The following is a 109,401-nucleotide window of genomic DNA, read 5'->3' on the forward strand; positions in this document are numbered from 1 at the left end:
GGGGTGGGGGGGGCTTTCCCCCCCCCCGGTCTACTTGCCGGGGGCCCCCTGCCGTTGCGGACGGGGCCCCGCTCCATGTCACCGGGGCCTGCGGCCCGACGGGTCAGGGCCTGCGCGCCGAGGTCACCCGGTACACGTCGTAGACGCCCTCCACACCGCGTACGGCCTTCAGGACGTGCCCCAGGTGTTTGGGGTCGCCCATCTCGAAGGTGAACCGGGAGGTGGCCACCCGGTCGCGGGAGGTCTGGACGGCCGCCGACAGGATGTTGACGTGCTGGTCGGACAGGACCCGGGTGACGTCCGACAGGAGCCGGGAGCGGTCGAGGGCCTCGACCTGGATGGCGACCAGGAAGACCGAGGACTGCGTGGGCGCCCACTCGACGTCGAGCATCCGCTCGGGCTGCTTGGACAGCGAGTCGACGTTGACGCAGTCCTTGCGGTGCACCGAGACGCCGTTGCCGCGGGTCACGAAGCCGATGATGGGATCGCCCGGGACCGGGGTGCAGCAGCGGGCGAGTTTGACCCACACGTCCTCGACGCCCTTGACGATGACGCCGGGGTCCGACTTCGCGCGGCGTTTGCGGCGGCTGCGCGAGGGCGGGCTGGACTCCTCGATGTCCTCGCTCGCGGCCTCCTCGCCACCGAGGGCCTGGACGAGCTTCTGCACGACGCCCTGTGCGGGCACGTGGTTCTCGCCGATCGCCGCGTAGAGCGAGGAGATGTCGGGGTAGCGCATCTCGTGGGCGAGGGTCACGAGGGAGTCGCCGGTGAGGATGCGGTGGATGGGCAGGTTCTGCTTGCGCATCGCGCGGACGATGGCGTCCTTGCCCTGCTCGATGGCCTCCTCGCGGCGCTCCTTGGAGAAGTGCGCGCGGATCTTGTTGCGGGCGCGCGGCGACTTGACGAAGCCCAGCCAGTCCCGGGAGGGCCCGGCGCCCGCCGCCTTCGAGGTGAAGACCTCGACGAGGTCACCGTTGTCCAGGGTCGATTCGAGCGGGACCAGCCGCCCGTTGACGCGCGCCCCGATCGTGCGGTGCCCGACCTCGGTGTGCACGGCGTAGGCGAAGTCGACCGGGGTGGCCCCGGCCGGGAGCGCTATGACGTCACCCTTCGGTGTGAAGACGAAGACCTCGTTGCGCGACAGGTCGAAGCGCAGCGACTCCAGGAACTCCCCGGGGTCCTCGGTCTCCTTCTGCCAGTCGAGCAGCTGCCGCAGCCACGCCATGTCGTTGATGGCGTCGTCCTTGCCGGCCCGCCTGGGTACGTCGGTGCGCACCTTGGAGGCTCCGGCGACGGCCTCCTGCTTGTACTTCCAGTGCGCGGCGATGCCGTACTCGGCGCGGCGGTGCATGTCGAAGGTCCGGATCTGGAGTTCGACGGGCTTGCCGTTGGGGCCGATCACCGTGGTGTGCAGCGACTGGTACATGTTGAACTTGGGCATCGCGATGTAGTCCTTGAACCGGCCGGGGACCGGGTTCCATCGCGCGTGGACCGTGCCGAGGGCCGCGTAGCAGTCGCGGACCGTGTCGACCAGGACCCGGATGCCCACCAGGTCGTAGATCTCCGCGAAGTCCCGGCCGCGGACGATCATCTTCTGGTAGACGCTGTAGTAGTGCTTGGGCCGGCCGGTGACCGTGGCCTTGATACGGGCGGCGCGCAGGTCGGACTGGACCTCGTCGGTCACTATCGCCAGGTACTCGTCGCGCTTGGGGGCGCGCTCGGCCACCAGGCGGACGATCTCGTCGTACATCTTGGGGTAGAGGATCGCGAAGGCGAGGTCCTCCAGCTCCCACTTGATGGTGTTCATGCCCAGCCGGTGGGCGAGCGGGGCGTAGATCTCCAGGGTCTCGCGGGCCTTCTTCTCCTGCTTCTCGCGCTTGAGGTAGCGCATCGTGCGCATGTTGTGCAGGCGGTCGGCGAGCTTGATGACGAGGACGCGCGGGTCCTTGGCCATCGCGACGACCATCTTGCGCACGGTCTCGGCCTGGGCGGCCTCGCCGAACTTGACCTTGTCGAGCTTGGTGACGCCGTCCACGAGGAGGGCGACGGTGTCGCCGAAGTCCTGGCGGAGGGTGTCGAGCCCGTACTCGGTGTCCTCGACGGTGTCGTGCAGCAGACCGGCCATGAGCGTCGCCGGGTCCATGCCGAGCTCGGCCAGGATCGTGGTGACGGCGAGCGGGTGGGTGATGTACGGGTCGCCGCTCTTGCGCTTCTGGCCCCGGTGCCAGCGCTCGGCTACCTGGTACGCCTGCTCGATCTGGCGCAGCATCGAGGTCTCGATCTTGGGGTCGTTCCCCCGGACGGTGCGCAGGAGCGGTTCCAGGACCGGGTTGTACGGGTTGGTGCGTTGCACGCCGAGCCGGGCCAGGCGGGCCCGTACGCGGTTGGAGGAGCCGCTGCGGCCGTGCTGGGGGGCGGTGGGGCGCGGCTGGGCGCCGGCCGCGCGCTCGGGGGCGGGACGCGGCCGCTCCGCGGCGGGGGTGCCGGGACGGGCGCCGCCCCGGCCGCCGTTGTGCGCCGGGGCCCCGGGCTGCTCGGCGGCCGGGGGCGTGGCGGAAGGCGCCTGCGTCGGCTTCGCCGGCGACCCCTGGTCGCCCGCGGCGGTGAGTGGCTGGGCCTCGTCTGGCAAGAGCGCTCCTCCTGTAGGCCCCCCTCCCGCCGGGCGGCGGGGCGGCGAGGACCGTGTGGCCCCCCGGGTGTCGAACCGGAGGAAGCCCATGGTAGCGAGATCGAGCCAAGCCCTCGCCTGCGGGAGGCGGGCCCGGCCCACCCGGGTCCCGGTTCGCTTTACCGGGCTGGGGGGACTGAACCCTCACAGCCCGCCTTGTCCGGGTTTGCTTCGCTCCTGAGAACGTCCGGCCCGCCCCCGGGTATTTCCTCGCGGCCGTCGCCGACGGCGGGTCTGGCCGAAACGCACCGCTGCCAGGGGCTCCGAGCCAGGTGAGGGCCGACCCCGGGCGGGGCCGGCCCTCACGCGCTGTGCGGTCGCGGTCTCGCCGGGTCGTGTCCGCCCCGGCGCGTGCGCTCAGACCTGGATGAGCGCCTCCAGCGGGGCGCCGTCCAGGGCGTCCGACAGCCGCGCGCGGCCGCCGAGGAAGCCGAGCTCCATGAGGACCGCGACGCCGACCACCTGGGCGCCGGCCCGGCGGATCAGCTCGACGGACGCCTCGGCCGTTCCACCGGTCGCCAGGACGTCGTCGATGACCATGACCCGGTCCCCCGCGTTCAGGTCCTCGGCGTGCACCTCTATCTCGGCGCTTCCGTACTCCAGCTCGTACCCCTGGCGGAGCGTCGCTCCGGGGAGTTTGCCGGCCTTGCGTACGGGGACGAAGCCGAGCCCCGCGCGGACGGCGGCGGGGGCGCCGAGGATGAACCCCCGCGCCTCCAGCCCGACGACCTTGGTGGCCTGGTGCACCAGGCACAGGTCGGCGAGGGCCTGGGTGAGGGCCGTGAAGGCCGTCGGGTCCGCCAGGAGCGGGGTGATGTCCTTGAACACCACTCCGGGCTCCGGGTAGTCCGGTACGTCCCTGATACGGCTGAGCAGCAGCTCCTTGATGTCGGTCATCGGCGCTTTCCGGTCGTACGTCCGCCCCGGCCGGAGCGGCCGCGGGCGGGGGGCTCGCCGTTACGGGCGACGGACGTCGCTCCGGCGGCCGCGGCGGCGGTCTCCGGGGCCTCGTCGTCGGCTCCTCGCGTCGCGGAGGCCGGCAGGGGGTCTCCCTGGGCGGCCGCGGCGGCGCGCTTGGCGAGCACCCGCTTCTTGAGGGCCTTCATCTGCGGGTCGCGCTCCTTGAGGTCGGCGACCAGCGGCGTGGCGATGAAGATCGAGGAGTAGGCGCCGGCCGCGAGGCCGACGAACAGCGCCAGCGAGATGTCGTTGAGCATGCCGGCGCCCAGGAAGCCGCCCCCGATGAACAGCAGCCCGGCGACCGGGAGGAGCGCGACCACCGTGGTGTTGATGGAACGCACCAGGGTGCCGTTGATGCTCTGGTTGGCGACTTCGCTATAGGTGTTGCGGGTCTGCTTCGTGATGCCCTTCGACTGCTCCTTGAGGCTGTCGAACACCACCACGGTGTCGTACAGCGAGTAGCCGAGGATGGTGAGCAGACCGATCACGGTGCCCGGGGTGACCTCGAAGCCGACCAGCGCGTAGACCCCGACCGTGATGGTGATGTCGTGGATCAGCGCGACGAAGGCGGCGACGGCCATGCGCCACTCGAAGGCGATGGCCAGGTAGATCACCACGAGGACGAGGAAGATCCCGAGGCCCAGCCAGGCCTTGTTGGCGATCTGCTCACCCCAGCTCGGGCCGACCAGGTCGGCGTTGATGTCGTCGGCCTTGACGTCGAGGTCCTTGGCCAGCTGCGTCTTGATCGGGTCCGAGGCGTCGGTGTCGATCCCGCTGATCTGGATGCGCATGCCGCCGTTGCCCAGTTCCTGCACGATCGCGTCGTGCCCGGAGGACTGCTCGGCGGACTCCTCGGCGCGAGCGGCGGAGACGCTCGTCTTCGGGGTCGTGAAGACGGCGCCGCCCTCGAACTCGATCCCCATGTGCAGACCGCGTACCCCGAGGCCCACGATGGCGGTGATCGTGATCAGGATCGAGATGCCGTACCAGATCTTGCGCTTGCCGATGAAGTCGTAGCCGACCTCACCGCGGTAGAGCCGGGCGCCGAAATTGCCGAGTCGCGACATCTCACGCCTCCTTCGGGTCGACGGGGGCGGAGACACGGCCGGCGCGGGAGCGGCGCAGCGGGGGCTTGGCGCCGAGCCGCTTCGGGTCGAGACCGGACCACTTGTGGCCGCCGCCGAAGAACTTGCCGCGGGCCAGGATGGTCATGAGGGGCTTGGTGAACAGGAAGACGACGACCACGTCGAGCAGGGTCGTCAGACCCAGCGTGAACGCGAAGCCCTGCACCTTGCCGACGGTGACCAGGAACAGCACGGCGGCGGCGAGGAAGGACACGAAGTCGGAGACCAGGATGGTGCGCCGGGCGCGCGGCCAGCCCCGCTCCACGGCGGGCCGCAGCGTGCGCCCCTCGCGGACCTCGTCCCGGATGCGTTCGAAGAACACGATGAAGGAGTCCGCGGTGATACCGATGGCCACGATGGCTCCGCAGACGGCCGGCAGGTTCAGCGCGAAGCCGATGCCCGGGCCGAGCAGCGTCATGATCGTGTACGTCAGGATGCCGGAGGCCACGAGGCTCGCGATGGCGATGAGCGACAGGCCACGGTAGTACACGACGAGGTAGATGATGACGAGCGCGAGGCCCACCCCGCCGGCGATGAGACCCGCATTGAGCTGCTCGCCGCCGAGCGCGGCCGTCACGGTGGTGACGGTGTCCTCGTGGAAGGACAGCGGCAGGGCGCCGTAGGACAGCACGTTGGCCAGGTTCTTGGAGGACTCCTGGGTGAAGCTGCCGTAGATCTCGGCGCTGGAGTTGAGCGTGGTGTTGACGCTCGGGGCGGAGACCACGTCACCGTCGAGGACGATGGCGAACTGGTTCATCGGCGACTGCTGCTGGGACAGCTTGCTGGTGATCGCGGAGAACTTCTTCGAGCCCGTCTTGTTGAACTCCATCTGCACGATCCAGGAGCCCCGGTTGGGGTCGAGGACGGCCTTGGCGCTCTTGACGTTCTTCCCCTCGACCTCGGCCGGGCCGAGGATGTACTTGGCCCACTGGCCGCCCTCCTGGCCACAGGCCACGGTGGGGTCGGAGGACTTGACGCCCTCGGTGGCCTTGACCCGCTGGGCCTTGTTGGTGCAGTCCAGGGCGGAGAACTGCGCCATCAGCTTCTCGGTGGCGGGGTCGCTGCTGGGCGCGGGGGTGGCGGCCGGACTGGAGGGGTCGGCCTTCCCGCTCGCCGGGGCGCTGGGCGTGGGCGTGGGCGCGGCCTTGAGGGCCTGGGGCAGCGCGCGGCCCTGCGGCGAGTTGCTCGGCTCGGCGGCGCCGGAGGCGGTGGAACCCGCGGAGGACGAGGCGCCCGGGGAGGCGCTGGAGCCACCCGTCTTGTCGCCGGAACCGGCGCTGGGAGCGGGGCTCTTGCTGCCCGAGGGGCTGCCGGAGGGGTTGGCCGAGGGGTCCGCGGCGGGCGAGCCGCCCGCGACCTGGAGCACGGGACGGAAGTAGAGCTGCGCGGTCGTGCCGACCTGGTCGCGGGCCTGCTTCTCGTTGGTGCCCTTGGGGATGTTGACCACGATGTGGTCGCTGCCCTCGGTCTGGACCTCCGCCTCGGACACACCGAGACCGTTGACACGGCGGTTGATGATGTCGACCGCGGTGTTCATGTTGGTCGGGTTGACCGCGTTCTTCTGGCCGGGCTCGTTCTGCGCCTTGAGCGTGATGCTCGTACCGCCGGCGAGGTCGATGCCGAGCCGGGGCGTCTTGTGCCCGGAGAGGAACATCCCGCCCGTGAGCGCCACCATGGCGATCAGGATCAGAGCGAGGGAGCGGCCCGGCTTGCTCTGGCCGCCGCTACGCCCTCTGCCCTTATTGGGTGCTGCCACCTTCTCGTTTCTCCCTGTCCAACCGCTCAGCACGGTGAGAACCGGCGAGCGGCCCTTAAGTGAATTGGGGAATCCGCGTACAACGGCATGCCCCGGGGCCGCGGCGCCCCGCCCCGCGGGGCGGCATGCCACGGACCTCGGTTCTGCTTACTTGGCCTCGGAGTCGCCTTCGGCCTTCTTCGGCGCGGCGTCCTCGGTCTCGGGCGCGACGGCCTCGGCGGGGGCGACGTCCTTCTTGCCGAGGTCGATGCGCTCGGCGTCGTCCTCGACGTGGTCGGCGGACTCGTCGGCCTCGGTCAGGGAGGAGGCGTCGTCGGGGACCTGGGCGTCGAAGTCGGTGTTGCCGTTGATGATGCGGTCGTACTCCTCGTCGCCGAGGACGGCGCCGATGGCGTTCTTCGCGAACTTGGCGTGGACGCCAGGAGCCACCTCAAGGAGGACCGTGTCCTCGTTGACCTCCTTGACGGTGGCGTACATGCCCCCGATCGTGCGGACGCCGGAACCGGGCTGCATCTCGTTGCGCATGCTCACCGCGGCCTGCTGCTTCCGCTTCGCGGAGCGGGTCATCAGGAACATGGCCCCGATAAGCACGATGAAGGGGAGGAGGGTCACGATACTCACGGTACGGAGTCCTTCGCACGACCGCGCGGATGCTGGCGGCCTGTTGGGATTGGGGGTGGGCGCCGACCGCAAGGGACGGCATCGGCGGAGTCTAGGCGAGTCTCCGTCGTGGGAACAACGCTCAGCATCGCACCGCAGTTCCTGGCGTGGCCATAACCGGGACGGTCACGTCCGGAACAAGCTGGGTTGTCCTGGGGCTCCCGGGCCGCCCTGGGGCGGGGTGAGCCCGAGGTGGGCCCAGGCTGCCGGGGTGGCCACCCGGCCACGCGGAGTGCGTGCCAGGAGTCCCTCTCGGACGAGGAACGGCTCGGCCACTTCTTCAACAGTCTCACGTTCCTCCCCCACGGCGACAGACAGAGTGGAAAGACCCACAGGGCCGCCGCCGAACAGTTTGAGGAGCGCTTCGAGGACCGCGCGGTCGAGGCGGTCGAGCCCGCGCTCGTCGACCTCGTACACCCCGAGGGCCGCGGAGGCGATCTCCTCGGTGATCACTCCGTCCGCCTTGACCTGCGCGTAGTCGCGTACGCGGCGCAGCAGGCGGTTGGCGATACGGGGGGTGCCGCGGGAGCGTCCGGCGATCTCGGCGGCGCCCCTTTCGTCGATGTCGAGGTCGAGCAGGCGGGCCGAGCGATGGATCACGCGTTCCAGTTCGGTGGGGGCGTAGAACTCCATGTGCGCGGTGAATCCGAAACGGTCGCGCAGCGGGGGCGGCAGCAGGCCGGCCCTGGTCGTGGCGCCGACCAGGGTGAAGGGCGGAAGTTCGAGCGGGATGGCGGTCGCTCCCGGGCCCTTGCCGACGATGACGTCGACGCGGAAGTCCTCCATCGCCATGTACAGCATCTCCTCGGCGGGCCGGGACATCCGGTGGATCTCGTCGAGGAAGAGGACCTCGCCCTCCTGGAGCGAGGAGAGGATCGCCGCGAGGTCTCCGGCGTGCTGGATCGCGGGCCCGGAGGTGATCCGGATGGGGGCGCCCATCTCCGCCGCGATGATCATGGAGAGGGTCGTCTTGCCGAGGCCCGGGGCTCCGGAGAGCAGGACGTGGTCGGCGGTGGCGCCCCGGGCCCGCGCGGCCTTCAGCACGAGGTCGAGCTGTTCGCGGACCTTGTGCTGGCCGATGAACTCGTCGAGATCCTTGGGGCGCAGCGCCGCCTCGACGGCGGTGTCCTCCCCGTCGGCCACGGAGTCGACGAGCCGGGGGTCGGCGGCGCCGGGGGGCGCGCTGTCCACTGCCTCGTCGTCCCAGTTCACGGTGGTGGCCTCTTGTTCTCTCGCGGGTGAGCGGGTGAGCGGGGATGGGTGCGGGTGGGGGTGGGGGTCAGCGTGTCTTGTTGAGGGTCTGGAGTGCGGCCTTGAGCAGCGGGCCGACCTGCGGGCTCGGGCCCTGGGCCTCGGCCTGCGGGGTGACGGCGACCACGGCCTCCTCGGCCTCGCGCGGCTGGTAGCCGAGGCCGACGAGGGCGGTGTGCAGCTGCTCGGTCCAGGGCGCGGGGCCGCTCGCGGCGCGCTGGGCGCCGAGCCGCCCGGTGCCCAGCGGTTCGCCGAGCCGGTCCTTCAGTTCGAGCAGCAGCTTCTGGGCGCCCTTCTTGCCGATGCCGGGGACGGCGGTCAGCGCCTTCTCGTCGCCGGTGGACACGGCCAGGCGCAGGGCGTCCGGGGCGTGCACGGCGAGCATGGCCTGGGCGAGGCGGGGGCCGACGCCGCTCGCGGTCTGCAGGAGTTCGAAGGTCTGCCGTTCGTCGTCGTCGGCGAAGCCGTACAGGGTCAGCGAGTCCTCGCGCACGACAAGTGAGGTGGACAACCGGGCGTCCTGCCCGAGCCGCAGTCCGGCGAGGGTGTTCGGGGTGCACTGGAGCGCCATCCCGATCCCGCCGACCTCGACGACCGCGCTGCCGGGGCCGAGGGCGGCGACGGGGCCGGTGACGAAGGCGATCATCGGGGGACCTTTCGTACGGATGCCGGGCGGGCGGACGCCGTGCGGGCCCGCTCGTGGGCCTGCTGGAGGCGGTTGGTGGCGGGGGCGCGCCAGATGTGGCAGATCGCGAGGGCCAGGGCGTCGGCGGCGTCGGCCGGTTTCGGCGCCTCGGAGAGCCGCAGGAGCCTGGTCACCATGGCGCCGACCTGGGCCTTGTCGGCGCGGCCGCTGCCGGTGACGGCGGCCTTGACCTCGCTGGGGGTGTGCAGGGCGACGGGCAGGCCGCGCCGGGCGGCGCACAGCGTGGCGACGGCGCTGGCCTGGGCGGTGCCCATGACGGTGCGCACGTTGTGCTGGCTGAAGACGCGTTCGACGGCGACGCATTCGGGCCGGTGCTCGTCGAGCCAGGCCTCGATGCCGCGCTCGATCGCGACGAGCCGGTCGCCCAGATCCGCGTCGGCCGGGGTGCGTACGACGCCGACGCCGATCAGGGTCAGCGGCCGGCCGGGCATCCCTTCGACCACGCCGATCCCGCACCGGGTCAGGCCAGGGTCGACCCCCAGTACGCGCATGCACCCCACCCCCGTCCCTCGCGTTCGCTCACGTGTTTGTGCAGGCTACCGGCTGCCACCGACAACGGACGGCGGGCCGGGGGACGTGTCCCGTCCCCCGGCCCGCCGTGGGTGGCCGCTCAGGCGTCGACCGCGTCGACCTTCTCCATGACCTCGTCGGAGACGTCGAAGTTGGCGAAGACGTTCTGCACGTCGTCGCTGTCCTCCAGCGCGTCGATCAGCCGGAAGATCTTGCGGGCGCCGTCCTCGTCCAGCTCGACCTGCATGGTCGGGACGAAGTTGGCGTCGGCGGAGTCGTAGTCGATACCGGCCTCCTGGAGCGCGGTGCGCACCGCGACCAGGTCGGTGGCCTCGCTCAGCACCTCGAAGGTGTCGCCGAGGTCGTTGACCTCCTCGGCGCCCGCGTCGAGGACCGCGCCGAGCACGTCGTCCTCGCCCAGCTCGCCCTTCGGGACGATGACGACACCCTTGCGGTTGAACAGGTACGAAACGGAGCCGGGGTCGGCCATCGAACCGCCGTTGCGGGTCATCGCGACCCGTACGTCCGAGGCGGCGCGGTTGCGGTTGTCGGTGAGGCACTCGATGAGCACCGCGACCCCGTTGGGACCGTAGCCCTCGTACATGATCGTCTCGTAGTCGGCGCCACCGGCCTCAAGACCGGCGCCGCGCTTGAGCGCGGAGTCGATGTTCTTGTTGGGGACCGACTGCTTCTTCGCCTTCTGGATGGCGTCGAACAGGGTCGGGTTCCCCTCGACGTCGGCACCACCCATCCGCGCCGCGACCTCGATGTTCTTGATCAGCTTCGCGAAGAGCTTGCCGCGCTTGGCGTCGATCACGGCCTTCTTGTGCTTCGTCGTCGCCCATTTAGAGTGGCCGGACATCTGCCTGTCTCCTTCGCGTTACCCATCTCCGTACGAACGCAAGAGATCCTACCGGGACGAGCCGCCGGGCCTTTCCCGCACCATCTCGGTGAACAGGGCGTGCACGCGGTGGTCGCCGGTCAGCTCGGGGTGGAAGGACGTCGCGAGCGCGGAGCCCTGCCGTACGGCGACGACGTGCCCGTCGTAGGTCGCGAGGACCTCGGCCCCGGCGCCCACGGACTCGACCCAGGGGGCGCGGATGAAGACCCCGTCCACGGGGCCGCCGGGCACCCCCGCCATGGCGAAGGAGGCCTCGAAGGACTCGTTCTGCCGGCCGAAGGCGTTGCGGCGCACGATCATGTCGATGCCGCCGAAGGTCTCCTGCCCCGAGCGGGGATCGAGGATCTTGTCGGCCAGCATGATCATCCCGGCGCAGCTCCCGTAGACCGGCAGCCCCGCGGCGACGGCCTCGCGCAGCGGCTCCAGCAGGCCGAAGAGCCGGGCCAGCTTGAAGATCGTGGTGGACTCGCCGCCGGGCAGGACGAGCCCGTCCACGGCCGCGAGTTCCTCGACGCGCCGCACCGGGACGGCCCGCGCCCCGGCCGCGCCGAGCGCGGCCAGGTGCTCGCGGACGTCGCCCTGGAGGGCCAGCACGCCGACGGTGGGTTCACCAGCCACGGCTTGCGTACCGCTCGGACTCGGGGAGGGTGTCGCAGTTGATGCCGACCATGGCCTCGCCGAGGTTGCGGGAGGCGTCGGCGACGACCTTGGGGTCGTCGAAGAAGGTCGTGGCCTTGACGATGGCGGCGGCCCGCTTGGCGGGGTCACCGGACTTGAAGATGCCGGAGCCGACGAAGACGCCCTCGGCGCCGAGCTGCCGCATCAGGGCCGCGTCGGCCGGGGTGGCGACGCCACCGGCCGAGAAGAGCACGACGGGCAGCTTGCCCAGCTCGGCGACCTCCTTGACCAGCTCGTACGGGGCGCGCAGCTCCTTCGCGGCGGCGTACAGCTCGTTGTTGTCACAGCCGCGCAGCTTGGCGATCTCGCCCTTGATCTGCCGCAGGTGGCGCACCGCCTCGACGACGTTGCCGGTGCCCGCCTCGCCCTTGGAGCGGATCATCGCGGCACCCTCGGCGATACGACGCAGGGCCTCCCCCAGGTTGGTCGCGCCGCAGACGAACGGGGTGGTGAACGCGAACTTGTCCGAGTGGTTGACCTCGTCGGCGGGGGTGAGGACCTCGGACTCGTCGATGTAGTCGACGCCGAGGGCCTGGAGCACCTGGGCCTCGACGAAGTGCCCGATGCGGGACTTGGCCATGACCGGGATGGAGACGGCCTCGATGATGCCCTCGATCATGTCCGGGTCGGACATGCGCGCGACCCCGCCGTCCTTGCGGATGTCGGCCGGCACCCGCTCCAGGGCCATGACGGCGACGGCCCCGGCGTCCTCGGCGATCTTGGCCTGCTCCGGGGTCACGACGTCCATGATCACGCCGCCCTTGAGCTGTTCGGCCATTCCGCGCTTCACACGGGCGGTACCGGTCGTGGGGTTACTGGACACAGAGGACCTCGCAAAGGTGAGCAATGGGGCTTGCTCTCCGAGGAAACGCCGCCGCGGGGGCCACAACAAGGGCCAATGTGCGGGCAGTGGCTCTTTTCGCCCCGGCCGCCTCAGGGCCTGCCCTAGGCGTGCACGCGGTCGGCGAGGGCGCCCGGGGGCTCGTCGTCCATCTCGAAGGCCAGCGGGAACGGCGCGTGTCCGGCGAGCCGGAACCAGCGGACCGTACGGTGCCGGCGCAGGGCGCGGGCCGCGCGCACGGCGTCGTTGTGGAACCGCCTGGCCATGGGGACCCGGCGTACCGCCTCGATCAGCTCGTCGGCGGCGGCGTCCCCGCCGGGGGCGGCACGGACGGCGGCGACCTGCTCCGCCTCCCCGAACACGGCCCGCAGCGCCTGGCTCAGCTCGCTCTCCACGACCTCCCGCTGCTCCTCCTCCGCCTGCCGGGCGGCGTGCGCGGCCTCGTACAGCACGATGGAGGCGGCCGGGTCGAGCAGCCCGGACGTCGCCAGCTCCTGCGCGACCGAGACGCGGCGCAGCAGTTGCGCGTCCAGCGCGGCGCGCGCGGCGTCGATCCGCGCGTGCAGGCGGTCGAGACGGCCGGCGGTCCAGCTCAGGTACAGCCCGATCGCGACGAGGGCGACGACGATCCACACGAGTGTTGTCACGGCCCCGAGCCTAGTGTCCTGCGGACGGGCTCACGGGGGTGCGCCTGCGGCTGCACCTTCGTCCTCAAGCGCCGGACGGGCTGGAAGGGGCCGCTGCCCGTTCCAGCCTGCGGCTCACCGTGTCCTCAATCGCCGGACGGGCTCGTTCGGTTGCCCACCGGGTTCACTCACTGAGCCCGTCCGGCGATTGAGGACAAAAGGGAGGCCGCAGGTCGACCCCGGGGGCCCGCCGGAGGCTATTCGCGGGCCAGGCCGAAGCGCTGTCGCAGGCCCGGCCTCTCGTCGGTGGCCACCGAGGCCGCCCCGTCGGCCACCGTCTCGTAGACGGCCAGGATGTCCGCGCCCACCGTCGACCAGTCGAAGCGGCGTACGTGTTCGCGGCCCCGGGCCCGCAGCGCGTCGCGGCGGGCGGAGTCCTCCAGGAGGCGCAGGGCGGAGCGCGCGAGCGCCCCCGCGTCCTCGTTCGCGAAGAGTTCGCCGGCCGAGCCCTGGTCGAGGACCTGGGCGAAGGCGTCGAGGTCACTGGCGAGGACGGCCGCCCCCGCGGACATCGCCTCGACGAGGATGATGCCGAAGCTCTCCCCGCCGGTGTTGGGCGCGACGTAAAGGTCGACGCTGCGCAGCAGCCTGGCCTTGTCCTCGTCGCTGACCATGCCGAGGAACTCGACGCGGTCGCGCAGGGACCTGGGGAGGGACTCCACGGCCTCCTCCTCGTCCCCCCGTCCGGCCACCAGCAGGCGGGTCTGCGGGCGGGCGGCCAGGATCTCCGGGAGCGCCTTCATGAGGACGGGCAGGCCCTTGCGGGGCTCGTCGATGCGCCCTATGAAGCCGATCGTGTCGCCCTGCCACTCGGCCCTGGGCTCGGCATCGGCGAAGAAGGAGACGTCGACCCCGTTGGGGATGACGACGGCGTCGCCGCCGAGGTGTTCCACCAGGGTGCGCCGCGCGTACTCGCTGACCGCGATACGGGCGCTGATCTTCTCCAGGGCGGCCTGCAGGATCGGGTAGGCCGCGATCATGGCCCGGGAGCGCGGGTTGGAGGTGTGGAAGGTCGCGACGATCGGTCCGCGCGCCGCCCAGCAGGTCAGCAGCCCCAGTGAGGGCGAGGAGGGCTCGTGGATGTGGATGACGTCGAAGTGGCCCTGCTGGAGCCAGCGCCGCACCCGCGCGGCGGACAGGAAACCGAAGTTGAGCCGGGCCACCGAGCCGTTGTAGGGCACCGGGACGGCGCGGCCGGCCGAGACGACGTACGGCGGCAGCGGGGTGTCCTCGTCGGCCGGGGCGAGGACGGACACCTCGTGGCCGAGCCGGATCAGGTGCTCGGCGAGGTCGCGGATGTGGAACTGGACGCCGCCCGGTACGTCCCAGGAGTACGGGCAGACGATGCCGATCCTCATGGCGACTCCTCGCGCGGCGGGGCGCCGTTGAGGTCGGCGAGCCAGAACTTCTGGAGCATGTGCCAGTCCTCGGGGTGGGCGGCCACTCCGGTGGCGAACGCGTCGGCGAGCGACTGCGTCATGAGCGCGGTCTTCTCGGCCCGGCCACCGGCGGCGGGGACCTCGACCTCGGGGTGGACCCGGCCCCGCATGACCGGAGTGCGGTCGTACCACAGCGTCACCGGCAGGAGCGCCGCCCCGGTGTGCTGAGCGAGCATCGCGGGTCCGGCGGGCATGCGGGTGGGCTCGCCGAAGAAGTCGACCTGAACGCCCGAGGCGGACAGGTCGCGGTCGGCGACCAGGCACACCATGCCGCCCGCGCGCAGCCGGCGGGCGAGCGTCCCGAAGGCGGCGCCGCCGGTGTGCGGGAGCACCTCCATGCCGAGGCCCTCGCGGTAGGCGACGAACCGGTCGTAGAGCGACTCGGGCTTGAGGCGTTCGGCGACCGTGGTGAACGGGATGCCGAGCTCGGTGGTGACCCAGGCGCCGGCGAGGTCCCAGTTGGCGAGGTGCGGGAGGGCGAGTATCACGCCGCGCCCCGCGTCCATGGCCTTCTCCAGGTTCTCCAGGCCCTCGGGGGTGAATCCGGCGCGTACCCGCCGCTCGCTCCAGGCCGGCAGCCGGAAGGACTCCATCCAGTACCGCAGGTACGAGCGCATTCCGGCGCGGGAGAGTTCGGCGAGCCGCTGCTCCCCGGCGTCCGGGACCACTCGTTTGAGGTTGGCCTCCAGCCGCAGTACGCCCTTGCCGCGCCGTTTCCAGGTCTGGTCGGCGATGGTGCGGCCCAGCGCCTTCGCGGCCGGTTCCGGCAGCGTCTTGACGGTGGTCCAGCCCAGTCCGTAGAGCCGGTCGGTCAGTTCGTCCCTGCTGGGCAGACCGGTCACGAGGTGGCCTCACTCCCCTGTGCCGCGTGGGCCGCGGCGTCGGCCTCCGCCGACTCCCGGCGCACGGTGACGACGCGCTGCACGATGGTGACGAGGGAACCGGCCGCGACGACCCACAGGGCGATGGGCAGCAGGACCTGGATGCCCGGCACCCCGAAGTTGTGGAAGCCGGCGAGTCCGGCGAGGACGAGGGTGATGACGAGCCGTTCGGCGCGCTCGACGAGTCCGTTGACGGCGACCGGCAGCCCGATCGCCTCGCCGCGGGCCTTGGTGTAGGACACGACCTGTCCGCTCGCCAGGCAGAAGACGGCGACCGCGGCCAGCAGGTTGTTGTCGCCCTCGCCCGCGTACCAGAGCGTGAAGCCGCCGAAGATCGCGGCGTCGGCGACCCGGTCGAGCGTCGAGTCGAGGAACGCCCCCCAGCGGCTGGAGATGCCCGCCTGGCGTGCCATGTTGCCGTCCACGAGGTCCGAGAACACGAACAGCGTGATGACGATCGTGCCCCAGAAGAACTCGCCGCGCGGGAAGAACACGAGGGCGCCGGCGACGACTCCCGCCGTCCCGATCAGGGTGACCGCGTCGGGGCTCACCCCCCGCCGGAGCAGAAACGCGGCGAACGGCGTGAGGACACGCGTGAAGAACGCACGCGCGTACTTGTTCAGCATGGCCTTCCCAGAGGTTTCGGGTGCCTTGCGGCCCCTACGGCCACCGGCTGGCCCATCGTAGTCACGCGCGCCGCCGCCCGGGCGCCGGGCACCCGGCCCGTGCCCTCGTCCCGCGGTGTGCCCGCGTGCCGCGCCGCCCGGCCGCGGGGCGAGGTCGGCGTGTCATGTCCCGGAGGGCGCCTCCCCCGCGCGGGGCCCGGGCACACCGCCCAGAGCGGTCCGCGGGCTTTCGGGCACCGCGGGCGAACGACGCGTTTCAGCCGTTCCCGGGCGGCTTCTGCCGACGCCCCGGGGGCCGCGAGGCCCGGGAACAAGCGGACCGACTCCTTCCGTGCTGCTGTCCGCCCCGTGTGCGCGCGGCCGGTCTTGCCTCGGCCCGGTGACGGAAGGGGCGCGGCCCGATACGCTGATGAACTGATCAACAGGTGTGCGGGGCGCGGGAGTCGGGAATGTCCGCGGAAGCGGACGCCGGTGATGGGGGCAGGATGAGCAGTAGCTTCGACTTCAGTCCGGGGGCGCAGGTGCCGCTCTCGGGGACCGCCGGGCAGACGGCGGCGACCCAGGCCCTCGCCTCCGCCGCGTACCGCGACGGCCCGGTCGACGAGATACTCAAGGCCAACAGCGAGTGGCACGAGTGCAAGGTGTCCGCGCCACGGCTCAAGCTGTTGCGGCCCGATCTCGGCGAGGCGTTCTCGCACGCCGTCCAGACGCGCATGCTCGGCGGCGGCCGCAGCCCGCTGATCCAGTCCTTCGGCACCGAACCTCAGGTCGTCGTCGAGCACTGCCTGGCCGCGAACCGGATCCGCCGCGAGCGCGACAAGCGGCTGACCCTCGTCATGCTCGTGTTCGGCGTGGTGTTCCTGCCCGGACTGCTGCTGTGGCTGGCCGGGTTCGCGATCCGGCGCAGTGTCGCGGAGAGTTCCAACAAGCGCGCCTCGCTGCTCGTGATGCCGCTCATGATCGCGCTCGGCGTACTGGCCCTGCTGTTCCTGCTCAAGCTGCCCTTCGGCGGTTTCTGGGCCTGGTACCTGCGGGCCTGTGTGGTCGCCCCGGCCGTCGGCTGGTACTTCGCCAAGCAGATCTGCGAGCGCACCGCCCGTGACCTGCGCACCCGCTGGGAGAGCCTGCTCTCGGGCGGTGGCCTCGGCGCGAAGATCCCCGAGGCGGTGCCCAGGAACCCGAACGAGACGGCGGCCGAGCGGCTGCGCCAGAGCCTGGCCCGGCTGACCGCCGAGCAGCGTTCCAACTCGGTCTTCTACGCCGGTCCGAAGGGCATTCTCGGCATGGGGACGCGGTGGGGCAGCTGGCAGCTCGCGGAGGAACTGGTGCCGCGCGATCCGGCCGCGGAGATCCACCCCTTCCGCAGTTACGACGTGATCCGGTCCATCCACGACCAGCTGAAGCTGCTGGCCCGGGGCCCCCTGCACACGGGCGGTTTCCCCGAGCCCAGCGTCCGGCACTGGATCGTGACGCCGATCGGGGAGAACGCGGGCGCGGTGGCGCGGCCCGAGGGCACTGACGTGGACGCCTTCCAGATCCGTGACCACGAGGTCCAGCGGATCTGCAACGAGCAGCAGTTCGGCGCGGGCGACCGGCATTATCTGGGGGCCCAGTTCGTGCTCTGGGACGGCCAGTTGGTCATCACCATGCTCATCACGGTGACCGTGCTGCACGAGACCCTGCGCATCGAGGTCACCGGTCACGCGCTCGGACCGGTGCACTCCCTGTTCATGGCGAAGCCCTCGCCGAAGACGGTGACCAAGCCGAAGTCCGTGCGCTTCTGGGAGACCAAGACGAGCACGCTGCCGCTGGTCGACGCGGGCGAGGTGGTGCGCATAGCGGCGCGCGCGCCACTCACCTGGTACCCGCCGGTCCTGGAGCACCTCGGTGGCAAGCTCTCGCTGCCCGAGCCCTTCGGTCTGCGGCACGCGTGGGCGGCGAAGCCGTGGCGGCACCGCTTCATGGCGGACGACGCGCTGCGCGCCGCCACGCCGGTGCTGCGGGTCGTGCACGCGGCGGCGATCAGGGTGCTGGACGAGCACGGCGTGGACACGAGCAGCTTCGGCAGCCGCGCCGGTTCCCTGAGCGGGGCCGTGCAGGACCCCTCCCCCCGCAAGGCCGACGTCTACGACGCCTGATCCGCCGCGCCGGGACGCGAAACCGGGGCCGGCTCTCCGCACGGCCGGCCCCGGCTCGTTCGCCGGACGCACGAGGTGTCTACTGCCCGTCCGGCCAGGCCGCCGCGATCATCGTCCGGGTTTCGCCGAGCAGTTGGGGCAGCACCTGGGTCTGGCCGATCACCGGCATGAAGTTGGTGTCCCCGCCCCAGCGCGGTACGACGTGCTGGTGCAGATGGGCCGCGATCCCCGCGCCGGCCACCGTGCCCTGGTTCAGGCCGATGTTGAAGCCGTGCGCCCCGGAGGCGGTGCGCAGGGCGGCCATGGCCTGCTTGGTCAGTGCGGCGAGTTCGGCGGTCTCCGGGCCGGTCAGCTCGGTGTAGTCCGCGACATGCCGGTAGGGGACGACCATGAGGTGCCCGCCGTTGTACGGATACAGGTTGAGGACCGCGTAGACGTGCTCGCCGCGGCGCACGACGAGGCCGGCCTCGTCGGACGCGGACGGGATCGCGCAGAACGGGCAGCCGTCCCCGGCCTCCGGGCCGGTCGGCTTGTTCTCCCCCTGGATGTAGGCCATCCGGTGGGGCGTCCACAGACGCTGGAACGCGTCCGGCGTCCCCACTCCGATCTGCTGTTCCGGCTCACTCGTCATGGCATGCAGCATATGGCTTCGCTGTTCGGGGGCGTGTCGTCGGTCCCCTCGGACCGGGCCCCTGGTCCAAGCTGAGCCGGTGCACGAGGAGAGCAGACCGCCAGGCCGACCCCACCGCGAGGCCCCGCTCAGTCTCGCCGCGCTCGTCTTCCTCGTCGCGTACTCGGTCCGGGTCCTGGTGCGGGACCTCCCGGGCTGGGGGCTCGACCTGTGCCTGGCCGCGATCGCCCTGGCCTGGGCGACGGCGGCCCTGGACTACGCGGCGCGCTGGCGGAGGTCCGGGGACGGCCGCCGCTTCGTGCGCCGCCACCCGCTCAACACCCTGATCGTGGTGCTGCCGCTGCTGCGCCCGCTGGCTTTCGTACGGGTCTACGAGGCGGTGCAGCGCCGCCGTGGCAGGCCCCTCCTGTCGGTACCGGCCCGGGTCGTCACCTACACCGGGATCGCGGTCCTGGCCCTCGGCTACACCTGCGCGCTGACGGTGTACGCCCTGGAGCGCGACGCCCCGGGGGCCTCGATCCGCTCCTTCGGCCAGGCGGTGTGGTGGGCCTGCGCGACGCTCGGCACGGTCGGCTACGGCGACGCCGTCCCGGTCACCGGCTGGGGCCGTACCGTCGCGGTCTTCCTCATGGCCTGCGGGATCGCCCTGCTGGGCGCGGTGACGGGAGCCTTCTCGACGTGGCTGCTCGGGGTGTTCGGGGCGCAGGACCCGAGGGCGGCGGAGCGGGACGAGGACGCCGCGGTGCGGGACGCGGACCGGCCCCCGCAGGACTGAACCCGCAGGGGCCGGCCGGTGCGCGCGGGCCTCAGACCTGGACGCGCCGCTCCACGACGTCGAGCAGCTTGGCGATCGCCTCTTCCCTGGCCACGCCGTTCTCCTGGGAACCGTCGCGGTAGCGGAAGGAGACGGTGCCCGCGTTCATGTCCTCGTCGCCGACGATGATCATGAAGGGGACCTTCTGCTTCTGCTGGTTGCGGATCTTCTTCTGCATCCGGTCCGAGGAGGCGTCCACATCGACCCGCAGGCCCTTCCTGCGGGCCTCGGCGGCGAACTCCTGGAGGTAGGGGACGTGCGCGTCGCCGACCGGGATGCCGACGGCCTGCACGGGGGCGAGCCAGGGCGGCATCGCACCCGCGTAGTGCTCCAGCAGCACCGCGAAGAAGCGCTCGATCGAGCCGAACAGCGCCCGGTGGATCATGACCGGCCGCTGCTTGGAGCCGTCGGCCGCCGTGTACTCCAGGTCGAAGCGCTCGGGCAGGTTGAAGTCGAGCTGCACGGTCGACATCTGCCAGGTGCGGCCGATCGCGTCGCGCGCCTGCACGGAGATCTTCGGCCCGTAGAACGCGGCCCCGCCCGGGTCGGGCACGAGGGGCAGGCCCTGCTTCTCGGCGACCTGCTGAAGCGTCGCGGTCGCCTCCTCCCACGCCTCGTCGGTGCCGACGAACTTCTCCGGGTCCTTCGTGGACAGCTCCAGGTAGAAGTCGTCGAGGCCGTAGTCGCGCAGCAGGTTCAGCACGAAGGTGAGCGTCCGGTCGAGTTCCTCGGCCATCTGCTCGCGGGTGCAGTAGATGTGCGCGTCGTCCTGCGTGAAGCCGCGCGAGCGGGTCAGGCCGTGCACGACCCCGGACTTCTCGTAGCGGTACACCGTGCCGAACTCGAACAGCCGCAGCGGCAGCTCGCGGTAGGAGCGGCCCCGGGCGTCGAAGACGAGGTTGTGCATGGGGCAGTTCATCGGCTTGAGGTAGTAGTCCACCCCGTCGTCGAGCTGCATGGGGGGGTACATGCCGTCGGCATACCAGTCGAGGTGCCCGCTCTTCTGGAAGAGGGCGCCCTTGGTGGCGTGCGGGGTGTAGACGAACTCGTACCCCTCCTCCTCGTGCCGGCGGCGCGAGTAGTCCTCCATGGCGCGGCGGATGATGCCGCCCTTGGGGTGGAAGACGGCGAGGCCGGGGCCGACCTCCTCCGGGAAGGAGAAGAGGTCGAGTTCGTTGCCGAGCTTGCGGTGGTCGCGCTTCTCGGCCTCGGCGAGGAATTCGAGGTGCGCCTTCAGCTCGTCCTTGGAGGGCCAGGCGGTCCCGTAGATGCGCTGGAGCATCGGGTTCTTCTCGCTGCCGCGCCAGTACGCGGCGGCGTTGCGCATGAGCTTGAAGGCGGGGATGTTGCGGGTCGTGGGCAGGTGCGGGCCCCGGCAGAGGTCCTTCCAGCACAGCTCGCCGCTCTTGGGGTCGAGGTTGTCGTAGATGGTCAGCTCGCCGCCGCCGACCTCGACGTCCGAGCCGTCCTCGCTGGAGGCGCCGCCCTTGAGGCCGATCAGCTCCAGCTTGTACGGCTCCGCGGACAGTTCCGCGCGGGCGTCCTCGTCGCTCACGACCCGCCGCGAGAAGCGCTGACCGCGCTTCTGGATCTCCTGCATCTTCTTCTCGACGGCCTTGAGGTCCTCGGGCGTGAACGGCTTCTCGACGTCGAAGTCGTAGTAGAAGCCGTCCTTGACGGGCGGGCCGATACCGAGCTTGGCCTCGGGGAACAGCTCCTGCACGGCCTGCGCCATGACGTGCGCGGTGGAGTGGCGCAGGATGTTGAGACCGTCCTCGGAGGAGATCTCGACGGGCTCGACGCGCTCGCCGTCCTGGACGGCGTACGCGAGGTCCTTCAGCTCGCCATCCACGCGGGCGGCGATCACGGTGCGCTCGCCCGGGAAGAGCTCGGCGGCCGTAGTGCCCGTCGTCACCACGCGCTCGTCCCGCTCGGAATCGCGTTGGATGATCACACGGACGTCTGACACCGGTCTCTCCTGACTGGGATGGGGCACGCGCCTACAGCACGGCACGTGTACCCGAATGCTACCGAGCCCGGGGGGCCGGGCGCGAAAGGGCCGTCCCCGGCCTGCGTCCGCGGCGCCCGGGCGCCCCTGACCGGTCCCGCCCGCCCCGGCGCGGCCCGCCGCACCACGGCGCGGGTACCGCCGCGCCACGCGACCGGTACGCGCACCGCCCGCTCACCGGCCGGCCGCGTCCTCCCCGCGTACCCGCACCGGCGCGCGGGTATCACCTGCTCGACGACTAATCACGCCATCTGCCTTGTGTGGGCTAGGAGTTGGATGGACATGACGTGCTGGTACGAGGGGCCGCTCGCCGCTTTCGGCATCGAGACGACCGGGCTGGACGCGGAGCGGGACCGGATCGTCTCGGCAGCCGTCGTCGTACAGGACTTCCCGGGCGCGAGGCCGCGCACCGACCGGTGGCTGGTGTCCCCGGGCGTTCCGCTGCCGGCGGCGGCCACGGCCGTGCACGGGCTGACCGACGAACACGTGCAGCGCAACGGGCGGTGGCCGGCCCCGGCGGTGGACGAGATGGCGCGCGGCCTGCGGGAGCAGGCGCTCACGGCGCGCCCCCTGGTTGTCCTGGACGCGCCGTTCGCACTGACCGTGCTGGACCGGGAGCTGCGCAGGCACCGGGCGAGCCGGCTCTCCGAGCGGCTGGCCGGGAAACCGCTGTGGGTGCTGGACCCGAAGGTTCTGGACGGCCATCTGGACCGCTACCGCAAGGGCACCAGAGGGGCGGCGGACCTGTGCGCGCTGTACGGGGTGGAGCGGGGGCAGCCCCACGACCCGGCGGCCGAGGCGCTCGCGGCGCTGGAGGTGGTGCGTTCGGTGGGCCGGCGCTTCTCCGCACGCCTGGAGCGGCTGTCGCCGATGGAACTGCACTCCTTGCAGGGGGTGTGGCACGCGGGCCAGACGCGCGGCCAGCCCTGGTTCGGACGGCCGGCGGGAGGGCGGCCCGAGGGCCCTTCGTGGCCACTGCGTCCGGGGCTGCGGGTGGTGAGCGAAGGCGCCTAGGCAGCAGGACGGGAGCGAGCGGGAAGACAAAGAAGCCGGTCCGTCAACTCGACGGACCGGCTTTCCCGGTGGGCGATACTGGGTTCGAACCAGTGACCTCTTCGGTGTGAACGAAGCGCTCTCCCACTGAGCTAATCGCCCGGGAACGCAATGAACCATACAGGGCTCGGCGCTCTTCGTTCAAACCGCCTTTTCGGTGGTCGGCCGTTCGGCGAGGGCCCTGCGCAGGCCCCGCTCCCCGGAGCGCATCATCAGCCGGTGGTTGAGCCGGAACAGGGGGCGCCCCGGCACCACGAGGCGGCGCAGCAGGGGGCTGCGCACCTCGACCTCCTGCAGGTAGTCGGCGCGGGTGCCGCCCTCGCGGGCCCTCAACGTCCAGCGCAGGAAGCCTTCGAGATCGCCGGTCACCTCGGCGGACAGGAGCCCGGCACCGGCGTCGCGTTCCCGTTCACGGAGGGTGATCCGCAGGTCGTACGGGAGGAAGGCGCGGACCCGGGCGCTGCCACCGAGACCGTCGGGGCTCCGATGGGCCTCCCTGACCTGGGGCCACCAGCGCGGGTAGTCCTCGGCGCGGGCGAGGAACTCGTGCACGACGGCGGGCGGCGCGGGCAGGTCCCAGCGGGCACGGAAGCGGTACTGGTGGAGGTTCATGCCGGAAGTCTTCCGCGCACGGGCCCGGACACACGCGCGGCCCCGGACACACCTGCGGCCCGGAGGCTTGGAAGCCTCCGGGCCGCAGGTCCGGGGTGGGCGATACTGGGTTCGAACCAGTGACCTCTTCGGTGTGAACGAAGCGCTCTCCCACTGAGCTAATCGCCCGGGCGCAGGCAGAACATTACCGCATGTCAGCGGGTGCTCCGTCCGCCCTGCGCGGGGGCCGGGCTCAGCGGTCGATGTTCCAGGGCAGTTCCAGGCCGAACTTCACGACGTAGACCAGGATCACGGCGGCGATGATCACCAGACCGATCGCGGTCAGGATGATGTTGCGGCGGCGCACCTTGGGGTCGAGCGCGCGCTTGGCGGCCTCGGTGACCTTGCGTTTGGTCCACCGCAGGACGAGCTGCGCCCAGACGAACTCGGTGGCCCAGATCGCCATGCCGCCGAAGATCACGACCCAGCCCGGCCCGGGCAGGACGAGCATCAGGGCTCCCGCGACGACCACGGCGAGGCCGAGCACGAAGACGCCGACCTGCCAGCTGAGGTGGAGCGTGCGGCGCCGCTGGACGAATTGCGGGGCGCGGGAGCCGAGCCCGGGTTCCTCGCCCTTTCCGGATTCCGCTTCGTTCGCGCTCTTCACCCGGGACCCCGCCCCGGAATCGCTCCCGGTCGCGCGGGTCGCCACCGATTCCCGTCCGCGCGCCGCCCCGGAGGGTTTTCCGGCCGGGGCCGGGGTGCTCGCCGCAGAGCGGCTTCCTTCGAGGTCGCCGACCGTGTCGGCGCGCTCACTCCGCGCGGCCGAGGACCGCTCGGGCTGCTCGTCACTCCCCGTGTTCATGGGTCGGGACTTTACCCGACCGGCCTCCACGACCGGAATGGAGGTATCGGGATAATTCTTGCTCATCCGGACGAGCTACCCAAACCAGACGAAATCCCTCAGAGGGGTTTACAACGGCACCGTAGGTGGCATGTCGATTTCGCCGACGTGCGAATCCCCGAGCGCACACTGAGCGAAAGGCCCTGGCGCTTATGAACACCACGGTCAGCTGCGAGCTGCACCTGCGCCTCGTTGTGTCGAGCGAGTCGTCCCTGCCCGTCCCGGCGGGGCTGCGGTATGACACGGCCGATCCCTACGCCGTGCACGCCACCTTCCACACCGGAGCCGAGGAGACCGTCGAGTGGGTCTTCGCCCGTGATCTCCTCGCCGAGGGCCTGCACCGGCCCACGGGCACCGGCGACGTCCGTGTCTGGCCGTCCCGCAGCCACGGTCAGGGCGTCGTCTGCATCGCACTCAGCTCTCCCGAAGGAGAAGCCCTGCTGGAGGCCCCTGCGAGGGCCCTGGAGTCCTTCCTCAAGCGCACCGACGCCGCCGTGCCGCCCGGCACGGAGCATCGGCACTTCGATCTCGATACGGAGCTTTCGCACATCCTGGCGGAGAGCTGAACCCAGCTGAGACCAGGAGGCGAGAGCGCCGCCCGCACCGCCCGACTCGGGGCGGCGGTGCGGGTCCCCGACCAGTGTGTGAGGCACCGCGCCCGCCCGGCCGGCACGCACGTGCGTGCCGGCCGGGCGGGCGCGTTCACGTTCCCGCCGCCCCCGGCCGTGGCCGGGGAAGGGCTAGCATCTGCCGTCAACCGGCGGGCAGCGGCCCGCCACGGGGGCAGGGAGTGCAAGGTGCTGATCACCCACGACACCCGGTGCGCGCTGGAGGCGGCGGTGGACCTGGTGAACACCGCCCCGAACGGCGAGCGCCCGGACCGGCTCTCCGGGCTCGGGGAGCTTGAGGAGTTCGTCCGCTCCCACGACATCAGCGACACGGGCCTGCTGGGGGCGGAGGATCTCCGGGCCACGCGGGAGGTCCGCGACCGGTTCGCCCAGGTCTTCTCGGCCCCGGACCCGCCGACAGCCGTGCGGATCCTCAACGAGCTGGTGGCGCAGGCGGGGACCACACCACGGCTGACCGACCACGACGGCTACGACTGGCACGTGCACTACTTCGCCCCGGGCGCCTCGATCGCGGACCACCTCTCGGCGGACTGCGGGATGGCTCTGGCCTTCCTCGTGGTCGCCGGCGAGCGGGAGCGGCTGCGCCGCTGCGAGGCACCGGACTGCGGGCGGGCCTTCGTGGACCTGTCGCGCAACCGGTCGCGTCGCTACTGCGACAGCCGCACCTGCGGCAACCGCCTCCATGTCGCCGCGTACCGGGCCCGCCGCAAGGAAGCCGCCACGGGCTGACGCACCGTGGGTGGGCGTCACCGAGGGCCGCTCTCAGGAGCGCGCAGGACCGCACAGGACCCCACAGCCGCGGCGACGGATTTCCGGTCCGCTCCGGGCCTGTGCCGCGAGGCGCTCAGGCGATGAAGAGATCGTGCACCGCGCCCATGAGCAGCAGCAGCCCGACCACGGTCAGGAAGATCATGAGCGGCGGCTGGGACAGGGCGAACAGGCATCCCTTCTCCTGTCCGGTGAGCGGCGCCCCGGGCGTCCGCCCGGGGGCGGCGGGCACCGCCGCCGGGGCGGCCGGCACGGCGGCGGAAGGCGTCGCGACCGGGACAGCCGGATCGGGGTCGCACGCTCCCGGCGCGGGGGCACAGGGGGACTGGATCTCGACGGTCTCCGGGCAGGGGGAGGACCCTCGGCTCGGCCGGGCGGCGAGGCCGCCGACCGGGGCGTACGGGGGCCGGGGGGCGGTCGGGTGCGGGCGGGGTGAGGGGACGGCGGAGCCAACGGCTGCCGTCCCGAGGGCGTGGCCCTCGGTCAGAAATGTCTCGGGCATGACGCAGTGATCATGACGCACCGGGAGGGCCGCACGTGATCAAAACGGCTCCGTGCGGGCGCCATTCACCGTTAGACGACGCGAGTTCGATTTCACGCGGTGTGACCGGGGCGGGCGAGCTGCCCGGATTCCCGCCACTGTTCGAACAGGCGTGTCTCACATGGCGGGACGATCACGAAAACCCCCGCCGGGCAGTCCGTGCGCGGTGCCTGGCGGGGGCCGGCGGAAGAGAGTGCCCCGGCCGACGGGGGTTACGCGTGCCTGGGGGCCGGCGCTCAGATGCCGTGCTTCTTGAGGATGGCCTCGATGTCACTGAAATCGTCCTCCGGTGCCTTCGACCGGCCGCCTCCGGCCTTGGGCGGCGCCGCCGTGGGCCTGGTGGGCGAGGAACCGCCGAGGGAGGGGGCCGAGGCGGCCGGCTCGACCGCACCCTGCCGGGCCGCCCGGGCGGCCGCTCTGCGCTCCTTGCGGGTGCCGCCCCGCCGCCGCTCCACGGACCGGGTGGCCAGGAACAGCAGCCAGGCCGCGCCCAGCACGCCGAAGCCCGCCCAGGCCACCGGGCTGAAGGCGGTGTCGGCGACCCACTGCACGGCGCCCGTCATGACGAGGCCGAGCGGAACGAGGGAGTAGGCCGCGATGCGCGCGGCGGACAGGAACCGCTTGCGGTACGCCGTGACCGCGGCGATCCCCAGGCCGGCCGCCGACACGGCGGAACAGATCGTCTCGGCTATCATCCGGGCCCTCCAGGCATCGGTTGCGGCGGCGCGCGGCGGGTCCGCGCACGTGCCCCGTGTGTCCGTCTCTTGTCGTGTCTTGTCGTGTCTGTCTCCATCGTGACACCGTGCGAGGGGGCGGGCCATGGTGCCAGCCCCACCTTCGCGGATCTCCGGGTCTTTTCAGGGTCGCTCCTCCTGCTGCGGTCCCGGTTGGGCGGGCGGCGCGCGTCCTGGAAGACTGGGCGGATGAGCGATCCCAAGCCCGTGGCGGACTCCGCCGCCCCTTCCCCCGTCGTGCTCGACGTCTGGTGCGAGCTCCAGTGTCCCGACTGCCGCAGCGCGCTCGACGACCTCCGCGCGTTGCGTGAGCGCTACGGCGAGCGGCTGGAGATCCGGCTGCGCCACTTCCCGCTGGACAAGCACAAGTACGCGTACGCCGGTGCCCAGGCCGCCGAGGAGGCCGCCGTCCAGGGGCAGGGATGGCCCTACGTCGAGTGGGTGCTGACGCGGGTCGAGCAGCTCTCGAAACGCGGGGAGCCCTTCCTGGTCGAGGCGGCGCGGGAGCTGGGCCTCGACGCCGAGGAGTTCGACACGGCCCTGGTGGACGGGCGGCACCTGCTGGCGGTCGACGCCGACCAGGCCGAGGGCCGGGCCATCGGCGTGACCGGGACCCCGACGTACGAGATCGGCGGCCGGCTGCTCGACGGCGGGAAGTCCCAGGAGGGGCTGCGCGAGCGGATCGAGGCCGTCGCCGACCGGCTGCTCGCCGAGCGGGGCTGAGCACCGCTCGGCGATCTCAGACGAGGTTCTTGATGAAGTGCCGGGTCTCCTGGCGGTAGCCAAGGGACTCGTAGAGCCGCAGTGCGGGGGTGTTGGCGCACACCACGTTCAGCTCCACGGCCCGGTGCCCCTCGCTCAGCCCGTCGATCTCGGCGAGCCGCATGAGCGACCTGCCGTGGCCTCGGCCCCGGTGCTCCGGCAGCGCCTCGACGTCCATGACGTAGACATCCGTCTCCCGGTCGGCGAGCCAGAGGGTGCCGACGACGGCGCCTTCGTGCTCCAGGACCCAGAGGCGGTGTCCGCGGGTGTGCAGCCCGTCGCTGAAGGCGCGGGCGTGGTCGTGGTCGCTGACGGCACGCGCCCGCTCCGGGGAGAGTCCCCGGTCGGTCCAGGACCGCGTGTACGTCTCCTTCTCGTGGGCCAGCCACGGACCGAACTCGGCCTCGGTCATCCGCCGGGCGGTGGAGCCCGGCGGCAGGGCGGGCCGTTGCGCGGGCAGGCACTTGCGCAGTCGGCGGTTGGTCTCGGTGTATCCGAGCGCCTCCGCCAGCCGCAGCCCGGCGGCGGAGTCGGCGGGGACGGTCACCTCGACGCGGCGGCAGCGCCAGTCGCGGAATATCTCCTCGGCGGCGAGCAGGGCCACGGTCCCCCGCCCCCGGGACCGGTCCGGTTCGTCGATGCGCAGGCCGACCACCTCCCCCACCTCGGAGCCGAACCGTGGGTCGGTGCGCAGGGCCAGTCCGCCGACGGGGCGGCTGTTCACGCAGATCCGGTACGAGCGGGAGAGGGCGCCGTCGGCCGAGTGCTGAAGCGGCTCGGTGGGCCGCAGGGTCGTGGTCATCATCGACGTTCTACCCATGCGGCCCCGCGCGTACCAGGGGTTTTCTCAGACCGGGTCGGGGTCGGCGGCGGAGCGCTCGGCGAAGATCCGCATGGCCTTGGCGGTGACCGGGCCCGGGGTGGAGGCGAGTTCGCGTGCGTCGACGCGGTGGACGGCCTGGACGTCGCGCGTCGTCGAGGTAAGGAAGATCTCCTCGGCCCGCTCCAGGACGTCCAGGGGCAGGTCGCTCTCCTGGGCGCCGGTCCAGTCGGCGGTCAGGGCCCGGGTGATGCCCGCGAGGCAGCCGGAGGCGAGCGGCGGGGTGTACGTCTGCCCGTCGAGCACGACGAACACGTTGGAGCCGGTGCCCTCGCACAACTGGCCCACGGTGTTGGCGAACAGGGCCTCGGAGGCGCCGCTCTCCCGGGCCCGGGCGAGGGCCAGCACGTTCTCCCCGTACGAGGTGGTCTTGAGGCCGCTCAGCGCCCCGCGTTCGTTGCGCACCCACGGCACGGTCACGACGGCGGTGGTGTCCGGCCGGGGCGGGATGGCGCCGACGGCGACGATCAGGGTGGGCGGCTGGTCGCCCCGGTCCGAACTGAGCGGCGAGACGCCCCCGGTGTAGGTGATGCGCAGCCGGCCGAGCGCGACGGGCTGCTCCGCGAGGACGGCGGCGCACGCGCGGCGCACCTCGTCGAGGTCGGGCTCGGGCAGCCCGAGGCCGCGGGCCGACCGGGCCAGCCGGTCGAGGTGCCGGGTGAGCGCGAACGGCGTGCCCTCCACGGCCTTCACGGTCTCGAACACCCCGTCGCCCACGGTGATCCCGTGGTCGAGGGCGGAGACCCGGGCCTCCCCTGCCTCGCGCAGCCGGCCGTTCACCCAGATCGTCGTCGCGCTCATAGGACGCTTCCTTCGCTTTCCTCGTACGTACCCGATGCCACGGCCAGCAGCCGGGCGGCTTTCAGTTCGGTCTCGCGCCACTCGCGTTCGGGCTCGGAGCCCCAGGTGATGCCCGCCCCGGTGCCGAACTTCAGGACGGGCCCGCTCGCGTGGTCCCGCTCGATCCAGAACGTGCGGATGGCGACGGCGAGTTCGCCGGCCTCGCGGTCGGCGTCGACCCAGCCGACGCCGCCGCAGTACGGACCGCGCGGCGTGGTCTCCAGCTCCGCGAGCAGGCGCAGGGCACTGGACTTGGGGGCGCCGGTGACGGAGCCGGGCGGGAAGGCGGCGGCGAGCAGTTCGGGCCAGCCCGCGCCCTCGGCGAGTTCGCCGCGCACGGTGGAGACGAGGTGCACGAGCCCGGGATGCCGTTCGACGGCGCACAGGGCCGGCACGCTCACACTGCCGCTCGCGCAGACCCGTCCCAGGTCGTTGCGGACCAGGTCGACGATCATCACGTTCTCCGCGTGGTCCTTCTCCAGCAGATCGGCCTCGGTGCGGCCGGTGCCCTTGATGGGCCCCGAGGTGAGGGTGCGGCCGTCCCTGCGCAGGAAGAGTTCGGGCGAGGCGGTGGCGATCTCCACGCCGTGCGCGGGCAGGCGCAGCGTTCCCGCGTACGGGGCGGGGTTGCCGCGCGCGAGCAGGGCGGTGAGCGCGTCGGGGTCGGCGGCCGCCGGATCGGGCAGCGGTGCGCTCAGGACCCGGCACAGATTGGCCTGGTAGACCTCCCCGCGCGCTATGGCCTCGCGTATGCGCCGCACCCCGTCGACGTACCGCGCGTGCCCGAGCGAGGAGGTCCACGCCCCGGCGGCGGGTCCGCGCCAGGCGCCGGGGACGGGCGCGGGCACCGGGTCGGGGCGGACGTCGCCGAAGCGGGCGCAGGTGAGCCGGCCCTCGAAGTCGGCGGCCACGGCCCAGAAACCCCTGCTCTCCAGCGCCGCGGGGTCGGAGGTCACGTCCCGCAGGTCGGTGGCGAGCAGGCCGCCGAAGCGGGCCAGAGGAGGGAGGTGGTGCACGTCGGCGAGTGTAGGCACGGCGCGCCCCCTCGCGCCCGGCCGGCGGCGTCCGCGCACGCTGCGCAAACGCGTTTTTGTGCTGGCCCGGGAATCCGCTAGAGTTCACCACGTCGCCGGGACGCGAAAACGCCCCGGACACCGACAAGCGGACGTAGCTCAGTTGGTAGAGCGCAACCTTGCCAAGGTTGAGGTCGCCAGTTCGAACCTGGTCGTCCGCTCGGCAGTGAGAGGATCTTCCCGAACCTCTCACGATCGGGGTGGAGTGGCCGAGAGGCGAGGCAACGGCCTGCAAAGCCGTCTACACGGGTTCAAATCCCGTCTCCACCTCCATGGACGATTAGCTCAGCGGGAGAGCGCTTCCCTGACACGGAAGAGGTCACTGGTTCAATCCCAGTATCGTCCACTGAAGCCCCTGACCGGGCTTTTCCCGGTCCGACGGTTTCCCCGCGCGATTAGCTCAGCGGGAGAGCGCTTCCCTGACACGGAAGAGGTCACTGGTTCAATCCCAGTATCGCGCACGCAGTGTGCACGGCCCCGGCCGTGGCGCCCCGGACGATTAGCTCAGCGGGAGAGCGCTTCCCTGACACGGAAGAGGTCACTGGTTCAATCCCAGTATCGTCCACCGCACAAAAGCCCCCGGCCCCGGCCGGGGGCTTTGTCGTGCCCCCGGCCGCCGGTCTCAGGAGGAGAACAGCATGCGGCCGAAGCCGCGGTTGCGGTGGCCGTGGTGGCCTCCGTGGTGACCGTGCTGCGGGGCGCCCCAGGCGGGGGCCGGCGCGGCGGGGTACGCCTGCGGAGGGGGCGCCGGCTGGGACCACTGGGACTCCATGCGGGTCAGCGATTCCAGCTCGCCGTAGTCGAGGAATATCCCCCGGCAGCCACTGCACTGCTCGATCTGGACTCCGCTGCGGTTGTACGTGTGCATGGGCGCACCGCACTTGGGACACTGCATCGTGGGCTCAACTCCTCGCCACTCGGGACGGCTTCGCCGGTCTCCCTGACCGGTCGCCGTCGCTCACACCCCCAAGGACGCGCCTGACGCCCCGTAGAGTTCCCCGCACCCTACTGCGGGGCGGGCGGGCCGCTTTCGGCCGGGAGGGCCGCGATCCGCGAGCAGGCGTCGACGACGGCCACCTCGGCCTCGTCCAGGGCGCGGCCGGACTCGGCGGCCTTGGCGAGGGCGAGGGCGGCGGTCTGCACGGTGAGGGCGCGGGCCGGGACGTCGAGCGCCGTCCAGGGGTCCGCGGTCGCCGGTACGGCGGGGCCGCCGGCCGCGCGGTAGGCGCCGAGGAAGCGGGCCCAGTCCTCGGGGGCGAGCAGACCGCAGCCGTGCCAGGCGGCCGGACGGGCGAGGTCCCACGCGGGGTCGCCGAGGCCGAGGTCGTCGATGTCGATGAGCAGCCAGCGCCCGTCCGGGGCGGGATGGCGCACGAGCTGGCCGAGGTGCAGGTCCCCGTGGCACAGCGCGAGGGGGGTCACGGGCTCCTCGGCGCGCGCCCAGGGCGGCAGGGTCGCCCAGGCCCGCAGGACCGTGGCGGCTCCCCGGGCGGGGGCGGCGGCGCGCATGCGGGAGACGGCTCGCACTGCTTTGAGCGGGCCGCGCATCGGCGGGAGTGGGCCGGGCAGGACGGCGAGCGGCACGGTGTGCAGCCGGGCGAGGAGGACAGCGGCCTGCTCCCAGGGGGCGTCCTCGGGGGTGTGCGGGTCGACGGGGCTGCCGTGCGGCCAGCAGCTGACGGGCCGTCCACCGGCGCTGGCCCCGGCGGTGTCGACCGGTGGCAGCAGAATGCCGGCGAGCGCGGGGTGCGCGGCCACGGTCAGCCGGGCGCGCAGCGCCTCGGGGTCGCAGTCGGGGGCGTGGGCCTTGGCGACGGCGCGGCCGTGGCGGACCACGGTGCCGTCGGGGCGGTCCGCGAGCACGGGTTCGGCGACGGCGGGCGAGCGGGGGATCTCGGCGCCTCCGGCCGCGACGGTCCGTTCACACGGACAGGTGCCGCCGATCCGGTGTGCGGCGCCTCTGGCGTGCCGGCGCAGGGCGGTGAGCAGGCCCGGGTCGCCCGAGGGGGCGGGATGCGGCATGAGCCCGGTCGGGGGCGTGGTGGGGGCGGGCGGCGCGGGGTGGTGCGGCCGGCCTTCCGCGGCCGGCCCTGCCCGGCGGGCCTGCGCGCTCTTTTCGGGGTGGACCGTGCGCCGTTCGGTGCGCCGGCTGGGCAGTCGGTCCCCCGGCCACGGATCGGCGGGCGGGGGTTGGGCCGACGGAGTGGCGGGGGAACGGGGCTCCGGGGAGCGGGGGGCGGGTGAGGCGTCCGCCCGGGGCTCGTCGGGCAGGGGCTGCGCCGGCCGGGGTTCGGTCATCGCGCCACCGCCGCGTCGGGGGGCGCGGGGCGCGGCGGTCTGTCGTCCGCCCTGGGGAGGAGACGGGAAGGGGCGTACGACGTCCGCAGTACGGCGCCCGGAGGGCGGCGGGGCCCTTCCGGTGCGGGCGGGCCCGTGGGGGCGGGCCCGGGCCGGGCGGCCGGGAGCGCGGTGGTGGCCCGGGGACGGGAAGCGGGCGTCGGCGAGGTCGGGGGCGGGGTGGCCCTACGGGCCCGGAACTGCTGTTTCCTGGTCGCACGCACGTCGGTGAGCCTAACCGCAGGCCGCGGTCCGGGCAGGGTAATGCCCGCGCAGCTCCCCAGCTGCGCGGGCATTGGTGCCGTCCGCCGCACCCCCGTCCCCACGGGGTTTCCTGGCCTCGATGTCCCCGCCCGGACCGCTCTTCCGGGCCCGGGGCGCCGTTCAGCGCCCCAGCATCACGCCTACGGACGACGCTTGTGTGACCACTGCCTCCCAGCCGCCGAAGACGACTACGAGGAGGGCCGCCAGGGGAAGGACCATGGCGGTGGCCACCAGGGGGTGGCGGGTGCCTGCCCGGGGCGCGCGCCCCGGGCGCCCGTCCCGGCTGCCCGGTACCGTCGCGGCCATGGTTCCTCTCCTGTCAGTGGGAGGAGCGACGGGTGCGTGACCTCGGGGGACGAGTGCTCCCGTCGCTCTGCACCTCAATCTAGGGGCGGCCGGGAACGGGGACGTCATGCCGTCGTACCGATTGCGCCGCCTACGTCAGGAGGACCGTCCCGCCGTCCACTACTCCCCTGGGTGGAGAGCCCCCTGAGACACCCCTGAGGGGGGTGACATCGATCACGTGGGGCGGTGCCGCGTTCCTCGCCCCGGGCCGGGCCGGGGCCAGGGGTGGCGAGGCCCGGGGCGCTCGTGTGGAGGCGGGGGGCGGGTCGAGGCCAATACCTGCCGCCCGGTGCGGGATTGGTACGCCTCCGGGCCGGTGCGGAGGGTGACGGAATATCACGCGGACGGTCTTTCAAGTGGAGCGCGGGGCAACGACAATCGTTCGGTCCGGGAGGGCGCGGCCTCAGCGCACACCCGGCCGGGGAAACGTAAGCTGTGGCTCGTCAGCAGGACCGGGCAGCGGGGATGGACATGACGATGATGCGGCTCCGGCGCGAGGACCCGCGTGTCGTCGGCTCGTTCAGGCTTCACCGGCGGCTCGGCGCGGGTGGTATGGGCGTCGTCTATCTGGGCTCCGACCGGCGTGGTCAGCGGGTGGCGCTCAAGGTGATCCGGCCCGATCTGGCGGAGGATCAGGAGTTCCGCTCGCGTTTCGCCCGTGAGGTCTCGGCGGCCCGGCGCATTCGCGGAGGGTGTACGGCGCGGCTGGTGGCCGCGGACCTGGAGGCCGAGCGGCCGTGGTTCGCGACGCAGTACGTGCCGGGTCCCTCGCTGCACGACAAGGTCGCCGAGGACGGGCCGCTGGCCGCCTCGGACGTCGCCGCCGTCGGTGCGGCGCTCTCGGAGGGTCTGGTGGCGGTGCACGAGGCGGGGGTCGTCCACCGTGACCTCAAGCCCTCGAACATCCTGCTCTCGCCGAAGGGCCCGCGCATCATCGACTTCGGGATCGCCTGGGCGACGGGGGCGAGCACCCTGACGCACGTCGGGACGGCGGTGGGCTCCCCCGGTTTCCTCGCGCCCGAGCAGGTGCGGGGGGCGGCGGTGACGCCGTCGACGGACGTGTTCGCGCTGGGGGCGACCCTCGCTTACGCGGCGACCGGCGACTCTCCGTTCGGGCACGGCAGTTCCGAGGTCATGCTCTACCGCGTGGTGCACGAGGAGGCCCATCTGCGGGGGGTTCCCGACTCGTTGGCGCCGCTCGTGCGGGCCTGCCTGGCGAAGGACCCGGAGGAGCGTCCGAGCACCTTGCAGTTGTCGCTGCGGCTCAAGGAGATCGCGGCGCGGGAGGCGCAGGGCCTCGGTGACAGCCGGCCGCCGGCTCCCCGCGGTGAGCCGGACCGGCCGACGGGGCGGCTCGCCGAGCAGTACGCGGAGCAGCAGACGCAGCGCCGTGCGGCCACTCCCCCGCCGCGTTCGCATCAGCGTCCCGAGCCGTCCGCAGGGCGTCCGGAGCGCCCGGGCGGTCCGCAGTCGGTGCGCGGTGAGCGGCCGGGGCCCGCGCGGCAGGAGCGGACGGGGCGGCGCGCCGGGAGTGCGCAGCCGGGGCCCGCCACGCATCCCTCGGGGCGCGCGGCCGGTCCGCGTGGTCCGGTCGCGGGGCAGTCCTCGCGTTCGGGCGCTCCCCGGGGCGGGGCACGCTCGCAGGGTCCCGGGCAGGGCCGGCCTGCCTCGCGCGCGGGGAGCCGTCCGGGCGGCAGACCCACGGGCTCGGGCCGGCGTCCCGCCAATCCGCGTCTGCTGCGTCAGCGCCTGGTGGTCTTCTTCCTGGTGACCCTGATCGTGGCGCTCGGCATCACGGTGGTGCAGGCGCTCACCTGAGGGCCCGGGTGGTTCAGTCGCGGGGCGCGCGGGTCGTGTAGAAGACGACGGCCGAGGTGGCGGCGACGTTGAGGGAGTCGACGCCCGCGTCCATGGGGATGCGTACGTGCACGTCGGCCGCCGCGAGCGCCCCGGGGGTCAGTCCCGGTCCTTCGCTGCCGAACAGGAGGGCGAGGGCCGGGTCCTGTCTGGCGACCAGGTCGTCCAGGGTGATGGAGCGCTCCGAGAGGCACAGCGCGGCGAGGGTGAATCCGGCGGCGCGTACGAGCTGGGCGTCCGCGGGCCAGGATGCGAGGCGGGCGTAGGGCACGGAGAAGACGGCGCCCATGGAGACCTTCACGGCCCGCCGGTAGAGGGGGTCGGCGCAGCGCGGGGTGAGCAGGACGGCGTCCACCCCGAGGGCCGCGGCGTTGCGGAAGGCGGCGCCGAGGTTGGCGTGGTCGACCATGTCCTCGAAGATCGCCACCCGGCGGGCCCCGGCGAGTACCTCGGTGACCTCGGGCAGCGGGGTGCGCTGCATGGAGGCGAGCGCGCCGCGGTGCACGTGGTAGCCGGTGACCTCTTCGGCGAGGGCGGGCTCGACGAGGTGGACGGGCGCGTCGGCCGCTTCGACGACGTCCCGCATGACGGGCAGCCACTTCTCGGTGAGGAGCATGGAGCGCATCGGGTAACCGGCGTCCAGGGCGCGCCGGATGACCTTCTCGCCCTCGGCGATGAACAGCCCCTCCTCCGGTTCGCGGCGGCGGCGCAGTTGGACGTCGGTGAGCCCGGTGTAGTCGTGCAGGCGCGGGTCTTCGGGGTCGTGCAGGGGGAGGGCTTCGGCCACGGGGGTGCTGCCGCCTTGTCGTACGGGTCGGGACGGGGAGGGGTCAGAGGGCGGCGGGGCCGACGGTGACGACCTCGCCGACGACGATCACGGCGGGCGGCCGTACGTCCTCGGCGCGGGCGGTGCCGGCGGCGGTCGCGAGGGTCGCGTCGACGCGGCGCTGGGCGGCGGTGGTGCCCTCCTGGACGAGGGCGACCGGGGTGTGGGGCGCGCGACCGGCCGCGATCAGTGCCTCGGCTATCGCGCCGAGCTTGTCGACGCCCATGAGGATGACGAGGGTGCCGCGCAGCCGGCCGAGGGCGTCCCAGTCCACGAGGGAGCGGGGGTCGCCGGGGGCGACGTGGCCGCTGACGACGGTGAACTCGTGGGCGACGCCCCGGTGGGTGACGGGGATACCGGCCGCCGCGGGCACGCTGACGGAGCTGGAGATGCCGGGGACGACGGTGCACGGGATGCCCGCCTCGGCGAGGGCCTGGGCCTCCTCCATGCCGCGGCCGAACACGAAGGGGTCGCCGCCCTTGAGGCGGACGACCCGCTTGCCGGCCTTGGCGTGGTCGACGAGGGCCTGGTTGATGGCCTCCTGCGCCATGTACCGGCCGTAGGGGATCTTCGCGGCGTCGACGACCTCGACGTGCGGGGGCAGTTCGGCGAGCAGGTCGCGGGGGCCGAGCCGGTCGGCGATGACGACGTCGGCCTCGGCGAGCAGGCGGCGGCCGCGCACCGTGATGAGGTCGGGGTCGCCCGGGCCGCCGCCGACGAGGGCGACCGAGGGGGTGCGCTCGCGGTGGTGCGGGGCGACGAGGCTGCCGTCGCGCAGTCCCTCGACGACGGCGTCGCGGATGGCGGCGGTGCGGCGCGGGTCGCGGCCCTGGGCCGCGGTGGTGAGGACGGCGACGGTGACGCCCTCGCTGTGGCCGGTGGCCGGGGTCCAGGCCGTCGCGGCGTCGGCGTCGTCGCTGCGCACGCACCACACGCGGCGCTCCTCGGCCTCGGCGGAGGCGGCGGTGTTGGCGGCGGGGTCGTCCGTGGCGATCAGCGCGTACCAGGCGCCTTCGAGGTCGCCGGGCGCGTACGGGCGCTGCTCCCAGCGCAGTTCACCGGCGGTGGCCATGGCTTCGACGGAGGGGGTCGCGGCCGGGGCGACGAGCAGGACGTCGGCGCCCGCGGCGAGCAGCGCGGGCAGCCGCCGCTGGGCGACCTGCCCCCCGCCGAGGACGAGGACCCGTCGTCCGGCGAGCCGCAGGCCGACGGGGTAGGCGGGGTGGTCGGCGGGGACGGCCATGGCGGAGCGGCTCCTTGGGCAAGGTGGCGGGGACGACCTGCCGCTGCTGCGGTGGAGCGGCTCGGGCGGTGGCCCGCGGTCGTCGCCCGCGGGGGCGCCGGCCCGGGGGCTGCGGCGTCCACGATACGGGGAGCCGGCGGGGGGCCGCTGTGCGGCCCGTCACCTCCCGGCGCCCCGCCTCACCTCAGCGGGGGCCGGGGCCGGCTCACTCGTCCTCCAGGGCGTAGCTGCCGTAGCTGGGCTCGCCCTCGCGCTCGTAGGTGCTGATGACGACGCCGGTGGAGGTGGGGCGGGTCGAGGCGAGGTGGAAGGCGGTGGGCAGCGCCTCGTCGTTGAACAGGCGCTTTCCGGGGCCGACGACCACCGGGAAGGTCAGGAGATGGAGCGTGTCGACGAGCCCGGCGGCCAGCAGGGTCTGGACGAGGGCGCCGCTGCCGTGCACCTGGAGTTCGCGGCCCGGGCGTTCCTTGAGGGCCCGGACCTCGGCCGGGACGTCCTCGCCGAGCCGCCTGGCGCCGGTCCATTCGGGCACCTCTCCGTGGGCGGCCACGTACTTCGGGAGGCTGTTGAGGCGGCTCGCGACCGGGCCTGCGGGGTCGGTGACCTTGGGCCAGTACGCGGCGAAGATCTCGTAGGTGCGGCGGCCGAGGAGGAAGGCGTCGACCTGCTCGAAGACGGAGTCGACGAAGGCCCCGAAGTCCTCGTCGCCGTAGGGGACGGACCAGCCGCCCGCGGTGAACCCGCCGCTGGTGTCCTCGTCGGGCCCGCCGGGTCCCTGATAGACGCCGTCGAGGGTGACGAACGTGGTGACGGTGAGCTTCATGGCGCGTGTCCTTCGCGGGGTACGAGGGGAACTGCTGTCATGAGGGGAGACCGGCCGGGCCGCCGCATCTCATCGGTGCGCGGCCCCTCCCCGGCTCATCCTGTCAGCGGCCGGGCGCGGGCGCCTGTCCGGACGCGGGCCGGGGCGTGTGGTGGCTGAGCACGTCGCCGGGCTGGCAGTCCAGCACCTCGCAGATCCTGGCGAGGGTCGTGAAGCGGATCGCCTTGGCGCGCCCGTTCTTCAGGACGGACAGGTTGACGTTGGTGACGCCGACCTGCTCGGCGAGTTCCGCGAGGGTCATGCCGCGGTCCGCGAGAAGGCGGTCGAGGTGCACTTCGATGGCGTGCGCGCCCTCGGCGTCGGCGGGCATCAGACGGTTCCCTCCAGGTCCTCGCGCATGACGGCCCCGGCGCGCACGATCCGGGCGAAGGTGAGCAGCCCGAGACCGGTCAGGAACAGCAGGTACGGGGCGTTCCACAGGTTCAGCCAGGCACCTACTGTAAACGGCTGGTCCTCGGTGAGGGTGGCCAGCAGCGCGGCTCGCGCGTTGGCGCGGACGAACTCCGCGAGGAGGCTTCCGGCGAGCAGCCACCAGCCGAGCAGACGCAGGCCGCCGACCGTCCGCTCCGTGTGCACGCCCTCCCGCTCGGCCGTGCGCAGGGTCCGGTGGAGCAGCCAGAGGCCGCCGATGACCAGGAGGTGCGTCGGCCGGGCCGCCAGGGCGGTGAGGAACTGCTGGTAGCCGCTGGGGGATTCGGCGCAGTACTCCGGGTGCCATCCGACTGCGGCCCCGGGACGCAACGGCTCCCACGGGGCATCGAAGGACGTGGTCGTCGTGGAGACGGTGACGCAGGCGTGGCCGCCGGTCCAGTTGAGGTGCATCCCGGTGTCGAAGAGGCTGAGGACGGCGAAGAGGACGGCGAGCCCGATAAGCACCCGCAGCACTCCCCCGACCACCGTCGAGAGCGGTTCGAGCAGCTTCGGTTCCCTGGACATGGCTCCCCCGATGATGTTATCGATATTCGATGGTATCGATAAACGATAAGCCGCGAGGCCGTGCGGCACAAGGGGGCACGGAAACGACGAAGCCGCCGCCGCACCACCCCTGGGGGCTGGTGCGGCGGCGGCCGGGTGCGCGGGCGGCTACTTCTCGGTGACTCCCGCCGAGTCGAAGGTCGCCACCTCGTGCATCGCGCGGGCCGCGCTCTGGACCAGGGGCAGGGCCAGGAGCGCCCCGGTGCCCTCGCCGAGGCGCAGGTCGAGGTCGACGAGCGGGCGCAGGCCGAGGCTGTTCAGGGCCGCGACGTGGCCCGGTTCCGCGCTGCGGTGACCGGCGATGCAGGCGGCGAGCACCTCGGGGGCGATGGCGCGGGCCACGAGGGCCGCCGCCCCGGCGCTGACGCCGTCCAGGATGACCGGCGTGCGCAGCGAGGCGCCACCCAGCAACAGGCCCGCCATCGCGGCGTGTTCGAGCCCGCCGATCGCCGCGAGCACGCCGATGGGGTCGGCGGGGTCGGGGCGGTGCAGGTCGAGGGCGCGGCGGATCACGTCGATCTTGTGGGCGTGCATCTCATCGTTGATCCCGGTGCCGCGCCCGGTGACCTCGGCCGGGTCGGCGTCGGTGAAGACGGAGATGAGGGCCGCCGAGGCGGTCGTGTTGGCGATGCCCATCTCACCGGTGATGAGGGCCTTGTTGCCGGCCGCGACCAGGTCCCTGGCCGTCTCGATGCCGACCTCGACGGCGGCCTTGACCTCCTCGCGGGTGAGCGCGGGCCCGGTCGTCATGTCGGCGGTTCCGGCCCGCACCTTGCGGGGCAGCAGTCCGGGGCTCGCGGGCAGGTCGGCGGCGACACCGACGTCCACGACGCACACCTCGGCCCCGACCTGCGTGGCGAAGGCGTTGCACACGGCGCCGCCGCTCAGGAAGTTGGCGACCATCTGCGCCGTGACCTCCTGCGGCCACGCGGTGACCCCCTGGGCGTGCACCCCGTGGTCACCGGCGAAGATCGCGACGGCGGCCGGTTCGGGCACCGGCGGCGGGCAGATCCGGGAGAGCCCGCTGAGCTGCGCGGAGATGATCTCCAGCATGCCGAGCGCCCCGGCCGGTTTGGTCATGCGCTTCTGCCGCTCCCACGCCTCGCCGAGCGCCTTCGCGTCGAGCGGCCGGATGTGGGCGACGGTCTCGGACAGCAGGTCGGCGGGGGCGGCACCCGGCAGGGCCCGGCGGCCGTACGTCTCCTCGTGGACCACCCAGGACAGCGGGCGGCGCTTGGACCAGCCGGACTGCATCAGCTCGGGCTCTTCGGGGAACTCGTCGACGTATCCGAGGCACAGGTACGCGACGACCTCCAGGTGTTCCGGGAGGCCGAGGGCGCGGACCATCTCGCGCTCGTCGAAGAAGCTGACCCAGCCGACCCCGAGGCCCTCCGCGCGTGCGGCGAGCCACAGGTTCTCCACGGCGAGCGCGGAGGAGTAGGGCGCCATCTGGGGCTGGGTGTGCCGGCCCAGGGTGTGCCGGCCGCCACGGGTCGGGTCCGCGGTGACCACGATGTTCACCGGGGTGTCGAGTATGGCCTCGATCTTGAGTTCCCGGAACTGCTTGGCCCGCCCCTTGGGCAGCGAGGCGGCGTACGCCTCGCGCTGGCGCTCGGCCAGTTCGTGCATCGAGCGGCGGGTGTCCTCGGAACGGATGACGACGAAGTCCCAGGGCTGGGAGTGGCCGACGCTGGGCGCGGTGTGCGCGGCCTCCAGCACGCGCAGCAGCACGTCGTGCGGTACGGGGTCGGGCCGGAAGCCGTTGCGGATGTCGCGACGTTCCCGCATGACCCGCATGACCGCCTCGCGTTCGGCGTCCCCGTACCCGGGAGCGGGCGGACCAGCGGGGGGCTCGGGGGCGCTCTCCTGCCGTGCGGCCGTCACCTCCGGTACGGGGGTGGCCTCCGGTACAAGGGTGGCCTCCGCCGGGGGCGCGGACGGGGCGGCGAGGTCCTCCTCCTGCTGCTGCGGGGCCGACTCGTCCTCGGGGGCCGCGGGAGCGTCGAGCGGGTCGGCGGGCGGCGGGGCGGGGGCCTCGGCCTCCGCCGTCGGCTCGACGGGCTCGGGCCCGGTGGCCGCGTCGGCCGGAACGGGTTCCGGCGCGGCGGGCAGGTCGGAGGCCGCGGGCTGCGGGCCGGTGGGGACCGGGCCGTCCACCGCGACGAACGCGCCGAGGGGGCGCTCGGCCTGCTCGGGGCCGCCGGGCAGGTGGGGCAGGGGGGCCGGCGGGGTCACGGCGAACTGCGGGGCCGCGTCCGGGACCTCGGCAACGGCGACCGGGGGGACCGGTTCGGCCGCGGGCTCCACCCGCACCGGGACCGCCTCCTGTGCCACGGGCTGCGCCGGCTCCTCGTGCGCCACCTCTTCGGCGGGGGCCGGCTCGGGGGCGGGGGCCGGCTCGGGGGCGGGGACCGGCTCGGGGGCACCGGCAACGGGCTCGGCGAGGGCCTGGGCGGGAAGTTCCACCGGTTCGGCGACGGGCGGTTCCTCCGCCGTCATGGCCGGGGCCCCGAGCGCCTCCTCCCCCGGGACGGCCGCTGCCGCGTCGGGCGTCGGCACCTCGGGCGCCGTCAGATCGGTGAGCGGCGTCGGTTCGGGGGACAGCGCCGGTTCCGTGACGGCCTCGGCGGGCGCCGCCAGGTCGTGCTCGGGGGCCAGGTCGGCGTGGGCCGCCCGGGCCCGGCTCTGCTCGGGCACGGTGCCGGTGGCCTCGGCCGGGACCGGGTCCGGGGCGTGACCCTGCGCGGGGACGGTGTCCCGGACCGCGTCGGAGGGCGCGTCCGTCCCGGCGGCCGGGACCGCCGGGGCCAGGGCGTCGGCGTACTCCGGCGCGCCGGTGTGCACCGCCTGGGTCACGCTCACCGGGTTGGGGGCACCGGCCGGTCCCCGGTCGGCCAGGGACCGCACCGGGCTGTTGCTGGTGTCGGGCAGCGGCGGGCCCATGTGCAGCGGGCGCCGCACGGGTTGCGAGGCGGGGCGCGCGGCGGCCGGGTTGCGCACGGCGCTCAGATCGACGGCTCCGCTGTTCCTGCCGTCCGTCTCGTGCGGGCCCGGCAGGTGCACGGCCTCGGCTTCGGGCGCCGGTGCGGGCTCGGCCCGTTCGGCCGTCCCGGGTGCTTCCGGAGCGGGCACGGTGAAGGGCTCCGGGGCAGGCTGCCCGCCCTCGGAGGCGGCCGGTGCGGTGACCGGGGCCCCGTGGTCCGCCATCGGCTCCGTCACGGCGCCGTGCGGGGCCTCCGGCTGCTGCTCCGGCGCCGGCTGGGGCTCGTACGGCTGGGGCGCCTGCTGGGCCGGGGCCGGAAAGCCGTGGCCCTCGGCGGCGGGAACATCCGTGGGGGCCGCGCCCTGCGAGGCGCCCGCGGGCGCGTAGTCCGCCTGCGGCTCCCCCGAGGGCTGCTCCGGCGAGGCCTCGTAGGCCGCGTTCGCGGGCAGCACGGGCTGCGCCTCGGTCCAGGCGCCCTGGGCGCCCGGCATGAACAGGAGGTCGTCGTCCTCGGCGGGTGCCGCGACGCCGTACCCCTGGTAGGGGTACGTGCCCGGCTGCTGTGCCGCGCCCTCCGGCTGCCCCTCCGCCGGGACCTTGCCGGTGTCCGTCATGCGTACCCCTCGCCCATGTGTCAGCAGTTTCGCGTTCTTCGGTTGTTGCCGGCTCTCGTGGCGACCCGGGCCCTTCCGCACCGCCCGCCGCCACTCGCGCTCCTCCCGTCGAGAGCAACGAGCGTGCGCGCCGGGCGGCACGAGGCGGCCGAAATCCCGTCGTCCCGCGACATTCTCCCCGCCCGCCCGCGACCGTGTCGGCCACTTCGGGCAGGGCGCGCTGTGGACTGCGCCACGTCGCGCGTCCACCGGCCCGGTCGTACCGCGAAACGCCCTGTGAAACAGGGGTTTTCGGATGTGGTGGCGGATACCACCGTCGTCCGGGACGCAGTACAACGATCGGCCAGCCTACCGCGCACCCCGTGGCCGCGACTTCACGGGGCGCGATCGATGAGCCTGCCCGAGAGGAGGAAGACGACCGTGCGTTCGGTTTCGGTCCAGGCCCGGGTGTCGAGGGCCACGGACTGGAGCAGCGCGCACTCGACGGCGTAGCCGTGCTCGCTCAGGTCACGGCCGATCAGCTCGGCCTCGTCGCGGGTGCCCGCGTGGGTGACGATCCGTTCCGGCCTGCGGTCGGCGACGGCCGAGACGACCGGGGCGCCGCCCCCTCCGACGCGTACGACGTCGGGCTCGGGCAGATCCTCCAGTATGTGCGGGGCGCTGCCGTGCACGATCTGGGCCTGGACGCCGAAGCGGCGCAGGGCGGCGGCGGTCCTGCCGCAGGCGTCGGCCTCGCGGTCGACGGCGAGCACGGCCGCACCGAAGCGCGCGGCCTCCGCGGCGAAGGCGCCGGTGCCCGAGCCGATGTCCCACACGAGGTCGCCGGTGCGCGGCCCGAGCCGGGCGAGCTGGGCGGCGCGCAGTTGCGGGGTCTCCCCCTCCAGCCCTTCGCGGCCCGCGAGTTCGCCGCCGTACTCCTCGGTGGGCAGGGCCCAGCCGCGTACGGCCGGGCCGGGTTCACGGCCGGCGAGCCAGCCGCTCTCGCCTGCGGTGGGCGGGGACCCGCCGCTGCCTCCGATGACGATGACGACGTTGGGATCGCGCCAGGTGTGGTCGGCGGCGCGGTCGGAGGTGACGACGGTGGTGCGTTCGCGGTCGGTGCCCAGTTCCTCGCAGATGACGAAGGTGCGGTGGACGCCTTCGAGGAGCAGGCCGAGTTCGGCGGGGCCGGCGCCCGGTGAGGTGAGGACGGCGACCTTGGGGTGGGCCCGGCACACGTTGACGGCGCGGCGCAGGGTGCGGGGGTGGGCGACGACGATCCGCGCGTCGTCCCAGGGCATCGCGGCGCGGGCGAAGGCGGCGGCCACCGAGGAGACGGCGGGCACCACTTCGACTTCGAGGCCGTGTTCGGGGGCGCGCAGGGCGCGGACCACACCGAAGAAGCCGGGGTCCCCGTCGGCGAGGACGACGGCGCTGCCCCGGTGGCCCGCGATGCGCCGGGCGGCGAGGTGGACGCTGCCCAGGCGGATGCGTTCGGCGTGCGGGGGTACTTCGGGCAGCGCCAGCTGGTGCGCCGCGCCGGCCACGAGGGTGGCGGCGCCGAGGGCGGAGCGTGCCGCTTCGGTCAGCGGCGAACCGTCCCAGCCGATCACCGTGACGCGGTCGGCCATCGTCGTGTGTCTCCTGCTGTCTGCTCGGGGGCGGGGCGTACGGAGGCGTACGTGAGAGGGGTGCGGTGCCGCGCGGGCGCTGTGCGGGGCGGTGCGGCGGCGCGCGCCGGCCACGCTGACGGCAGGCTGAGGGTACCCGGTGGCGGGGGCCGCCGGGCAGGGGTGCGGGGGACGGGCTCAGTGCCAGTCGGCGAAGGCGGTCTCGCGGCCGCTCTCGGCGTCCAGGTCGCGCAGGTCGTCGAGGTCCTCGGGCAGCAGGCTCCACACGATGAGGTCGGTGCGGTGGCTGGACCAGTTGCCGTCCTCGTCGCGGTGGCGGGCTATCCAGGCGCCGCGCAGGACGCCCTCGCTGATGCTGCCGATCTTCTGGGCGACCTGCTGGGCGGCGGTGTTGTCGGCGGCGGTGCGCAGTTCGATGCGCTCGAACTTCTGGTCCTGGAAGAGCCATTGCGCGACAGCGAGGGAGGCCTCGCTCGCGTAGCCCTCGCCGCGCGCCCAGGGGGCGACGACGTAGGAGAGCTCGGTCGCGCGCACCCGCCAGTCGGTCGAGGAGAGCTGGACGACGCCGACCAGGCGCTGGGTGAGGAACTCGCTGACGGCGAGGACCACTCCGTGCCCGTCGAGCCGGCGGGCAGGGGCCGCCCTGGTGATCCAGTCGCGGGCCAGTTCCTCGGTGAAGGGCTGCGGGGCGGTGGTCCAGGCCGTGACCATCTCGTCGTTCATCATCTCGGCGCAGGCGGCGGTGTCGTCCTCTTCGAGGGAGCGCAGGACCAGCCGGTCGGTGCTGATGGAGATGTCCGGGAAGAGGGAAGTCATGCGCCGCTCCGTCATGGTCGGGCCTGGTGTGGGACCTTTCGGCGGCCGGGGGGCCGGTGTGCCGGATGGTCCAGCATGCAGCATGGCCCGAGGCGGACGCACCACCGGGGGCGGCCGGGCGCGGATGTGTCAGGCGGATGTGCCGGGTACCGGGAAGGGCCCGGTCCGTGGCGGGTCTCCACGGACCGGGGCCCCGGCGGTGGTCAGAAGGCGGGGAGGACCGAACCGTCGTAGCGGTCCTCGATGAACTTCTTGACCTCCGGCGAGTGCAGGAGCTTCACGAGCTTCTCGACCCGCGGGTCCTTCTGTTCGCCGTCCTTGACGACGAGCAGGTTGCCGTAGGGGTTGCCCTTGGCCTTCTCCTGGACGAGGGCGTCCTTGGCGGGGCTGAGCTTGGCCTGCACGGCGTAGTTGCCGTTGATGACGGCGGCGTCCACGTCGTCGAGGGAGCGCGGCACCTGCGGGGCCTCCAGCTCCTTGAACTTGAGGTCCTTGGGGTTCTTCGCGATGTCCGAGGGGGTCGCGTCGTCGCCGGCGCCGGACTTCAGCCGGATGACGCCGTTGGCCTCCAGCAGCTTGAGGGCGCGGGCCTCGTTGGTCGCGTCGTTGGGCACGGCGACGGTCGCGCCCTTCTTCAGGTCGCCGACGCTCTTGATCTTGTGGGAGTACAGACCGAGCGGCTCCAGGTGGACCGTGACGACGGGCACGAGGTCGGTGCCGTTCTTCTTGTTGAAGTCGTCGAGGTACGGCTTGTGCTGGAAGTAGTTGGCGTCGACGGAGCCGTCCTGCGTGGCGGTGTTGGGGGTCACGTAGTCCGTGAACTCCTTGACCTGCAGTTTGAGTCCGGCCTTCTTCGCGAGGTGGTCCTTGACGTAGTCGAGGATCTCGGCGTGCGGGGTCGGGCTCGCGGCGACGACGAGGGGCTTGTCCTGGTCGGCCTTGGAGCTGCCGGACGCGCTGTCGGAGTCGCCTGATCCGCAGGCGGTCAGTCCGAGGGCGAGGGCTCCTGCGACGAGGGCGGACGCGGATGTCTTGGCAGTGTTACGCACGAAAAGTGCCTTTCTCGGGTAGTGCTTCCCCGCGGCTGCGGGGAGTGGTGCGAGTTGTGGTTCCGGGGGTGCCGGCGGGCGGGGCGCTCTCGCCTAGGCGGCGGACACCGGGTCCTCGGCGGGCGCCGTCTTCTCCGTCTCGCCGCCGCCCTTCCCCGCGTCACCCTTCGCGGCGCGCAGCAGGCGCAGGCGCGGGGCCGGTGCGCCGCGGCCACCGCGTGCGTGCAGCGAGCGGGCGGCGAGGTCACCGAGGAACTGGATGACGGAGATGACGACGGCGAGGATCGCGACGGTGACCCACATGAGTCCCGTCTCGAAGCGCTGGAAGCCCTCGCGGACGGCGATGTCGCCGAGGCCGCCGGCGCCGACGGTGCCGGCCATCGCGGAGTAGCCGATGAGCGTGACGATCGTGGTCGTGGCGCTGGAGACGAGCGAGGGCAGCGACTCGGGGACGAGCACCTTGCGCACGACGGCCCAGGTGGTGCCGCCCATCGACTGGACGGCCTCGACCAGTCCGCCGTCCACCTCGCGCACCGAGGTCTCCACGAGGCGGGCGTAGAAGGGGATGGCGCCGATCGCGAGGGGGACGACGGCGGCCTCGCGGCCGATGGTGGTCCCGGTGATCCAGCGGGTGAAGCCCATGAGGGCGACCATGAGGATGATGAAGGGCATCGAACGGGCGATGTTGACGAGCTGCCCGAGGAGTTTGTTCACCACGGTGTTGTGCAGCAGTCCGCCCCGGTCGGTGAGGACCAGCAGCACGCCGAGCGGGAGTCCGAGGACCACGGCTATGAGGGTGGACCAGCCCACCATGTAGAGGGTGTCCCAGCTGGCCTGGCTGAGCAGGGGCTGCATCTCGGACCAGGTCACTTCGCCACCTCCCCGGTGAGCTGTACGGTCTCGGTCTCGAATTCCCCGGGCCGTGCGGACTCGACCTGGAGTCCCTGTTCGCGCAGGAAGCCGATGGGCACGACGTTGTCCTCGTAGCGTCCGGGCAGTTCGATGCGCATGCGGCCGACCTGGCGTCCGGCGACGGTGTCCATGGCGGCGCCCAGGATCGAGATGTCGATGTTGTAAGTGCGCGACAGCTGCGAGATGACCGGGCGGGTCGCGCTGTCTCCGTGGAAGGTGACGTCGATGACGGTGCGGTCGGCGTCACCCGTCTCCCCGCTGACCGGGAAGAGGGCCGCGGCGAGCGCGGAGCCGGGGGTGGCGAGCAGTTCGTTCACGGTGCCGGACTCGACGATCTTTCCGTTCTCCATGAGGGAGGCCGCGTCGCAGACCTGCTTGACGACCTCCATCTCGTGGGTGATGAGCAGGACGGTGAGGCCGAGCCTGCGGTTGAGGTCGCGCAGCAGCTCCAGGATCGAGCGGGTGGTCTCGGGGTCGAGGGCGCTGGTCGCCTCGTCGGACAGCAGGACCTTGGGGTCCCCGGCCAGGGCGCGGGCGATGCCGACGCGCTGCTTCTGTCCGCCGGAGAGCTGCGCGGGGTAGGCGCCCGCCTTGTCGGCGAGGCCGACGAGGTCGAGGAGTTCGGCGGCCTTGAGGGCCCGGGAGCGGCGGCTGTGCCCCAGGATCTCCAGCGGGAGTTCGACGTTGTCCTGCACGGTGCGCGAGGACAGCAGGTTGAAGTGCTGGAAGACCATGCCGATCCGGCTGCGGGCGGCGCGCAGTTCGCGGCCCGCGCGGCCGCCCCGGCCGACGAGGGCGGTCAGCTCGGTGCCGTCCACGGTGACGCTGCCGGAGGTGGGGCGCTCCAGCAGGTTGACGCAGCGGATCAGGGAGGACTTGCCGGCGCCGCTCTGTCCGACGACTCCGTGGACGTCGCCTTCGTTCACGTGCAGATCGACGCCGTCGAGGGCGGTGATCTCACGCCCTCGGGAGCGGTAGACCTTGGTGAGGCCCGTAGTGGTGATCACAGGGGTTCCATAGCTGTCGAGTGCGCGGCGGGGGTGGGCCGGCACGGGGTGCGTGGGGGGCGGGACCCGTCCGGAAGCGGCGGTCGGCGGCCGGGGGCCGGGGACAGCGGGCAGGACGGGGTCCGGGGCGGGCCGGGTCCGTACGTCGGGAGTTCCTGAGTTCCTCAGGTGCGTACGGGCAGGGCGCGGCCGGGCTCGCTTCGGGGCGCGAGGCGCGGGGCGGGGACCCTCAGACGGCGCACATTCGACACATGCGACGAGCACCGGGCATGGATTTCGCCTCGGTCGCAGGGCTGCGGTAGCTCGTCGTGGTCATGACGCCAGTTAACCAGACAGGCCGACGACATCCGCCCTGCCGTCCGGTATCCGGACCGTCCCGTTCAGTGGGCGGACAGCGCGCCGAGGTCCTCGCCCTCGGTGAGGACCTCCAGGCCGGCCTCGCTGACCTGCACGGACACCTGCGAGAGGTCGGTGACGACGGCGTCCGCCGACAGCTGTTCGCGGGGATACGTTGTGGTCAAGGCCACGGACTTCATCCCCGCGGCGCGGGCCGAGCGCAGACCGACCGGGGCGTCCTCGAACACGACGCAGCGCGCGGGGTCGACGCCGAGCTTCGCGGCGGCCAGCAGGTAGGGCTCGGGATCGGGCTTGCCGCGCGTGATGTCGTCGGCGGCCACGAGGGTCCCGGGTCGCACCCCGACGCCGGAGAGCCGGGCGAGGGCCAGGCGCCGCGTGGCGGAGGTCACCACCGCCCAGCGTGCGGCGGGCAGGGAGTCCAGGAGCCGTAGGGTGCCGGGCAGCGCCTCGGTACCGGCGGCGTCGGCGATCTCCAGCTCCTCGATGCGGGTGTTGGCCTCGGTGACCCGGCCGGGCGGTACGAGGTCGGCGACGATCTCGGCGGAGGGCCTGCCGTGCAGCTCGATCCGGGCGAAGTCCTCGGCACTCACGCCGTACTCGACGGCCCACTGCCTCCAGCAGCGCTCGACGGAGCGCAGCGAGGAGATGAGGGTGCCGTCATTGTCGAAGAGCAGGGCGTCGGCGGAGAGCTTCATGATCCCCGACCCTACCCAGGGGCAGGTCAGGGTGGGGGTGGGAGGGCGGGTGACGCATACCTCTTCGTGGTGGCCGGGGTCGCGCGCGGGCGCGCTTTTTGCCCGTAATAGGGTCGCGGCATGCTTGTTGCCCTGACGATCGCGACCGCTGTCGCCGCGCTCGTGCTCGCCGCGTGGTGCGGTCTGGCCTTCGCCCGCGACCAGTCGACCAAGGACTGGCACTTCATCGGGATGGCCGTCGTCTCGCTGCTGGCGCTCGTCCAGCTCGTCGTGGGCATCGTGCAGCTCGCCCGGGGTGAGAAGCCCGAGCAGGGCACGGTCATCTTCGTCGCCTACCTCCTGGGGGCCGCGCTGTGCGTCCCGGCGGCCGGGCTGATGTCGCTGACCGAGCGGACCCGCTGGGGATCGATGACGGTGGTGGCCGGGGGCGTCGTCCTCGCGGTGCTCGAAGTGCGGCTCTACGACATCTGGGGTGGCTGACATGCGGCGGGAAACGGTGCGGGACGCGGAGGCGAAGGTGCCGGGGCAGGACGGCGGGAGCGGGGCCGGCGAGGCGGGCGCGGCCCCCGGTGGGAAGCGGGTCAGGCTGATCAGCGGGCCCGGCATCCTGCTGCTGTGGCTCTACGGCGTCATGGTGGTCGGCGCCCTGTCGCGCTCGGTGTACCAGCTGGCCACGGAGTTCGACCGGGCTCCGCTGGCCTACGTCCTGTCGGCGGTCGCGGGTGTCGTCTACTGCTTCATCACCTGGAGCCTGGTGCGGGGCGGGGAGACGGCGCGGCGCGCGGCGCGGGTCTGCTGCGGCCTGGAGCTGGTGGGCGTCCTCACGGTGGGCACCTGGACGCTCGCCGATCCCTCGGCCTTCCCCGACGCGACGGTGTGGTCGGACTACGGCATGGGCTATCTGTTCATCCCGGTGATCCTCCCCGTCACCGCGCTGATGTGGCTGCGCAGGTCCCGGCGCGAGGCGCTCGGCGCGGCCTGAGGGCGGCCTGAGGGCGGCCCACGGAAAATCGGGTGGACGGGGCGGACTCGGCCCTCCTAGGGTCGCGCCCGTTCCCGGGACGTCGCGATGACGACCCGCTGCCCGGACTCCTCGCGACCTTCGGGCCGCTGGGGTACGACCTCGTGGAGATGGTGCTGACCGAGCGGGCGGGCTGGGACCGCTACGTCGCGGCCCAGTGGCGCACCACGCGCCGCTGGCTCGACGCCCACCCGGACGACGAACTCGCCCCCGTCATGCGCGCCGAACTCGACACGGCCGCCGTCCAGCACGTCCGGTACCAGCGGGAGTACCTGGGCTGGGGCGTCTTCGCGCTGATGGCCCGCTGATCGCGGGCCGGTCCGGGGCGGAGCCGGTGCGCCCCGGACCGGCGCCGTCAGGCGGCGGCGTAGGCGCCGGCGCCCGCCTCCTTCGCGAGGGTCACCACGCCGGGGCGTTCGTCGGCCTGTTCGGTGCCCACCGGTACGTAGCCGTGTTTGCGGTACAGGCGCAGGTCGCTCTCGCTGCGCTGCCCGGTGAACAGCTCGAAGCGGCGCGTGGCGCCCTCCCGCACGAGCTGCGTCTCGATCGCCGTGAGCAGCCGCCCGCCCAGGCCGTGTCGCTGCATGCGGGGGTGGACGACGAGTTTGCCGATGCGCGCGGTGCCGTCCGCGTCCAGGACCGCGCGCACCGAGGCGACGACCTCGGTACCGAGCCGGGCCACCAGGACCCGGCCGGAGCGCAGTTCGGCGCGGACGCTGTCGAGGCTCTGGGTCAGGGGCTCGATCCCCCAGTCCCCGTGGAGTCGCGCCTCGCTCTGGTAGCAGAGGTACTGGAGTTTGAGGATGTGCTCGGCGTCGTCCTCGGTCGCCGCAGAGATGGTCACGCTCATGCCCATGTGTGCATGCCTCCCGCTCACTTGCTCGCCCGTGGTGTCTGTCGCAGCTTTCCCCACTCCGGACCGCCCGTGAAACCTGGGGGACGGTTCCGGCTGCGGGCGCCGGGGGCCCCGAGGACCCTCCGCAGGCAGTCCAGGCAGCGGGAACGCTCGGGGCCGAGGCTGCCCTGTGACATTCCCAACTCCGCCGCGATCTCCCGGTAGGTGAGATCGCGGGGCGACAGCAGGGCGTGCACGAGGCGCCGGCAGCGGACGGGCAGGGCGCGCGCAGCGCCGCGTACGGCGTGGGCGTGTTCGGCGTCGAGGTGACGCTGTTCCGGCCCCGCCCCGGGATCGGCGGTGTGCTGGTCGGCGTACGGGCTCTCGCGGCGCAGGGTGCGGCGGGAGCGACGGGCCTCGGCGCGCACCGTGCGGCGCAGCCAGCCGGGCCAGTCGTCGGGCACGGGGCCGTGGCCGGCGAGGCGTTCGAACAGCCGCAGCCATACGGTCTGTTCGAGATCGGCGGGTTCGCAGCCGAGCGCGTGGGCCTCGGCGGTCACCTCGGCGTGCAGCAGGGGGCGCAGCCCGCGCAGGAGTGCGTCGTGCGGGGCGTCCGTCGCGCCGGAGGCGGCCGGTACGGGAGTGGCCGGTACGGGAGTGGCCGGTACGGGAGTGGCCGGTACGGGAGTGGCCGGTACGGGAGTGGCCGGTGTGGGGGTCATGTCGGGCGGGACGCGCCGGACCACGCACCGGTTTCGCCGCGGGCGCCGCCTCACCCGTACGGCGGGCACGGCGGCGCCGGGGGCCGTGACTCCCCCGGCGCCCCTGACTCAGTGGCCCCGGCCGGACAGGTAGCTGTCGCGGGCGAGCAGCGCGGTGTCGCCGTTGTCGGAGAAGAGTCCGTCGATGCCGGTCGCGAAGTAGGCGTGGAAGGCGCCGAAGGCGTCGCCGTAGGCGTTGGGGTCGCTGCCCTTGCGGAACTCGGCGGGCAGGAAGGTGTTCTCGTTGCGCATCGTGTACGGGTGCAGGATCAGGCCCTTGGCGTGGGCGTCCTTGACGAGGCGGGTGGGCGTGCCGAGCGCGCCGTCCTTGTCGCGCGGGATGATCAGACTCAGGTCGGGGCCGATGCCCTGCGCGAAGCCGGAGATCCACTTCAGCCCGGCGGGGGTCACGAGGTCGTCGGTGGTGCGCGGGTCGCCGCTCGCCTCGAAGTCGAAGGGCTTGGTGCCCGCCGTCGAGAGCAGCACGATGCCGGGGGTGTCGACGAGCCGCGACAGCCGCTGGATGCTGGTCGGTTCGAAGGACTGGAGGATGAGCGCGGCGTTCCCGGTGTGGCGGCCGTAGCGGCGCAGCAGCGTGGCGAGACGTTCCTCCAGGGGCAGGCCGATGCCGCGGAAGTAGGTGGGGTGCTTGGTCTCGACGTACAGCCAGATCTTCCGGCCCCGGGCGCGCCCCTCCTTGTCGGCCCAGCGCAGCACCTCCTCGAAGGTCGGCACCTGCCACTGCCCGTCGTAGAGGGTGTTGTGCTGACGGGTGCCGGGGATGCGTTCGACGGCGCGCAGGGTTCTGAGTTCGGCGAGGGTGAAGTCCTCGGTGAACCAGCCGGTGAGCTTGGCGCCGTCCACCGTCTTGGTGGTCTTGCGGCTCGCGAACTCGGGGTGCCGGGAGACGTCGGTGGTCGCCGTGATGTCGTTCTCGTGACGGCATACGAGATGGCCGTCCTTGGTGGGCACGAGGTCCTGCTCGATGATGTGCACGCCCATGTCGAGGGCGAGTTGGTAGGAGCCGAGGGTGTGCTCGGGGCGGTAGCCGGAGGTGCCGCGGTGGCCGATGACCGTGACCTCGGGAAGGTCGCGCAGGGCGCCGCCGCCGCTGCCGTGACCCGCCTGCGCGGGTGCCTGCCCGCCCTGCGCGAAGGCGGCGCCGGGCAGTGCGACCACGGCGGCCGAGGCGCCGGCGACGGCCGCGCCGAGCAGGGTGCGCCGTCCGGTGCCCGCCTTCGTGTCCCCGGGTCCCTGTGTCGTCATGGGTCAACTCCTCCTGCGCTGGTGGGCGTGCGATGTCCCTGGTGCGCTCGGCGGGTGCCGGGCCGCTCGTGGCGGGTGTCCCGGGCCGGTCGAGCGGTGCCGATGCTAGGGCCGGGGGTGCGCGGGGCGGGAGAACCCGGGCCGAACGCCGGGTGAAAACCGGCCCTTGGGCGGCGGGCCGGGCGCGGGGGCCGGGCCGGGCCGGGTCAACACTCCGTATCGTCTTCGTGAACCCGATGTGCAATCGGGTTGCGGCCGCGAGTATCGTCCTCACCTGCGGGCTCCCCGCAGTGTCCGCCGTCGTCGTCGATCGCTCCGGAGGGTCAGTTGTCCCGCTTCGCGCTCCTCAAGGGTGTGCTCGGCCCCGTCATGCGCCTGATGTTCCGTCCGCAGGTCGAGGGTACGGAGAACATTCCGGCCGAGGGGCCGGTGATCGTGGCCGGAAACCATCTGACCTTCATCGACTCGATGATCCTGCCGCTCGTGTGCGACCGGCAGGTCCTGTTCATCGGCAAGAACGAGTACGTCACCGGCAAGGGCCTCAAGGGCCGGGCGATGGCCTGGTTCTTCACGGGCGTCGGCATGATCCCGGTGGACCGTGACGGGGCGAACGGCGGGGTCGCGGCCCTCATGACGGGTCGCCGGGTGCTGGAGGAGGGCCGGGTGTTCGGCATCTACCCCGAGGGCACCCGTTCCCCCGACGGCCGGCTGTACCGGGGCCGTACGGGGATCGCCCGGCTGACCCTGATGACGGGCGCCCCGGTCGTCCCGTTCGCGATGATCGGCACCGACAAGCTCCAGCCCGGCGGCAAGGGGCTGCCGCGCCCCGGCAAGGTCACCGTGCGCTTCGGCGAGCCCCTGGAGTTCTCCCGCTACGAGGGCATGGACCGCGACCGCTACGTCCTGCGCGCCGTCACCGACTCGGTGATGACCGAGGTCATGCGGCTGTCCGGCCAGGAGTACGTGGACATGTACGCGACCAAGGCGAAGGCGGCCTGAGCCCGCTGTACACCGGCCTCGCGGGAGGCGTCCAGGGCTCGCCCCGGACGCCTCCCGTCCTGCTTTCCCCCCGTCCCTCTCCCGCGCCTCAGGGCCGCGGCGGCGCGCCGCGGCCTCCGACCGGCACCTGTTCCGGGTCCGCCTCCCGCGCTCCGTCCTCCAGTCGCTGGCCCTTGAGCAGGAACCACGCGGCGACGGCGGTCGCGAGCAGGACGACGGCGCCGGCCACGGCCGCGTAGTGCAGCCCCTGGACGAAGGAGTCCTGTGCGGCCGAGACCATGGTGCGTGCCAGTGGCGCCGGAAGGTGTTCCGCCGCCTCGACGGCCCCGCCCAGTGACTGGTGCGCCGCGTCGGCGAGGCCGGAGGGCACCCCGGGCGGGGCGCTGAAGTCGCGGTACACGCCGGTCACGATGGAGCCGAGCAGGGCGATCCCGAGGGCGGCGCCGAGTTCGTACGCCGTCTCGGACACGGCCGAGGCCGCCCCCGCCTGTTCCTTCGGTACGGCGGAGAGAATGACGTCGGCGGTGACGGTGAAGGAGAACCCGGCGCCGACGCCGACCACCAGCAGCACCGCGCCGAGCAGCGGGTAGCCCGTGTGCTGGCCGACGAACGCGACGGCCCCCAGCGCCACTCCGATCGCGGCGAGGCCCCCGGAGACGACGGCGCGCACCGAGAAGCGGCGGGCCACGACGCCCGCGACGAGCCCGGCCGCCACCGCGCCGACGGCGGAGGGCAGTTCGGCGAGCCCCGCCTCGAACGGCGGTCTGCCCTGCACGAGCTGGAGGAACTGGGAGAGGAAGAACACCAGCCCGGACAGGCCGAGGATGGTGAGCAGGTCGGCGAGGACGGCGGCGCTGAAACCCCGGTTGCGGAAGAGCCGCATGTCGAGCAGAGGTGCCTTCAGTGTCTGCTGGCGCCGCACGAACCACACGAGCAGCGCGACCCCGAGGACGCCGGTGACCGCGGCCTGAGCGTGGAAGCCGTGCGCGGCGGCCTCCTTGACGGCGTAGACGACGCCGATCATCCCGACCAGGGAGAGCGCCACGCTCGGCAGGTCCCAGGGTCCGGGCGCGGGGTTCTTCGACTCCGGCAGGAGCTTGAGGCCCACCACGACGAGGACCGCCATGACGGGCAGGTTGATGAGGAACACCGAGCCCCACCAGAAGTGCTCCAGCAGGAAGCCGCCGACGATCGGGCCGACCGCCATACCGGCCGAGGAGGCCGCGCCCCACACGCCGATCGCGAAGCTGCGTTCGCGCGGGTCGTGGAAGATGTTGCGGATCAGGGCCAGCGTCGAGGGCATGAGGGTGGCTCCCGCGACCCCGAGCAGCGCGCGGGCCACGATCAGCACCTCGGGGGTGTGCGCGTAGGCGGTGAGCACCGAGACCCCACCGAAGGCGACGGCGCCGAGCAGGAGGAGTTTCTTGCGGCCGATGCGGTCGCCGAGGCTGCCCATGGAGACGAGGAGCCCGGCGATGACGAAGGAGTAGACGTCGCCGATCCACAGCAGCTGGGTGCCCGAGGGGTGCAGGTCCTCGCTGATGAACGGCGTGGCCAGGCCCAGGACCGTGGCGTCCACCGCGACCAGCAGGACCGCGAGGACCAGCACCGCGAGGGCCAGCCAGCGGCCGAGCCTGCGCTCGGCGAGCGGGGCGGTGGTCGTCATGGCGTGTTCCTCCGGGCTCCGCCGAGCATCAGCTCGGTGACCATGTGCGGGTAGTCCTGCGCGGCGACCCGGCCGTCCACGACGCACCAGCCGCACGAGCCGATCAGCGCGTACAGGGCTTCGGTGAGCCAGACCGGGGTCAGGTCGATGCGGAACTCCCCGGCGAGCTGCCCGCGGGTGAACAGTTCGCCGAAGCGCCGGTCCAGCCGGGCCCAGCCCTCGTTTACCTGGTCGCCCTGGAAGAGCTGGTTCTCGGTGATGAGGAAGGACAGCAGCGGGGCGGCCGACTGGAGTTCGGCGACCACCCGGCGTACGGCCTCCTCGGCGGACCCCTCGGTGACCCGGGCCGCCTCGACGGCCGCCTCGCACTCGCGCAGCCCCAGCTCCTCCAGGGCGCGGACGAGCGCGTCGCGCCCCGCGAAGTGCCGGTGCAGGGTGGCCCGGCTGATGCCGGCGGCTCTGGCCACCTCGTCCATGGTCGCGCCCGAGGACCGCACCAGCAGGGTGGCGGCGGCGCGCAGGACCTGTTCCCGATCGACTGACATGACACGAGGCTACTTCAAATGAGACGTGAACGTCTCATTCGGCATGTCCATGTCTCGCTGAGGGTGATACGGCGGCGACGCCTGCCCTCAGCCACCCCGGAGTTCCGGGCGCCGCACGTGGGCCTAGGTGATGCTGGCAGCGTGCCTCCGTCCTCCACCGGGCACGTCCGCCGGGAGCCACCGCTGCTGTTCCTCGACGTCGACGGCCCGCTCAATCCGTTCGCGGCGCCCGGCCGCCGCCCGCCGCGCGGCTACACGGCGTACGCGATGCGCCCGGCGGGCTGGGCCTATCCGGAGCCGCTGCGGGTCCTGCTGAACGCCGAGCACGGCGAGCGGCTGCGGGCCCTGTCGCACCGCTACGCGCTCGTGTGGGCGACGACGTGGAGGGCGGCGGCGAACGAGTGGATCGGTCCGCGTCTGGGCCTGCCGCCGCTGCCGTACGTCGACTGGCCGCCGCTTTCACCGGGTGCGGCGGGGACCTTCTGGAAGACGCGCACCGTTCTGGAGTACGCGGGGCACCGGCCCTTCGCGTGGGTGGACGACGAGATCGGCGCGGCGGACCGGGAGTGGACCGGGCGCCACCACCGCGCGCCCGCGAACCTGATGCGGATCGACCCGGCGCGCGGGCTGGTGGACGACGACTTCACGGCCCTGGAGGAGTGGGCGGAGAGTCTGTGAGGGCCCGGCGCCGGGCTGCCGCGTCTACTGCCAGGGCAGTTCCGCGCGGCGCCGCCAGTACGCGCGCGGGTCCTCGACCAGGCGGGAGAGGCGTTCGACGCGGTCCTCGTCCAGGTCGGCGAGCGGGGCGTGCAGATGGGAGGCGAGCTGACCGGTGGTCGCCGCCCCGGACAGGACGACCGAGACCCAGGGCGCGCGCAGGACGAAGGCGAGGGCGACCGCGTCCGCGCCGAGGCCCAGTTCCTCCGCGACGGTGCGCAGCGCCTCGGGGGCGGCGTCCCCGGCCAGCCGCCCGTTGGCGAGCGCCTCCTTGACGATCACGGTGCGCCCGGCGGCGTGCGCCTCGGCGAGAGCGGGTCCCGCCGCGTGGTCCAGGGCGTTGTAGGTGGCCTGGACGGTGCCGAACAGGGGCTGGCCGGCGACCTCCACGGCGAGCGCGGCGCGGATCGCCTCGGCCTGCTCCGGGCCGCTCACGGACAGGCCGACCGTGACACCCTCGGCGCCGAGCGCGGCGAGGCGTTCGTGCAGGTCCTTGTCGGTCAGGGCCGGGCTGTCGGGGGTGACGGAGTGGATCTGGTAGAGGTCCAGCCGCCCGTCGAGCAGTTCGCGGCTCTCGGCGCGCTGGCGCTCGAAGGTGGCCGCCGTGTGGTCCTTCGTCTCGTGCGAGGGCGCGTCGGTGCGCCACCCGGCGGTGTAGGTGTATCCCCATTTGCTGCCGACGACGACGTCCGTGGCCTGCGGCCGGGCGGTGAGCCAGTCCGCGAGGAACTCCTCGGCGCGCCCGTAGGACCGCGCCACGTCGACGTAGCGCACGCCCTGCGCGTAGGCGGCGTCGAGCAGTTCGTGGGTGCGGGTCCGCAACTCCTCGACGGTGCGGCCCTCCGGCAGGTCGCGGTCCCGGCCGAGGTTGATGTAGCCGGGGCGGCCGACGGCGGCCAGGCCCAGTCCGATACGGGCGGTCGGGGTGGTGACGGCGGCCAGGCGGGCGAAGGACATGCGGCTCCCTCGGCGGTACGGGACGGGCGGCTCTGCCCCGGTCGGGGCGGGGACCGGCCGGTCGGTCGACCGGCCCCCGCTCCAACCTAACGGCTCGCGCCGCCCCCTGAACGTACCCCCTGCGGGGGCCGCGCCGCGCGGGGCGGCTCAGGCCACGCGGTCCTTGGCGTGCGCCCACTCCTGCTGGCGGGCCAGGCCGGCCTTGACCTCGGCGAGCTGGACGGCCACGGCGGAGGGCGCGGTTCCGCCGCGACCGTCGCGGGCGGCGAGGGCGCCGGGGACATTGAGGACGCCGCGCACCTCGGGGGTCAGGTGCGGGGAGATCTTCGCGAACTGCTCGTCGCTGAGCTGGTCGAGTTCGATGCCCTGGGCCTCGCACTCCTTGACGCACTCGCCGGCCACCTCGTGGGCGACGCGGAAGGGCACGCCCTGCTTGACGAGCCACTCGGCGATGTCGGTGGCCAGCGAGAAGCCGGCCGGGGCCAGCTCCTCCAGGCGCTCGCGGTGCACGGTGAGCGTCGCCATCATGCCGGTGAAGGCGGGGAGCAGGACCTCCAGCTGGTCGCAGGAGTCGAAGACCGGCTCCTTGTCCTCCTGGAGGTCGCGGTTGTACGCGAGCGGGAGGGCCTTGAGGGTCGCGAGCAGCCCGGTGAGGTTGCCGATGAGGCGGCCGGACTTCCCGCGCGCCAGCTCGGCGATGTCCGGGTTCTTCTTCTGCGGCATGATCGAGGAGCCGGTCGAGAAGGCGTCGTGCAGGGTGACGAAGGAGAACTCCTTCGTGTTCCAGAGAATGACCTCCTCCGCGATGCGCGACAGGTTGACGCCGATCATCGCGGTGATGAACGCGAACTCGGCGACGAAGTCCCGCGAGGCGGTGCCGTCGATGGAGTTGGCGACCGATCCGTGCTCGAAGCCGAGGTCGGCGGCGACGGCCTGCGGGTCCAGGCCGAGCGAGGAGCCGGCCAGCGCGCCCGAGCCGTACGGGGAGACGGCGGTGCGCTCGTCCCACTGGCGCAGCCGCTCGGCGTCCCGGGACAGCGACTGGACGTGCGCGAGGACGTGGTGGGCGAACAGCACGGGCTGGGCGTGCTGGAGATGGGTGCGGCCGGGCATCGCGACGTCCGGGTGGGCCTCGGCGAGGCCGACGAGGGCCTCCTGGAGCTCGGCGATCAGGCCGCCGATGATCCGGGCGTGGTCGCGCAGGTACATCCGGAACAGCGTGGCGACCTGGTCGTTGCGGGAGCGCCCGGCGCGCAGTTTGCCGCCGAGGTCGGCGCCGAGGCGTTCCAGCAGGCCACGCTCCAGGGCGGTGTGCACGTCCTCGTCGGCGATGGTTCCGGTGAAGGAGCCGTCCGCGACATCCGCCTCCAGGCGGTCGAGCCCGTCGAGCATCCGCCCGAGTTCCTCCGCGGTGAGCAGTCCGGCGGAGTGCAGGACGCGGGCGTGCGCGCGGGACCCGGCGATGTCGTAGGGGGCCAGCCGCCAGTCGAAGTGCACGGAGGCGGACAGCTTGGCCAGCGCCTCGGCCGGTCCATCCGCGAACCGGCCGCCCCAGAGCCGGACGTCACCGTTGTTGCTGCTCACTGCTTCTCCTCGGGAGGGTGGATGTGCGAGCGCCCCTTCACACTGGGTGAGGGGGCGGCCCTCAGGCTATGCCGCCGGTGGCCCAGCGCGGCCGGGGCCAGGTGCTTCTCCCCACGGTGCAGAACCCTGTTCCTGCATGAGTATGCAGTCCACCGCATGTTTCGTCAATCGTGGGGTGGGCGCCGCCTCAGCCCTCGCGCACCACGTCGGCGAGCACCCCGGCGTGGGAGTGCTCGACGTCCTTCGTGCCGGTGAGCAGGGTGAGCGGGCCTTGGGCGGCAAGAATCCTGAGGCGCCCCACGACTTCGGCACGCTCGGGTTCGGCGAGTTCCATGCGGTAGCGCTCGGCGAAGGCCTCGTACCGCTCGGATTCGTGGCCGTACCACTTGCGCAGTGCGGTGGAGGGCGCGGCGGCCTTGACCCATTCGTCGAAGTGCGCGCGCCGCTTCGACAGACCACGTGGCCACAGCCGGTCGACGAGGACCCGCGCACCGTCCCGCGCACCGGGTTCCTCGTAGGCCCGCCGGACGCGGATCTCGTGCGCCGGGTGCTTCTTCGCCGTCATGAGGGGTCCCTTCCGTCCGCCCCGCTCGCGATGCGGCGAGGAGCCCCCTCACTCATGGTGCGGCGGGCGGCGCGCCCGCGCCTCGCCGGGCGGCGCGTGCAGACTCTGCATTTATTGCGGACACTGCATATAATGCGTAGCCTGCAAACAAGGAAGGTAAGGGACATGGATGTGGACCGACGAGCGCGCAAGCTCGCAGCCAAACGCCGCGCGGTGAAGGGCGTCGCCGTGCGGCTGGCCCTGGAGAGAGGTCTGGAGGGGCTGACCGTCGAAGCGATCAGCGAGGCGGCCGACATCTCGCCTCGCACCTTCCACAACTACTTCGCGACCAAGGAGGACGCGCTGACCATGGAGTTGTCGTGGTCGCCCGAGGAACTCCTCGCTCTCTTCGGGGCCCGGCCGGCCGGGGAACCCGTACTGGAGTCGCTGCACGCGACTTTCCTGCACGTGGCCTCGGAACTGCACGGACAGCGGGAGGAGGCGGCCGCCTTCCAGGAGCTGTACCGCCGCCATCCCGAGCTGATCGCCGAGCGACGCCCCCGTCAGGCGGACGAACTGGTACGAACACTGGCCGGCGCGGTGGCCGCTCGCACCGGGCAGGACCCGGCGACCGACTTCGGCCCGACGCTCCTGGTGAACGCGGCACTCGCCGTCATGCAGGCCGCGGTCCGTTTCCAGTGGACCGCCGAGCAGGACAGGAGCGTCGAGGAACTGCTCTCCGAGGGGTTCGACGTTCTCCGCGAAGGGCTCCGGCGCTGACCCTCACCGCAGTGCACGCACCACCGGCCCGGGCACCGCCCCGTCCGGTGCCGCCCCCTACCCGAGTGACGGGAGATCCACCATGACCGAAGTGACACCAGCGCGGGCCCGGGAAGACGTCGATCCGCCGGAGGGCACAGGCCCCCGGCTGGTCCTGTACTCGCTGGTACTGACGTTGTTCCTCAGCGCACTGGACCAGACCGTCGTGGCGACCGCCCTGCCGACCGTCGCGGGTCGGCTGCACGGCCTGGACCACCTCGCCTGGGTGGTCACGGCCTACACGCTGACCGCCGGCGTCTCGATGCCGCTGTACGGCAAGCTCGGCGACATGTACGGGCGCAAGCCCCTGTTCGTCCTCGCCACGGTGCTGTTCGTCCTGGGCTCCGCGCTGTCCGGTCTCGCGCAGTCGATGGGGCAGCTCATCGCCTTCCGCGGCGTTCAGGGGCTGGGCGCGGGCGGCCTGATGGTGCTGGCCATGGCGATCGTCGCGGACGTCACCACCCCGCGCGAACGGGGGCGCTACATGGGCTTCTTCGGGGCCGTCTTCGGTGTCGCCTCCCTCGCGGGCCCGTTCGTCGGCGGTTTCCTCACCGACCACCTGAGCTGGCGGTGGGCCTTCTACGTCAATGTGCCGCTCGGTGCGATCGCCCTGCTGATCAGCGTCACCAGGCTGAAGCTGCCGAGGAGGAAGTCGCCGCACCGCGTCGACTATGCCGGAGCGCTCCTGCTCGCCGGGGCGATCGCCTGCGTCACCCTGGGCACCACCTGGGGCGGCCGGGAACAACCGTGGTCCTCCCCCACGATCCTCGGGCTCGGGGCCGGGTTCGTGGGGCTGCTGACCCTGTTCCTCGTGGTGGAGAGCCGGGCCGCTGAACCGCTCGTCCCACTGCGGCTGTTGCGTGATCCGACGTTCACCGTCGCCTCGGTGGCGACCGTGCTGGTGGGCACCGCGCTACTGGCCGGTGCGACGTACCTGCCGCTCTTCCTCCAGTTCACCGCCGGCGCCGACGCCACCTCCTCGGGTCTGCTGCTCTTCCCGATGATGGCCGGCATGATCTTCTCCTCCACCGTGGGCGGACGGCTGATCTCGCACTTCGCCCGGTACAAGTGGGCGCCGGTGCTGGGCTCGGCGCTCGCGGCGCTCGGAACCTTCCTGCTGAGCACCATGGACCTGCACACCGGCCGCTTACTGTCCGGCTCGTACATGGCGCTGCTCGGCCTCGGCATCGGCCTGGTCAGCCAGCCGCTGATGCTCGCGATCCAGACCAACGCACCCCGGGCCGACCTGGGGGCGGCGACCTCCACGGCCACCTTCGCCCAGCGGATCGGCGGGGCCGTCGGACTGTCCGTTCTCGGGGCCGTCTTCAACGGCCGGTTGGCCGGGGAGCTGGCCACCGAGGTCCCGGCCCGGCTGTCCTCGCAGGTGCCGGACACCGGGTCTCTCTCACCGAAGCTCGTCAACGCCCTGCCGGGGCCGCTGCGTGAAGGGGTGCGGACCGCGTTCTCCGACACGCTCACCGAGGTCTTCCTCTGGATGACGCCGCTGCTGATCGCGGGGTTCCTGCTCTCACTGACCCTCAGGAACGTCCGGCTCGGCGACGACGAGCCGGACGCCTGAGAACGCACGCCCGGACGAGCGGTGCGCCGCCACACGGCCCCCGCCGGCACGCGGGGGCCTTCCCGCCGGGGGAAAGGAGGGGAAGAATGGCCGGACATGGGAAAGACCTACGCACGCGTCGACGGCAGGCTCCGCACCTTCATCGAGGAACAACCGGTCTTCTTCACCGCGACCGCGCCCCTGTCCGGCGAGGGCACGGTCAACCTCTCCCCCAAGGGCCTGCGTGGTTCCTTCGCGGTGCTCGACCCGTACACCCTCGCCTACCTGGACTTCGCCGGGAGCAACGCCGAGACCATCGCCCATCTGCGGGAGAACGGCCGCATCACCCTCATGTGGTGCGCCTTCCAGGGGCCGCCGAACATCGTGCGGGTGCACGGCAGGGGGGAGCCGGTCTTCCGTGACGACCCGCGCTTCTCCGCGCTGCTGGACCACTTCCCGGACATCGACCCGCGGCTCCACGGGCTGCGCGCGGTGATCCTCGTCCACGCCGAGCTGATCAGGGACACCTGCGGGTACGCGGTCCCCTTCATGACGTACGACGAGGACCGAGACCTGCACGCCGGGCGCTTCGCCCGCGAGGACGACGACTCGCTGGACGCGTACTTCACCAAGAAGGAGCACGTCGCCAAGAGCATCGACGGGCTTCCCGGGCTGCCGCTCCCGCTGCCTCCCGCTACGTTCTGAAGGGTGACGAAAGCCCTGCGCGCCTGCGGCGCCCCGCTCGCCGCCGCCCTCGCCCTGACCGTCCTGGCCCCGCTGCCCGCCCACGCGAGTACTCCCCGCCCCCTGCCGTACCGGATGGCGGACACGGGCGGGGCCCGGCAGCTGATCACCGCCGTCGCGGGCCGCACCGCCTCGACGACGGGCACGCTCACCTGGTGGCAACGCGACCGCTCGGGCCGGTGGCGCGAGCGGGGCACGGCGCCCGCCCGCTTCGGCTCCGGCGGCCTCGCCGAGGGCCGCACCCGCATGCAGGGCACGAACACCACTCCGACGGGCCTGTACGGCCTGCCCTACGCCTTCGGCACCGAGCACGCCCCGCCCGGCACCCGGATCACGTACCGCCCGGTCACCGACGGCTCGTGGTGGTGCCAGGACAACCGCTCGCGCGCCTACAACCGCTGGAGCGAGCCACGCGCCGCCGACTGCCGCGCGAGCGAGGCGGAACACCTCGCCGACTACGCACAGCAGTACGCCCACGCCCTCGTGACCGGCTTCAACTACCGCCGCCCGGTGCGCGGCCGGGGCGCGGGCATCTTCCTGCACGTCAACGGGGCCGGGGCGACAGCCGGTTGCGTGTCGGTCCCCCAGGACACGATGCGCCGCCTGCTGCGCTGGGTACGGCCCGGGGCGCGGATCGCGGTGGGAACGGAAGGCGGCCGGACGGGGATCGAGCGGTACTGAGGCGGCCTTCGCCGCGCACCGGACGACCTTCCGTTCACGGCCTGACCAGGGGGGACACGGAGCGGCGGACCGACGCGAGAAGGTCGATGTAATGACCACATAATGAGACGCGCTTGCGTGAATATGAGACGGCGGCGTTCATTTGTGGCCATGCAGTCCGAATCCGCGCCCCCCTCCCCACAGCCCACGCCCGACTCCTCAGGAGCACGCGACAAGGCGGCCAGGCGCGCCGTCACCGTGTTCCCGGTCCTGGTCCTGCTCGCGGGTGCGGCCGGGCTCGTGGTGCCGGGCGCCTTCGACGGGTGGTCGGCGAACGTGCCGTACCTGCTGGGCGTGGTCATGTTCTGCATGGGGCTGACGATGACGCCGCTGGACTTCCAGGGTGTCGTGCGGCGTCCGTGGGCGGTGGCGATCGGGCTGGTCGCGCATTACGTGATCATGCCGGGGCTCGGCTGGATCATCGCCCATGTCCTCGGGCTGTCACCGCAGTTGGCGGCCGGGGTGATTCTCGTGGGCTGCGCGCCGAGCGGGACGGCCTCCAATGTGGTGACCTTCCTCGCGCGGGGCGACGTGGCCCTGTCGGTGTCGGTGGCCACGGTCTCGACCGTGCTCGCGCCGCTCGTGACGCCCCCGCTGACACTGCTGCTGGCGGGCGAGTACCTCTCGGTGGACGCCGGGTCGATGATGGGCGACATCCTCAAGACGGTGCTGCTGCCGGTGCTCGGCGGGCTGCTCGTACGGCTCGTGGCGGGCCGGCTGGTGGAGCGGGTGCTGGGTGCCATGCCGTGGCTGTCCTCGGTGGCGATCGCCGCGATCGTGGCGGCCGTGGTCTCCGCGAGCGCCGCGTCGATCAAGTCCGCGGCCGTCACCGTCCTGATCGCCGTCGTCCTGCACAACGGCCTCGGGCTCGCGCTGGGTTACGGCGCCGGCAAGGCCACCGGCCTGGGCGCTCCCGCGAGTCGCGCGATGGCCTTCGAGGTCGGTATGCAGAACTCGGGCCTCGCCGCCTCTCTCGCCACCGCCCACTTCAGCCCGCTCGCCGCGCTGCCGGCCGCCGTGTTCTCGGTCTGGCACAACATCTCCGGCGCCGTGGTGGCGGCGTTCATGGCCCGCCGGTCCCGGCGCCGCGAGGAGGGCACCGAAGGTGCGACGGAGGGCGGCGTGAGTGACGTGGCGATCGCGGGGGAATCCGTCTGAGGGGCCAGGAGGCGCCCGGGGCCCCGGGGCAAGCCCCCTCGAAGCGAGGAGACCGCTCATGAAGACCGCCGTCCCGCACGAGGTGCTGCTCGTCGGAGGCCGCTGCGGTGTCGGCAAGACCACGGTGGGCTACGAGGTGTCGGCCCAGCTCCGGGCGGCCCGGATCGCGCACTGCCTGATCGAGGGCGACAACCTGGACCAGGCCTTCCCCGCCCCGGCCGGTGATCCCGTCCGGACGAGGATGACGGAGACGAACCTCGCGGCGCTCTGGGGCAACTACGCCGCCCTGGGCTATCGCAGGCTGATCTACACCAACACCGTCTCGGTCCTGGAGCCCGACATGATCGCCCGCGCCGTGGGGGGCGGTCCCCGGATCGTCGCGGTACTGCTGACCGCCGGGGAGGCGACGGCACGACAGCGGCTCGGCGCCCGTGAGATCGGCAGCGGGCTCGACGTCCACGTGTCCCGCAGCACGGCGATGGCCGAACACCTGGAGGCGGCGGCACCGTCGTCGGTGGTGCGGGTGGCGACCGACGGCCGTTCCGTCGAGGACATCGCCCGCGAGGTCCTCGACACCACCGGCTGGACGGCTCGCCCGGGGCCGGCCGTGGAGGCCGGCCCCGGGCCGTGGCGGTAGCGGCTACACCAGGGCCACGGCGAAGGACGCGAAGGCGAGCACGATGACGCCGACGCGAAGGTAGTGGTAGCGGTCCCAGCGGCCCAGCTGCTCCCGCCAGTCCTCCGGCGGGCCCTCGACCGACCACCGCGCGGAACGCGTGTTGGTCGGCACGAGCAGCAGGACCGACAGCACGATGCTCGCCACGAGCAGCGCGGCACCGGCGACGACGTACGGGGCCCCGTCCTCGCCCCAGGCCAGAGCGGCCCACACGGCGCCGAGCACGAGCGAGGAGAAGTACCAGACCGGCATGGCGCGGCCGAGGATCCGCGCCCCGTCGCTGCGGGCGTTCAGTCCGCCGTTGTCCGGGAGCCGGTCGAGGATCGGGTTGACGAACACCGCCACCGCGAACTCCACGCCCACCATCACGCCGACGACGACGATCGTGACGACGGCAAGTATGTCCTGCATGTCCCCTCCCAAGGGCGTTATCTAGCGGCGCTAGACAGTGATGCGATGCTAGACATGCCAGCGCTCCTTTGTCTAGCGGTGCTAGAATCTCTGCATGTCCGTACATGAACGCAAGGAACGCGAGCGGGCCGACCGCCATCGGCTGATCGTCCGCACAGCCCGCGAACTCGCCGAGTCCCAGGGCTGGGGCGCCGTGACCACGCGCCGGCTCGCCGAGCAGATCGAGTACAGCCAGCCCGTGCTGTACAGCCATTTCCGGGGCAAGAGGGAGATCGTCGGCGCGGTCGCCGTGGAGGGCTCGGCCGAACTGGCGGCCGCCCTGCGCGCCGCGGTGGCGGGAGGGCTCACCGGCCACGCGGCGGTCGGCGCGGTGGCCCGCGCCTACGTCGACTTCGCCGAACGCAACCCGGCCCTGTACGACGCGCTCTTCCTCCTCGACAACGGCCTCCGTTACGCCGAGGAGGACACCCCGGCCGCGTTGCGCGAGGCCTTCGCGGCCCTCGGGGAACCGTTCACCGGCTACCCGGGGTCCGACGGGACCGGGCTGGTGGTCGAGACGTTCTGGGCCGCGCTGCACGGACTGGTGACCCTCACCCGGGCCGGGCGGCTGCCCGCCGAAGCGGCCGCCGACCGCCTGACCCTGCTGGCCGACCGCTTCGCGCCACGACCACAGGAGCCTGCCGTGGACGCCGAGGAGGGTACCGACTGAGCAGGACTCATCCGCCGTCGCGCACAGCGGAGTTGACTCTCTCCATGCGCACGCGTGGCGGACTGGTGAGCGTCGGCCCTACTGTGGCGCGGTGAGCCAGGATGCCCTTCGCGGTCGCACGGTCCGTCTCGTACCGCTGTCCACCGAGCACGCCGAAGCCCTCTTCCCCTCCGCCTCCGACCCGGAGGTGTGGCGCTGGATGCCACGGCCGCGCCCCGAGACCGTGGCGCAGACCCGCACGATGCTGAGCGGGCTGCTCGCGGACCCGGCCCGGCGGTCCTTCGCGGTGCGGCGCCTGTCCGACGACGCGGTGATCGGCGCGACCGGCCTGTACGACCTCGACCTCGACGAGGGCCGCACGGAGGCGGGCACGACCTGGTTCGACCGGTCCTGCTGGGGCGGCCCCTACAACGTCGAGTCCAAGCTGCTGCTGTTCGGCCACGCCTTCGACGCGTTGCGGCTCGCCCGGCTCGCGCTGCGCACCGACGAGCTCAACGTGCGCTCGCAGCGCGCTCTGAGCGCGCTCGGCCTCGTGTACGAGGGGTTGCGCAGCCATATGAAGCGCCGGGACGGCACGCGCCGCGACTCCCTGTACTACAGCGTGCTCGCGGACGAGTGGCCCGCCCTCCGGGAGCGACTGCGGGCCAGGGTCGCCGCCAAGTCAGCGCTCTGACGAGGAGATCAGGAGCCGGCCGCGGGCGCCGCGGTGGCCGGGTGCCCGGTCCGGCCGGGGGGCGTCGACGGCCGGCGGCGGAACACGGCGTCGACGATGTCCCCTCTGTCCCGCGCGTGGCCGGCCAGCCAGAGTCCGAGCTGGTGGCCGGCGCCCGTGAGCCGGAGGACGGAGAGGTCCGCCCGGGTGGCCAGCGCGGAGTGCAGCAGTTCGGTCACACCCTCGGGGATGACGGCGTCCCGCTCGGGCACGACGAGCAGCGCGCGGCCGCCGAAGCGCGCGTAGGCGGCGAGCGCGGGACTGTCGCGCCAGCTCTCCGGGCGCCGGATCAGCTCGGTGAACCCGTCACCGAAGGGGACGTCCTGGGCGGCCGCCCCGTAGATGCCCGGCGCGCACAGGACGAGGGCGGTGACCCGGCTGCCGTACCGTTCCAGCAGATCGGCGACGGTCTGGCCGCTCATGCTGAACCCGACCAGGATCAGGGGGCGTTCGGCGTCGAAGACCTCGTCGATGACGGCCGCCGCCTGGTCGCGTCGCCGTCTCAGGCTGAGGTGGCGCAGCTCCCCCGTGCTCCCTCCGTGGCCGGAGAAGTCCGGGGCGAGGGCGGGGTGGCCGTGCGCCGCGAAGTCCTCGGCGAGCGGCAGGACCCGTTCCTTGTCCCCGTGGCCGGCGCCGTGCAGGAGCACGACACCGCGGGCCCCCTCGGTCTCGTCCCGCGGTGTCACGGTGAGCAGGCTGAGCTGTTCGCCGTCGGCGAGGTGTGTGGTTCTGCGGACGACGGTGTTCATCGCGGCTCCCGGCTCAGTGGACGCGTGGGCGTGGTGGGCGTGGTGGCAGTGGGCACAGCAGTAGTGCAGCACAGGAGCTGGTGACGGCCGCTGCGGCCCCCGTGGGCAGCGAGGCCGCACTGGCCCTCTCGTCACCGGCCTCTCGTTGACCCGCCGGTGCCGTCGCTGGGATAGTGCGGTGGTGCATCCGCAGCCGTGCCTGACCCGCCGTCGCCATGTCGACCTGTGCCGGCAGTCCGCCGGGCTGTGTCGTCGGCCCGCGTCCCGCTGACGTCCGCGGCGCCGTCCTGCCGGTGCGGCCCCTCGTCCGTACGCGCGGACGACACCCTCCGCGCAACCACCCCGAAGCCTCATCTGCGTGCCACCGGTCCGTCGGCGCGTGAACCGTCCGGAGCCCCCATGCCCCCGTCGTACTCCCCCGCAGAAACCGAAGCGACCGAGGAGCCGCGCTCCTGCTGTGCTCCCGGGCGGCCGCACCCGCACACGGGCCACGAGGACGGGGAAGGCGCGGGCGGCGGGCCGGTGTTCGTTCCGCTGGGCGGCTCGCCCGGAGCGGCGGCGCGGCCCGCGCCGCACACCATGGCGAAGCTCGACGGCGGCACCTTCCTGATGGGGGACGCCTTCGGGGAGGGGTACTGGTCGGACCGCGAGGGGATGGCACGGCCCGTGACGGTGGCGCCGTTCGCGATCGACACGACGGCTGTCACCAACGCGCGCTTCGCCGCCTTCGTGGAGGCGACCGGCTACCGCACGGACGCCGAACGGATCGGCGACTCCTTCGTGTTCCACCTGCTCGTCCCGGCGGGCGCCGAGGCCCACGTCCTCGGGTCGGTGCCCGCCGCCCCGTGGTGGCTCGGGGTGGAGGGCGCCTGCTGGCAGCGTCCCGAGGGGCCGGGGTCCGATCTGGTGGGGCGTGCGGAGCATCCCGTGGTGCACGTCTCGCACCGGGACGCCCTCGCGTACTGCGCGTGGGCGGGGCTGCGGCTGCCGTCCGAGGCGGAGTGGGAGTACGCGGCGCGCGGCGGCCTGGTGGGGGCGCGGTACCCGTGGGGGGACGAGCTGACGCCGGGCGGCGAGGAGCGCTGCAACATCTGGCGGGGCGAGTTCCCGCACCGGTCGGCGCGGCCGGGCGGCCGTACCGGCACCGTCCCGGTCACCGACTACCCGCCCAACGGGTACGGGCTGTTCAACATGTCGGGCAACGTGTGGGAGTGGTGCGCCGACCTCTTCGCGCCCGGGCAGCCGGTGATCCGGGGTGGTTCGTACCTGTGCCACGCCTCGTACTGCAACCGCTACCGGGTCGCGGCCCGGTCCCACAACACGGCGGACTCCTCCACCGGCCACGGCGGCTTCCGCTGTGCGCGGGACCTGCCGGGACCGGTGGAGGAGTCCAGGGGTGAACCGGGGCGCCGTCCTCAGCCGGCGCCGTAGGTGCGTACGTAGTCGAAACGGGCCGTCGCTCCCGACCGGTTGAGGGAGACGAGGCCGATCTTCAGGTCCCCCTTCACCGGCAGGGTCCAGGTGCCGGACGGCGACCAGTGGACGCCGTCCCGGCTCGACGAGGCGGTCACCTCGTGCTCGTGGTGCGCGGTGTCGAGGTGGTGGGCCAGGCGCAGCCACAGCGTGTCCGCGGTCGGGCCGCCGAACATGGGGGCGTTGGCGACCGGGGTGGGCGGGGTCGTGGTGGGCCGCTCCCCCTCCTTGCCGAACTCGGTGACGTGCAGGAGCTGTCCGTCGCCACCGGCCAGCGGCAGGACGGAGTGCACGAGTTTGAACCAGCGGTCGTCGTTCTCGTAGAGGACGAGTCCCGCCTGCTGGGAGGCCTGTCCCGGTGCGAAGCCGAGTCTGGTCTCGACGGTGTAGTCCCCGGCCGGGGCGGGCCGGGTGAGGACGGAGGCGGTGTTGTCGCCGAGGTACAGCTCGGCGTCCTGCGTGGGCCAGGTCAGGGCCGTGCCGTCGGCGCGCACCCCGGGCGCGGCGCCGCGCACCCACTGCCAGGGGGAGCCGGCGGCGGTGCCCGGTACGGTCGTGGAGCCGAACTCGTCGCTGTAGGCGGGCAGCAGGGGCCCGGTCTTCGGCTGGTCCACGCGCCGGGTGACCGGCTGGTACAGGGCGGTGGCGCCCACGTTGTCGGCCTCGGCGCCGGGGCCGCGCGCGAGCACTCCGACGGCTCCTTCGCGTACGGCGGCGGCCGGCAGGGTGCGGGTCTGGCGGCCCACCGGGTCGCCGAGCCGGTCGCTGGTGACCTCGACGGTCAGCCGGGTGCCGCGCACCTCGGCGGCGACGTTGTGCCAGGTGTCCCACGAGAAGCCGGAGGGCAGCGCGGAGACCTGCTCGCCGCTGCTGGTGCCGCGTACCCGTACGTCGGTGACGAGGGCGCCGCGGGCCCGGTCGAGCCGTACGGTGACCTGGTTGTCCGGGTTCTGGTGGGCGAGGGTCAGCCCGGCCGCCCCGCCGGGCGCGCGCACCCGCAGTTCGGCCTCGGCGCGCAGCGCGGCGGGGGCCTTCGCGGTGGTGACGAGGTAGGCGGGCGCGGTACCGGAGCCGGTGTGGGTGACGTATCCCCCGGCGTCCTGTTCGGTGGCGCGGGACCAGCCGCCGGTGCCCGCGCCCTGCGCGCTCCAGCCGTCCAGCCCGTCCGCGGTGAAGGCGCCCCCGGCCGTCCAGGTGGTCACCGGGGCCTGTTGCGGGGTGTCGGAGGGGCCGGCGCCCGCGCGGACGACGGGCCAGCCGTCGATCCAGTCGAGCCGGTCGACGAGCATGGGCCTGCGGGTGAGTTTCAGGCTGCCCCCGGAGGCGGGCGCGAGGTCGGGGGCCTCAGCGGGGATGCCGTGGTAGACGAGCCAGTCCTGGCCGGACAGGTCGGTCTGGACGGCGTTGTGCCCGGGGCCGATCCAGCGGTCGCCGTTCGCGCCGACCACCCGGCCGGCCTTGCTGGTGAGGGCCATCAGGTCGGTGCCCTCGTCGTCGGTGAAGGGTCCGGTGGGGCGGGTGGAGCGGCCGGCCTTGACCTGGTAGCCGCTGTAGGCGCCGTCGCAGCAGCCCGCGTCGGAGTAGAACAGGTAGTAGTAGTCCTCGTGCCGTACGACGAAGCCGCCCTCCATGCGGCGGCCGCGCGCGATCTGGGTGACGGTGCCCTCGGTGCGGGTGCGGTCGGCGTTCAGCCGGGCCACGCACAGCGTGTCGTAGCTGCCCCAGTAGAGGTAGGGGGTGCCGTCGGAGTCGGTGAACTGGGCCTGGTCGATGGAGCCGGAGGGGCAGCCGCTGTTCGCGGGCAGGACGGGGCCCCGGTCGGTCCACGGCCCGGTCGGGGTGGGCGCCGTGACCAGCCCGATGTTCCCCGCGCCGGGCACGGAGTAGTACAGGTAGTACTGGCCGAAGGCGTAGCGGATGTCGGGGGCCCACAGCCGTGAGCCCTTGTTCCATGCGGGGCGGGTCTGCGGGGTGAACACCTCACCCGCGTACGTCCAGTGGGTCAGGTCAAAGGAGCGCAGGATGGGCAGGATGCGTTCCCCGTCCTCGCCCGCGGACTGGAAGACGGGGTTCTGGGTGCCGTAGGCGTACCAGTAGCCGTCCTTGGCGCGGATGGTGGTGGGGTCGGGGAAGGTGTCGACGGTGCCGGCCGTGACGGGATTGGTGTACGTGGCGGCGGCCTGACCGGGCCGGGCGCCGGGCGCGGGGGCGGCGAACGCCTGTGGTGGTCCGGCCGTCAACAGGCAGAGCAGGGCGGTGAGCACGGTGGTCCAGCGGGCGGTGCGCCCGGCGGTCGTACGTCTCATGGGCTCTCCCGGTTCGCGGGTTCCTTCTCGAAACTGCTGAGGGTCAGATCGAGATCGAGGTCCCCGATGTCGTACATCGAGGCCATCCAGTGGTGGAAGTTGTCGCCGCGTTCGCGCAGCAGCGTGTACAGGCGGGTGGTGAGCCTGCGCCGGGTCTCGGCGAACTCCGGGTGTTCGTAGCGGTTGTGAAGTTCGTCGGGGTCGGCGAGGAGGTCGTACAGCTCGTTGACCGACTCGGGGTTGACGACGAGTTTGTGGCGTTCGTCGCGGATCATGCGCTGCGGGTACGGGAAGTGGTGCCCGTGGTACTCGGCGAGGATCTCCGTGGGCCAGTCGGGCTGTTCGCCGCGTACGAGGCCGAGCAGGCTGCGGCTGTCGACGGCCGGGGAGGGGTCGCAGCCGGCGAGTTCCAGCAGGGTCGCCGTGCAGTCGGTGAGGTTGACGAGTTCCTCGCGCACCTGCGGCGGGGCGCCGGGGACGCGGATGATGCCGGGGATGCGGTAGATGTCCTCGTACATCGCGGGGCCCTTGTCGTGCAGCCGGTGGGCGCCGGTGAACTCGCCGTGGTCGGCGGTGAAGAAGACGGAGGTGGTGTCCTGAAGGCCGAGTTCGTCGAGCCGGGTGAGGATGCGGCCGATCTGCTCGTCGATGAGGGTGACGTACCCCCAGTACACGGCGATGAGCTTGCGGGAGACCTCGGCGGGCATCGTGTCGTACGCCCAGTGCGCGCTGTAGTTGTGCTGCACGGGCGGTTTGCCGGCGAAGGTCTCGGCGGTCGAGGCGGGCAGTTCGACGAGCGCCGGGTCGTACAGGTCGTAGTACTCCTCGGGCAGCAGGTAGGGCAGGTGCGGGCCGAAGAAGTGGGTGGCGAGGAAGAAGGGCCGCCCGTCGGCCGCGTACCGCTCCAGGTGTTCGATGGCGCGCGTGGCGAGGTAGTACTCGAAGGTGGCCTCGACGGGCTGGTGCAGCCGGGCCGCCATCAGGTTGCCCGGGTTGCCGTTGGGCAGGGTGCCGCGCACGGGCTCCGAGATGCGGTACGGGGGCAGCCCGTTGTCCTCCAGGTAGGCGAGGTAGTCGGGGTGGTCGACGGGGTTGTGCCAGCCCGGCAGGTCGGGCCCCTCGAAGCCGTAGGAGGCCGCGTTGCGGTGGGTGCCGCCGTGCCATTTGCCGATCAGGCCGAGCTGGTAGTCGCGGGCGGCGAGGGCCGAGGAGAAGGTGAAGGCGTCGTCGCGCAGGTCCTCCAGGTAGCCGACGTTGCGCTCGTAGTTGGCGAGCAGGCGGTGGCGGAAGGGGGCCTGGCCGGTGAGCAGGCTCGCGCGGGCCGGGGTGCAGATCGCGGTGGGGGTGTAGAAGCGCTCGAAGCGGGTGCCGGTGGCGGCCAGCCGGTCGAGGTGCGGGGTCGCGACGTGCGGGTTGCCGTAGGCGCCCAGGGTGTCGACGCGGTGCTGGTCGGTCATGAGGAACAGGAGGTTCACCGGGGGCGTGCCTGCGGCCTTCGTGTCGGGGTTCTGCCCGGTCAGCGGGCCCGGGCCGGGGGGAGGCGGGGTCACCGGGTGTGGGCCTTGGTGTAGAGGTCGCCGTCGTAGAACTCCTCGGGGTCCTTCGCGGCGGGGAGCTGGCCGGTGGAGACGAAGAAGTCCTCCAGTCCCTTGAACCAGCCCGCGACGGTGCCGTCCCCGGTCTTGGCGACGAGGTCCTTGGTGGACAGCGTCTTGACGTGCGAGGCGTCCTTCTCGACCTGGGAGGCGTCGACCTTGAGCAGCTTCGCGGCCGAGGCGACGGACTCCTCGGGGTGCGTGAAGCGGTAGTCGTTGGCCTCCTGGAGTACCTTGACGACCTTCTCGCGCAGTGCGGGCTTGACGGAGGTGCCGGCGACGAAGGCCGTGGGGAAGGCCCGGTCGGTGAACTGCTCGGTGCTCGCGAGTTCCCTGGTGTCGGGCTTCTTCGCCTTGATGGTGTCGATGGCCGGGTACCAGAAGCCGGCGGCGTCGATCTTCCCGGCGACGAAGGCCGAGACGAGGGCCGTCGCGTCGAGCGGCACCTTCTGGATGTCCTTCTCGCTCAGTCCGGCCTTCTGGAGCGCGAGGTTGAGCACCATCTCGCCGGAGGTGCCCTCGGGGACGCCGACCTTCTTGCCCTTGAGGTCCTTGACGGAGTCGATGCCGGGACGGGCGATGACGCGGTCGGCGTAGGTCAGGGTGTCCACGGCGACGATGCGGGCCTTGCCCGAGGCCGGGAGCCAGACGGCGCCGGGGCCGATGTACCCGAAGTCGAGATCGTGGGTGCCCAGGGCCTGGATCTGCACGGGGCCGTTGGTGAAGTTCTTGTAGTCGGCGGACAGGCCCTGCTTCTTCCACAGCCCGCGTTCGTCGGCGATGGCGAGGAGGCTCGCGCCGTTGTAGTCGCCGATGTAGCCGAAGCGGACCTTCTGCGTGCCCTTGCCGTCCCCTCCTCCGGAGCCGGAGCCGGAGTCGCCGGAGCACGCGCTCAGGCCGAGGGTCAGCGCGAGCACGGGGGCGAGGGCGAGGGCCTTCAGGGCAGGCCGGGATGAACGCATGGCGGTCCTTCGTGACGGGGAGGGGCTGGTGCGGATGCGGTGCGGTGGGTTCAGGCGGGGGTGGTGGCCGTCGGCTGGTGGTACACGGCGTGCCACACCTCGTTGCGGATCCGGGCGAACTCCGGTGAGAGCCGGATCTCCTCGGTGCGCGGGTAGGGCAGGTCGACGTCGACGATCCGGTCGACGCGGCCGGGCCGCGCGGCCATCACGACGACGCGCCGGGCGAGGTAGACGGCCTCGTCGACGTCGTGGGTGATGAACAGGACGGTGCGGCGCTGTTCGCTCCAGGTGGCGAGCAGCCGGTCCTGGAGCTGGACCCGGGTGAGGGCGTCGAGCGCCCCGAACGGCTCGTCCATGAGCAGGACCTGGGGGTCGACGGCGTAGGCGCGGGCGATGGCGCAGCGCTGCTTCATCCCGCCGGAGAGGGTCTTGGGCAGGGCGTCCGCGAAGTCGCCGAGGCCCACGAGCGCGATGGCCCGTTCGGCGCGTTCGTGGCGTTCGCGGGCCGGTACGGAGGCGAGTTTGAGCCCGAACTCGACGTTGCCGCGCACGGTGAGCCAGGGGAAGAGGGCGTACTGCTGGAAGATCACGCCGCGTTCGGGCCCCGGTCCGGTCACCGGTCGTCCGTCCACCAGCACCTCGCCCGAGGTGGGCCGGGTGAGCCCGGCCGCGAGGTTGAGCAGGGTGGACTTCCCGCAGCCGGAGGGGCCGACGACGGTGACGAACTCCTCGTCGGCGATGTCCAGCGACACGCGGTCGAGTGCGGTGAGGACGCCGTCCTTGAGGGGGAAGGTCCGGCCGGCCTCGCGGAAGGAGATCTTGGCGGTCATCGGCGCTCCTGCCAGCGGGTGACGCGTCGTTCGGCGATCAGCAGCAGCCGGTCCATGAGCAGACCGAGCACACCGATGCTGATGAGCCCGACGAAGATGGAGGGGAGGTCGTAGAAGAGCTGCGCGTGCTGCATCAGGTAGCCGAGCCCGGCCGGCGCGTTGAGGAGTTCGGCGGCCACGAGGGTCGACCAGGACGCCCCGAGCCCGATGCGCATGCCGACCATGAGGAAGGGCGCGGAGGCGGGCACCACGACGCGCAGGAAGATCTGCCGGTCGCGGGCGCCCAGGACCCGCGCCGCGTCGAGCAGGGTCCGTTCCACCGAGACCACGCCCTGGAAGGCGGCGAGGACGCTCGACAGGAAGGCGGCCAGGAAGATCACGAAGACCTTCGGGACCTCGCCGATGCCGAACACCACGATGACCAGCGGCAGCAGCGCGAGCGGCGGGATCGTGCGGAAGAACTGCACGTACGGTTCCAGCAGCCCGCGCGCCACCGGGTACCAGCCCATCAGGAAACCGACGGGTACGGCGGCGACGGTGCCGAGGGCGAAGCCGAGCACCACCCGGCGCAGGCTCGCGAGGACGTCGTCGGCGAGGGTCCCGTCCGCCGCCAGCTCCCCGCCCTTGCGGGCGACGGAGACGGGCCCGGGCAGCCCCTGGACGTCGAGGGCCGCCGCCAGCGCCCACAGGCCGAGGCCGAGGGCCAGGGCGAGGAGGTTGAGGACGGGACCGGGTATCCGGGGGCCGCGCCGCCCGGGCGCGGGGGCTTGTTCCGCCGCGCGCTCGGGAGGCGCGGGTACGGGAGGGGGCGGGGAGGAGGCGTCCTGCGGCGCCTTGGAGAGGCTCATGCGTCCACCGGTGGTCTCAGAAGGGGGCTGCCGGTGCGGGTGGCGGACTCGCGGTCCGGCGGGACGGGTACGGGGGCGGGCGCTGCCGGAGCCCGCGGCGGGAGGGGGGCGGCGGGCGAGGGCGCGGAGTGCAGGGCGAGGGCGATCCCGCCGAGGGCCCCGCCGCGCTCCCCGAGTGCCGCGCCGACCACCCGCACCCGGCTGCGGGCGGCGGGCAGCAGGTGCCGGTCCAGGGCGCTTCGCAGCGGTCCGGTCAACGCCTCCTCGGCCGCGAGGAGTTCACCGCCGAGGACGACGGTTCCCGGTCCGACGGCGTTGCACACGGAGGCGAGGACCTGCCCGGTGAGCCGCCCGGCGCGTTCGAGCACGGCCAGGGCCCGGGGATCGCCGCGGCGCACGGCCGCGATCAGCTCACCGAGCCCTTCGGCCGTCCCGCCGTGTTCCCGGTACGCGTCCAGGACGGCGCCGACCGAGGCGACCGTCTCCAGGCAGCCGGCGCCTCCGCAGCCGCAGGGCCGCCCGTCCTCCTCGACGGTGATGTGCCCGAACTCGCCCGAGAGGCCGCCGAGACCGCGGTGCAGGGCCCCGCCCAGCAGCAGGCCGCCGCCGACCCCGTGCGACAGCCGCAGGTACAGCGTGTCGGCGCTGCCCACCGCCGCGCCCCAGGTGGCCTCCGCGAGCGCGGCCAGCCGCGTGTTGTTGTCGGCCAGGACGGGGGCGCCGAAGCGTTCGGCGAGCAGGCGTACGGGTTCCTCGTGCTCGCGGAACCGGGGCTCGGCGGCGGACACGTCCGGGTCGGGGTCCGCGACGGGGACGGGGCCGACCAGGCCCACGCCGATGGCACCGACCACCCCCAGGGCGGACAGCCGCAGCGATCCGGCGTCGATCGAGCCGACGAGCCGCTCGGCCAGCGCCACCCGCCGAGGCCAGGGCAGTCGGGGGGCGTGCTCGGCCCCCGCCGTCCCGATGATCTCGTGGGCGACGTTGGCGACCGCCACGTGGACCGCGCGCCGCGCGAAGTCGATGCCCACGGCCTGTCCGGTGGCCGGGTTGAGCCGCAGCCGCTCCACGGGACGGCCCCGTTTGCGCGGGGCCGGGCTGGCGGGCTCCCCCACCACGGCGCCGCTGGAGACGAGGGTGGCCACGATGTCGTGCAGGGTGGTGCGCGACAGCCCGGCCCGGTGGCCGAGTTCGGCGCGGCTCTGCGGTCCGTGCCGGCGCAGCAGGCCGAGGACCAGTTCCTCGTGCCCGCGCCGCAGCCGGGTCAGGGGGCCGTCTTGGAGGTGCATGGGAGCCAGCATGAGGACTGACAGATTTTTTAGTCAACGTCCCGGAAAAATGTTCTTGTTGCCGCAACACGGCGCCACAAAGCCGCCATGCGGCACCCCGCGGAGGCAGGTTATCGCTGCTCCGGCACCCTCGCCGGGCCCCACGGGGCGGGCCCCGAGCCCTCGGCCCACGCGGCCAGCGCCGTGCCGTCCACGCACCGTATGCCGCAGGACTCGGCGTACTCCTCGGCCGGGGCGGTGAACTCACTGGTCGTCACGACGGCGGCGAGCTGCGCGCCGTGGACGCTCCAGCAGGTGCCGCCGAAGCGCTGGAGGTCCTGGGAGCCGACCTTGTTCCCCTCGCCGTAGTACTTGCACTGGACGACGACGCGGCGTCCGTCCGGGGCGGTGGCGAGGACGTCGGCGCCGAGGTCGCCCGCGCCGCCCACGACCTCGACGTCGCGGCAGCCGTCCCGTTCGCACAGCGCCGCCACGGCCGCCTCGAAGGTGTCGGGGTCGAGGGCGGTGAAGTCGGGGGCGGGCGGCGGGAGTACGGCGGTCAGGCCGTCCTGGGCGGCGTCCTCGGGGGGCGGCGGGACGGTCGCGGTGTCGCGCGCCCCCGGGACCTTTCGCCCGGGTGCGGCCGGTGCCCGTACCGCCAGGGCGCGTTCGGCCTCGGCCTGTTCGGCGTCCGCCAGGGCCATTCCGGCGCGCGCCGCCCTGCGCAGTTCCCGGGCCCTGGGCATCGCGCGCAGCAGGACGTAGAGGACGGGCAGGGCCAGTACCGCGAGGAGTACGGCCGGTACGGGGTGGGCTCCGGCCCAGTGCGCGAAACGGACGAAGAGCAGGGCCAGGGCGCAGCCGAAGGCGCCGATCAGGCCGAGGGCCACGAGCAGGCCGCGCAGCGGTCCCGCCGGCCGGACGTCACCCGTCGTCTCCCGCATCACCACTGGACCTCCCCGAGAACGCCACGAACCCCGTCACAGGACGTGTGCCCCGAAGGGCGCGCATCATGATCAACGGGGTCCGGGTCCGTGGCGACGGGGCGCGGGGCGGCGGTACGGGAGGCTGCGCCTGCCGGCCACCGCTCGCCCGGGGCTCAGTGCACCTTCTGCGCGAGCCTCAGCAGGTGGTCGGCGAGCGCCTGCCCGCCGGCCGGTTCGCGGCTGATGAGCAGCAGCGTGTCGTCCCCGGCGATGGTGCCGAGGATGTCCTGCAACTCCGCCTGGTCGATGGCGGAGGCCAGGAACTGGGCGGCGCCGGGAGGGGTGCGCAGGACGACGAGGTTGGCGCTGGCCTCGGCGGAGATCAGCAGCTCCGAGGAGAGTCTGCGCATCCGCTCCTCCTTGGCCGACTCGCCGAGCGGGGCGCGCGGGGTGCGGAAGCCGCCCTCGCTGGGCACCGCGTAGATGAGGTCTCCCTCGGCGTTGCGGATCTTCACCGCGTTCAGCTCGTCGAGGTCGCGGGAGAGGGTCGCCTGGGTGACCGTCAGGCCGTCGTCGGCGAGCAGTTTCGCCAGCATGCTCTGGGAGCGCACCGGCTGCCGGTTGAGGATGTCCACGATCCTGCGGTGGCGGGCGGTGCGGGTCTGCGGCACGGCGGGCCCGGCCACCTGCTCGTTGTCCTGCGCCTGACTCATCGTCGTCGCCCCATTCTCCGGCTCATCGCTGCGCGTTCGTCCCTTCTGCCGCGGCCGCCTGCCCGGCCCCGGTGCCGGCCGCCCCGTGCGCCTCGTACACCTCGTCGAGGACGGCGGGCAGCGCGGCCAGGAAGGCGTCGGCCTGCGCCTCGCCGAAGACCAGCGGCGGCATGAGCCGGACGACGCCGGGGGCGGGTGCGTTGACCAGCAGTCCGGCGTCCTGGGCGGCCTGCTGCACCTGGGGGGCGAGCGGCTGTGTGAGCACGATACCCAGCAGCAGGCCCGCACCGCGGACGTGGCCGATCAAGGGGTGTCCGAGTGCCTCGATTCCCTCGCGCAGCCGCTCGCCGACGCTCTTGACCTGGTCGAGCAGGCCGTCGGCCTCGATGGTGTCGAGGACGGCGAGCCCGGCGGCGCAGGCGACGGGGTTGCCCGCGAAGGTCGACCCGTGCCGGCCGGGGCTGAGCAGTTCGGCGGTGGGGCCGAAGGCGAGGACCGCGCCGATGGGCAGTCCGCCGCCGAGGGCCTTGGCGAGGGTGACGACGTCGGGGTCGACGCCCTCCTCGGCCTGGTGGGCGAACCAGTGGCCGGTGCGGCCGATGCCGGTCTGCACCTCGTCGAGGACGAGCAGGGTGCCGGTGGCCCGGGTGATCTCGCGGGCGGCCCTCAGGTAGCCGGCGGGCGGGACGACGACGCCGTTCTCACCCTGGACCGGCTCGATGATGACGAAGGCGGTGTCGGTGGTGACGGCGGCCCGCAGCGCCTCGACGTCTCCGTAGGGCACGTGGGTGACGTCCCCGGGCAGCGGTCCGAAGCCGTCCTGCTTGCCGGGCTGTCCGGTGAGGGACAGGGCGCCCATGGTGCGGCCGTGGAAGGCGCCGGTGGTGGCGACCATGTGGGTGCGGCCGGTGAGCCGGCCGATCTTGAAGGCGGCCTCGTTGGCCTCGGCGCCGGAGTTGCAGAACATGACGCGGGCGGGGCGGCCCGCGTACTGGACGAGCCGTTCGGCGAGGGCCACGGTGGGCTCGGCGACGAAGAAGTTGGAGACGTGCCCCAGCGCGCCGATCTGCCGGGTGACGGCCTCGACGACGGCGGGGTGCGCGTGCCCGAGGGCGTTGACCGCGATCCCGCCGACGAGGTCGAGGTAGGCGGTGCCCTCGGCGTCCCACACGGTGCTGCCCTCTCCCCGTACGAGGGGCAGGCGGGGGGTGCCGTAGTTGTTCATCAGGGCGCCCTGCCAGCGCTGGACGAGTTCCTGGTTGCCGGTCACTGTCCTTGCTCTCCCTCGTGGTCGTGGTGCGCGGGCGGCGGGGCGTCGTCGGGGACGACCATGGTGCCGATGCCCTCGTCGGTGAAGATCTCCAGCAGGATCGAGTGCTGGACCCGGCCGTCGATGACGCGGGCGGTGTGCACCCCGTTGCGTACGGCGTGCAGGCAGCCCTGCATCTTGGGGACCATGCCGCTGGCCAGTTCCGGCAGCAGCTTCTCCAGTTCGGAGGCGGTGAGCCGGCTGATGACGTCGTCGCTGTTCGGCCAGTCCTCGTAGAGGCCCTCGACGTCGGTGAGGACCATGAGCGTCTCGGCGTCGAGTGCGGCGGCCAGGGCGGCTGCGGCGGTGTCGGCGTTGACGTTGTAGACGTGGTCGTCGTCGGCGCTGCGCGCGATGGAGGACACGACGGGGATGCGGCCGTCGTCGAGCAGGGTCTCGATGGCGCCGGTGTCGATGCCGGTGATCTGGCCGACCCGGCCGATGTCGACGAGTTCGCCCTCTATGCGCGGCTGGTGCTTGGTCGCGGTGATGGTGTGCGCGTCCTCGCCGGTGATGCCGACGGCGAGCGGCCCGTGCTGGTTGAGCAGGCCGACCAGTTCGCGCTGGACCTGCCCGGCGAGCACCATGCGGACGACGTCCATGGCCTCGGGGGTGGTGACGCGCAGCCCCGCCTTGAACTCACTGACCAGGCCCTGCTTGTCGAGCTGGGCGCTGATCTGGGGGCCGCCGCCGTGCACGACGACGGGGCGCAGCCCGGCGTGGCGCAGGAAGACGACGTCCTGGGCGAAGGCGGCCTTGAGGTCCTCGTCGACCATGGCGTTGCCGCCGAACTTGATGACGACGGTCTTGCCCTGGTGCCGGGTGATCCAGGGCAGCGCCTCGATGAGGATCTGCGCCTTGGGCAGCGCGGTGTGGCGGCGGGCCGTCGTCTTCGCGGCCGGGGTGCCGGGCGTGGCCGGGGCCGTGGTGTCGTCGTTCATGAGGAGTACGCGCTGTTCTCGTGGACGTAGTCGGCGGTGAGGTCGTTGGAGCGGATGACGGCGGACGCGGAGCCCGCGGCGAGGTCGGCGGTCACGGTCACCTCGCGGTAGCGCATGTCGACCTTGGTGCGGTCCTCGCCCACGGAGCCGTTCTTGCAGACCCAGACGCCGTTGATGGCGACGTTCAGGTCGTCGGGCTCGAAGCGCGCCGCGGTCGTGCCGATCGCGGAGAGCACCCGGCCCCAGTTGGGGTCCTCGCCGTGGATCGCGCACTTGAGGAGGTTGTTGCGGGCGATGGTGCGGCCCACGTCCACGGCCTCCTCCTCGGTGGCCGCGTTGATCACCTCGATGCGGATGTCCTTGCTGGCGCCCTCGGCGTCCCGGATCAGCTGCTCGGCGAGGTCGTCGCACACGGCGCGCACGGCCTCGGCGAACTCCTCGTACGCGGGGGTGGTGCCGCTCGCGCCGGAGGCGAGCAGGAGCACGGTGTCGTTGGTGGACATGCAGCCGTCGGAGTCGACCCGGTCGAAGGTGGTGCGGGTCGCGGCGCGCAGCGCCCGGTCGAGGTCCTCGGCGCCGAGGTCGGCGTCGGTGGTGAGGACGACGAGCATGGTGGCGAGGCCGGGGGCGAGCATGCCCGCGCCCTTGGCCATGCCGCCCACGCTCCAGCCGCCTTGCTGCGCGACGGCCGTCTTGTGCACGGTGTCGGTGGTCTTGATGGCGAGCGCGGCCTTCTCCCCGCCGTGCTCGCTGAGGGCCTTCGCGGCGCTCTCGACGCCGGGCAGCAGCTTGTCCATGGGCAGCAGTTCACCGATGAGCCCGGTGGAGGCGACCGCGATGTCGCCCGAGTTGAGGCCGAGGACCTCGGCGGCCCTCTCGGCGGTGGCGTGCGTGTCCTGGAAGCCCTTGGGGCCGGTGCAGGCGTTGGCGCCACCGGAGTTGAGGACGACGGCGGAGACCTGGCCGTCCTTGAGGACCTGCTGCGACCACAGGACGGGGGCGGCCTTGACGCGGTTGGAGGTGAAGACGCCGGCCGCCGCCAGCCGGGGCCCCTGGTTGACCACGAGGGCCAGGTCGGGGTTGCCGTTGCTCTTGATCCCGGCGGCGATGCCCGCCGCCGTGAATCCCTTGGGTGCGGTGACGCTCACGCTGTCTCCTTGGCTCTGGCCCGCGCCCGGTGGGACAGCAGGGCGGCGCGCAGCCGGTTCGTCAGTAGGGTGCGGAAGGGGGTTCCCGGTCCGGGTCCCGGGTGGTGCCGTGCGCTGGTCACGGCGCGAGTCCGGTCGTGGGCAGCCCGGTGGCCTCCGGCAGTCCGAGCGCGAGGTTCATGGACTGCACGGCGCCGCCGGCGGTGCCCTTGGTGAGGTTGTCGATGGCGCTGACGACGATCACGCGGCCCGCGCTCTCGTCGTACGCGACCTGGAGCAGCGCGTTGTTCGACCCGTACACGGCACCGGTCGCGGGCCACTGTCCCTCGGGCAGCAGGTGGACGAAGGGCTCGTCGGCGTAGGCCTTCTCGTAGGCGGCCCGCAGGGCCCCGGCGTCGACGCCGGGACGTGCCTTGGCGCTGGAGGTCGCGAGGATGCCGCGCGGCATGGGGGCGAGGGTCGGCGTGAAGGACACCGAGACACGCTCGCCGGCCGCCGCGCTGAGGTTCTGGATCATCTCGGGGGTGTGCCGGTGCCCGCCGCCCACGCCGTACGGGGACATGGAGCCCATGACCTCGCTGCCGAGCAGGTGCGGTTTGGGCGCCTTGCCCGCGCCCGAGGTGCCGGAGGCGGCGACGATCACCGCCTCGTTCTCCACGAGCCCGGCCGCGTAGGCGGGGACGAGGGCGAGGGAGACGGCCGTCGGGTAGCAGCCGGGTACCGCGATCCGCCGGGAACCGGCGAGAGCGGACCGGCCGCCCGGCAGTTCGGGCAGGCCGTAGGGCCAGGTCCCGGCGTGCGGCGAGCCGTAGAACTTCTCCCAGTCGGCGGGGTCGGCGAGCCGGAAGTCGGCGCCCATGTCGATCACGAGGACCTCCTCGCCGAGTTGCTCGGCGACGGCAGCGGACTGCCCGTGCGGCAGCCCGAGGAAGACCACGTCGTGCCCGGCCAGCGCCTCGGCGGTGGTCTCGGCCAGCACGCGGTCGGCGAGCGGCGCCAGATGCGGCTGCAGGGCACCGAGCCGCTGCCCCGCGTTCGAGTTCCCGGTCAGCGCGCCGACCTCGACCCCCGGGTGCCCGAGCAGAATCCGCAGCACCTCCCCGCCCGCGTATCCGCTCGCCCCTGCGACTGCCGCACGTACCACCATGGAATCCTCCAGCTCGATGGCATGACTATACGTGGCGATGCAGACCTATGCAAAGAATATGCGGAGGGACGACCGCCCCGCCGCAACTGAGCGGCGTAGTCGGCGCCGCTCGCCGGCGGAGTGCGCGAAGCGCGCCTCCGGCTCAGGGGCCCGGGGGCACGGGCGGTCGCCCGATGGTGAACGCGCGGGTGACCGGATTGACCCGGGCCGGCAGCACCGTCCCCTGCGTGGCGCCGCCGAACCGGTACTTCGGGACTTCGCTGCCGCACTCGAAGGGCTCGAAACCGGGGCCGCTGACCCGCATCAGGAGCCGGACCTGCTGGTGCTCGTCGTTGGTCGGCGGGGCGGAGGCGACCGCCAGAACCAGGGCGGTCGCGTCGACGCCGAGGGCGGCGAGCTGGAGCGTGGCCCGCCGTTCCGCGTGGGCGGAGAGGAGGGTGAACAACCCGACGCAGGCGACGAACGCCGCGGCCAGGGCGAGGCCGGCGCCGACCCACGCCCACCCGCTGCCGGTCTCACCGAGGTCGGCGACGGTGCGGACGGCGACATAGCCGAAGGCCCCGCCCGCACCCAGGAACAGGAGCGCGCCCACGGTGCACGCGAGGGCCGTGATCACCGGGCCCTTGGGGTCCAGCAGGACGGGTTCGTGGGCGCGGGTGGCCATGTCCGCACCCTAGCCAAGGAGACGTGGCGTGCGCAGAGGTACGGCCCGGTCACGGGGATCACCCGCGCTCGGAAAGCAGGGCCGGTCACGGGTGGACGAAGCCGGCCCGAGGGCCCCCGGAGGCCGGACCGTCGCCGGGCAGCGCCACTGCCGGCGGGCCGGTTCAGGTCGCTGCGGGACGACGGCGTCGACCGCCGCGAGCCGCGGAACAGCTGTGCCGCACCTACGGGCTCAGGCGATGGAGCACCGCACACGAAAGGGGCCGACACCGTCGATCCTGTCGCTCCGTCACGCCCGCTCATCCCGTGCCGGTGCGTGCCCGTCCGTCCCCGCGCCCGTGTCCTCCTCCTCGTCGGAGCGTCTCGTGAGGGCCAGCAGGCTGCCGGCGACGCCGATCACGAGGAGGGCGAGCGCGATGCTGATGCCTCCTTCGTCGTCCCAGTAGACGTCCTCCAGGCTCAGCAGCAGGGCCGCCTCGTCGATGACGAGCGCCGCCCCGACGCCGTACGCGAGGCCGAGCCAGAGGCGTACGCGCGCGGACCGTTCCACCAGGCCGATCCCTCCGACGAGGAGGAGCAGCAGAATGCCCCACACGTAGTGGTGGAGGTGGACGCCACCGGCGCTGACGTCGCCGATCCCGCCGACGTCGATGTGGATCAGCCAGGTCAGCAGCCGCATGGCGCCGAAGGTGGCGGTGAAGCCGAACCAGGCGAGCACCAGGCCACGGCGGCCCGGTGTCACCTCGCGGAGGCGGCGGGGGCGGGCGGCGCGGGAACTTCCGGAGGTGCTGCTCGCAGGGCACATCGGCCCATCATTGGTCATCGGCTCCGTCCGCCCGGCGCGGGACGCATGTCGCGCGGCAGATCGCCGGGAACGCCGGTGACGCGTGCCGTGACGCGCGATCCCGGAGTGGCGGGACGGGTCGGCCGGGCCTCGCGTCGCACCCCGGGCGGGGCCGGGAGATCCTGTACGAATAACGCATGGCCTTTCCGGACCATGTCCCCCGCCCCCGTGCCTCCCTGTACACCGCCGGGGGCCTCGTGGCGCTGGTCGCGTGCATCGTACTGGTCGACGTGCTGGTCCCCCGGTCCGTCCACCTCGGTCCGCTCCTGGTGATCGCCCCGGCCCTCACCGCGGCGGTGGCGACGCCGGGCGTGACCGCCGCGGCGGGGTTACTGGCCGTCGTCTGCCAGCTGGTTCTCGGAGCGCTGCGCGAGGAGACCGGCACCTCCAACACCGTGGTCCAGGCGGGTGCCCTGGCGTTGCTCACGGTCGTTCTGGCGTTCTACAGCCGGAGCAGGCGTCGTCGTGAGGCCAAGCTGGGGCGGGTGCAGTCGATGGCCGAGGCGGCCGGCCGGGCGCTGCTGAGGGAGCCGCCGGAGCGCCTGGGTCCGTTGTGTCTGGCGACGGAGTACCGGGCGGCGGGCGAGGAGGCGCAGGTCGGCGGGGACTTCTACGGAGTCGTGCGGGTGCGGGGAGGCACCCGCCTCCTCATCGGCGACGTCCGGGGCAAGGGGCTGCAGGCCCTGGACGACACCGCCCTGGTCCTGGGCGCCTTCCGGGCCGCGGCCCACCTCGACCTGGGACTGCCCGACCTCGCGGCCCATCTCGACGCAGCGCTGGCCTGGAGCAACGAGGAGAAGGGGACCGAGGAGGAGTTCGCCACCGCGCTCCTCGTGGACATCCCGGACACCGGGGACACCCTCACCGCTCTCTGCTGCGGGCACCCGGCCCCCTATGTCCTGCGCGACGGCGGACCGCAGGCCCTCGAATCGACGCGGCCGGCCCCGCCGCTGGGTCTGGGCAGCCTCACGCCGGGCGCCTGGACGGCGGAACGGCACCCTTTCCTCGCGGGCGAGACGCTGCTGCTGTACACCGACGGAGTCATCGAGGCCCGCGACCGCTCCGGCGCCTTCTACCCGCTGTCCGAGCGGCTCCCCCGCCTCGGCCTGGCCCGCGCCACGGCCGACCAGGTGGTACGCACCGTGGTCGACGACCTGCTCCGCCACACGGGCGGACAGCTGCACGACGACGCGGCGCTGCTCACCGCACAGCGCGAGAGCGCGCGCTGACGCACCGCGTGGACCGGGCCCGCGCCGCGGTGGTGCCGGGTGGTGACGACACGACAGGCGGCGGCTCAGCCCGGCGTGACGGCGGGGCTCCGTCCGAATCAGGTCAGATGCAGTCCCCCGTCGAGGACGATGACCTCGCCGGTGAGGTAGGTACTGGCGATCACCGAGGCCACCAGGTCGGCCACGTCGGCGGGGCGGGCCGGACGGCGCATCGGCGCGCGGTCCCGCCACAGCTCGTGCGCGTGCGTCCAGTCCTTCGTCATCGGTGTGTCCACGAGTCCCGGTGCCACCGCGTTGACCCGTACGTCGGGCCCGAGCGCCGCGGCGAGCAGTCGCGTCACGTGGTTCAGCGCGGCCTTGCTCGCCGCGTACGGCACCGACGCGCCTTTGGGGCGTACCCCGGCGTGGCTGGTGATGTTCACGATGCTGCCGCCCTGCGGCGACCGGCGCAGGGACGGGAGGGCGGCCGTGCACAGCACCCAGGGGGCGATCAGGTTGACCTCCAGGAGCCGGCGCCACTCCGCCGGGGTCGCCGCGGCCAGGTCCTCGTGCGGGATGGGCCGGCTGACGCCCGCGTTGTTCACCAGCACGTCGAGCCGTCCGAGACGGCCGTGAGCCGCCTCGACCAGGCCCCGGGCCTCCTCCTCGTCCGCCAGGTCCGCGCGCAGGTACACCCCGCCGAGCTCCGCCGCCAGGGCTTCCCCGGCCGCCGCGCTGGTGCGCGAGTGCACGACGACCCGCATGTCCTGCGCCGCCAGCCGCCGCGCGACGGCCTCGCCGATTCCGGAGGTGGACCCGGTGACCAGGGCGACGGGGCGGTCCGTTCGTTCGCTGCTCATGTCGCAGGATCCTGCCACTGCCCCCGGCCGGCGTGGCCGCCCCGGTGGCCCGGTGCGCTGTCCGGCCGGCTCAGCGCGACGCGCCGCCGCTCAGGACCGGGTGGCTCTCCTGCACCTGGTGTCCGAGGCGTCCTTCATGCGCTCGTCCATCGTCGTGCTGCGTTCGTACGGGTCGACCGAGGGTCCCGGATCGGTGGCCGTGCGACGGGTCCCGAACTCGGGCGCGAAGTAGCCGGTGAAGGTGTCGCAGCCGCCGTTGGTGCTGTCCAGCCGGTAGGAGACGAGGGAGAACGTGCCCGGCTTGATGTACACCTTCGCCGGATCGTCCCAGCTCATGACGGTCTCGCGGCGCGCGATGGTGCGTACGACCTCGTCGCTTCCCACTGCCGCGCGGACGACCGGATAGACGTACGTGACATCGGCGGTCACTTCGACCGCGCCCCGCTTCCCCTCCCGGTAGGTGAGGCGTCCGCGTGTCTTGACCACGTCCCCGACGAGCCGTATATCGGTCGCGTCGAACCGGCTGAACAGCGTCAAGGGGTTGTTCTCCCGGCTGGGGCTGCGGAAGGCGGTCGTCAAGTAGTCCCGCATGTCCCGCTGTTGCGGGTTGATCAGCGCGATCGCCTTCTCCGGCCGCTCCCCGCGCAGCACGTCGCGGTCCAGGCTGGAGGCGGCGAGGAAGTCCAGGCTCCGGTCGAGCGTCCGGGCGACCTGCTCCTCGCTCATCCAGCCGGTGGCCCGCGGCTCGGGCACGTGAATCCCCGCGGTCCCGTCCCTCCAGCGGACGGCGGGCGAGCCCCGGAACGGCTCGTCCAGGGTGGGCCGCAGGGCAGCGGCCTCGGTGGGTGGCGGCCCGTCCGGTCGTACCGACTCGGCGGCGAGCGGCGTGCTGTCGCCGCCTCCACCGCCGAACCAGCCGGACACCCGCCCCGGCGCGAGCGCCACGACGAGCAGCGCCGCCGCGACCAGGAGGCCGACCACGTACCAGCCCTTGCCGCGCCGCCGCCGGACGGGCTGGTGCGTCCGCCACCCCACCGGCTCCCCGGACTGCTCCCGCAGGCGCCGCGCGACCGCCCGGGCCCGCGCCGACGGCTCCTTCGGTGCGTCCGGGGCCGCGACCCCGGAGTCCCTCAGGAAGCGCTCCCACTCCTCGTCCGGGATGGACACCCCGTCCTTGTCCACGTCCTGGCCCCGCCCCTTCTGCACACCCAAGCCCCTCCCCCGGGGCCTTTGTTGCCGTGCATCATCACACGAACGGGTGTCCCGGTGTGCTCGCCCACCCCGCTCACCGTCCCGGTGCGTGTCCACCGGGACGGGCGCCGAGCGGGCGGGCCCTCAGGTCCCGCTCCCGGCCGGGGCGCCCTGCTCCGCCTCTTCCGGCTCCCCCCGCGCGGGCTCGCCCGGCTTCCTCGGCGCCGGCGGCCGGCCCCGCAGCGGGACCTCCTTGACGCACAGGGCGGCGAGCAGGGCCAGGGCGCACAGCGCGGCCGCGAGGGCGAAGATGTGCTGCGTGCCGGTGGCCACCGCGTGCAGGTAGGTGTCCCTGGCGTGGGCGGGCAGGGCGGCGAGGGCAGTGGCGTCGATGCCGCCCGGCTCCCCCGTCCCGGAGCCCGCTCCCGCGGCCGGGGGCAGACGGGTTTGCGTCGCGCGGGCGAAGAGAGAGCCGAAGACGGCGACGCCGAGGGAGCCGCCGATCGTGCGGAAGAGCTGGATCCCGGAGGAGGCGACGCCCATGTCGCGCATCTGTGCGCTGTTCGCGCGATGGTCGTGGTCATCTGGAGCATCAGCCCGAGCCCGGTCCCGACGAGGGCCATGTAGACCCCGGCGAGGGTGCGGGAGGTGTCGGTGCCCATCGTCGCGAGCAGCGCCGTGCCGAGCGTCAGGAAGCCCGCGCCGAGCACCGGGAAGGCCTTGTAGCGGCCGGTACGCGACATGATCTTGCCGGCGATGTTCGAGACCACGGCGATCGGGACCATCATCGGGAGCAGCAGCAGACCCGAGTTGGTCGCGGAGGCGCCCTGGACGCTCTGCTGGAACAGCGGCAGATAGAGCGTCGCCCCGAACATGACCGCGCCGCCGGCGAGCATCATGACGCAGGCGAGCCGGACGTTGGCGGGCCCGAACACCCGGAGCGGCAGGACCGGTTCGGGGGCCCGGCGCTGCGACACGAGGAAGAGGACGAGACCGGCGAGCGCCGCCGTGAACAGCCCGAGGACCTGCCGGGACGCCCAGGCGTACTCGGTCCCGGCCCAGGTCGCGGCCAGCACGACCGCGCTGACGGTGAGCGTCAGGAGGGCGATGCCCGTCCAGTCGATCCTGGCGCGGCCGCGCACGGCGGGCACCTTCAGCATGATCGCGCACCACACCAGGGCGAGCAGTCCGAGCGGGATGTTCAGGTAGAAGGCCCAGCGCCAGCCGAGGTGCCCGGCGACCACTCCGCCGACGAGGGGGCCGCCCACGGTCCTTTCGCACGCCGTGGGGCGGCGTGTCAGGGCAAGAGGGGCAGGGCAGGGCGGCACCTCCGCCAGAAAAGCACACCATTTCAAAAGTGCAATCAATCAACTTTCACACTTGGGCAACCTTGTCTGTAGACTTACCGGCATGGGTGACAGCCAGGAGACGAGAACCGGACCAAGAGCCGCGGCCACCGGCGCGGCCACCGCTGACGGGGGCGCCGAGTCCGGCGCGCCGGGATCGGGCGGTGCCCCTGGAGAGGGCGCGGCGCCGGTGATGGGGCGCCGGGAGCGGAAGAAGGCGGCCACCCGCCAGGCGCTCGCCGACGCGGCCCTGCGGCTGTTCCTGGAACACGGCTACGACCACGTGAGCGTCAAGGACGTCGCGGAGGCCGCCGACGTCTCCACGACGACCCTGTTCAAGCACTTTCCCGGCAAGGAGGCGCTGGTCTTCGACCGGGACTCGGAGGTCGAGGCCGTCCTGGTCTCCGCGGTCCGCGACCGGGCGCCGGGGCAGAGCGTGCTGGACGCGCTGCGCGCCCAGATGGTCACGATGTCGGGCCCCTCCCCGGAGAAGGGGGTCGACGCCGTCCGCTTCCTGGAACTGGTGGAGAACACCCCCGCGCTGCGCGAGTACGGGCGCCGGATGTGGATGCGGCACGAGACGGCCCTGGCGGGCGCCGTGGCCGAGGAGTCGGGTCTACCCATGGACGATCCGCTCTGCGCGGCCCTCGCCCGGTTCGCCCTGCAGAGCCGGGACCTGGGCCGGGACACGGGCGGCGGTCCGGCGCCGGCCGTGGAGGCGGCCTTCGACCTCCTCGCGCACGGCTGGGACGCGGCCCGCGACGGGGCCCGCGACCAGAAGGGATAGCCGCGCGCCCGCCCTTCACCCCTCGGGAGCCCCCGCCGGGGGTTCACCGAGGAGCGCCTCGCGCAGTCGCCGCGCGAGCCGCGGGTCGTCCCCGGGGACGCGTTCGAGTTCGGCCAGGAACAGTTCGGTGCCCTCGCGCGCGGCCCGCAGGAGTTCCTCCGCGCTCAACTCCCGTACGAGCGTGCTCTCCAGGGCGGACTGTTCCCCGGCCGGCAGCAGGTGGGCCCCCTTGGCGTGCGCGGCCGGCAGGTCCAGGCGCAGGCAGGCCAGGGTGATGACGACCTGCCGCAGGGAGTCCGTCCAGTACGCCGCCTGCCACAGACGCCCCCGGGCCACGCACGAGCGGACGTGCAGGACGTGGTGCCAGCCGAGACCGGTGAGGACCGGCGGGACGGGGACGAGAAGGGGACAGGGCCCGGGGAGTCACCCCCCGGGCCGGTAAGCGGTCCCCCCGTCCCGCCGCGTTCGTCGAACAGCGCGCGCCACTGCGGGCCCCGGGGGCCGTACGCCTCCTCGGGGGCGAAGTTCAGGTCGAGTTCGAGGGTTCCGGGCAGCAGGAAGGCCCGCCACGAGCGTGGGTTCCGGGCCGGCCAGGTCCCAGTGGTGCAGGGCGCCGTGGGCGCTGTAGAGGCGTTCGGTCCAGTCGTCCCGTACGGTCGCCGGGTCGCCGCGCACCGCGAGCACGAGGTCCAGATCGGACCAGCGGTCGGTCCTGCCGCTCGCGTACGAGCCGGTGAGGGCGGCTCCACTGACACCGGGTCCCTCCGGGCCTCCTCCCGCAGACGGGCGAGCAGCCTCTCCCGGTCCTCGACGGTGAACATGTCCGCTCCCCTCTCCGGTCCGGCGAGCGTCCCTCCGCCGGCGGTCCTCGCTGAACCCCTCATCAGCCACCGGCCGGCAGCCGAGCCGCACGACCGCTCCGGCACGGTGCACCGGGAACCGGCAGGCGGTTGCCGCGCGGTGTCCTCCACGGTGCCACGGTGTCCGGACCCCTCTTCGGGACCTCAGCCCCGCGTGGTGCGCCGTTCCGCTGCGGGCGGCCCGGCGCCCGGGGACGGGGAGGGTGCCGGTTCGATGCCGGGGGCGCGGACGTGCTCGTAGACCAGGGTGGTCTGTACGTCGGCGACCTCGCGCCGCTCGGTGAGACGGTCGATGACGAAGGCGTACACGCCGTTCACGTCGGGGACCGCGATGTGCAGCAGGAAGTCGTGCGCGCCGGACACCACGAAGAGCGCGATGGTCTCGGGCAGGCCGGCCGCCCACTCGCGGAAGCCCTCGATGACGGGGCGGGCCGGTGGACGGATGCGGACCGAGATGAGCGCCTGGACCGGGCGGCCCACCGCTTCCAGGTCGACTTCGGCGCGGTAGCCGGTGACGACCCCGCGCTCGCGCAGGCTCCGTACCCGCTCCAGGGAGGTGGAGGGCGAGACTCCGGTCCGGGCGGCGAGGTCCCGGTTGGTCCGCCGTGCATCGTTCTGCAGTTCCCGCAGCAAAGCCCGGTCCAGTGCATCAAGTTCCATGAATCGGCCGTCTCTCCGTACGAAGTTCAGCAGGCGTCGCGCACACCCTGACTTCTGCCTAACGTACCGGCCCATGGATACACAGAACGACGCAGGGACGATGACAGGTGCGGTGACCGGCACGGTGGCCGGTCCCCCACGGGTGGCGGACGGGACGCCGCACGGAGACGTCCGGACGGATCTCTCGACGCGGCAGGCGCCCTCGAAGTGGGTGATCGTCGTGGACCGCGACCTGCCCGCGGGACGGCAGGTCAACGCGGCGGCCTGCATGGCGGCGGCCGTGGGCCGGGCCCTGCCGCATCTGATCGGGCCGGACGCGGTGGACGCCTCGGGTGAGACGCATCCCGGTCTTCCGTGGGCGGGCTGTTCGGTGCTGGCGGCGGAGGCGGGCACGCTCGCGGCCCTGCGGGCGAAGGCGGCGGCCCGGCCGGACGTCCTCGTGGTGGACATGCCGGAGGCGGCCCAGCGGGCACGCGTCTACGACACGTACCGCGAGCAGGTCGCGCAGGAGGAGAGCAGCGCTCTCGGTTACTGCGCGATCAGCCTCGTGGGTGCGCGCAACCGCGTCGACCGCCTGGTGGGCCGCCTCCCGCTGCTGTGAGGTGTGCCCCGCACGCGGTGCCCGTCGCACCCTTGGGGTAGGAAGGGAGTCATGTCCTGCCCCGAGCCCCGGACCGGTGCCGCTGCCGCCGCCCGGCCACCCCTCGACCCGCCGGCCGATCTGTTCGCATACCTGGCCGGGCCCTGGCACGTCGAGCGGAGCGCCGAGGACCGCGCCTTCGCGATGACGGGACGGTTTCGCGGGGCGGCCGTCTTCGGCCCGCTCGGCGACGGGGTGCCGGGCCTGCTGTACGAGGAGTCGGGGACGTTCGAGTGGGGCGGCGTGGAGCGTGCCGCGCGCCGGGTGCACCGCTGGCTGCCGGGCGAGCGGCCCGGCACCGCGCGCGTCGAGTTCGAGGACGGCCGCTTCTTCCACGACCTGGACCTGCGCACCGGGCACGACACCGTGGACCACCCCTGCTCCCTGGACCTGTACCGGGGCGAGTTCACCGTGGTGGACGCCCGGCACTGGTCCACGGTGTGGCGGGTCGCGGGCCCGGCGAAGGACCTCGTACTGCGGACCTCGTACCGCAGGGACGGGGAGGGCGGGGCGGTGACGTGACCGCCCCGGGACCTCCGGAGGTCCCGGGGCACCACCGGGTGCCGGGGCACCACCGGAGGTGCCCGCCACCGCGTCGAGGCCGATGCCGCGACGACCGTGGCGGGCCGCTCTCCGTCAGCGAGCCGGGACCGGTGACCTACGCGGGGGTCTCCTCCTGCTCGTCGTCGCGGCGGTCCGCCCCGGAGGTGACCTGGTACGACAGGAGTTGCTTGAACATGCCTTCCTGGGCGGCGAGTTCCTGGTAGGTGCCCTCCTGCACGATCCGGCCCTCGTCGAGGACCACGATCCGGTCGGCGACCGCGACGTTGGTGATGCGGTGGGTCACGAGCAGCACCACCCGGTCCTGCGCCAGGTCCCGCAGTCGCTGGAAGATCCGGTACTCGGCGCGGGGGTCGAGGTTGGCGGTCGGCTCGTCCAGGATCAGCAGGCCCGCCTCGCGGAAGAAGGCCCTGGCGAGGGCGACGCGCTGCCACTGGCCACCGCTCAGCTCCTCCCCGTTGAGCCATTCCCGGGCGAGGAGGGTGTCCAGACCGGCGCCGAGTTCGTCGACCACCTCGTCGGCGCCCGCGGCGGCGCAGGCCTCACGCACCGCGGCGTCGCCGCGCGGCGAGGGCTGCCCCAGGTGGACGTTCTCCCGCACCGTCAGCGGCCACTGCGCGTAGTCCTGCGGCACCAGCGCCACCTGTCGCCACAGCGCCTGAGGATCGGCCTCGCGGGTGGGCACGCCGTCCCACAGCACCTGCCCCCGCGTGGGCAGGTACAGGCCTCCCACCAGCTTCGACAGCGTCGACTTCCCCGAGCCGTTGAAGCCGACCAGGGCGGTGACCTCGCCCCGGCGCAGCGTGAGCGACACCTCGGACAGCGCGGGCCGTTCCTTGCCGTCGTAGTGGTGGGTCAGGCCCTCGATCCCGATGGTCCGCGGCGGGCCCGGCCGGTACTCGCCGCGGCGCATGCGGAAACCGCCCGCCTTGTCGAGGAACGCGGTCCAGTCGTCCATGTAGAGCCCGGTGCGGACCGCCCGCGCGCCGATGGCCACCAGGCCGCGCACCGACTGCCCCGCCGTCTGCAGGGCGAAGACGGCCGTGCCCGCGTGGCCCACGCTGATCCGGCCGTTGCCGAGCAGCACCACGACCGCGCCCCACACCACGGCGGAGCCCACACCTCCGCACAGCGCGCCCGCCAGGGACATGCGCGCGCCCTTGTCGGCGGCGGCGCGGTCCTCGCGGTTGATGCGGGCGACGGTCCGGCCGTAGCGGCCGGAGAGGAAGCCGGCCATCGTGCCGGCCCGGATCTGGTCGGCGGCGTCCCTGGTGTAGATGTGCCAGCGCAATACCGCCAGCATGTTCAGGTCGCCGTTGCTGCGCACGTTCGCCAGGTAACGCACCCGCGCGGCGCTGACCTGGGCCAGGGCCTGCGGAAGACTCGCCGCCACCAGCAGCGGAAGCAACACCCAGTGCACTCCGGCCAGTACGACGGCTCCGGCGGCGAAGGAGGCCGCGGAGGCGATCAGGTCCTGTCCTTCGTTGATCAGGTCCCCGGTGACCTGCGCTCCCCGGTCGGCGGCCTCGCGGTCGCGGTTGAACCCGGGGTCGTCGTAGGCGGACAGCTCCACCTCCGTGCAGCTCTTCAGCAGCAGTTGCTCGGCCTCGCGCGACATGAGTGGCCCGAGGCGGGTGGAGAGCCAGTTGACGGTGATCCCCAGCAGCGCGCGTACCCCGGCCGCGCCGGCCAGCAGGGCCACGGACGGCCAGGCGTCCCGGAGGCGCTGGTAGACGTCGTCGTCCCCGCCGTTCAGGAGCGCGGTGAGGGTGCCGCTGATCGCGACCAGGCCCAGGGCCTGCATCACTCCGGACAGCACCTGGCAGACCAGCAGGCCGATGGTCGCCGGACGGTCGACCTGCCAGGCGAGGGCGAGGGAGCGGCGCACCAGTCGCGGCAGCCGTCTGGCCATGTCGGCCAGCCGGATGGAGCGGCCCGCGGCTTCCCGGCTGCCGGTCACGTCGACGAACCGCATCTCGGACGCGGCAGCGGTCCCCGCCACCTCCGATGCCTCGTCCGCGGGCGGCGGGGCGGTGCGCGGCTTCGGGACGGTGTCGGCCGAGGCGTCGGTGGGCTCGTCGCTCATGCCGTCCCCCTCACGTCGGATCGTGCGGGTCGGGTGGTGCGGTGGAGCGCGTGCGGGCTCGCGCCGAGCCGCCGTCCGGTGCGGGAGAGTATGTACGTGGGAGCTGGATGCAAGGCGTCCTCCATCAGGGCCGCTGAGGGGCACTGGTGCTCAACGCGCTTGACCGCCTTCCGTCACGGCCCGCGCCCTGCATTCTTCGTGAACAAGGCGTTACGGCAGGGGGGTTGGGTGGGCCCGCACGGCGAAGGCCCGGCGGCCGGCCCCGTCCCGCCGTCCTGTCGCCTCAGCCGGTGGTGAGCACCATCCACTTGTGGGCGTCCGGCAGTTCGGTGAAGCCGACGCGCCGGTACACCTCGTGTGCGTCGTTCGTGGCGAGGGTGATCCTGCGGACCCCGAACCGGGAGACGTGATCGCGTACGGCGCCGACGAAGGCGGTGCCCAAACCTTTTCCGCGTACGCCCGGGTCGACGTAGACGTCGCACAGCCACGCGAAGGTGGCCCGGTCCGTGACGACCCGGGCGTACGCCACCTGCTCCCCCGAGACGCCGTCGTACGCACCGAAGTTGAGGGACCCCTCGACCGCCAGCCGCTGTTTCTCCGGGCTGCGGCCGAGCGCCCAGTAGGCGTCGGTGGACAGCCAGTGGTGCACCAGGCCGAGATCCAGGCGTGCCGGATCGGTGGACACGAGGTGGCCCGAGGGCAGGGTCACGGGGGCGGGCTGCGCCGCCTGGTACGGGTTCATGGAGGGGAGATTCGCAGGTGACCGGCCGCGCCGTCGAGGCGTTTTCTCGCGGCACGGGCCGTACGGCACGGCGCCGCCGTCATCCGCGTACCGCAGCGAAGGCCCGTGCCGTGCGCCGGACGCCCTCGGCGATCTCGGCCGGGTCGGCGACCCCCGCGAAGCTGATCCTGACATGGCCGGCCCCGGGTTCGGCCGGGTGGTACGGGCGGCCCGGGGCGAGCGCCACGCCCTCGCGCAGGGCGGCGGCGTGGAGGGCTGTCTCGGGTACGTCCTCGGGGAGGGTGAGCCAGGCGTGGTAGCCGCCGCGCGGCAGGGTGGCCGGCGCGATGCCGGGCAGCAGGCGTTCCAGTGCTCCGGCGAGCGCGCCGCGGCGTTCCCGCAGCCGCGCGGAGAGGGCCCGCAGGTGGCGCGGCCAGGCCGGGGAGCCGACGAGTTCGAGTGCCGCCTCCTGGAGCGGCCGGGACACGAAGAAGTGGTCCACCACCTGGACGGCGCGCAGTCGTTCGAGGACGGGGCCGCGCGCCACGAGGGCACCGACCCGCAGGCTTGAGGAGGTGGCCTTGGTGAGGGAGCTGACATGGACGACGACTCCGTCGGGGTCGTCCGCGACGAGCGGGGCGGGCAGTTCCCCCGCGTCCTCGTGGGGGAGCCTGCGGGCGAAGTCGTCCTCGACGACGAAGGCCCCGGCGGCCCGCGCGACGGCGATCACCTCGCGGCGTCGTCCGGCGCCGAGCACCGCACCGGTGGGGTTGTGGAACAGCGGCTGGCACACGAACACCCGGGCGCCGCTGCCCCGGAGGGCCGCTTCGAGCAGTTCGGGCCGCACCCCGTCGCCGTCGGTGGGCACCGGGACGGGGCGCTGCCCGGCGGCGCGGGCCACCGCGAGCAGCCCCGGGTAGGTGGGGGTCTCGACCAGGACGGGGGCGCCGGGCGGGGCGAGGGCGCGCAGGGCGGTGGTGAGCGCGGACTGCCCGCCGGCGGTGACGAGCACCTCGGCCGCCGTGATGCCGCTGCCTTCGCCGGCCGCGCCGATGTCCCGGGCGAACCAGTCCCGCAGTTCGGGCAGGCCCTCCACGGGCGGGCGGCCCCACGCGCCAGGACGCCTGCCCGCGCGGGCCAGTGCGGCGGACAGCGGTTGCAGGGGCTGGAGCGAGGGGTGCGGGTATCCGCCGTTGAACTCGATGACGCCGAGAGGTGGTTCGGCGAGCGTGGCGAGCACCCCGCCCGCGTCCACCGAACGGGGCAGCCCCTGGGCGGCCTCGGCGCTCAGCGCGATCTGCTGCCACGAGGTGTCCCCGGCGCGCGGTGGAGTCGCGGCGGGGGCCGCCCGGTAGGCGCCGGCCCCGGGCCGGGTGACGACGAGTCCCTGCGCGGTGAGCCTCGCGAGGGCGCGGGAGACGGTGACGGGACTGACACGGTACCGCTCGACCAGCGCCCGGCTCGACGGCAGCTTTCCACCTGGAGAGTAGCGCTCGAACTCTCTGCGCAGCTCCTCCGCCAACTCACCCGCACTGCTACGCTGTTGCATGACAGACGAGAATAGCGCTACTGGAGCGGGATCGATAGCGGTCGGCGCGGATGCGTGCGGGTCCGGCCTTCCCAGGACCGGCCGGCGGGCCGGGCGACGCGGCGGATCGGTGCTCGCGGTCCTCGGCGTCCTGTGCTTCTCCCTCACCTTCCCCGGGACGGCGTGGGGGCTGGAGAGTTTCGGGCCGTGGTCGCTGGTCGCGGCGCGTTCGTTGCTGGCGACGGTGATCGCGGGCGGTTTCCTGCTGGCCCGGCGGGTCCCGGTCCCCGACCGGGCGCACTGGCCGGGGCTCGCGGTGGTCGCGGGCGGGGTGGTGATCGGCTTTCCGCTGCTGACGACCCTGGCCCTCGGGACCTCGACCACCGCGCACGCCGCCGTCGTGGTGGGCCTGCTGCCGCTGACCACGGCCGTACTGTCGGCGCTGCGTTCCGGGACGTGGCCGCCCCGCGTGTTCTGGTGCGCGGCGCTCGCGGGCGCTGCGGTGGTCGGCGCGTTCACGGTGGCGCAGGGCGGCGGGTCGCTGTCGGCCGGGGACCTCTACCTGTTCGGGGCGCTGCTGGTGTGCGCGGCCGGGTACACCGAGGGCGGGCGGCTGACGGCGCTGCTTCCGGGCTGGCAGGTGACGGGCTGGGCGCTGGTGCTGTGCCTGCCCTTGTCCCTCGCGGGCGTGGTGGTCGCGCCGTTCTTCGAGCCGGTGCGGTGGAGCGCGCAGGGCCTGGCCGGGCTCGTGTGGGTCGCGGCCGGTTCGACCTTCTTCGGGCTGTACGTCTGGTACCGGGGCATGGCGGCGATCGGGGTGCCCCGCGCCAGTCAGCTCCAGCTCGCGCAGCCGCTGCTGACGCTGGTGTGGTCGGTGACACTGCTCGGCGAGGACCTGCCCGCCGCCGCCCCGGTGGCCGCCGTGGCGGTCCTCGGCTGCATCGCGGTGACGCAGCGGGCGGGAGGAGGCCCCGGCGTTGAGCACCGGGCTTCCCGCTTGTCGGGGGCCACGCCACAGCCGCACAGCGAGACCCGCCCCGGTCGGTGAGGTCCGTGACGCATGCCACCCGTGTTCCGGGCGTCGGTGAGTCGCGGACGGGCAGGGTAAGGAGTGTCCCGGGACTTCCGCGCCGGGGACGCTCCGGCCGGTCCCGCGTACGAAGCGCCCTGTCCGGTTCCGGTCGCGGGCCCTCACGGGCCCCGGGCGGGGCCGGTGCGCGCCGGACCGCTCGGCTGCCCCGGCGGGCCCCGCTCCCGCTCACCGGAGGTAACGTTCTGGCCGGGGTGGTGGCGTCGGGGGCGCCGAGAGCTGCCCCGCGAGGGGTTCTTCGGATCTGCGAGAGGCACGAGGTGACGGACTTCAAGGCCGATGTGGCACGCGTCGGAGTGGTGGGCTGCGGCCAGATGGGAGCGGGTATCGCGGAGGTCTGCGCCCGCGCCGGTCTCGACGTCAAGGTGGCCGAGACCACCGGCGAGGCCTTGGAACTGGGCCGCACCCGGCTGCACAACTCCCTCGCGAAGGCCGCCGAGCGCGGCAAGATCAGCGCCGACGAGCTGGCCGCGGCGCAGTCCCGGCTGACCTTCACGACCGATCTCGGCGAGTTCGCCGACCGCGATCTGGTGATCGAGGCGGTCGTGGAGAACGAGCAGGTCAAGACCGAGATCTTCCAGGTCCTCGACCAGGTCGTGACCCGTCAGGACGCGATCCTCGCCTCCAACACCTCCTCGATCCCGCTGGTGAAGCTGGCCGTGGCGACGTCCCGGCCCGACCACGTCATCGGCATCCACTTCTTCAACCCGGCGCCCGTGCAGAGGCTCGTGGAGCTGATCCCGGCGCTCACCACCTCGGAGGGCACCATCAGCCGCGCCCACGTGTGGGTCGAGAAGGTCCTCGGCAAGCACGCGATCCGGGCCCAGGACCGCTCGGGCTTCGTGGTGAACGCGCTGCTCGTCCCCTACCTGCTGTCGGCGGTGCGGATGTTCGAGTCGGGCATCGCGAGCCGTGAGGACATCGACAACGGCATGGAACTGGGCTGTGCCCACCCGATGGGCCCGCTCAAGCTGTCGGACCTCATCGGCCTGGACACGATCGTCTCCATCGCGGAGGGGATGTACGCGGAGTACAAGGAGCCCCTGTACGCGGCCCCGCCGCTGCTCCAGCGCATGGTCGAGGCGGGGCGCCTGGGCCGCAAGTCAGGCTCGGGCTTCTACGCCTACTGAGCGCTCCCCCGGTGGGCCCGCGCTTACGCCGCCGGGCCCACCAGGGCACGTTTCCCGAGGTCAGGGCCGCGTGTGACCCCGGGGCCTGCGTGGCGACGGCTCGCGACTGTTTCCTCACAGGCCGCAACCGCCGGAGACCCGCAGGACAACGAGCCAGAAGTCAGGCAGTCACATGATCGGGTGGGCAGGCTCTATCGGTTCAGCCCCCGCAGCCTTCGCCGTAGTGGACCTCGATGCTGGTCACCGTATTGTCGAAGGAGAACAGGAGTTCCTGCGTCTTACCCGGCCCGATGCCCCAATAGTCGCCGCGGAAGTTCTCATCGGTCCAGACGCACACAAAGCGGTCGGTGCGGTTCCACAGTGAGCCGGCCCGGTCGTTCCACGCCGGGCCGATGTTGCGGTTGTCCGCCGCACCGAGCTGCAGGACGTCCCCAGTGTTGTTGTGGCCGTCGTAGAGGCAGACATTGCCTGCCATACAGAGGCTGCCCATGGGTGCGTCGGCCGATGCGGTTCCCGGACCCGCCAGTACGGCGGTGGCTGCGAGGACCGTTCCCACTGCCGCGGTTTTGACTGTCAGTTTCATCAGTGTCCTTTGCCGTTGTTGTCCGTGGAAGCGCGGTCATGGTCGCCGCGTCCAGATATCACTACGTCGGAAGACGTGGGGCCCGGGCGTGAGTGGGAGCAGGCCGAGGTGGTGGATCGGCACGTATCTCGTAGTCGGCCCGCCGAGGTGTGCCGATGATCGCTGCGGGGACGGCGGTACTGCTGCCCCCGGGGCCTGTCGGGTATCAGCGGCGCGTTTCGAGCTTCATGTCGCCACGGGTCACCGCGCGCATTCTGTCGCTGGCGAGCATGTCGTGCGGGAAGCCGAGTCCGATCGCGCCGGCCTCATTGAGGCGGTCGAGTTGAGGGGCTGTGAAGTCGACCTCCAGGGCGCCCAGATTGTCCTCCAGTTGCGCGAGAGTGCGGGCGCCGATGAGAGACGCCGTCACATCCGGGTTCTGCAAGGTCCAGGCCAGCCCGACCTGGGCGGTTGTGCGGCCCAGCTCGGTGGCGACCTCCTTCACGACATCGGCGATGTCCAGGTTGCGTTCGGTGAGCCCGCCGTTGGTGATGGTGAAGTTCTTACGGGTGCCGTCGTCGACCGCGGCGTTCGTCGCGGTCAGGTCGTCACGGCTGTACTTACCGGTGAGCACCCCGCCGGCCAGGGGCGAGTACGGCACTACGCCCAACCCCATCTCACGCGCCATGGGGATCAGGTCACGTTCCCCGGTACGCTCGATCAGGTTGTACTCGATCTGCAGGCCGACCAGCGGCGACCAGCCGCGCAGATCGGCGATCGCCTGCATGCGCGACACCTGCCAGGCCGGAGCGTTGGAGATGGCGACATACAGGATCTTGCCCTGCCGGACCAGATCGTCCAGGCCGCGCAGGATCTCCTCGACCGGTGTCGTGAAATCCCAGACGTGCAGGTAGAGCAGGTCGATGTAGTCCGTGTTCAGCTGTCGCAGACTGGCTTCCACCGACGCGAACAGGCTCTTGCGGTGAGGGCCCCCGGAATTCGGGTCTCCGGGCCGGCGCAGCGTGCTGTATTTCGTTGCCAGCACCAGGCGTTCGCGGTTGTCGCGGGTGAATTCGCCCAGCAGGCGCTCGGAGCTGCCATTGGTGTAGGTGTTGGCGGTGTCGATGAAGTTGCCGCCACGCTCGACGTAATGGTCGAACAGCTTGCGCGCCTCGTCCTGCTCGGCGCCCCAGCCCCACTCGGTGCCGAAGGTCGCCGCGCCCAGCGCCAGCGGCGAGACCCGCAGCCCGGAGCGGCCCAGCAGCCGGTAGGTGTCCAGGGTGAGCGACATCGTGTCCTCCTGTGCTTGTGAACCGTTGTCGGGAACAACTCTGTGATCACCGCGAGCCGGTAATAAGGGAGAACAGTTCCTGGGAACACCAGTCCTACCCAGGCTGTTGAATCGAGCATGACGACCCGCACCGTGGACACGACACAGGAGCTGGCCGCGTTCCTGCGGACCCGGCGCGAACGCCTGGACCCGCTCGATTTCGACCTGCCGTCGCGTCAGCAGGCCCGACGCACCCCGGGACTGCGCCGCGAAGAGGTCGCCGAACTGGCCGGAGTCAGCATCGACTACATCGTGCGGCTGGAACAGGCCCGCGGGCTGCGGCCCTCAGCAAACGTGGTGGAGGCGCTGTCCCGGGCGCTGCGCCTGACCGCCGGCGAACGCGCCTACCTCTTCAACCTGACCCAGCAGCGCCCCCGCGACGCCGATACGCCCGCCACCGCCGCAGCGCCGCCGCTGGCCCTGCTGGTCGCCGACTTGTCACCGCTGCCGGCCATGCTGATGAACCACCGCTACGACATCCTCGCCTGGAACAGTGAGATGGCGAAGCTGCTGCTGGATTTCGACAGCCTTCCGCCGTCGCAGCGCAATGCGATGTGGCTGTGCCTGGTGCACCCGGAAACACGCGCGCTCTATGTCGACCGCGAACGCGTCGTGCGGGAGGGAATCGCCCACCTGCGCGCAGCGTGGGCCGCGCACCCGAAGGATCAGGCATTGACCGACCTCATCACTGAATGCACCACCCACAATGAGGACTTCGCGCGGTTGTGGGCCGAGCAGGACATCAGGATCAGCGGCCGCGGACAGAAGGTGATGCGGCATCCGGGGGCCGGTGTGATCGCCGTGCACTTCGAAGTCCTCGTGCCCCTCCAGAATCCGGATCAGCGGTTGATGATCTGCCGCGCCGCGGACGATGAGAGCCAGTCGGCGCTGGACCGGTTGTGAGCACGTCGACGCCGAACCGTCCCTTCGCGCCCGGCAGCTGGAACACGTGAGGCGGCAGGTCGGCCGAAGGCTCAGGGCACGAAGACCAGGCGCTCGCTGGTCCTCTCGGACCACGCCCGCGCGACCCGGGCCAGCGGCACGGCACGGGCCTGGACACCGATGGCGTCCTCGGTCACCGCTTTCACCAGCTCGGGCAGTTCGGCGATGAAGTCGCGGGGAGAGACCGAGCCGATGCCGCTGCCCACGATCTGCAGCCGGGCCGCACGCAGCGCCGAGGAAGGGATGGGGGCGGACTCGCCCGCCATGGAGCCGATCTGGACCCAGGTGAGCGGGGCGGAGCGGTCGGCACGGGCGGTGAGCATCGGAAGCATGGCGCCGGCGGCGGGGGCGCCCCACACGAAGTCGAGGACGACGTCGACGTCGGCTGCGGCGGCGACTTCGTCGAAGGTGAGCGCCTGGTCCGCGCCGAGGCCGGGCAGTTCCATCAGGCGGGTGGTGTCCCGGCCGGCGGCGAAGACTTGAGCGGCGCCGAACCGCCTGGCGATCTGGATGGCCATGCGTCCGGCGCTGCCAGTGGCGCCGAGGATGAGAACGCGCTGCCCCTCACGGAAGGTGATGCGGCGGCGCAGCGCGACCCAGGAGGACATGCCCGGGTTCATCGCGGCGGCGATCCGGACGGGATCCACGTCGTCGGGCAGGACGACGCTTCGGCGTGTGTCGATCACGGTGCGCTCGGCGAAGGTGCCGAGGTTCGTGTCGTCCAGGACTGCGTAACGCAGGCGGCCCGAGGGGTCGCGCACGACGCCGTCCACGCCGGGCACCAGCGGGAAGACGCCTGCGGCGGAGTAGTGGGTGCCGTCCGCCTTGGCCCTGCTCAGGTGGTGCAGGCCCGCCGCGAGGACGTCCACGACGATCTCGTGCTCGCCCTGGGCCATGGGTTCGGGCTGTTCGCCGTAGACGGGCGGCGCGTCGTATCCCGTGATGACCGCAGCATGCATGTGGAACTCCCATGATTGATTTGCATTCCCAATCACCATGAGAGTCATTGGTGATGCAAACAATGTCAAGTAGGGTGGCGGGCATGGCGGTTCCCGACGACTCCACGGACGACCTGACCGACGGCCTGGTCCGCAGCGCCTTCCAGGTCATGGGCGTGCTCACCCGCATCGGCGCCGAGCACGACCTGTCCCTCACCCAGCTGCGCGTTCTCGGCATCCTGCGCGACCGATGCCCCCGCATGAGCGACCTCGCGGCCTTCCTGGGCCTGGACAAGTCGACCCTGTCCGGCCTTATCGCCCGCGCCGAACGGCGGGGGCTGCTGACACGCGCCACCAGCCCCGAGGACAAGCGCGCCGTCATCGTCGTGATCACCGACGCCGGACGCGACCTCGCCCAGCGCCTGTACGAGGAGTGCCGGGACGCCCTCGCGCCGGCCACCGGCCGGCTCGCCCCGGAACAGCGCGAGCAACTCGCCCAGCTGCTCGATCCGCTCCTCACTCCGCCTCTGTCGGCGCCTCCGCGTCCCGAGCGCCCGGCGCGGGGCAGGCCCTGAGCCTGGGCCCGCCCAACGACGCCCGCCCGGCGTGGAGGACCGGGGGCCGGTCGCGGCTACGACTTCGACAAGTGGCGCCATGTCCACCGGCCCTGCGGCATCACACCCAAGATCACCCGCCGCAGAGGTGACGGCCACTGTTCCGGAGCCGGGCACGGTGCGAGGCTGCGGCGGTGTCGGGATTCTCCACTTCGCCCTCAGGTATCGACGGGCGGTCAGAGGGTGGCCGCGCGCGATGTGATGAGGACGAGGGCGACGATCGTGAGGACGGCTGCCGGGGGTGCGCCCTTGTAGTCGCCAGCCCGTAGGTGTGCGGCGACGGCGCCGGTGAAGTAAAGCGTCAGGCCGACGGCGGCGGCGATTCCGAGAGGGCTCCGCCAGAGTCCGATGATGAGGCCGCCCGCGCCGGCGATCTGAGCGACGCCCAGGAACGGCAACATCCCGTAGGGCAGGCCAAGGGTGGACATCTGGTCGACGAGCCTCTTCGGCCGGGTGAATTTGGCACCGGCCGAGGCCAGAAGCACCACCGACATGAGTGCGGCGACGATGGCATAGGTGATGAACATGGTGAGACCTCAACTGTTCGACGGCGTGGAGTAGTTGCACATCGGATGACCTGGTCGTGCTCCGCTTCGCGGGTCAGGTCCTTCCGGGCTGCACGGCGACGCGGTCCCAGGACCGTCCGTCGTGTCGGGCAAGGACATCGGCGGTCGGATTGGACATGGATGCTTCCTCAGCGTGAGCGTGGGTCTACTGGCAGGTGAAGTCGCACGCACGCGCACGTCCGGGCGTGCCTGCGGGTGCGGGGTGGTGGACAGCCCCCGCCACGTTCCGGCTGAGCTGACGGTTCACCCGGAACCGCTCCGCAAACCGGGGTTGCGGCGTCGGACGCGAACTTCTCCATGGACTCCAGAGCGCCAGAGCGCTCGTGCGGCAGACCGCCGAGATCGACGTGTCCGACGAACCGGTTGGCGTCGGGGCCGGCCATCGCCTCGACGGCCGAACGGTCGAGGTGGGCACCTCGGCCCTGCGCGACATGCACGCGGCAGTAGGGATGGGCTCGCGGGCTCCCTGCGAGGTCTCACCGACGAGGAGGCGGCCGGCCACACCGTGCTCCATGTCGACGCCGAAGACGTCGAACGGCTCGGTGTAGGCGCTGCGGACGGCCGTGATCTCGGTACGCCCGTCCGAGACCGGGCCGAGCTGCGCGAAGTCCTGGTAGAGACGGACGGGGTCGAGCACGCCGAGGACCGAGACGGAGCCGGTCAGGGCGCGGGAGGAGGTTCTGGCGGCGAGGACGACTGCGGGCGAGGGCGCAGCGAACCGGGGTGTGTGGTGTTCGCCGGCACCGAACACGTCGGGCCCTGGCCGGTCCGCGAGGACGCCGCCGTCCACGATGTCGCGGACGCGTTGCGAGCCGGCGTCACCCGGGACTGTGCCGGCGAGAGAGAAGATGCCGAGTCCGGCCCCGGCGCCCATCGGGGTGGTGCGCTGCATGTCTTCGGCGTTAGGCAGCCGACAGGTACCTGAAGGTATCCTTCAGGCCGTGAGCCTCCGTCCCGGATCGGTCTTCCTCGCCGACTGCCCCGCCCGCCTGGCCATCGAGATCATTGCCAGCAAATGGGCCGTGGTGACGCTCTTCGCGCTGAGCGACGGCCCCCTGCGGCACGGCGAGCTGGTCGAGCTGATCGGAGGCGTCTCGCGCAAGGTACTGACGCAGACGTTGCGCCGGCTCCAGGACAACGGGCTGGTCGAGCGGCGCGTGTACGCCGAAGCGCCACCACGTGTGGAATACAGCTTGACCGAGCTGGGACGCACGCTTGAGGAGCCCATCACGAAGCTGACCGAATGGGCGAGATCCAACGGTGAAGCGATCGTCACCTTTCATGAGGCGGCTGAGGCGAAAGATGCCTAGGCTGCGCCCTTCGGCCAATCTGGGCGTTTGTCTGATGTGGCGTCAACTGGCGTGTGGGAGAGCCGGTTTGAGCCCGTGCCGCCGGTCCCGGCACTACACCGCTGCCACTCGTCCAGAGGATCGCTCCACCGCTGTCACCCCTCCGCGCCGTCCTCCTTGTCGTCGAACCCGGCCGCGTCCAGGTCCCGCAGCGGGTGCGGTGTGCCACCGGCCGGCTGGGCGCGCCTACGCCTGATATCTGCCGTCAAAGCGTGAGGAGTTCGCCAGGGGCGGCCGCAAGGGCGTGCAGCTGTGGCACTTCTTCGCGGTGCCGGCGCGGGCGGGAGCGCCGGTTTCGACGCCGAGTTCCTCCGTCAGCGGCTGGAGCAGGAGATCAAGGCGAGGGCTCCGGAGCGTTCCCTGATGGGGCTCGTGGCCCGGACCGCGTACTGGGTGGAGTGACGGTGCCGTTTCGGCCCGCCGTCCGCCAACGAACCGAAGCTCACCGAACCCCAAGCTCACCGGCGCCCGGGACCATGGCCGCCGGCCTCGGCCAGGCCGCTTAACCGCCACGGAGGCTTCTTCCTCGTGTGCACCGGCCATACAGGCGAGGCAGTGCCGAAGTCAGTACCGGCCCCGTCCCACGGTGCACGACGAGAAGGACACCCGCACGGATGGGGAGCACGGAGGCTACGGTGTCAGAACGATCCTGCCGAAGACCTCGCCCGCGTCCATCTTCTGGTGCGCCAGCACCGCTCCGTCCAGTGGCAGCAGCTCGTGCACCACCGTTTCGATCTCGCCGCGACCGGCTGCGGCGAACTGCTCGCTGCGCACGGCATGTCGGTCGGCCCGGGTGACGGTGGCTGAGCTGAAAGTGGCGAAGGACATCGACTTCTGGAACGCCGCCATGAGCTTCGTGCCGAAATCTGCGGGCGGTTGACCTGCGACAGCGCCCACGGCCACCATGCGGCCGTTCGGGTTGAGCCTGTCGAAGAACGACGGCATGTCCTCACCGGCCACCACGTCGATGATGACGTCATAGCCTGCGGGAGCCTCCTCCCCTCCGTCGCCGGAGCGCCCCAGCACGTGGGTCGCGCCGAGGCGGCGCAGCCGCTCGCCGCGCTCGGCCGACGATGTCGTGACCGCCACCGCGGCGGCACCACCGCGAGCGGCGAGCTGCACGGTCATGATCCCGATACTGCCGGCCGCACCACGCACCAAAACCGTCTCCCCGGGAGCGAAATGGGCGTGGCGAAGCCCGAAATGGGCCACAACACCGGAACTGCCGAGCGTCACCGCGTCGACGGCGGACAGGCCACTGGGCAGGGGAAGGATCTCCTCGACCGGCGCGAGGGCCTGTTCCACGTAGCCTCCGCCGGTGCCGGTGAAGCCCCACACCCGCCGGCCGATCCACGAGGCGTCGACGCCGTCGCCGACTGCGGTCACGGTGCCCGCCACCTCGCCACCCGGGATGTGGCCCTCCTTGAAGCCGTAGGCGGCCAGAGCCCCGCTCCGGATCACGGTGTCGACACCACCGACGCCCACCGCCTCGGTGCCGATCAGCACCTGCCCGGCAGCAGGCGCGGGTACCGGCAGGTCGACCACAGCCAGGCCTTCAGGACCTCCGTACGTCTGGATCGCGATGGCCTTCAACGTCGTCTCCCATGTTCTCGGACCGCTCAAGCACGATCCAGCTCCATGCCCGCCACCCATCGCCGCTTGGCCGGGGGGCTTCACAACGCGACCGAGGATCGGTCCCACCGCTGCGCGCCCCGATGGTCTTGGCGAGCTTCTACGTTCCGGACGCTAACGGACGCCACCGTCCGTTTAGGTAAAGTGAGAGTGGTGACCGACCGTTTGCCTCATACCCTGCGTTCCGACGCGCTGGACAATCGGGAACGCATCCTCGACGCGGCCCGAGCGCTCTTCTCCGCTGACGGCCTGGACGTGCCGATGCGGGTGATCGCGCGGCGTGCCGGGGTGGGACCTGCCACCTTGTACCGTCACTTCCCGACCAAGCAGACGCTGGTCGCTGATGCCTTCGCGGACCAGCTGCACGCCTGCCGCGCCATTGTCGACGAAGGGTGCGCAGATCCTGATCCGTGGCGTGGCCTGTGCCTGGTGATCGAGAAGATCTGTGAGCTGCACGCCCGCGATCGGGGCTTCACCGAAGCCTTCCTGTCGGCCTTCACGGGGGTGACGGATGTCGCAGCAGGCCGTGAGTACACGTTGAAAGCAGTCGCCGGACTGGCCCGGCGAGCCAAGGACGCAGGGCATCTGCGGTCCGACTTCGTCCTGGACGACCTGATTCTCGTACTCATGGCCAACAAGGGGATCCACGCCACATCCACCGCCACCCGGGTCATGGCCTCCCGACGCTTCGCAGGGTTGGTGATCCAGGCGTTCGAAGCCTGCCCCCAGCACGCGCCACTGCCGCCGGCGGCTCGGCTGGCATCGGCAGCACCGCACGGCTTGCCGCGGTAAACGCCGGTTCTACTGCGGCAGAGTCCCTGCGCTGATCATCGCGACCTGCGGCGGGGCTTCCGGCCTCTGGTCCGGGGGTGTACTCGTCTACTGCGGAAACACCGGACGGATGGGACGGCGTGGCGAGCGAACCGATGACCGAACTCGGGAGGGGCGCGCTTCGGTTGCCCCGCGTTCGGGCCGTGCTTCTGGCCGTCCGTCCGCGTCGTGCATCGCGGCCGTCGATCGCTACCTCGCCGGCGCGGGCATCGCGAAGTCCTCCGCGCGGATCTACCGGATCTCGCTGACGACGCGGTGATGGATGCTCGCCGGCGAACCGGCCCCGACCGGCCCCGACCGCCGGGGCGCGAAGCTGCCGGTCGTCCCCGTCACGGTGATCGACGATCCGGTGCTGCCGCACGTCGCCGCACCTGGATCCGAGGAGATCAGGGCTGCAAGATCATCCCGCGTGCGCGGCATCGGCGTACCGCGCGGCGTAGCCGCGCATCAGCCGGTTCAGGGCGGACTTGCCGGCGCTCCGCCGCCGCCCGGCTGGGCCTCGGAGCCTCAGCGTGGAGACGGAAGCCGTCCCCAATCCCCTTCTCGCTCACCGGCTCCGCGCTGCCTCTCTCTCGGCCTCGAATCCGCACTGGTAAAGCACCGCAAGCTCCCTGTCAGCCGCCCAGCCCGACCGCACGGTGCACGTCGTCGGCGTAAGGCTCGGGCTGTTCCCAGGCCGCGAAGTGGCCGCCGGCGCGGTGTTCCACGTAGTCACAAACGTTCAGGAACGCCTCGGCGTAGCTTCGCGGTTCCGGTTTGATGTCGCGCGGGAACACAGAGAGCACGGTCGGCGTGTCGATCCGGTCGGGAAGGGTGGCCGGTTCGACGTAGGTGGTGAAGGAAGTGCCGATCGTGCCGGTGACCCAGTAGGCGGTGACCCAGGTGAGCAGCTCGTCCGCAGTGAAGGCCGACTCGTCGGACCAGGACTCCAGTTTCTCGATGATCCATGCCGCGAGGCCTGCGGGTGAGTCGCCGAGGGCGACGGCGAGGGTGTTCGGCCGTGTCGACTGCTCCGCGAT

110 protein-coding genes, 7 tRNA genes and 2 pseudogenes (1 of these 119 only partly in view) are annotated in these 109,401 nt (G+C 72.6%); 37 read left to right on the forward strand and 82 right to left on the reverse strand.

The window, feature by feature from the left end; all coding sequences use genetic code 11:
* Nucleotides 1-103: 103 nt before the first annotated feature.
* From AB0J21_RS23550 to pgsA, 15 genes are all read right to left on the reverse strand, one after another.
* Complete coding sequence (locus tag AB0J21_RS23550) at nt 104-2,629, reverse strand: RelA/SpoT family protein (protein ID WP_363148059.1); 2,526 nt, start codon at nt 2,627-2,629, stop codon at nt 104-106.
* Between the two features lie 396 nt (nt 2,630-3,025).
* Nucleotides 3,026-3,565, reverse strand: a complete 540-nt coding sequence (locus tag AB0J21_RS23555) for an adenine phosphoribosyltransferase (protein ID WP_363148060.1) — start codon at nt 3,563-3,565, stop codon at nt 3,026-3,028.
* Complete coding sequence (gene secF / locus AB0J21_RS23560) at nt 3,562-4,695, reverse strand: protein translocase subunit SecF (protein ID WP_363148061.1); 1,134 nt, start codon at nt 4,693-4,695, stop codon at nt 3,562-3,564. Before secF ends, AB0J21_RS23555 begins: the two co-directional genes overlap by 4 nt.
* A 1-nt stretch (nt 4,696) precedes the next feature.
* On the reverse strand, nt 4,697-6,508 hold the full coding sequence (gene secD, locus AB0J21_RS23565) for a protein translocase subunit SecD (RefSeq protein WP_363148062.1): 1,812 nt from the start codon (nt 6,506-6,508) through the stop codon (nt 4,697-4,699).
* A 147-nt stretch (nt 6,509-6,655) separates the two neighbouring features.
* Nucleotides 6,656-7,129 carry a preprotein translocase subunit YajC gene (gene yajC, locus AB0J21_RS23570; protein WP_363148063.1) on the reverse strand — a complete coding sequence of 158 codons (474 nt, stop codon included), beginning with the start codon at nt 7,127-7,129 and terminating at the stop codon, nt 6,656-6,658.
* Between the two features lie 165 nt (nt 7,130-7,294).
* Nucleotides 7,295-8,380, reverse strand: coding sequence for a Holliday junction branch migration DNA helicase RuvB (ruvB, locus tag AB0J21_RS23575; protein ID WP_363148064.1), 1,086 nt, complete (start codon nt 8,378-8,380; stop codon nt 7,295-7,297).
* Between the two features lie 67 nt (nt 8,381-8,447).
* On the reverse strand, nt 8,448-9,065 hold the full coding sequence (gene ruvA, locus AB0J21_RS23580; RefSeq protein WP_363148065.1) for a Holliday junction branch migration protein RuvA: 618 nt from the start codon (nt 9,063-9,065) through the stop codon (nt 8,448-8,450).
* Nucleotides 9,062-9,616 carry a crossover junction endodeoxyribonuclease RuvC gene (gene ruvC, locus AB0J21_RS23585; protein WP_363148066.1) on the reverse strand — a complete coding sequence of 185 codons (555 nt, stop codon included), beginning with the start codon at nt 9,614-9,616 and terminating at the stop codon, nt 9,062-9,064. The genes ruvA and ruvC overlap by 4 nt, the downstream gene beginning before the upstream one ends.
* Nucleotides 9,617-9,735: 119 nt before the next feature.
* Complete coding sequence (locus AB0J21_RS23590) at nt 9,736-10,497, reverse strand: YebC/PmpR family DNA-binding transcriptional regulator (RefSeq protein WP_363148067.1); 762 nt, start codon at nt 10,495-10,497, stop codon at nt 9,736-9,738.
* Nucleotides 10,498-10,545: 48 nt separating this feature from the next.
* A complete protein-coding gene (gene pdxT / locus AB0J21_RS23595) occupies nt 10,546-11,154 on the reverse strand; it encodes a pyridoxal 5'-phosphate synthase glutaminase subunit PdxT (RefSeq protein WP_363148068.1) in 609 nt (202 codons plus the stop codon).
* Nucleotides 11,144-12,037 carry a pyridoxal 5'-phosphate synthase lyase subunit PdxS gene (gene pdxS, locus AB0J21_RS23600; RefSeq protein WP_363148069.1) on the reverse strand — a complete coding sequence of 298 codons (894 nt, stop codon included), beginning with the start codon at nt 12,035-12,037 and terminating at the stop codon, nt 11,144-11,146. Before pdxS ends, pdxT begins: the two co-directional genes overlap by 11 nt.
* A 122-nt stretch (nt 12,038-12,159) precedes the next feature.
* Nucleotides 12,160-12,702 (reverse strand): hypothetical protein, encoded by a 543-nt coding sequence (locus AB0J21_RS23605; protein ID WP_363148070.1) that lies wholly within the window; start codon nt 12,700-12,702, stop codon nt 12,160-12,162.
* 236 nt (nt 12,703-12,938) lie between these two features.
* The gene (locus tag AB0J21_RS23610; RefSeq protein ID WP_363148071.1) at nt 12,939-14,099 is read right to left on the reverse strand and encodes a glycosyltransferase family 4 protein; all 1,161 of its coding nucleotides are present in this window, start codon (nt 14,097-14,099) and stop codon (nt 12,939-12,941) included.
* Nucleotides 14,096-15,013 carry a phosphatidylinositol mannoside acyltransferase gene (locus AB0J21_RS23615; protein ID WP_363148185.1) on the reverse strand — a complete coding sequence of 306 codons (918 nt, stop codon included), beginning with the start codon at nt 15,011-15,013 and terminating at the stop codon, nt 14,096-14,098. The genes AB0J21_RS23610 and AB0J21_RS23615 overlap by 4 nt, the downstream gene beginning before the upstream one ends.
* Before the next feature lie 5 nt (nt 15,014-15,018).
* Nucleotides 15,019-15,687 carry a phosphatidylinositol phosphate synthase gene (pgsA, locus tag AB0J21_RS23620; RefSeq protein WP_363148072.1) on the reverse strand — a complete coding sequence of 223 codons (669 nt, stop codon included), beginning with the start codon at nt 15,685-15,687 and terminating at the stop codon, nt 15,019-15,021.
* A gap of 485 nt (nt 15,688-16,172) precedes the next feature.
* Here pgsA and AB0J21_RS23625 point away from each other — a divergent pair, with 485 nt between their 5' ends.
* A complete protein-coding gene (locus AB0J21_RS23625) occupies nt 16,173-17,825 on the forward strand; it encodes a hypothetical protein (RefSeq protein WP_363148073.1) in 1,653 nt (550 codons plus the stop codon).
* 79 nt (nt 17,826-17,904) lie between these two features.
* Here AB0J21_RS23625 and AB0J21_RS23630 read toward each other — a convergent pair whose 3' ends face one another.
* Entirely contained in the window at nt 17,905-18,468 is a 564-nt protein-coding gene (locus tag AB0J21_RS23630; protein WP_363148074.1) for an HIT domain-containing protein, read from the reverse strand.
* Between the two features lie 67 nt (nt 18,469-18,535).
* Here AB0J21_RS23630 and AB0J21_RS23635 point away from each other — a divergent pair, with 67 nt between their 5' ends.
* Entirely contained in the window at nt 18,536-19,231 is a 696-nt protein-coding gene (locus AB0J21_RS23635; protein ID WP_363148075.1) for a potassium channel family protein, read from the forward strand.
* Nucleotides 19,232-19,262: 31 nt separating this feature from the next.
* On the opposite strand, the gene thrS is transcribed toward AB0J21_RS23635, so the two are convergent.
* Nucleotides 19,263-21,239 carry a threonine--tRNA ligase gene (thrS, locus tag AB0J21_RS23640; RefSeq protein ID WP_363148076.1) on the reverse strand — a complete coding sequence of 659 codons (1,977 nt, stop codon included), beginning with the start codon at nt 21,237-21,239 and terminating at the stop codon, nt 19,263-19,265.
* A gap of 321 nt (nt 21,240-21,560) precedes the next feature.
* Here thrS and AB0J21_RS23645 point away from each other — a divergent pair, with 321 nt between their 5' ends.
* Entirely contained in the window at nt 21,561-22,292 is a 732-nt protein-coding gene (locus AB0J21_RS23645; protein ID WP_363148077.1) for an exonuclease domain-containing protein, read from the forward strand.
* Between the two features lie 69 nt (nt 22,293-22,361).
* Here the strand turns inward: AB0J21_RS23645 and AB0J21_RS23650 are convergent.
* From AB0J21_RS23650 to AB0J21_RS23665, 4 genes are all read right to left on the reverse strand, one after another.
* A tRNA-Val gene (locus AB0J21_RS23650) sits at nt 22,362-22,433 on the reverse strand.
* A gap of 39 nt (nt 22,434-22,472) precedes the next feature.
* Nucleotides 22,473-22,943: an SRPBCC family protein gene (locus AB0J21_RS23655; protein ID WP_363148078.1), complete on the reverse strand. Its 471-nt coding sequence runs from the start codon at nt 22,941-22,943 to the stop codon at nt 22,473-22,475.
* Nucleotides 22,944-23,039: 96 nt separating this feature from the next.
* A tRNA-Val gene (locus AB0J21_RS23660) sits at nt 23,040-23,111 on the reverse strand.
* A gap of 64 nt (nt 23,112-23,175) precedes the next feature.
* Nucleotides 23,176-23,589 (reverse strand): TIGR02611 family protein, encoded by a 414-nt coding sequence (locus AB0J21_RS23665; protein ID WP_363148186.1) that lies wholly within the window; start codon nt 23,587-23,589, stop codon nt 23,176-23,178.
* A 389-nt stretch (nt 23,590-23,978) separates the two neighbouring features.
* On the opposite strand from AB0J21_RS23665, the gene AB0J21_RS23670 reads away from it, so the two are divergent.
* Nucleotides 23,979-24,392, forward strand: a complete 414-nt coding sequence (locus AB0J21_RS23670; RefSeq protein WP_003959770.1) for an SsgA family sporulation/cell division regulator — start codon at nt 23,979-23,981, stop codon at nt 24,390-24,392.
* Between the two features lie 231 nt (nt 24,393-24,623).
* Nucleotides 24,624-25,184 carry a CGNR zinc finger domain-containing protein gene (locus AB0J21_RS23675; protein WP_363148079.1) on the forward strand — a complete coding sequence of 187 codons (561 nt, stop codon included), beginning with the start codon at nt 24,624-24,626 and terminating at the stop codon, nt 25,182-25,184.
* Between the two features lie 115 nt (nt 25,185-25,299).
* On the opposite strand, the gene AB0J21_RS23680 is transcribed toward AB0J21_RS23675, so the two are convergent.
* Together AB0J21_RS23680 and AB0J21_RS23685 are read right to left on the reverse strand one after the other, a co-directional pair.
* A complete protein-coding gene (locus tag AB0J21_RS23680; protein ID WP_363148197.1) occupies nt 25,300-25,725 on the reverse strand; it encodes a hypothetical protein in 426 nt (141 codons plus the stop codon).
* Between the two features lie 275 nt (nt 25,726-26,000).
* On the reverse strand, nt 26,001-26,459 hold the full coding sequence (locus AB0J21_RS23685) for a hypothetical protein (RefSeq protein ID WP_363148080.1): 459 nt from the start codon (nt 26,457-26,459) through the stop codon (nt 26,001-26,003).
* A 228-nt stretch (nt 26,460-26,687) separates the two neighbouring features.
* Between AB0J21_RS23685 and AB0J21_RS23690 the strand changes: the two genes are divergently transcribed.
* The gene (locus AB0J21_RS23690; RefSeq protein ID WP_363148081.1) at nt 26,688-27,221 is read left to right on the forward strand and encodes a DsbA family protein; all 534 of its coding nucleotides are present in this window, start codon (nt 26,688-26,690) and stop codon (nt 27,219-27,221) included.
* A gap of 16 nt (nt 27,222-27,237) precedes the next feature.
* Here AB0J21_RS23690 and AB0J21_RS23695 read toward each other — a convergent pair whose 3' ends face one another.
* From AB0J21_RS23695 to AB0J21_RS23705, 3 genes are read right to left on the reverse strand one after another with little or no spacing between them, the layout of a single operon-like run.
* Nucleotides 27,238-28,062: a GNAT family N-acetyltransferase gene (locus AB0J21_RS23695; protein WP_363148083.1), complete on the reverse strand. Its 825-nt coding sequence runs from the start codon at nt 28,060-28,062 to the stop codon at nt 27,238-27,240.
* Nucleotides 28,063-28,107: 45 nt separating this feature from the next.
* Nucleotides 28,108-28,941, reverse strand: coding sequence for an aminodeoxychorismate lyase (locus tag AB0J21_RS23700; protein ID WP_363148084.1), 834 nt, complete (start codon nt 28,939-28,941; stop codon nt 28,108-28,110).
* On the reverse strand, nt 28,938-29,996 hold the full coding sequence (locus tag AB0J21_RS23705) for a chorismate-binding protein (RefSeq protein WP_363148085.1): 1,059 nt from the start codon (nt 29,994-29,996) through the stop codon (nt 28,938-28,940). Before AB0J21_RS23705 ends, AB0J21_RS23700 begins: the two co-directional genes overlap by 4 nt.
* Before the next feature lie 145 nt (nt 29,997-30,141).
* On the opposite strand from AB0J21_RS23705, the gene AB0J21_RS23710 reads away from it, so the two are divergent.
* From AB0J21_RS23710 to AB0J21_RS23730, 5 genes are all read left to right on the forward strand, one after another.
* A tRNA-Gly gene (locus AB0J21_RS23710) sits at nt 30,142-30,214 on the forward strand.
* A 38-nt stretch (nt 30,215-30,252) separates the two neighbouring features.
* Nucleotides 30,253-30,326: transfer RNA gene (locus AB0J21_RS23715), tRNA-Cys, on the forward strand.
* Nucleotide 30,327: 1 nt separating this feature from the next.
* A tRNA-Val gene (locus AB0J21_RS23720) sits at nt 30,328-30,399 on the forward strand.
* A 43-nt stretch (nt 30,400-30,442) separates the two neighbouring features.
* Nucleotides 30,443-30,514, forward strand: a tRNA-Val gene (locus tag AB0J21_RS23725).
* A 32-nt stretch (nt 30,515-30,546) separates the two neighbouring features.
* Nucleotides 30,547-30,618 (forward strand) — tRNA-Val (locus AB0J21_RS23730).
* A gap of 57 nt (nt 30,619-30,675) precedes the next feature.
* On the opposite strand, the gene AB0J21_RS23735 is transcribed toward AB0J21_RS23730, so the two are convergent.
* The 3 genes from AB0J21_RS23735 to AB0J21_RS23745 form a co-directional block, all read right to left on the reverse strand.
* Nucleotides 30,676-30,948, reverse strand: coding sequence for a zf-TFIIB domain-containing protein (locus AB0J21_RS23735; RefSeq protein ID WP_363148086.1), 273 nt, complete (start codon nt 30,946-30,948; stop codon nt 30,676-30,678).
* A gap of 110 nt (nt 30,949-31,058) precedes the next feature.
* Entirely contained in the window at nt 31,059-31,916 is an 858-nt protein-coding gene (locus tag AB0J21_RS23740) for an aminoglycoside phosphotransferase family protein (RefSeq protein ID WP_363148187.1), read from the reverse strand.
* An 858-nt stretch (nt 31,917-32,774) separates the two neighbouring features.
* Entirely contained in the window at nt 32,775-32,960 is a 186-nt protein-coding gene (locus tag AB0J21_RS23745; protein ID WP_363148087.1) for a hypothetical protein, read from the reverse strand.
* Nucleotides 32,961-33,464: 504 nt separating this feature from the next.
* Here AB0J21_RS23745 and AB0J21_RS23750 point away from each other — a divergent pair.
* Nucleotides 33,465-34,817: a protein kinase gene (locus AB0J21_RS23750; RefSeq protein ID WP_363148188.1), complete on the forward strand. Its 1,353-nt coding sequence runs from the start codon at nt 33,465-33,467 to the stop codon at nt 34,815-34,817.
* Nucleotides 34,818-34,830: 13 nt separating this feature from the next.
* Here the strand turns inward: AB0J21_RS23750 and AB0J21_RS23755 are convergent, their stop codons facing one another.
* From AB0J21_RS23755 to AB0J21_RS23810, 12 genes are all read right to left on the reverse strand, one after another.
* Nucleotides 34,831-35,643: an RNA methyltransferase gene (locus AB0J21_RS23755; RefSeq protein WP_363148088.1), complete on the reverse strand. Its 813-nt coding sequence runs from the start codon at nt 35,641-35,643 to the stop codon at nt 34,831-34,833.
* Nucleotides 35,644-35,686: 43 nt separating this feature from the next.
* On the reverse strand, nt 35,687-36,925 hold the full coding sequence (gene cobA / locus AB0J21_RS23760) for a uroporphyrinogen-III C-methyltransferase (RefSeq protein WP_363148089.1): 1,239 nt from the start codon (nt 36,923-36,925) through the stop codon (nt 35,687-35,689).
* 205 nt (nt 36,926-37,130) lie between these two features.
* A complete protein-coding gene (locus AB0J21_RS23765) occupies nt 37,131-37,748 on the reverse strand; it encodes a dihydrofolate reductase family protein (protein ID WP_363148090.1) in 618 nt (205 codons plus the stop codon).
* Between the two features lie 103 nt (nt 37,749-37,851).
* Entirely contained in the window at nt 37,852-38,118 is a 267-nt protein-coding gene (locus AB0J21_RS23770; RefSeq protein WP_363148091.1) for a helix-turn-helix transcriptional regulator, read from the reverse strand.
* Nucleotides 38,118-38,744 (reverse strand): hypothetical protein, encoded by a 627-nt coding sequence (locus tag AB0J21_RS23775; protein WP_363148092.1) that lies wholly within the window; start codon nt 38,742-38,744, stop codon nt 38,118-38,120. Before AB0J21_RS23775 ends, AB0J21_RS23770 begins: the two co-directional genes overlap by 1 nt.
* A 147-nt stretch (nt 38,745-38,891) precedes the next feature.
* On the reverse strand, nt 38,892-42,380 hold the full coding sequence (cobT, locus tag AB0J21_RS23780) for a nicotinate-nucleotide--dimethylbenzimidazole phosphoribosyltransferase (protein ID WP_363148093.1): 3,489 nt from the start codon (nt 42,378-42,380) through the stop codon (nt 38,892-38,894).
* A 374-nt stretch (nt 42,381-42,754) separates the two neighbouring features.
* On the reverse strand, nt 42,755-43,990 hold the full coding sequence (gene cbiE, locus AB0J21_RS23785; protein ID WP_363148094.1) for a precorrin-6y C5,15-methyltransferase (decarboxylating) subunit CbiE: 1,236 nt from the start codon (nt 43,988-43,990) through the stop codon (nt 42,755-42,757).
* 177 nt (nt 43,991-44,167) lie between these two features.
* A complete protein-coding gene (locus tag AB0J21_RS23790) occupies nt 44,168-44,806 on the reverse strand; it encodes a GNAT family N-acetyltransferase (RefSeq protein WP_363148095.1) in 639 nt (212 codons plus the stop codon).
* Between the two features lie 203 nt (nt 44,807-45,009).
* Nucleotides 45,010-45,855 (reverse strand): MetQ/NlpA family ABC transporter substrate-binding protein, encoded by an 846-nt coding sequence (locus AB0J21_RS23795; RefSeq protein ID WP_363148096.1) that lies wholly within the window; start codon nt 45,853-45,855, stop codon nt 45,010-45,012.
* 93 nt (nt 45,856-45,948) lie between these two features.
* Nucleotides 45,949-46,725 carry a methionine ABC transporter permease gene (locus AB0J21_RS23800; protein WP_363148097.1) on the reverse strand — a complete coding sequence of 259 codons (777 nt, stop codon included), beginning with the start codon at nt 46,723-46,725 and terminating at the stop codon, nt 45,949-45,951.
* Nucleotides 46,722-47,774: an ATP-binding cassette domain-containing protein gene (locus tag AB0J21_RS23805; protein WP_363148098.1), complete on the reverse strand. Its 1,053-nt coding sequence runs from the start codon at nt 47,772-47,774 to the stop codon at nt 46,722-46,724. The genes AB0J21_RS23800 and AB0J21_RS23805 overlap by 4 nt, the downstream gene beginning before the upstream one ends.
* Nucleotides 47,775-48,154: 380 nt before the next feature.
* A complete protein-coding gene (locus AB0J21_RS23810; protein WP_363148099.1) occupies nt 48,155-48,826 on the reverse strand; it encodes an HAD family hydrolase in 672 nt (223 codons plus the stop codon).
* Nucleotides 48,827-48,946: 120 nt separating this feature from the next.
* Between AB0J21_RS23810 and AB0J21_RS23815 the strand changes: the two genes are divergently transcribed.
* The 3 genes and pseudogenes from AB0J21_RS23815 to AB0J21_RS23825 all read left to right on the forward strand — a co-directional run.
* Complete coding sequence (locus AB0J21_RS23815; RefSeq protein ID WP_363148100.1) at nt 48,947-49,306, forward strand: hypothetical protein; 360 nt, start codon at nt 48,947-48,949, stop codon at nt 49,304-49,306.
* Between the two features lies 1 nt (nt 49,307).
* Nucleotides 49,308-49,808, forward strand: coding sequence for a hypothetical protein (locus AB0J21_RS23820; protein WP_363148101.1), 501 nt, complete (start codon nt 49,308-49,310; stop codon nt 49,806-49,808).
* 98 nt (nt 49,809-49,906) lie between these two features.
* A pseudogene (locus tag AB0J21_RS23825) lies at nt 49,907-50,155 on the forward strand (SAM-dependent methyltransferase); the annotation flags it as partial.
* Nucleotides 50,156-50,202: 47 nt separating this feature from the next.
* Here the strand turns inward: AB0J21_RS23825 and AB0J21_RS23830 are convergent.
* The 3 genes from AB0J21_RS23830 to AB0J21_RS23840 all read right to left on the reverse strand — a co-directional run bounded on the left by AB0J21_RS23830 (nt 50,203) and on the right by AB0J21_RS23840 (nt 52,709).
* Complete coding sequence (locus tag AB0J21_RS23830; protein WP_363148102.1) at nt 50,203-50,703, reverse strand: GNAT family N-acetyltransferase; 501 nt, start codon at nt 50,701-50,703, stop codon at nt 50,203-50,205.
* A 17-nt stretch (nt 50,704-50,720) separates the two neighbouring features.
* On the reverse strand, nt 50,721-51,404 hold the full coding sequence (locus AB0J21_RS23835; protein WP_363148103.1) for a sigma-70 family RNA polymerase sigma factor: 684 nt from the start codon (nt 51,402-51,404) through the stop codon (nt 50,721-50,723).
* Nucleotides 51,405-51,512: 108 nt separating this feature from the next.
* On the reverse strand, nt 51,513-52,709 hold the full coding sequence (locus tag AB0J21_RS23840; protein WP_363148104.1) for a glycerophosphodiester phosphodiesterase: 1,197 nt from the start codon (nt 52,707-52,709) through the stop codon (nt 51,513-51,515).
* A 327-nt stretch (nt 52,710-53,036) separates the two neighbouring features.
* On the opposite strand from AB0J21_RS23840, the gene AB0J21_RS23845 reads away from it, so the two are divergent.
* Entirely contained in the window at nt 53,037-53,708 is a 672-nt protein-coding gene (locus AB0J21_RS23845; RefSeq protein ID WP_363148105.1) for a lysophospholipid acyltransferase family protein, read from the forward strand.
* An 88-nt stretch (nt 53,709-53,796) separates the two neighbouring features.
* Here AB0J21_RS23845 and AB0J21_RS23850 read toward each other — a convergent pair whose 3' ends face one another.
* The gene (locus AB0J21_RS23850) at nt 53,797-55,374 is read right to left on the reverse strand and encodes an MFS transporter (RefSeq protein ID WP_363148106.1); all 1,578 of its coding nucleotides are present in this window, start codon (nt 55,372-55,374) and stop codon (nt 53,797-53,799) included.
* A complete protein-coding gene (locus AB0J21_RS23855; protein WP_363148107.1) occupies nt 55,371-55,919 on the reverse strand; it encodes a TetR/AcrR family transcriptional regulator in 549 nt (182 codons plus the stop codon). Before AB0J21_RS23855 ends, AB0J21_RS23850 begins: the two co-directional genes overlap by 4 nt.
* A 141-nt stretch (nt 55,920-56,060) precedes the next feature.
* Between AB0J21_RS23855 and AB0J21_RS23860 the strand changes: the two genes are divergently transcribed.
* On the forward strand, nt 56,061-56,597 hold the full coding sequence (locus tag AB0J21_RS23860; protein WP_363148108.1) for an HAD domain-containing protein: 537 nt from the start codon (nt 56,061-56,063) through the stop codon (nt 56,595-56,597).
* Nucleotides 56,598-56,621: 24 nt separating this feature from the next.
* On the opposite strand, the gene AB0J21_RS23865 is transcribed toward AB0J21_RS23860, so the two are convergent.
* The 3 genes from AB0J21_RS23865 to AB0J21_RS23875 all read right to left on the reverse strand — a co-directional run bounded on the left by AB0J21_RS23865 (nt 56,622) and on the right by AB0J21_RS23875 (nt 59,742).
* Entirely contained in the window at nt 56,622-57,593 is a 972-nt protein-coding gene (locus AB0J21_RS23865; RefSeq protein ID WP_363148109.1) for an aldo/keto reductase, read from the reverse strand.
* Between the two features lie 147 nt (nt 57,594-57,740).
* Nucleotides 57,741-59,177, reverse strand: coding sequence for an argininosuccinate lyase (gene argH, locus AB0J21_RS23870; RefSeq protein ID WP_363148110.1), 1,437 nt, complete (start codon nt 59,175-59,177; stop codon nt 57,741-57,743).
* A 187-nt stretch (nt 59,178-59,364) separates the two neighbouring features.
* Entirely contained in the window at nt 59,365-59,742 is a 378-nt protein-coding gene (locus AB0J21_RS23875; RefSeq protein WP_363148111.1) for a DUF488 family protein, read from the reverse strand.
* A gap of 165 nt (nt 59,743-59,907) precedes the next feature.
* On the opposite strand from AB0J21_RS23875, the gene AB0J21_RS23880 reads away from it, so the two are divergent.
* The 6 genes from AB0J21_RS23880 (at nt 59,908) to AB0J21_RS23905 (ending at nt 65,357) form a co-directional block, all read left to right on the forward strand.
* Complete coding sequence (locus AB0J21_RS23880) at nt 59,908-60,501, forward strand: TetR family transcriptional regulator (RefSeq protein ID WP_363148112.1); 594 nt, start codon at nt 59,908-59,910, stop codon at nt 60,499-60,501.
* 82 nt (nt 60,502-60,583) lie between these two features.
* Nucleotides 60,584-62,119: an MDR family MFS transporter gene (locus AB0J21_RS23885; RefSeq protein ID WP_363148113.1), complete on the forward strand. Its 1,536-nt coding sequence runs from the start codon at nt 60,584-60,586 to the stop codon at nt 62,117-62,119.
* A 96-nt stretch (nt 62,120-62,215) separates the two neighbouring features.
* The gene (locus AB0J21_RS23890) at nt 62,216-62,803 is read left to right on the forward strand and encodes a pyridoxamine 5'-phosphate oxidase family protein (RefSeq protein ID WP_363148114.1); all 588 of its coding nucleotides are present in this window, start codon (nt 62,216-62,218) and stop codon (nt 62,801-62,803) included.
* Between the two features lie 54 nt (nt 62,804-62,857).
* Nucleotides 62,858-63,523 (forward strand): L,D-transpeptidase family protein, encoded by a 666-nt coding sequence (locus tag AB0J21_RS23895; protein WP_363148189.1) that lies wholly within the window; start codon nt 62,858-62,860, stop codon nt 63,521-63,523.
* Between the two features lie 150 nt (nt 63,524-63,673).
* Complete coding sequence (locus AB0J21_RS23900; protein ID WP_363148115.1) at nt 63,674-64,720, forward strand: bile acid:sodium symporter family protein; 1,047 nt, start codon at nt 63,674-63,676, stop codon at nt 64,718-64,720.
* 58 nt (nt 64,721-64,778) lie between these two features.
* A complete protein-coding gene (locus tag AB0J21_RS23905; protein ID WP_363148116.1) occupies nt 64,779-65,357 on the forward strand; it encodes a hypothetical protein in 579 nt (192 codons plus the stop codon).
* A gap of 3 nt (nt 65,358-65,360) precedes the next feature.
* Here AB0J21_RS23905 and AB0J21_RS23910 read toward each other — a convergent pair whose 3' ends face one another.
* Nucleotides 65,361-65,807: a DUF1772 domain-containing protein gene (locus AB0J21_RS23910; protein WP_363148117.1), complete on the reverse strand. Its 447-nt coding sequence runs from the start codon at nt 65,805-65,807 to the stop codon at nt 65,361-65,363.
* Between the two features lie 94 nt (nt 65,808-65,901).
* On the opposite strand from AB0J21_RS23910, the gene AB0J21_RS23915 reads away from it, so the two are divergent.
* Nucleotides 65,902-66,516, forward strand: a complete 615-nt coding sequence (locus tag AB0J21_RS23915) for a TetR/AcrR family transcriptional regulator (RefSeq protein WP_363148118.1) — start codon at nt 65,902-65,904, stop codon at nt 66,514-66,516.
* Between the two features lie 91 nt (nt 66,517-66,607).
* A complete protein-coding gene (locus tag AB0J21_RS23920) occupies nt 66,608-67,189 on the forward strand; it encodes a GNAT family protein (RefSeq protein WP_363148119.1) in 582 nt (193 codons plus the stop codon).
* Between the two features lie 8 nt (nt 67,190-67,197).
* Here the strand turns inward: AB0J21_RS23920 and AB0J21_RS23925 are convergent, their stop codons facing one another.
* Entirely contained in the window at nt 67,198-67,977 is a 780-nt protein-coding gene (locus AB0J21_RS23925; RefSeq protein WP_363148120.1) for an alpha/beta fold hydrolase, read from the reverse strand.
* 579 nt (nt 67,978-68,556) lie between these two features.
* On the opposite strand from AB0J21_RS23925, the gene AB0J21_RS23930 reads away from it, so the two are divergent.
* Nucleotides 68,557-69,408 (forward strand): formylglycine-generating enzyme family protein, encoded by an 852-nt coding sequence (locus AB0J21_RS23930; RefSeq protein ID WP_363148190.1) that lies wholly within the window; start codon nt 68,557-68,559, stop codon nt 69,406-69,408.
* On the opposite strand, the gene AB0J21_RS23935 is transcribed toward AB0J21_RS23930, so the two are convergent.
* The 14 genes from AB0J21_RS23935 to AB0J21_RS24000 form a co-directional block, all read right to left on the reverse strand.
* Nucleotides 69,393-71,756: a family 43 glycosylhydrolase gene (locus AB0J21_RS23935; RefSeq protein ID WP_363148121.1), complete on the reverse strand. Its 2,364-nt coding sequence runs from the start codon at nt 71,754-71,756 to the stop codon at nt 69,393-69,395. The two genes, AB0J21_RS23930 and AB0J21_RS23935, sit on opposite strands and share 16 nt — an antisense overlap.
* Nucleotides 71,753-73,231, reverse strand: a complete 1,479-nt coding sequence (locus tag AB0J21_RS23940; RefSeq protein ID WP_363148191.1) for a sulfatase-like hydrolase/transferase — start codon at nt 73,229-73,231, stop codon at nt 71,753-71,755. Before AB0J21_RS23940 ends, AB0J21_RS23935 begins: the two co-directional genes overlap by 4 nt.
* Nucleotides 73,232-73,302: 71 nt before the next feature.
* The gene (locus AB0J21_RS23945) at nt 73,303-74,313 is read right to left on the reverse strand and encodes an aliphatic sulfonate ABC transporter substrate-binding protein (protein WP_363148122.1); all 1,011 of its coding nucleotides are present in this window, start codon (nt 74,311-74,313) and stop codon (nt 73,303-73,305) included.
* A 50-nt stretch (nt 74,314-74,363) separates the two neighbouring features.
* Nucleotides 74,364-75,143 (reverse strand): ABC transporter ATP-binding protein, encoded by a 780-nt coding sequence (locus AB0J21_RS23950; RefSeq protein ID WP_363148123.1) that lies wholly within the window; start codon nt 75,141-75,143, stop codon nt 74,364-74,366.
* A complete protein-coding gene (locus AB0J21_RS23955; protein WP_363148124.1) occupies nt 75,140-75,991 on the reverse strand; it encodes an ABC transporter permease in 852 nt (283 codons plus the stop codon). Before AB0J21_RS23955 ends, AB0J21_RS23950 begins: the two co-directional genes overlap by 4 nt.
* Nucleotides 75,988-77,292 carry an ROK family protein gene (locus tag AB0J21_RS23960; protein WP_363148125.1) on the reverse strand — a complete coding sequence of 435 codons (1,305 nt, stop codon included), beginning with the start codon at nt 77,290-77,292 and terminating at the stop codon, nt 75,988-75,990. The genes AB0J21_RS23955 and AB0J21_RS23960 overlap by 4 nt, the downstream gene beginning before the upstream one ends.
* 98 nt (nt 77,293-77,390) lie before the next feature.
* A complete protein-coding gene (locus tag AB0J21_RS23965) occupies nt 77,391-78,203 on the reverse strand; it encodes a restriction endonuclease (protein ID WP_363148126.1) in 813 nt (270 codons plus the stop codon).
* A gap of 155 nt (nt 78,204-78,358) precedes the next feature.
* A complete protein-coding gene (locus AB0J21_RS23970) occupies nt 78,359-78,898 on the reverse strand; it encodes an arginine repressor (RefSeq protein ID WP_363148127.1) in 540 nt (179 codons plus the stop codon).
* Between the two features lie 22 nt (nt 78,899-78,920).
* A complete protein-coding gene (locus AB0J21_RS23975) occupies nt 78,921-80,123 on the reverse strand; it encodes an acetylornithine transaminase (RefSeq protein ID WP_363148192.1) in 1,203 nt (400 codons plus the stop codon).
* Nucleotides 80,124-80,164: 41 nt separating this feature from the next.
* The gene (gene argB, locus AB0J21_RS23980; RefSeq protein ID WP_363148128.1) at nt 80,165-81,148 is read right to left on the reverse strand and encodes an acetylglutamate kinase; all 984 of its coding nucleotides are present in this window, start codon (nt 81,146-81,148) and stop codon (nt 80,165-80,167) included.
* Nucleotides 81,145-82,296, reverse strand: a complete 1,152-nt coding sequence (gene argJ, locus AB0J21_RS23985) for a bifunctional glutamate N-acetyltransferase/amino-acid acetyltransferase ArgJ (protein WP_363148129.1) — start codon at nt 82,294-82,296, stop codon at nt 81,145-81,147. The genes argB and argJ overlap by 4 nt, the downstream gene beginning before the upstream one ends.
* Nucleotides 82,297-82,414: 118 nt before the next feature.
* Complete coding sequence (gene argC, locus AB0J21_RS23990) at nt 82,415-83,443, reverse strand: N-acetyl-gamma-glutamyl-phosphate reductase (RefSeq protein WP_363148130.1); 1,029 nt, start codon at nt 83,441-83,443, stop codon at nt 82,415-82,417.
* Between the two features lie 142 nt (nt 83,444-83,585).
* Complete coding sequence (locus AB0J21_RS23995) at nt 83,586-84,107, reverse strand: hypothetical protein (protein ID WP_363148131.1); 522 nt, start codon at nt 84,105-84,107, stop codon at nt 83,586-83,588.
* A gap of 288 nt (nt 84,108-84,395) precedes the next feature.
* Nucleotides 84,396-84,929, reverse strand: a complete 534-nt coding sequence (locus AB0J21_RS24000) for a hypothetical protein (protein WP_363148132.1) — start codon at nt 84,927-84,929, stop codon at nt 84,396-84,398.
* Between the two features lie 158 nt (nt 84,930-85,087).
* Between AB0J21_RS24000 and AB0J21_RS24005 the strand changes: the two genes are divergently transcribed.
* Nucleotides 85,088-86,179: a PP2C family protein-serine/threonine phosphatase gene (locus AB0J21_RS24005; protein WP_363148133.1), complete on the forward strand. Its 1,092-nt coding sequence runs from the start codon at nt 85,088-85,090 to the stop codon at nt 86,177-86,179.
* Nucleotides 86,180-86,277: 98 nt separating this feature from the next.
* On the opposite strand, the gene AB0J21_RS24010 is transcribed toward AB0J21_RS24005, so the two are convergent.
* The 4 genes and pseudogenes from AB0J21_RS24010 to AB0J21_RS24025 all read right to left on the reverse strand — a co-directional run.
* Nucleotides 86,278-87,018, reverse strand: coding sequence for an SDR family oxidoreductase (locus AB0J21_RS24010; RefSeq protein ID WP_363148134.1), 741 nt, complete (start codon nt 87,016-87,018; stop codon nt 86,278-86,280).
* A 90-nt stretch (nt 87,019-87,108) separates the two neighbouring features.
* On the reverse strand, nt 87,109-88,200 hold the full coding sequence (locus AB0J21_RS24015; protein WP_363148193.1) for a hypothetical protein: 1,092 nt from the start codon (nt 88,198-88,200) through the stop codon (nt 87,109-87,111).
* 153 nt (nt 88,201-88,353) lie between these two features.
* Nucleotides 88,354-88,761, reverse strand: coding sequence for a hypothetical protein (locus AB0J21_RS24020; RefSeq protein WP_363148198.1), 408 nt, complete (start codon nt 88,759-88,761; stop codon nt 88,354-88,356).
* 74 nt (nt 88,762-88,835) lie between these two features.
* A pseudogene (locus AB0J21_RS24025) lies at nt 88,836-89,537 on the reverse strand (MFS transporter); the annotation flags it as partial.
* Nucleotides 89,538-89,748: 211 nt separating this feature from the next.
* On the opposite strand from AB0J21_RS24025, the gene AB0J21_RS24030 reads away from it, so the two are divergent.
* Complete coding sequence (locus AB0J21_RS24030; RefSeq protein WP_363148194.1) at nt 89,749-90,342, forward strand: TetR family transcriptional regulator; 594 nt, start codon at nt 89,749-89,751, stop codon at nt 90,340-90,342.
* A gap of 15 nt (nt 90,343-90,357) precedes the next feature.
* Here the strand turns inward: AB0J21_RS24030 and AB0J21_RS24035 are convergent, their stop codons facing one another.
* The 3 genes from AB0J21_RS24035 to AB0J21_RS24045 all read right to left on the reverse strand — a co-directional run bounded on the left by AB0J21_RS24035 (nt 90,358) and on the right by AB0J21_RS24045 (nt 91,862).
* On the reverse strand, nt 90,358-90,678 hold the full coding sequence (locus AB0J21_RS24035; RefSeq protein WP_363148135.1) for a hypothetical protein: 321 nt from the start codon (nt 90,676-90,678) through the stop codon (nt 90,358-90,360).
* Between the two features lie 87 nt (nt 90,679-90,765).
* Complete coding sequence (locus tag AB0J21_RS24040) at nt 90,766-91,275, reverse strand: nucleotidyltransferase domain-containing protein (RefSeq protein ID WP_363148136.1); 510 nt, start codon at nt 91,273-91,275, stop codon at nt 90,766-90,768.
* 71 nt (nt 91,276-91,346) lie between these two features.
* Nucleotides 91,347-91,862 carry an Lrp/AsnC family transcriptional regulator gene (locus tag AB0J21_RS24045; protein ID WP_363148137.1) on the reverse strand — a complete coding sequence of 172 codons (516 nt, stop codon included), beginning with the start codon at nt 91,860-91,862 and terminating at the stop codon, nt 91,347-91,349.
* Between the two features lie 73 nt (nt 91,863-91,935).
* On the opposite strand from AB0J21_RS24045, the gene AB0J21_RS24050 reads away from it, so the two are divergent.
* Together AB0J21_RS24050 and AB0J21_RS24055 are read left to right on the forward strand one after the other, a co-directional pair.
* On the forward strand, nt 91,936-92,463 hold the full coding sequence (locus tag AB0J21_RS24050) for a DUF2000 domain-containing protein (RefSeq protein ID WP_363148138.1): 528 nt from the start codon (nt 91,936-91,938) through the stop codon (nt 92,461-92,463).
* Between the two features lie 51 nt (nt 92,464-92,514).
* Nucleotides 92,515-93,024: a DUF6314 family protein gene (locus AB0J21_RS24055; RefSeq protein WP_363148139.1), complete on the forward strand. Its 510-nt coding sequence runs from the start codon at nt 92,515-92,517 to the stop codon at nt 93,022-93,024.
* Between the two features lie 136 nt (nt 93,025-93,160).
* Here AB0J21_RS24055 and AB0J21_RS24060 read toward each other — a convergent pair whose 3' ends face one another.
* The 3 genes from AB0J21_RS24060 to AB0J21_RS24070 form a co-directional block, all read right to left on the reverse strand.
* Entirely contained in the window at nt 93,161-95,038 is a 1,878-nt protein-coding gene (locus AB0J21_RS24060; protein WP_363148195.1) for an ABC transporter ATP-binding protein, read from the reverse strand.
* A 394-nt stretch (nt 95,039-95,432) separates the two neighbouring features.
* Nucleotides 95,433-95,891: a GNAT family N-acetyltransferase gene (locus tag AB0J21_RS24065; RefSeq protein ID WP_363148140.1), complete on the reverse strand. Its 459-nt coding sequence runs from the start codon at nt 95,889-95,891 to the stop codon at nt 95,433-95,435.
* Nucleotides 95,892-95,970: 79 nt separating this feature from the next.
* Nucleotides 95,971-97,419: a PLP-dependent aminotransferase family protein gene (locus AB0J21_RS24070; protein WP_363148141.1), complete on the reverse strand. Its 1,449-nt coding sequence runs from the start codon at nt 97,417-97,419 to the stop codon at nt 95,971-95,973.
* Here AB0J21_RS24070 and AB0J21_RS24075 point away from each other — a divergent pair.
* Nucleotides 97,418-98,446, forward strand: coding sequence for a DMT family transporter (locus AB0J21_RS24075; protein ID WP_363148142.1), 1,029 nt, complete (start codon nt 97,418-97,420; stop codon nt 98,444-98,446). The genes AB0J21_RS24070 and AB0J21_RS24075 overlap by 2 nt on opposite strands.
* Before the next feature lie 302 nt (nt 98,447-98,748).
* The gene (locus AB0J21_RS24080) at nt 98,749-99,618 is read left to right on the forward strand and encodes a 3-hydroxybutyryl-CoA dehydrogenase (protein ID WP_363148143.1); all 870 of its coding nucleotides are present in this window, start codon (nt 98,749-98,751) and stop codon (nt 99,616-99,618) included.
* Between the two features lie 199 nt (nt 99,619-99,817).
* Here AB0J21_RS24080 and AB0J21_RS24085 read toward each other — a convergent pair whose 3' ends face one another.
* Both AB0J21_RS24085 and AB0J21_RS24090 read right to left on the reverse strand, forming a co-directional pair.
* Nucleotides 99,818-100,201 (reverse strand): peptidase inhibitor family I36 protein, encoded by a 384-nt coding sequence (locus AB0J21_RS24085; RefSeq protein WP_363148144.1) that lies wholly within the window; start codon nt 100,199-100,201, stop codon nt 99,818-99,820.
* Between the two features lie 205 nt (nt 100,202-100,406).
* Complete coding sequence (locus tag AB0J21_RS24090; protein ID WP_363148145.1) at nt 100,407-101,471, reverse strand: aldo/keto reductase; 1,065 nt, start codon at nt 101,469-101,471, stop codon at nt 100,407-100,409.
* A 117-nt stretch (nt 101,472-101,588) separates the two neighbouring features.
* Between AB0J21_RS24090 and AB0J21_RS24095 the strand changes: the two genes are divergently transcribed.
* The gene (locus tag AB0J21_RS24095) at nt 101,589-102,413 is read left to right on the forward strand and encodes a helix-turn-helix transcriptional regulator (protein ID WP_363148146.1); all 825 of its coding nucleotides are present in this window, start codon (nt 101,589-101,591) and stop codon (nt 102,411-102,413) included.
* A 71-nt stretch (nt 102,414-102,484) separates the two neighbouring features.
* Here AB0J21_RS24095 and AB0J21_RS24100 read toward each other — a convergent pair whose 3' ends face one another.
* On the reverse strand, nt 102,485-103,411 hold the full coding sequence (locus AB0J21_RS24100) for a zinc-binding alcohol dehydrogenase family protein (protein ID WP_363148147.1): 927 nt from the start codon (nt 103,409-103,411) through the stop codon (nt 102,485-102,487).
* An 83-nt stretch (nt 103,412-103,494) separates the two neighbouring features.
* Between AB0J21_RS24100 and AB0J21_RS24105 the strand changes: the two genes are divergently transcribed.
* The gene (locus AB0J21_RS24105; RefSeq protein ID WP_363148148.1) at nt 103,495-103,965 is read left to right on the forward strand and encodes a MarR family transcriptional regulator; all 471 of its coding nucleotides are present in this window, start codon (nt 103,495-103,497) and stop codon (nt 103,963-103,965) included.
* A gap of 215 nt (nt 103,966-104,180) precedes the next feature.
* Here the strand turns inward: AB0J21_RS24105 and AB0J21_RS24110 are convergent, their stop codons facing one another.
* The gene (locus tag AB0J21_RS24110) at nt 104,181-104,531 is read right to left on the reverse strand and encodes a DoxX family protein (RefSeq protein WP_363148149.1); all 351 of its coding nucleotides are present in this window, start codon (nt 104,529-104,531) and stop codon (nt 104,181-104,183) included.
* A 184-nt stretch (nt 104,532-104,715) separates the two neighbouring features.
* Nucleotides 104,716-105,462: an LLM class flavin-dependent oxidoreductase gene (locus tag AB0J21_RS24115; protein WP_363148150.1), complete on the reverse strand. Its 747-nt coding sequence runs from the start codon at nt 105,460-105,462 to the stop codon at nt 104,716-104,718.
* On the opposite strand from AB0J21_RS24115, the gene AB0J21_RS24120 reads away from it, so the two are divergent.
* Together AB0J21_RS24120 and AB0J21_RS24125 are read left to right on the forward strand one after the other, a co-directional pair.
* Entirely contained in the window at nt 105,461-105,880 is a 420-nt protein-coding gene (locus AB0J21_RS24120; RefSeq protein ID WP_363148151.1) for a helix-turn-helix domain-containing protein, read from the forward strand. The two genes, AB0J21_RS24115 and AB0J21_RS24120, sit on opposite strands and share 2 nt — an antisense overlap.
* A gap of 291 nt (nt 105,881-106,171) precedes the next feature.
* Nucleotides 106,172-106,321 (forward strand): hypothetical protein, encoded by a 150-nt coding sequence (locus AB0J21_RS24125; RefSeq protein ID WP_363148152.1) that lies wholly within the window; start codon nt 106,172-106,174, stop codon nt 106,319-106,321.
* A gap of 228 nt (nt 106,322-106,549) precedes the next feature.
* Here the strand turns inward: AB0J21_RS24125 and AB0J21_RS24130 are convergent, their stop codons facing one another.
* A complete protein-coding gene (locus tag AB0J21_RS24130) occupies nt 106,550-107,512 on the reverse strand; it encodes a zinc-binding dehydrogenase (protein ID WP_363148153.1) in 963 nt (320 codons plus the stop codon).
* A 192-nt stretch (nt 107,513-107,704) separates the two neighbouring features.
* Here AB0J21_RS24130 and AB0J21_RS24135 point away from each other — a divergent pair, with 192 nt between their 5' ends.
* Nucleotides 107,705-108,343, forward strand: coding sequence for a helix-turn-helix domain-containing protein (locus AB0J21_RS24135; protein WP_363148154.1), 639 nt, complete (start codon nt 107,705-107,707; stop codon nt 108,341-108,343).
* 653 nt (nt 108,344-108,996) lie between these two features.
* Here AB0J21_RS24135 and AB0J21_RS24140 read toward each other — a convergent pair.
* A protein-coding gene (locus AB0J21_RS24140) for an epoxide hydrolase family protein (protein WP_363148155.1) crosses the window boundary here: on the reverse strand, nt 108,997-109,401 show its 3' end. 639 nt of this gene lie beyond the right edge of the window; 405 of the gene's 1,044 nt are visible here — the last part of the coding sequence; the start codon falls outside the window, past its right edge — the gene reads right to left on this strand; its stop codon occupies nt 108,997-108,999.

It is taken from the genome of Streptomyces sp. NPDC049954 (assembly GCF_040656295.1).
Classification (GTDB): domain Bacteria; phylum Actinomycetota; class Actinomycetes; order Streptomycetales; family Streptomycetaceae; genus Streptomyces.

Bases quoted from the DNA above. Each gene is read 5' to 3' on its own strand.
- AB0J21_RS23555 (WP_363148060.1), bottom strand. From the start codon at position 3,565: ATGACCGACATCAAGGAGCTGCTGCTCAGCCGTATCAGGGACGTACCG.
- secF (WP_363148061.1), bottom strand. From the start codon at position 4,695: ATGTCGCGACTCGGCAATTTCGGCGCCCGGCTCTACCGCGGTGAGGTC.
- ruvA (WP_363148065.1), bottom strand. From the start codon at position 9,065: ATGATCGCCTTCGTCACCGGCCCCGTCGCCGCCCTCGGCCCCGGCAGC.
- ruvC (WP_363148066.1), bottom strand. From the start codon at position 9,616: ATGCGCGTACTGGGGGTCGACCCTGGCCTGACCCGGTGCGGGATCGGC.
- AB0J21_RS23590 (WP_363148067.1), bottom strand. From the start codon at position 10,497: ATGTCCGGCCACTCTAAATGGGCGACGACGAAGCACAAGAAGGCCGTG.
- AB0J21_RS23610 (WP_363148071.1), bottom strand. From the start codon at position 14,099: ATGAGGATCGGCATCGTCTGCCCGTACTCCTGGGACGTACCGGGCGGC.
- pgsA (WP_363148072.1), bottom strand. From the start codon at position 15,687: ATGCTGAACAAGTACGCGCGTGCGTTCTTCACGCGTGTCCTCACGCCG.
- AB0J21_RS23625 (WP_363148073.1), top strand. From the start codon at position 16,173: ATGAGCAGTAGCTTCGACTTCAGTCCGGGGGCGCAGGTGCCGCTCTCG.
- AB0J21_RS23630 (WP_363148074.1), bottom strand. From the start codon at position 18,468: ATGCTGCATGCCATGACGAGTGAGCCGGAACAGCAGATCGGAGTGGGG.
- AB0J21_RS23645 (WP_363148077.1), top strand. From the start codon at position 21,561: ATGACGTGCTGGTACGAGGGGCCGCTCGCCGCTTTCGGCATCGAGACG.
- AB0J21_RS23655 (WP_363148078.1), bottom strand. From the start codon at position 22,943: ATGAACCTCCACCAGTACCGCTTCCGTGCCCGCTGGGACCTGCCCGCG.
- AB0J21_RS23670 (WP_003959770.1), top strand. From the start codon at position 23,979: ATGAACACCACGGTCAGCTGCGAGCTGCACCTGCGCCTCGTTGTGTCG.
- AB0J21_RS23680 (WP_363148197.1), bottom strand. From the start codon at position 25,725: ATGCCCGAGACATTTCTGACCGAGGGCCACGCCCTCGGGACGGCAGCC.
- AB0J21_RS23685 (WP_363148080.1), bottom strand. From the start codon at position 26,459: ATGATAGCCGAGACGATCTGTTCCGCCGTGTCGGCGGCCGGCCTGGGG.
- AB0J21_RS23690 (WP_363148081.1), top strand. From the start codon at position 26,688: ATGAGCGATCCCAAGCCCGTGGCGGACTCCGCCGCCCCTTCCCCCGTC.
- AB0J21_RS23695 (WP_363148083.1), bottom strand. From the start codon at position 28,062: ATGACCACGACCCTGCGGCCCACCGAGCCGCTTCAGCACTCGGCCGAC.
- AB0J21_RS23700 (WP_363148084.1), bottom strand. From the start codon at position 28,941: ATGAGCGCGACGACGATCTGGGTGAACGGCCGGCTGCGCGAGGCAGGG.
- AB0J21_RS23735 (WP_363148086.1), bottom strand. From the start codon at position 30,948: ATGCAGTGTCCCAAGTGCGGTGCGCCCATGCACACGTACAACCGCAGC.
- AB0J21_RS23745 (WP_363148087.1), bottom strand. From the start codon at position 32,960: ATGGCCGCGACGGTACCGGGCAGCCGGGACGGGCGCCCGGGGCGCGCG.
- AB0J21_RS23750 (WP_363148188.1), top strand. From the start codon at position 33,465: ATGGACATGACGATGATGCGGCTCCGGCGCGAGGACCCGCGTGTCGTC.
- cobA (WP_363148089.1), bottom strand. From the start codon at position 36,925: ATGGCCGTCCCCGCCGACCACCCCGCCTACCCCGTCGGCCTGCGGCTC.
- AB0J21_RS23765 (WP_363148090.1), bottom strand. From the start codon at position 37,748: ATGAAGCTCACCGTCACCACGTTCGTCACCCTCGACGGCGTCTATCAG.
- AB0J21_RS23770 (WP_363148091.1), bottom strand. From the start codon at position 38,118: ATGCCCGCCGACGCCGAGGGCGCGCACGCCATCGAAGTGCACCTCGAC.
- AB0J21_RS23775 (WP_363148092.1), bottom strand. From the start codon at position 38,744: ATGTCCAGGGAACCGAAGCTGCTCGAACCGCTCTCGACGGTGGTCGGG.
- cobT (WP_363148093.1), bottom strand. From the start codon at position 42,380: ATGACGGACACCGGCAAGGTCCCGGCGGAGGGGCAGCCGGAGGGCGCG.
- cbiE (WP_363148094.1), bottom strand. From the start codon at position 43,990: ATGGCCGACCGCGTCACGGTGATCGGCTGGGACGGTTCGCCGCTGACC.
- AB0J21_RS23790 (WP_363148095.1), bottom strand. From the start codon at position 44,806: ATGACTTCCCTCTTCCCGGACATCTCCATCAGCACCGACCGGCTGGTC.
- AB0J21_RS23810 (WP_363148099.1), bottom strand. From the start codon at position 48,826: ATGAAGCTCTCCGCCGACGCCCTGCTCTTCGACAATGACGGCACCCTC.
- AB0J21_RS23815 (WP_363148100.1), top strand. From the start codon at position 48,947: ATGCTTGTTGCCCTGACGATCGCGACCGCTGTCGCCGCGCTCGTGCTC.
- AB0J21_RS23820 (WP_363148101.1), top strand. From the start codon at position 49,308: ATGCGGCGGGAAACGGTGCGGGACGCGGAGGCGAAGGTGCCGGGGCAG.
- AB0J21_RS23830 (WP_363148102.1), bottom strand. From the start codon at position 50,703: ATGGGCATGAGCGTGACCATCTCTGCGGCGACCGAGGACGACGCCGAG.
- AB0J21_RS23835 (WP_363148103.1), bottom strand. From the start codon at position 51,404: ATGACCCCCACACCGGCCACTCCCGTACCGGCCACTCCCGTACCGGCC.
- AB0J21_RS23840 (WP_363148104.1), bottom strand. From the start codon at position 52,709: ATGACGACACAGGGACCCGGGGACACGAAGGCGGGCACCGGACGGCGC.
- AB0J21_RS23850 (WP_363148106.1), bottom strand. From the start codon at position 55,374: ATGACGACCACCGCCCCGCTCGCCGAGCGCAGGCTCGGCCGCTGGCTG.
- AB0J21_RS23855 (WP_363148107.1), bottom strand. From the start codon at position 55,919: ATGTCAGTCGATCGGGAACAGGTCCTGCGCGCCGCCGCCACCCTGCTG.
- AB0J21_RS23865 (WP_363148109.1), bottom strand. From the start codon at position 57,593: ATGTCCTTCGCCCGCCTGGCCGCCGTCACCACCCCGACCGCCCGTATC.
- AB0J21_RS23875 (WP_363148111.1), bottom strand. From the start codon at position 59,742: ATGACGGCGAAGAAGCACCCGGCGCACGAGATCCGCGTCCGGCGGGCC.
- AB0J21_RS23880 (WP_363148112.1), top strand. From the start codon at position 59,908: ATGGATGTGGACCGACGAGCGCGCAAGCTCGCAGCCAAACGCCGCGCG.
- AB0J21_RS23885 (WP_363148113.1), top strand. From the start codon at position 60,584: ATGACCGAAGTGACACCAGCGCGGGCCCGGGAAGACGTCGATCCGCCG.
- AB0J21_RS23890 (WP_363148114.1), top strand. From the start codon at position 62,216: ATGGGAAAGACCTACGCACGCGTCGACGGCAGGCTCCGCACCTTCATC.
- AB0J21_RS23900 (WP_363148115.1), top strand. From the start codon at position 63,674: ATGCAGTCCGAATCCGCGCCCCCCTCCCCACAGCCCACGCCCGACTCC.
- AB0J21_RS23905 (WP_363148116.1), top strand. From the start codon at position 64,779: ATGAAGACCGCCGTCCCGCACGAGGTGCTGCTCGTCGGAGGCCGCTGC.
- AB0J21_RS23910 (WP_363148117.1), bottom strand. From the start codon at position 65,807: ATGCAGGACATACTTGCCGTCGTCACGATCGTCGTCGTCGGCGTGATG.
- AB0J21_RS23915 (WP_363148118.1), top strand. From the start codon at position 65,902: ATGTCCGTACATGAACGCAAGGAACGCGAGCGGGCCGACCGCCATCGG.
- AB0J21_RS23925 (WP_363148120.1), bottom strand. From the start codon at position 67,977: ATGAACACCGTCGTCCGCAGAACCACACACCTCGCCGACGGCGAACAG.
- AB0J21_RS23930 (WP_363148190.1), top strand. From the start codon at position 68,557: ATGGCGAAGCTCGACGGCGGCACCTTCCTGATGGGGGACGCCTTCGGG.
- AB0J21_RS23935 (WP_363148121.1), bottom strand. From the start codon at position 71,756: ATGAGACGTACGACCGCCGGGCGCACCGCCCGCTGGACCACCGTGCTC.
- AB0J21_RS23945 (WP_363148122.1), bottom strand. From the start codon at position 74,313: ATGCGTTCATCCCGGCCTGCCCTGAAGGCCCTCGCCCTCGCCCCCGTG.
- AB0J21_RS23950 (WP_363148123.1), bottom strand. From the start codon at position 75,143: ATGACCGCCAAGATCTCCTTCCGCGAGGCCGGCCGGACCTTCCCCCTC.
- AB0J21_RS23955 (WP_363148124.1), bottom strand. From the start codon at position 75,991: ATGAGCCTCTCCAAGGCGCCGCAGGACGCCTCCTCCCCGCCCCCTCCC.
- AB0J21_RS23960 (WP_363148125.1), bottom strand. From the start codon at position 77,292: ATGCTGGCTCCCATGCACCTCCAAGACGGCCCCCTGACCCGGCTGCGG.
- AB0J21_RS23965 (WP_363148126.1), bottom strand. From the start codon at position 78,203: ATGCGGGAGACGACGGGTGACGTCCGGCCGGCGGGACCGCTGCGCGGC.
- AB0J21_RS23970 (WP_363148127.1), bottom strand. From the start codon at position 78,898: ATGAGTCAGGCGCAGGACAACGAGCAGGTGGCCGGGCCCGCCGTGCCG.
- AB0J21_RS23975 (WP_363148192.1), bottom strand. From the start codon at position 80,123: ATGAACAACTACGGCACCCCCCGCCTGCCCCTCGTACGGGGAGAGGGC.
- argB (WP_363148128.1), bottom strand. From the start codon at position 81,148: ATGAACGACGACACCACGGCCCCGGCCACGCCCGGCACCCCGGCCGCG.
- argC (WP_363148130.1), bottom strand. From the start codon at position 83,443: ATGGTGGTACGTGCGGCAGTCGCAGGGGCGAGCGGATACGCGGGCGGG.
- AB0J21_RS23995 (WP_363148131.1), bottom strand. From the start codon at position 84,107: ATGGCCACCCGCGCCCACGAACCCGTCCTGCTGGACCCCAAGGGCCCG.
- AB0J21_RS24000 (WP_363148132.1), bottom strand. From the start codon at position 84,929: ATGACCAATGATGGGCCGATGTGCCCTGCGAGCAGCACCTCCGGAAGT.
- AB0J21_RS24005 (WP_363148133.1), top strand. From the start codon at position 85,088: ATGGCCTTTCCGGACCATGTCCCCCGCCCCCGTGCCTCCCTGTACACC.
- AB0J21_RS24010 (WP_363148134.1), bottom strand. From the start codon at position 87,018: ATGAGCAGCGAACGAACGGACCGCCCCGTCGCCCTGGTCACCGGGTCC.
- AB0J21_RS24020 (WP_363148198.1), bottom strand. From the start codon at position 88,761: ATGCGCGACATGGGCGTCGCCTCCTCCGGGATCCAGCTCTTCCGCACG.
- AB0J21_RS24030 (WP_363148194.1), top strand. From the start codon at position 89,749: ATGGGGCGCCGGGAGCGGAAGAAGGCGGCCACCCGCCAGGCGCTCGCC.
- AB0J21_RS24045 (WP_363148137.1), bottom strand. From the start codon at position 91,862: ATGGAACTTGATGCACTGGACCGGGCTTTGCTGCGGGAACTGCAGAAC.
- AB0J21_RS24050 (WP_363148138.1), top strand. From the start codon at position 91,936: ATGGATACACAGAACGACGCAGGGACGATGACAGGTGCGGTGACCGGC.
- AB0J21_RS24055 (WP_363148139.1), top strand. From the start codon at position 92,515: ATGTCCTGCCCCGAGCCCCGGACCGGTGCCGCTGCCGCCGCCCGGCCA.
- AB0J21_RS24060 (WP_363148195.1), bottom strand. From the start codon at position 95,038: ATGCGGTTCGTCGACGTGACCGGCAGCCGGGAAGCCGCGGGCCGCTCC.
- AB0J21_RS24065 (WP_363148140.1), bottom strand. From the start codon at position 95,891: ATGAACCCGTACCAGGCGGCGCAGCCCGCCCCCGTGACCCTGCCCTCG.
- AB0J21_RS24075 (WP_363148142.1), top strand. From the start codon at position 97,418: ATGACAGACGAGAATAGCGCTACTGGAGCGGGATCGATAGCGGTCGGC.
- AB0J21_RS24070 (WP_363148141.1), bottom strand. From the start codon at position 97,419: ATGCAACAGCGTAGCAGTGCGGGTGAGTTGGCGGAGGAGCTGCGCAGA.
- AB0J21_RS24085 (WP_363148144.1), bottom strand. From the start codon at position 100,201: ATGAAACTGACAGTCAAAACCGCGGCAGTGGGAACGGTCCTCGCAGCC.
- AB0J21_RS24090 (WP_363148145.1), bottom strand. From the start codon at position 101,471: ATGTCGCTCACCCTGGACACCTACCGGCTGCTGGGCCGCTCCGGGCTG.
- AB0J21_RS24095 (WP_363148146.1), top strand. From the start codon at position 101,589: ATGACGACCCGCACCGTGGACACGACACAGGAGCTGGCCGCGTTCCTG.
- AB0J21_RS24100 (WP_363148147.1), bottom strand. From the start codon at position 103,411: ATGCATGCTGCGGTCATCACGGGATACGACGCGCCGCCCGTCTACGGC.
- AB0J21_RS24105 (WP_363148148.1), top strand. From the start codon at position 103,495: ATGGCGGTTCCCGACGACTCCACGGACGACCTGACCGACGGCCTGGTC.
- AB0J21_RS24110 (WP_363148149.1), bottom strand. From the start codon at position 104,531: ATGTTCATCACCTATGCCATCGTCGCCGCACTCATGTCGGTGGTGCTT.
- AB0J21_RS24120 (WP_363148151.1), top strand. From the start codon at position 105,461: ATGTCTTCGGCGTTAGGCAGCCGACAGGTACCTGAAGGTATCCTTCAG.
- AB0J21_RS24115 (WP_363148150.1), bottom strand. From the start codon at position 105,462: ATGCAGCGCACCACCCCGATGGGCGCCGGGGCCGGACTCGGCATCTTC.